This is a genomic window from Collimonas silvisoli (assembly GCF_018305005.1).
In the GTDB taxonomy this organism is placed as follows: Bacteria; Pseudomonadota; Gammaproteobacteria; order Burkholderiales; family Burkholderiaceae_D; genus Collimonas; species Collimonas silvisoli.
Genome location: NZ_JAGQEG010000005.1, coordinates 1 through 90,158, shown reverse-complemented (window position 1 = coordinate 90,158; position 90,158 = coordinate 1). Strand labels below are relative to the sequence as shown.

Annotated in this window: 90 protein-coding genes, 1 tRNA gene and 1 pseudogene; 31 read left to right on the top strand and 61 right to left on the bottom strand. The window is 61.5% G+C overall.

The genetic code is table 11. The features are described from left to right. From KHU33_RS02340 to KHU33_RS02315, 6 genes are all read left to right on the top strand, one after another. A partial coding sequence (locus KHU33_RS02340) for an ABC transporter permease subunit (protein WP_211460900.1) occupies positions 1-992 on the top strand: 992 nt, incomplete at its 5' end. Continuing rightward, on the top strand, positions 989-1,945 hold the full coding sequence (locus KHU33_RS02335; RefSeq protein ID WP_211460899.1) for an ABC transporter permease subunit: 957 nt from the start codon (positions 989-991) through the stop codon (positions 1,943-1,945). The genes KHU33_RS02340 and KHU33_RS02335, both read left to right, overlap by 4 nt. Then, positions 1,933-2,985 carry an oligopeptide/dipeptide ABC transporter ATP-binding protein gene (locus KHU33_RS02330; protein WP_211460898.1) on the top strand — a complete coding sequence of 351 codons (1,053 nt, stop codon included), beginning with the start codon at positions 1,933-1,935 and terminating at the stop codon, positions 2,983-2,985. Before KHU33_RS02335 ends, KHU33_RS02330 begins: the two co-directional genes overlap by 13 nt. 11 nt (positions 2,986-2,996) lie before the next feature. After that, on the top strand, positions 2,997-3,983 hold the full coding sequence (locus KHU33_RS02325; protein ID WP_211460897.1) for a peptide ABC transporter ATP-binding protein: 987 nt from the start codon (positions 2,997-2,999) through the stop codon (positions 3,981-3,983). A 97-nt stretch (positions 3,984-4,080) separates the two neighbouring features. Next, the gene (gene serS, locus KHU33_RS02320) at positions 4,081-5,382 is read left to right on the top strand and encodes a serine--tRNA ligase (RefSeq protein ID WP_211460896.1); all 1,302 of its coding nucleotides are present in this window, start codon (positions 4,081-4,083) and stop codon (positions 5,380-5,382) included. Positions 5,383-5,529: 147 nt separating this feature from the next. Next, positions 5,530-5,619 (top strand) — tRNA-Ser (locus KHU33_RS02315). 387 nt (positions 5,620-6,006) lie between these two features. Here KHU33_RS02315 and mobH read toward each other — a convergent pair. Then, the gene (gene mobH / locus KHU33_RS02310) at positions 6,007-7,884 is read right to left on the bottom strand and encodes a MobH family relaxase (protein ID WP_211460895.1); all 1,878 of its coding nucleotides are present in this window, start codon (positions 7,882-7,884) and stop codon (positions 6,007-6,009) included. 495 nt (positions 7,885-8,379) lie between these two features. On the opposite strand from mobH, the gene KHU33_RS02305 reads away from it, so the two are divergent. Beyond that, positions 8,380-10,140 (top strand): ATP-dependent nuclease, encoded by a 1,761-nt coding sequence (locus KHU33_RS02305; protein WP_230414002.1) that lies wholly within the window; start codon positions 8,380-8,382, stop codon positions 10,138-10,140. Then, positions 10,130-11,551 carry a UvrD-helicase domain-containing protein gene (locus KHU33_RS02300; RefSeq protein WP_211460894.1) on the top strand — a complete coding sequence of 474 codons (1,422 nt, stop codon included), beginning with the start codon at positions 10,130-10,132 and terminating at the stop codon, positions 11,549-11,551. Before KHU33_RS02305 ends, KHU33_RS02300 begins: the two co-directional genes overlap by 11 nt. A 41-nt stretch (positions 11,552-11,592) precedes the next feature. Here KHU33_RS02300 and KHU33_RS02295 read toward each other — a convergent pair whose 3' ends face one another. The 7 genes from KHU33_RS02295 to KHU33_RS02265 all read right to left on the bottom strand — a co-directional run bounded on the left by KHU33_RS02295 (position 11,593) and on the right by KHU33_RS02265 (position 19,644). Beyond that, positions 11,593-12,132, bottom strand: coding sequence for a hypothetical protein (locus KHU33_RS02295; RefSeq protein ID WP_211460893.1), 540 nt, complete (start codon positions 12,130-12,132; stop codon positions 11,593-11,595). 88 nt (positions 12,133-12,220) lie between these two features. Next, entirely contained in the window at positions 12,221-13,423 is a 1,203-nt protein-coding gene (locus tag KHU33_RS02290; protein ID WP_211460892.1) for a type VI immunity family protein, read from the bottom strand. A gap of 79 nt (positions 13,424-13,502) precedes the next feature. Then, the gene (locus KHU33_RS02285; RefSeq protein ID WP_211460891.1) at positions 13,503-15,068 is read right to left on the bottom strand and encodes a type VI immunity family protein; all 1,566 of its coding nucleotides are present in this window, start codon (positions 15,066-15,068) and stop codon (positions 13,503-13,505) included. Further along, on the bottom strand, positions 15,065-15,907 hold the full coding sequence (locus KHU33_RS02280) for a VRR-NUC domain-containing protein (protein ID WP_211460890.1): 843 nt from the start codon (positions 15,905-15,907) through the stop codon (positions 15,065-15,067). The genes KHU33_RS02285 and KHU33_RS02280 overlap by 4 nt, the downstream gene beginning before the upstream one ends. Then, positions 15,907-18,543 (bottom strand): type VI secretion system Vgr family protein, encoded by a 2,637-nt coding sequence (locus KHU33_RS02275; RefSeq protein WP_211460889.1) that lies wholly within the window; start codon positions 18,541-18,543, stop codon positions 15,907-15,909. Before KHU33_RS02275 ends, KHU33_RS02280 begins: the two co-directional genes overlap by 1 nt. 117 nt (positions 18,544-18,660) lie before the next feature. Beyond that, positions 18,661-19,179, bottom strand: a complete 519-nt coding sequence (locus tag KHU33_RS02270; protein ID WP_211460888.1) for an Hcp family type VI secretion system effector — start codon at positions 19,177-19,179, stop codon at positions 18,661-18,663. Between the two features lie 201 nt (positions 19,180-19,380). Next, on the bottom strand, positions 19,381-19,644 hold the full coding sequence (locus KHU33_RS02265; RefSeq protein ID WP_211460887.1) for a hypothetical protein: 264 nt from the start codon (positions 19,642-19,644) through the stop codon (positions 19,381-19,383). 511 nt (positions 19,645-20,155) lie between these two features. Here KHU33_RS02265 and KHU33_RS02260 point away from each other — a divergent pair. The 6 genes and pseudogenes from KHU33_RS02260 (at position 20,156) to KHU33_RS02235 (ending at position 24,721) form a co-directional block, all read left to right on the top strand. After that, complete coding sequence (locus KHU33_RS02260; protein WP_211460886.1) at positions 20,156-21,739, top strand: hypothetical protein; 1,584 nt, start codon at positions 20,156-20,158, stop codon at positions 21,737-21,739. Positions 21,740-22,083: 344 nt separating this feature from the next. Beyond that, positions 22,084-23,217 carry an RHS repeat-associated core domain-containing protein gene (locus KHU33_RS26650; RefSeq protein ID WP_211460885.1) on the top strand — a complete coding sequence of 378 codons (1,134 nt, stop codon included), beginning with the start codon at positions 22,084-22,086 and terminating at the stop codon, positions 23,215-23,217. Then, entirely contained in the window at positions 23,214-23,522 is a 309-nt protein-coding gene (locus KHU33_RS02250) for a hypothetical protein (RefSeq protein WP_211460884.1), read from the top strand. The genes KHU33_RS26650 and KHU33_RS02250 overlap by 4 nt, the downstream gene beginning before the upstream one ends. 22 nt (positions 23,523-23,544) lie before the next feature. After that, a pseudogene (locus tag KHU33_RS02245) lies at positions 23,545-23,691 on the top strand (type II toxin-antitoxin system YhaV family toxin); the annotation flags it as partial. Between the two features lie 47 nt (positions 23,692-23,738). Further along, positions 23,739-24,113 (top strand): DUF3742 family protein, encoded by a 375-nt coding sequence (locus KHU33_RS02240; protein WP_211460882.1) that lies wholly within the window; start codon positions 23,739-23,741, stop codon positions 24,111-24,113. Positions 24,114-24,358: 245 nt separating this feature from the next. Continuing rightward, positions 24,359-24,721: a DUF3742 family protein gene (locus KHU33_RS02235; RefSeq protein WP_211460881.1), complete on the top strand. Its 363-nt coding sequence runs from the start codon at positions 24,359-24,361 to the stop codon at positions 24,719-24,721. A gap of 18 nt (positions 24,722-24,739) precedes the next feature. Here the strand turns inward: KHU33_RS02235 and KHU33_RS02230 are convergent, their stop codons facing one another. The 8 genes from KHU33_RS02230 to KHU33_RS02195 all read right to left on the bottom strand — a co-directional run bounded on the left by KHU33_RS02230 (position 24,740) and on the right by KHU33_RS02195 (position 33,884). Further along, complete coding sequence (locus KHU33_RS02230) at positions 24,740-26,257, bottom strand: conjugal transfer protein TraG N-terminal domain-containing protein (protein WP_211460880.1); 1,518 nt, start codon at positions 26,255-26,257, stop codon at positions 24,740-24,742. Positions 26,258-26,269: 12 nt separating this feature from the next. Continuing rightward, positions 26,270-26,614 carry a hypothetical protein gene (locus tag KHU33_RS02225; RefSeq protein ID WP_211460879.1) on the bottom strand — a complete coding sequence of 115 codons (345 nt, stop codon included), beginning with the start codon at positions 26,612-26,614 and terminating at the stop codon, positions 26,270-26,272. After that, the gene (locus tag KHU33_RS02220) at positions 26,611-28,008 is read right to left on the bottom strand and encodes an integrating conjugative element protein (RefSeq protein WP_211460878.1); all 1,398 of its coding nucleotides are present in this window, start codon (positions 28,006-28,008) and stop codon (positions 26,611-26,613) included. The genes KHU33_RS02225 and KHU33_RS02220 overlap by 4 nt, the downstream gene beginning before the upstream one ends. A gap of 11 nt (positions 28,009-28,019) precedes the next feature. Further along, positions 28,020-28,952: a TIGR03756 family integrating conjugative element protein gene (locus KHU33_RS02215; RefSeq protein WP_211460877.1), complete on the bottom strand. Its 933-nt coding sequence runs from the start codon at positions 28,950-28,952 to the stop codon at positions 28,020-28,022. Further along, a complete protein-coding gene (locus KHU33_RS02210) occupies positions 28,949-29,341 on the bottom strand; it encodes a TIGR03757 family integrating conjugative element protein (protein ID WP_211460903.1) in 393 nt (130 codons plus the stop codon). Before KHU33_RS02210 ends, KHU33_RS02215 begins: the two co-directional genes overlap by 4 nt. Before the next feature lie 274 nt (positions 29,342-29,615). Then, entirely contained in the window at positions 29,616-30,110 is a 495-nt protein-coding gene (locus KHU33_RS02205; protein WP_211460876.1) for a JAB domain-containing protein, read from the bottom strand. A 163-nt stretch (positions 30,111-30,273) separates the two neighbouring features. Beyond that, positions 30,274-31,011, bottom strand: coding sequence for a thioredoxin domain-containing protein (locus tag KHU33_RS02200; RefSeq protein ID WP_211460875.1), 738 nt, complete (start codon positions 31,009-31,011; stop codon positions 30,274-30,276). A gap of 11 nt (positions 31,012-31,022) precedes the next feature. Then, positions 31,023-33,884 (bottom strand): conjugative transfer ATPase, encoded by a 2,862-nt coding sequence (locus KHU33_RS02195; protein WP_407928235.1) that lies wholly within the window; start codon positions 33,882-33,884, stop codon positions 31,023-31,025. Positions 33,885-34,136: 252 nt separating this feature from the next. Between KHU33_RS02195 and KHU33_RS02190 the strand changes: the two genes are divergently transcribed. Next, positions 34,137-35,168 carry a hypothetical protein gene (locus KHU33_RS02190; protein ID WP_211460873.1) on the top strand — a complete coding sequence of 344 codons (1,032 nt, stop codon included), beginning with the start codon at positions 34,137-34,139 and terminating at the stop codon, positions 35,166-35,168. Here the strand turns inward: KHU33_RS02190 and KHU33_RS02185 are convergent. From KHU33_RS02185 to KHU33_RS02150, 8 genes are read right to left on the bottom strand one after another with little or no spacing between them, the layout of a single operon-like run. Then, on the bottom strand, positions 35,165-35,590 hold the full coding sequence (locus tag KHU33_RS02185; protein ID WP_211460872.1) for a TIGR03751 family conjugal transfer lipoprotein: 426 nt from the start codon (positions 35,588-35,590) through the stop codon (positions 35,165-35,167). The two genes, KHU33_RS02190 and KHU33_RS02185, sit on opposite strands and share 4 nt — an antisense overlap. Then, entirely contained in the window at positions 35,571-37,022 is a 1,452-nt protein-coding gene (locus tag KHU33_RS02180; RefSeq protein ID WP_211460871.1) for a TIGR03752 family integrating conjugative element protein, read from the bottom strand. The genes KHU33_RS02185 and KHU33_RS02180 overlap by 20 nt, the downstream gene beginning before the upstream one ends. Further along, a complete protein-coding gene (locus KHU33_RS02175) occupies positions 37,012-37,893 on the bottom strand; it encodes a TIGR03749 family integrating conjugative element protein (protein WP_211460870.1) in 882 nt (293 codons plus the stop codon). The genes KHU33_RS02180 and KHU33_RS02175 overlap by 11 nt, the downstream gene beginning before the upstream one ends. Beyond that, on the bottom strand, positions 37,890-38,570 hold the full coding sequence (locus tag KHU33_RS02170; RefSeq protein ID WP_211460869.1) for a PFL_4703 family integrating conjugative element protein: 681 nt from the start codon (positions 38,568-38,570) through the stop codon (positions 37,890-37,892). The genes KHU33_RS02175 and KHU33_RS02170 overlap by 4 nt, the downstream gene beginning before the upstream one ends. Further along, positions 38,567-38,959 carry a TIGR03750 family conjugal transfer protein gene (locus KHU33_RS02165; RefSeq protein WP_211460868.1) on the bottom strand — a complete coding sequence of 131 codons (393 nt, stop codon included), beginning with the start codon at positions 38,957-38,959 and terminating at the stop codon, positions 38,567-38,569. The genes KHU33_RS02170 and KHU33_RS02165 overlap by 4 nt, the downstream gene beginning before the upstream one ends. Further along, positions 38,959-39,315, bottom strand: a complete 357-nt coding sequence (locus KHU33_RS02160) for a TIGR03745 family integrating conjugative element membrane protein (RefSeq protein WP_211460867.1) — start codon at positions 39,313-39,315, stop codon at positions 38,959-38,961. The genes KHU33_RS02165 and KHU33_RS02160 overlap by 1 nt, the downstream gene beginning before the upstream one ends. Positions 39,316-39,333: 18 nt before the next feature. Next, positions 39,334-39,567 carry a TIGR03758 family integrating conjugative element protein gene (locus KHU33_RS02155; RefSeq protein ID WP_211460866.1) on the bottom strand — a complete coding sequence of 78 codons (234 nt, stop codon included), beginning with the start codon at positions 39,565-39,567 and terminating at the stop codon, positions 39,334-39,336. Beyond that, a complete protein-coding gene (locus tag KHU33_RS02150; protein ID WP_211460865.1) occupies positions 39,564-39,908 on the bottom strand; it encodes an integrative conjugative element protein, RAQPRD family in 345 nt (114 codons plus the stop codon). Before KHU33_RS02150 ends, KHU33_RS02155 begins: the two co-directional genes overlap by 4 nt. Before the next feature lie 67 nt (positions 39,909-39,975). Here KHU33_RS02150 and KHU33_RS02145 point away from each other — a divergent pair, with 67 nt between their 5' ends. After that, complete coding sequence (locus tag KHU33_RS02145; protein WP_211460864.1) at positions 39,976-40,443, top strand: carbon storage regulator; 468 nt, start codon at positions 39,976-39,978, stop codon at positions 40,441-40,443. 38 nt (positions 40,444-40,481) lie between these two features. Here the strand turns inward: KHU33_RS02145 and KHU33_RS02140 are convergent, their stop codons facing one another. The 7 genes from KHU33_RS02140 to pilL2 are packed head-to-tail and all read right to left on the bottom strand — an operon-like array spanning position 40,482 to position 46,471. Beyond that, positions 40,482-41,231: a TIGR03747 family integrating conjugative element membrane protein gene (locus KHU33_RS02140; RefSeq protein WP_211460863.1), complete on the bottom strand. Its 750-nt coding sequence runs from the start codon at positions 41,229-41,231 to the stop codon at positions 40,482-40,484. Next, the gene (gene traD, locus KHU33_RS02135) at positions 41,228-43,393 is read right to left on the bottom strand and encodes a type IV conjugative transfer system coupling protein TraD (protein WP_211460862.1); all 2,166 of its coding nucleotides are present in this window, start codon (positions 43,391-43,393) and stop codon (positions 41,228-41,230) included. The genes KHU33_RS02140 and traD overlap by 4 nt, the downstream gene beginning before the upstream one ends. Before the next feature lies 1 nt (position 43,394). Beyond that, entirely contained in the window at positions 43,395-43,910 is a 516-nt protein-coding gene (locus KHU33_RS02130) for an integrating conjugative element protein (protein ID WP_407928234.1), read from the bottom strand. Positions 43,911-43,915: 5 nt separating this feature from the next. After that, a complete protein-coding gene (locus KHU33_RS02125) occupies positions 43,916-44,479 on the bottom strand; it encodes a transglycosylase SLT domain-containing protein (protein WP_211460860.1) in 564 nt (187 codons plus the stop codon). A gap of 7 nt (positions 44,480-44,486) precedes the next feature. Next, entirely contained in the window at positions 44,487-45,230 is a 744-nt protein-coding gene (locus tag KHU33_RS02120) for a TIGR03759 family integrating conjugative element protein (protein ID WP_211460859.1), read from the bottom strand. Positions 45,231-45,239: 9 nt separating this feature from the next. Continuing rightward, on the bottom strand, positions 45,240-45,893 hold the full coding sequence (locus KHU33_RS02115; protein WP_211460858.1) for a P-loop NTPase family protein: 654 nt from the start codon (positions 45,891-45,893) through the stop codon (positions 45,240-45,242). Beyond that, positions 45,890-46,471: a PFGI-1 class ICE element type IV pilus protein PilL2 gene (gene pilL2, locus KHU33_RS02110; protein ID WP_211460857.1), complete on the bottom strand. Its 582-nt coding sequence runs from the start codon at positions 46,469-46,471 to the stop codon at positions 45,890-45,892. Before pilL2 ends, KHU33_RS02115 begins: the two co-directional genes overlap by 4 nt. Positions 46,472-46,677: 206 nt before the next feature. Here pilL2 and KHU33_RS02105 point away from each other — a divergent pair, with 206 nt between their 5' ends. The 4 genes from KHU33_RS02105 (at position 46,678) to KHU33_RS02090 (ending at position 50,575) form a co-directional block, all read left to right on the top strand. Next, positions 46,678-47,493, top strand: a complete 816-nt coding sequence (locus KHU33_RS02105; protein WP_211460856.1) for a type IV toxin-antitoxin system AbiEi family antitoxin domain-containing protein — start codon at positions 46,678-46,680, stop codon at positions 47,491-47,493. Next, positions 47,490-48,347 (top strand): nucleotidyl transferase AbiEii/AbiGii toxin family protein, encoded by an 858-nt coding sequence (locus KHU33_RS02100; protein ID WP_211460855.1) that lies wholly within the window; start codon positions 47,490-47,492, stop codon positions 48,345-48,347. Before KHU33_RS02105 ends, KHU33_RS02100 begins: the two co-directional genes overlap by 4 nt. A gap of 40 nt (positions 48,348-48,387) precedes the next feature. Continuing rightward, entirely contained in the window at positions 48,388-48,981 is a 594-nt protein-coding gene (locus tag KHU33_RS02095; protein ID WP_211460854.1) for a hypothetical protein, read from the top strand. Between the two features lie 148 nt (positions 48,982-49,129). Continuing rightward, positions 49,130-50,575, top strand: coding sequence for an HNH endonuclease (locus tag KHU33_RS02090; RefSeq protein ID WP_211460853.1), 1,446 nt, complete (start codon positions 49,130-49,132; stop codon positions 50,573-50,575). 322 nt (positions 50,576-50,897) lie between these two features. Here the strand turns inward: KHU33_RS02090 and KHU33_RS02085 are convergent, their stop codons facing one another. From KHU33_RS02085 to KHU33_RS02035, 11 genes are all read right to left on the bottom strand, one after another. Next, the gene (locus KHU33_RS02085; protein ID WP_211460852.1) at positions 50,898-53,183 is read right to left on the bottom strand and encodes a helicase-related protein; all 2,286 of its coding nucleotides are present in this window, start codon (positions 53,181-53,183) and stop codon (positions 50,898-50,900) included. Between the two features lie 83 nt (positions 53,184-53,266). Next, on the bottom strand, positions 53,267-53,578 hold the full coding sequence (locus KHU33_RS02080) for a hypothetical protein (RefSeq protein WP_211460851.1): 312 nt from the start codon (positions 53,576-53,578) through the stop codon (positions 53,267-53,269). A gap of 101 nt (positions 53,579-53,679) precedes the next feature. Beyond that, entirely contained in the window at positions 53,680-53,982 is a 303-nt protein-coding gene (locus KHU33_RS02075; protein WP_211460850.1) for a hypothetical protein, read from the bottom strand. A 78-nt stretch (positions 53,983-54,060) separates the two neighbouring features. Then, positions 54,061-54,381, bottom strand: a complete 321-nt coding sequence (locus KHU33_RS02070) for a methyltransferase (RefSeq protein ID WP_211460849.1) — start codon at positions 54,379-54,381, stop codon at positions 54,061-54,063. 89 nt (positions 54,382-54,470) lie between these two features. Then, positions 54,471-55,580, bottom strand: coding sequence for a DUF6094 domain-containing protein (locus tag KHU33_RS02065; RefSeq protein ID WP_211460848.1), 1,110 nt, complete (start codon positions 55,578-55,580; stop codon positions 54,471-54,473). A gap of 62 nt (positions 55,581-55,642) precedes the next feature. After that, on the bottom strand, positions 55,643-56,296 hold the full coding sequence (locus tag KHU33_RS02060) for a hypothetical protein (RefSeq protein WP_211460847.1): 654 nt from the start codon (positions 56,294-56,296) through the stop codon (positions 55,643-55,645). A gap of 415 nt (positions 56,297-56,711) precedes the next feature. Beyond that, entirely contained in the window at positions 56,712-57,374 is a 663-nt protein-coding gene (locus KHU33_RS02055) for a hypothetical protein (RefSeq protein ID WP_211460846.1), read from the bottom strand. A gap of 306 nt (positions 57,375-57,680) precedes the next feature. Continuing rightward, complete coding sequence (locus tag KHU33_RS02050; RefSeq protein ID WP_211460845.1) at positions 57,681-58,268, bottom strand: DUF3275 family protein; 588 nt, start codon at positions 58,266-58,268, stop codon at positions 57,681-57,683. Between the two features lie 107 nt (positions 58,269-58,375). Continuing rightward, on the bottom strand, positions 58,376-59,320 hold the full coding sequence (locus KHU33_RS02045) for a DUF3577 domain-containing protein (RefSeq protein WP_211460844.1): 945 nt from the start codon (positions 59,318-59,320) through the stop codon (positions 58,376-58,378). Positions 59,321-59,627: 307 nt separating this feature from the next. Further along, on the bottom strand, positions 59,628-59,978 hold the full coding sequence (locus KHU33_RS02040) for a DUF3085 domain-containing protein (protein WP_211460843.1): 351 nt from the start codon (positions 59,976-59,978) through the stop codon (positions 59,628-59,630). Positions 59,979-60,054: 76 nt separating this feature from the next. Beyond that, positions 60,055-60,855 carry a GTPase gene (locus KHU33_RS02035; RefSeq protein ID WP_211460842.1) on the bottom strand — a complete coding sequence of 267 codons (801 nt, stop codon included), beginning with the start codon at positions 60,853-60,855 and terminating at the stop codon, positions 60,055-60,057. 75 nt (positions 60,856-60,930) lie between these two features. Between KHU33_RS02035 and KHU33_RS02030 the strand changes: the two genes are divergently transcribed. Then, the gene (locus tag KHU33_RS02030) at positions 60,931-61,107 is read left to right on the top strand and encodes a hypothetical protein (protein WP_211460841.1); all 177 of its coding nucleotides are present in this window, start codon (positions 60,931-60,933) and stop codon (positions 61,105-61,107) included. 131 nt (positions 61,108-61,238) lie between these two features. Here KHU33_RS02030 and KHU33_RS02025 read toward each other — a convergent pair whose 3' ends face one another. From KHU33_RS02025 to KHU33_RS01955, 16 genes are all read right to left on the bottom strand, one after another. Further along, entirely contained in the window at positions 61,239-61,994 is a 756-nt protein-coding gene (locus tag KHU33_RS02025) for a DNA-methyltransferase (protein WP_211460840.1), read from the bottom strand. A 216-nt stretch (positions 61,995-62,210) separates the two neighbouring features. Further along, entirely contained in the window at positions 62,211-62,606 is a 396-nt protein-coding gene (locus tag KHU33_RS02020; RefSeq protein ID WP_211460839.1) for a hypothetical protein, read from the bottom strand. A 25-nt stretch (positions 62,607-62,631) separates the two neighbouring features. After that, on the bottom strand, positions 62,632-62,883 hold the full coding sequence (locus KHU33_RS02015) for a hypothetical protein (protein ID WP_211460838.1): 252 nt from the start codon (positions 62,881-62,883) through the stop codon (positions 62,632-62,634). Positions 62,884-63,297: 414 nt separating this feature from the next. After that, positions 63,298-64,791, bottom strand: coding sequence for a DNA cytosine methyltransferase (locus KHU33_RS02010; protein WP_211460837.1), 1,494 nt, complete (start codon positions 64,789-64,791; stop codon positions 63,298-63,300). A gap of 463 nt (positions 64,792-65,254) precedes the next feature. Continuing rightward, positions 65,255-67,267, bottom strand: coding sequence for a DNA topoisomerase III (locus KHU33_RS02005; RefSeq protein WP_211460836.1), 2,013 nt, complete (start codon positions 67,265-67,267; stop codon positions 65,255-65,257). A gap of 380 nt (positions 67,268-67,647) precedes the next feature. Then, complete coding sequence (locus KHU33_RS02000) at positions 67,648-68,037, bottom strand: single-stranded DNA-binding protein (protein ID WP_211460835.1); 390 nt, start codon at positions 68,035-68,037, stop codon at positions 67,648-67,650. A 108-nt stretch (positions 68,038-68,145) separates the two neighbouring features. Then, entirely contained in the window at positions 68,146-68,685 is a 540-nt protein-coding gene (locus tag KHU33_RS01995; protein ID WP_211460834.1) for a DUF3158 family protein, read from the bottom strand. Further along, positions 68,682-69,485: a PFL_4669 family integrating conjugative element protein gene (locus KHU33_RS01990; RefSeq protein WP_211460833.1), complete on the bottom strand. Its 804-nt coding sequence runs from the start codon at positions 69,483-69,485 to the stop codon at positions 68,682-68,684. The genes KHU33_RS01995 and KHU33_RS01990 overlap by 4 nt, the downstream gene beginning before the upstream one ends. A gap of 258 nt (positions 69,486-69,743) precedes the next feature. Beyond that, positions 69,744-70,910 (bottom strand): STY4528 family pathogenicity island replication protein, encoded by a 1,167-nt coding sequence (locus KHU33_RS01985; RefSeq protein ID WP_211460832.1) that lies wholly within the window; start codon positions 70,908-70,910, stop codon positions 69,744-69,746. Position 70,911: 1 nt separating this feature from the next. Further along, complete coding sequence (locus tag KHU33_RS01980; protein WP_211460831.1) at positions 70,912-71,472, bottom strand: DUF2857 domain-containing protein; 561 nt, start codon at positions 71,470-71,472, stop codon at positions 70,912-70,914. A gap of 7 nt (positions 71,473-71,479) precedes the next feature. Then, a complete protein-coding gene (locus KHU33_RS01975; protein ID WP_211460830.1) occupies positions 71,480-73,210 on the bottom strand; it encodes a ParB family protein in 1,731 nt (576 codons plus the stop codon). Continuing rightward, positions 73,203-73,460: a type II toxin-antitoxin system HicA family toxin gene (locus KHU33_RS26275; protein ID WP_230414001.1), complete on the bottom strand. Its 258-nt coding sequence runs from the start codon at positions 73,458-73,460 to the stop codon at positions 73,203-73,205. The genes KHU33_RS01975 and KHU33_RS26275 overlap by 8 nt, the downstream gene beginning before the upstream one ends. After that, entirely contained in the window at positions 73,444-74,301 is an 858-nt protein-coding gene (locus tag KHU33_RS01970) for a ParA family protein (RefSeq protein WP_211460829.1), read from the bottom strand. Before KHU33_RS01970 ends, KHU33_RS26275 begins: the two co-directional genes overlap by 17 nt. 2 nt (positions 74,302-74,303) lie before the next feature. Further along, complete coding sequence (locus KHU33_RS01965) at positions 74,304-74,522, bottom strand: AlpA family transcriptional regulator (protein WP_211460828.1); 219 nt, start codon at positions 74,520-74,522, stop codon at positions 74,304-74,306. Positions 74,523-74,981: 459 nt separating this feature from the next. Further along, positions 74,982-75,881, bottom strand: a complete 900-nt coding sequence (locus tag KHU33_RS01960) for a LysR family transcriptional regulator (protein ID WP_211460827.1) — start codon at positions 75,879-75,881, stop codon at positions 74,982-74,984. Between the two features lie 680 nt (positions 75,882-76,561). Beyond that, positions 76,562-77,773 (bottom strand): tyrosine-type recombinase/integrase, encoded by a 1,212-nt coding sequence (locus KHU33_RS01955; RefSeq protein ID WP_211460826.1) that lies wholly within the window; start codon positions 77,771-77,773, stop codon positions 76,562-76,564. A 32-nt stretch (positions 77,774-77,805) separates the two neighbouring features. On the opposite strand from KHU33_RS01955, the gene KHU33_RS01950 reads away from it, so the two are divergent. After that, positions 77,806-78,435, top strand: coding sequence for a hypothetical protein (locus KHU33_RS01950; RefSeq protein ID WP_211460825.1), 630 nt, complete (start codon positions 77,806-77,808; stop codon positions 78,433-78,435). On the opposite strand, the gene KHU33_RS01945 is transcribed toward KHU33_RS01950, so the two are convergent. Continuing rightward, positions 78,369-78,689 carry a type II toxin-antitoxin system RelE/ParE family toxin gene (locus tag KHU33_RS01945; RefSeq protein ID WP_211460824.1) on the bottom strand — a complete coding sequence of 107 codons (321 nt, stop codon included), beginning with the start codon at positions 78,687-78,689 and terminating at the stop codon, positions 78,369-78,371. The two genes, KHU33_RS01950 and KHU33_RS01945, sit on opposite strands and share 67 nt — an antisense overlap. Beyond that, positions 78,689-78,967 carry a type II toxin-antitoxin system Phd/YefM family antitoxin gene (locus KHU33_RS01940; RefSeq protein WP_211460823.1) on the bottom strand — a complete coding sequence of 93 codons (279 nt, stop codon included), beginning with the start codon at positions 78,965-78,967 and terminating at the stop codon, positions 78,689-78,691. The genes KHU33_RS01945 and KHU33_RS01940 overlap by 1 nt, the downstream gene beginning before the upstream one ends. Before the next feature lie 340 nt (positions 78,968-79,307). Here KHU33_RS01940 and KHU33_RS01935 point away from each other — a divergent pair, with 340 nt between their 5' ends. Both KHU33_RS01935 and KHU33_RS01930 read left to right on the top strand, forming a co-directional pair. After that, complete coding sequence (locus KHU33_RS01935) at positions 79,308-79,967, top strand: DUF2076 domain-containing protein (RefSeq protein ID WP_211460822.1); 660 nt, start codon at positions 79,308-79,310, stop codon at positions 79,965-79,967. A gap of 686 nt (positions 79,968-80,653) precedes the next feature. Next, positions 80,654-82,006: an MFS transporter gene (locus tag KHU33_RS01930; protein ID WP_211460821.1), complete on the top strand. Its 1,353-nt coding sequence runs from the start codon at positions 80,654-80,656 to the stop codon at positions 82,004-82,006. 9 nt (positions 82,007-82,015) lie between these two features. Here KHU33_RS01930 and KHU33_RS01925 read toward each other — a convergent pair whose 3' ends face one another. Then, the gene (locus KHU33_RS01925) at positions 82,016-82,921 is read right to left on the bottom strand and encodes a LysR family transcriptional regulator (protein WP_211460820.1); all 906 of its coding nucleotides are present in this window, start codon (positions 82,919-82,921) and stop codon (positions 82,016-82,018) included. 128 nt (positions 82,922-83,049) lie between these two features. Between KHU33_RS01925 and mdlC the strand changes: the two genes are divergently transcribed. From mdlC to rarD, 7 genes are all read left to right on the top strand, one after another. After that, entirely contained in the window at positions 83,050-84,657 is a 1,608-nt protein-coding gene (gene mdlC, locus KHU33_RS01920; RefSeq protein ID WP_329956011.1) for a benzoylformate decarboxylase, read from the top strand. A 26-nt stretch (positions 84,658-84,683) separates the two neighbouring features. Continuing rightward, on the top strand, positions 84,684-86,135 hold the full coding sequence (locus tag KHU33_RS01915; RefSeq protein ID WP_211460819.1) for an aldehyde dehydrogenase: 1,452 nt from the start codon (positions 84,684-84,686) through the stop codon (positions 86,133-86,135). 59 nt (positions 86,136-86,194) lie between these two features. Continuing rightward, positions 86,195-87,106: a ketopantoate reductase family protein gene (locus KHU33_RS01910; protein ID WP_211460901.1), complete on the top strand. Its 912-nt coding sequence runs from the start codon at positions 86,195-86,197 to the stop codon at positions 87,104-87,106. A gap of 191 nt (positions 87,107-87,297) precedes the next feature. Then, positions 87,298-87,957 carry a methyltransferase family protein gene (locus KHU33_RS01905; RefSeq protein WP_211460818.1) on the top strand — a complete coding sequence of 220 codons (660 nt, stop codon included), beginning with the start codon at positions 87,298-87,300 and terminating at the stop codon, positions 87,955-87,957. A 72-nt stretch (positions 87,958-88,029) separates the two neighbouring features. Then, the gene (locus KHU33_RS01900) at positions 88,030-88,509 is read left to right on the top strand and encodes an OsmC family protein (RefSeq protein WP_211460817.1); all 480 of its coding nucleotides are present in this window, start codon (positions 88,030-88,032) and stop codon (positions 88,507-88,509) included. 151 nt (positions 88,510-88,660) lie between these two features. Further along, positions 88,661-88,864: a hypothetical protein gene (locus tag KHU33_RS01895; RefSeq protein WP_092412446.1), complete on the top strand. Its 204-nt coding sequence runs from the start codon at positions 88,661-88,663 to the stop codon at positions 88,862-88,864. 29 nt (positions 88,865-88,893) lie between these two features. Further along, complete coding sequence (gene rarD / locus KHU33_RS01890) at positions 88,894-89,823, top strand: EamA family transporter RarD (protein WP_211460816.1); 930 nt, start codon at positions 88,894-88,896, stop codon at positions 89,821-89,823. Positions 89,824-90,158 lie beyond the last annotated feature (335 nt).

The window sequence follows — 90,158 nt, the reverse complement described above, 5'->3', positions numbered from 1 at the left end:
GCCGTGTCGGTTTGGTCATTCCGACCTTTCTCGGCATCACGCTGCTGGTGTTTTTATTGATACATCTGATCCCCGGCAACGCGGTCGAAGCCATGACTGGCGAACGCGGCATGGAGCCTGCGCGCTATGCGCAAATGGCGCATGAACTGGGCCTCGACCAGCCGCTTTACATGCAGTACTTCAATTACCTGGGCAATGTATTCAAGGGTGATCTTGGCGTGTCCATCATGACCCATACGTCAGTCATGAGCGAATTCAAGACGCTCTTTCCCGCGACCCTGGAACTGTCTTTTTGCGCGATGCTGTTTGCGCTGGTGATCGGCGTGCCAGCCGGCATTCTGGCGGCGCTGAAACGTAACACCGTGCTCGATTATTCGGTGATGGGCGTATCGCTCACCGGCTATTCGATGCCGATATTCTGGTGGGCCTTGCTGTTGATCCTGCTGTTTTCCGTGACGCTGGGCTGGACGCCGGTATCCGGCCGCATCGATATCTTGTTCGATGTGCCGCCGGTGACAGGCTTCATGCTGATCGACAGCTGGTTTTCCGACGACAGCGGCGTCTTCAAATCCGCGGTGTCGCATCTGATCTTGCCGACGATTGCACTCGGCACTATCCCGCTGGCGGTGATTGCCCGCATGACGCGCTCGGCGATGCTGGAAGTGATGCGTGAAGACTACGTACGCACCGCGCGCGCCAAGGGTTTATCGCGGACCCGGGTGGTGGTGGTGCACGCCTTGCGCAATGCGCTGATCCCAGTGATCACGGTGATCGGCTTGCAGGTCGGCGTGATGCTGGCCGGCGCCATCCTGACCGAAACCATCTTTTCCTGGCCTGGCATCGGCAAATGGCTGGTGGCGGGAATCCAGCGGCGCGATTATCCGGTAGTGCAGGGCGGCATCCTGCTGTCGGCCACCATCATCATCGTTGTCAATCTGATCGTCGATCTGTTGTACGGCGTGATCAACCCTCGTATCCGGCATGGCTCATGAATAACGTCAATCCAACTCAAATCAGTTCGCCTCAGGCCGCCGCGCCGGCGCTTGCTGCTCCTGTCGCGCCACCGCATCCGGCGCGCGAACTCTGGTCGTATTTCAGCCAGAACCGGGGCGCGGTGATCGGCCTCGTCATTATCATGGTGATGCTGCTGGCGGCCGTGTTCGCAGACTTCATCGCACCCCATTCGCCGATTGAACAATTCCGCGATGCGACCTTGGTGCCGCCGGCATGGCAGGCCGGCGGCAGCAGCAAGTTCCTGCTTGGCACCGATCCGGTCGGGCGCGACATGCTGTCACGCCTGATCCACGGCGCCCGGCTGTCGCTGATCATCGGCCTGGTGTCGGTCTCGCTGTCGCTTGCTGTCGGCATTTTGCTGGGATTGACGGCCGGTTATTTCCGCGGCGTGATCGAGACCACAATCATGCGCCTGATGGACGTCATGCTGGCTTTGCCGAGCTTGTTGCTGGCGATTGCCGTGGTGGCGATCCTGGGGCCTGGCTTGATGAATGCGATGTATGCCATTGCAATCGTGATGATGCCGCACTATGTACGGCAGACCCGCGCCGCGGTGATCGGCGAAATGTCGCGCGACTATGTCAACGCCTCGCGCATCGCCGGCGCCGGACCTTTGCGCATCATGTTCGACTGCGTCCTGCCGAATTGCCTGGCGCCCTTGATTGTGCAGGCGACCCTGGGCTTTTCCGGAGCAATCCTGGACGCCGCCGCGCTGGGTTTTCTGGGGCTGGGGGCGCAACCGCCGACGCCTGAATGGGGTTCGATGCTGGCCAGCGCAATGGAATTCATCCAAAGCGCATGGTGGGTAGTGACCTTCCCGGGGCTGGCGATTCTGATCGCAGTGCTGGCGTTCAACCTGATGGGTGACGGCTTGCGCGATGCGCTTGACCCCAAACTGAAACGAGAGAGCGGAACCCTATGGCATTGCTAGAAATTAAAAACCTGAGAGTCGAATTCGGCTCGACGGCAGCACCGTTCACCGCCGTCGACGGTCTTGACCTTGAAGTCGAAGCCGGCGAAGTGATCGGCATTGTCGGCGAGTCAGGCTCCGGCAAGAGCGTCACCTCGCTGGCCTTGATGGGCTTGATCGATTATCCGGGCCGGGTCACGGGCGAGCGCATGGCCTTCGACGGCCGCGATCTGCTGACCATGCCGGAGAAGGAAAGGCGTGGCTTGCTGGGCAAGGATATCGCGATGATCTTCCAGGATCCGATGACCAGCCTGAACCCGTCTTACACGGTGGCCTATCAATTGATGGAAACCTTGCGCGTGCATCAGGGAGGGTCAAACAAGGAATTGCGGGCGAAAGCGCTGGCCTTGCTGAAGCAGGTTGATATTCCCGATCCGGAGCGGCGCCTGGATGCGTATCCGCATCAATTGTCGGGCGGCATGAGCCAGCGTGTGATGGTGGCAATAGCCATTGCCTGCAATCCGCGCTTGCTGATTGCCGATGAACCGACCACCGCGCTGGATGTCACGGTGCAGGCGCAAATGCTGGAACTGCTGCTGCAGTTGCAGAAGGAGCGCGGCATGGCCTTGATGTTGATCACTCATGATCTCAGCGTTGTCGCCCAGACCGCACAGCGGGTGGTGGTGATGTACGCCGGGCAGGTGGTGGAGACCGGCCGCGTGCCGGATATCTTCAACGCACCCAAGCATCCCTACACCCAGGCGCTGCTGGCGGCGCTGCCCGAGCACAATATCGGCCGCGCACGTTTGCAGACCATCCCTGGCGTCGTGCCGGGCCAATATGACAGGCCTGCCGGCTGCCTGCTCAGCCCGCGCTGCGCCTATGCGCAAGACCGTTGCCGCCAGACCCGGCCTGAGTTGCTGGGCGCAGGACAGGATCCAATACAGGAGCAGGTGCGCTGCTATTTTCCGCTAGATCTTGCCGGCCAGCCGACTAACGGCTGGTTAGAAATATCCCGCAAAACACCTGGTTCAATGTCAAGCAGTGGGGTTGCACGATGAAGAGTTCCAACATGAACGAAATCGCCAACCGCGTGGTTTTGCTCGAAGCAAAAAATCTGGTCAAGCATTACAGCGTATCGCAAGGCTTGTTTAAACCGAAGGCGACGGCGCGCGCTCTGGATGGCGTGTCGTTCCGGCTTGAGCCGGGTAAAACGCTGGCGGTGGTGGGCGAATCCGGTTGCGGCAAATCGACCCTGGCGCGCCAGATCACCATGATCGAACCGCCCACCGGCGGCGAGTTGTGGATGGACGGCGCCAACATCGCTGATGCCGATCGCGCTACCTTGAAACGGGTGCGGCCGCTGGTGCAGATGGTGTTTCAAAATCCCTATGCCAGCTTGAATCCGCGCAAGAAAGTCGGCCAGATGCTGGAAGAGCCGCTGATCATCAATACCGGCTTGAATCATAGCCAGCGTGCCGAAAAGGCGCAGGCGATGATGGCCAAGGTCGGTTTGCGGCCGGAGCACTACGGCCGTTATCCGCATATGTTTTCCGGCGGCCAGCGGCAACGGGTGGCGATCGCCCGCGCCTTGATGCTGGACCCGAAGGTGATTGTGGCCGATGAACCGGTGTCCGCGCTCGACGTCTCGATCCAGGCTCAGGTGCTGAACCTGCTGATGGATTTGCAGCAAGCCAGCGGCGTTGCCTATCTGTTTATCTCGCATAATCTGTCGGTGGTCGAACATATTGCCGACGACGTATTGGTGATGTATCTCGGCAAAACCGTCGAGCACGGCAGCAAGCAGCAGGTGTTCAGCCGGCCGCTGCATCCTTACACCAGGGCCTTGCTGGCCAGTACGCCGCGCATCGATCCGGCCCAGCGCCAGCAAAAGATGATGCTGCCAGGGGAGTTGCCGTCGCCGCTGGCGCCGCCGCCGGGTTGCAGTTTTAATAACCGTTGCCCATATGCGATCGAGCGCTGCCGGCAGGAAGTGCCATTGCTGCAGCCGTTTGATGGCCGCATGGTGGCCTGCCATCGGGTAGCCGAGATCTCCTGAGTTGCTCGCTAGCCGCCGATCTGCCTTTGGGCATATCGGCGGCTGGCTGGGCTTGGTACAATGGCGGCTTAATTCTTCGTCCATTTACCCTAAGCTCATGATCGACATCCAACTTCTTCGCAAAGACATTGCTACAGTCGCCGCCCGTCTGGCGGCGCGCAAATTTCAGCTAGACGTCAACGGCTTCAACGCACTGGAGGCTGAACGCAAGCAAATCCAGACCCGCACTGAAGAACTGCAAAGCCAGCGCAACTCGCTGTCCAAGCAAATCGGCATGCTGAAAGGCAAGGGCGAAGACGCTTCGGCCGTGATGGCTGAAGTGGCCGGTATCGGCGATGAGTTAAAGGCGTCGGCCAGCCGGCTGGACCAGGTGCAAGAACAGGTCAGCGCGTTCTTGCTGGCGGTGCCGAATATTCCGCACGAAACCGTCCCGGTCGGCGCTGACGAGACTGCCAACGTCGAAGTACGCAAAGTCGGCACGCCGCGCAGCTTCGATTTCGAAGTGCGCGATCACGTTGACGTGGGCGCCGCACTCGGCCTGGATTTCGACGTCGCAGCCAAGATCACCGGCTCGCGCTTTGCCGTCATGAAGGGCGGCATCGCCCGCCTGCATCGCGCCCTGGGCCAGTTCATGCTCGACACCCACGGCGCCGAGCACGGCTATACCGAATGCTATACGCCCTACATCGTCAACGCCGATTCGTTGCGCGGCACCGGTCAGTTGCCCAAGTTTGAAGAAGATTTGTTCGCGGTAAAAAAAGGCGGCCAGGAAGGCGAGCAGGGTGCTGACCACGCTGCGCTGTACCTGATTCCGACGGCCGAAGTGCCGCTGACCAATATCGTCCGCGACGAAATCGTTGCCGGTGAAACGCTGCCGATCAAGATGGTTGCGCACTCGCCGTGTTTCCGTTCGGAAGCCGGCAGCTACGGCCGCGACACCCGCGGCATGATTCGCCAGCATCAGTTCGACAAGGTCGAAATGGTGCAAATCGTGCATCCGGAAAAATCATACGAAGTGCTGGAGGAAATGGTCGGTCACGCCGAGAATATCCTGAAAAAACTCGGCCTGCCGTATCGCGTGGTGTCTTTGTGCACTGGCGATACCGGCTTCGGCTCAGCCAAGACCTACGATCTGGAAGTGTGGCTGCCGGCGCAAAACACCTACCGCGAAATTTCCTCGGTCTCCAACTTCGAAGCATTCCAGGCGCGCCGCCTGCAAGCACGCTTCCGCAACGCTCAAGGCAAGACCGAGCTGGTGCATACACTGAACGGTTCCGGCCTGGCGGTAGGACGCACCCTGGTAGCACTGCTGGAGAATTATCAGCAGGCAGACGGCAGCGTGGAAATCCCGGCAGTGCTCCATCCGTACATGGGCGGCATTACCAGGCTGAGCGCATAAGTATCTGATTTGAAAAGACTATTTTTTGCGAAATTAGCGTAGATATCTGCTGTGGAATGGGAACGATAAAAAGACATTCCATAGTCAAAAAGAGTCTGCTATACTCTTGCGCTTTGCTGCATTAAACACAGCAAGTCGACCGAAACCGGAGAGGTGGCAGAGTGGTCGAATGTACTTGACTCGAAATCAAGCGTACGTTAAATCGTACCGTGGGTTCGAATCCCACCCTCTCCGCCAATTTTATCCTGTCATCCGCCAGTTAATGGCGGCGGAACCCCGGAAGATCACGGTCTTTCGGGGTTTTTGTTTTGGGCGGCCGATTCAAGAACTAGCAAATCGACTATCAAAACGGTTGGCGCTGCGACAGGTCTCGCAAGGGGCGAAATTAAAGTTCCAGCAAGTTCCAAGGGGAATAATACCTCATGTACGAGAAGGGGCTCGGTTTTGGGCTCCGAGGTGTCAAGTGACAATCCGAGGGGCGTTTCATGTCAGATTTCCTGACGCCACCCCAGGAATCGGATGCCACACGAACCTATCTGCAGTGTCTTGCCGCGGCGAAAGATCGCGCGGAAGAACTGGGGGACGCTAATTCGAAGCTGGGCCTGTGCGCGCAGGCTCGCTGAGTCAGCCGAATGATGAGGGCGTGAGTGTCAAGTACGGGTTGTTTGTCTGCGGCTCGCCGAACAAAACGGACGGCTCATGGAGCAGGTAGCCGTGAAGCCGCCTCGACTTGCGCGGCCCGGTCACTTCGCATGTCCAAATATTCAGCCCGTTAGCCTGCTTGCGGTGAATCTGCAGCTTTTCGAACTGCTTCTGCATCCACTGCCAATCGTGGAGTTGCTGCTCCTTGGCTAGCGCCGCCACGCGCGGGTGCTCCTGGGCATAGCGCTGGAAAATGCCTGGGCTGACCAGGTAAACGGTATCGGCCACCGTATGCACCAGCGCCTTCGCGTCGTTGATCACCAGTTTGTGGTTCTGCACTGCATGACGAAGCCACGCGATGAAGTGTTTGCCCGAGGGCGGCGCGCTCGCAGCCGCGGCGTGCAGCGGCTGCGGTTCTGTAGCAGGCGATGGAGGTGTGGGCAGTGCGGGCGGAACGGCTGGCGCAGGCAGTGGCATCGCCGTTGGCTTCGTCGCTGGGGCCTGTGTGGCCCTCGGCGGAGCCTTCGGTATCACGCGCTGGGGCTGTTCCTGCTCCGGCGCAGGCGCATCCGTGTTGGCGGGCTCAGGCGCCGCGCCGAACAGGTTCAGCAAGTCGGTGATGGCGTCTGCCGGGGCGGGCGTGGGCACCACGGTCGGCGTCGTAGGCGGCAGGCGCGCATCGGTGGCGCCGGCCATCGCCGTGTCGTCTTCGGTGACCATGGCTTCCACGACCACGGTTCCCGCGAACAGCGGCGGGCGCTGCGTGGCGTCGTCCCAGATCAGTGCCGGTGCCAACTGGAGGAAGGTAAAGGTGTGTGACCAACCGTTGTCCCCGGTCACCGTCGCCTTCCAGATCGCCTTGCCGTCCGTCGTCGGCTGGGCCATGCCGTGGTCTTGCAAGATGGTGAACAGCGCCGTGTTGCTGCTGGGAATGCCCTCGATGCCCTGCGACAGCAGGTGAGCACGGAGTTTGTCCGACACGGTCTTGCTCACGAGCCACAGCGCGTCCTGCGTGAGCCAGCCGTCTGATGCCTGCGGCTGATTCAGCTTGAACTCGTGCTTGAGCAGGTAGCGCAAACCTTCCAGCAGCTTGCGCTGCAGCGCATGCTTCGGCGCGGCCAGCGCCTTGCTTGGGTCGCCGCCCAGCGCCTGCGCGACCGAGGCCTGATCGGCTTGTACGACCAGTTCGCCCAGCACGCCGGCATGCTCGTATTGGCCGGCCAATACGTAAAGCAGTGACGACCACGCCTCGTGATGGTTGCTGAGCCAGTCGAGGATGGGGTTGTCCAGCACCTGCGTGTAGAGCAGTCCCGTGGCGGCGCTGTGCAGGCGATACGCACGCCCCTCGCGATAGCGAAACCGATAAGGCTGGTTCAGTGGGCCATGCCATGGATGCCAGGTAAGCCCATCGGCGAGTTCGACGTCGAGGTCCACTGCAATCTTGCCCAGGTCGTGCAGCAGCGCGGCGTAGGCCGTCGCGGCCGTCCAAACTTCCGCCTGCGCCGCCTGATCTTCAGGTGTTGTGCCGACCGGCAGCAGGCGCGATTGGCGGAGCTTCAACGCGTAGGCGACGATCTCTAGGCCGTGGTCCAGCATGCCACCGGGATACGCGTGGTGGTGGCTCTCCGACGCGGGGAGTTCCTGCACCAGCGCTGCGTAGCGCTCCAGTGGCTGCCGATACAGCAGGGCGAACTGCGTGCGGGACAACGACGTGCGTTGCCAGATGTGCTCCAGCAGCATCTGCCGACGCTGGGTACTCAGCAGCGCTGGTGCCGACGCGGGGCGCGTGAAACCGCGTGGCGCGGTATCGGGCGGCGCGGACGTGGGCGCCGCCGACTTCTTCGAGAACAGTCTGAACATGCGTGCTCCGGCAGCAACAGGCCGCGGGAGGGCCTTTTCCTTTTTGAAGCAGCAGATATAGATCGGCGGATACCGCGCGGCGACGGACAATCCGATGTGCTCGTTGTCCGTGTTTCGTGCAGGGATGAAGGGCGTGGCTCGATGGCCTTTTCGCTTTTCGGGTAGGGCCTTTCCCCTTGCCCCCCTTCCGTTAGACCTTCCCCTTCCTTTTCCACTGGGCATCTCCAGCCAGTTCGCTACCCCAGATATCGATGGGTCGCGCCTGAGACGGCGCGTCGAAAGGGCGTTCCCTGTCGGTTGCTCGTCAGGGCGCCCGTATCCCAGATGGGTGACTGCATTTCCCAAAGTTGGTTGGTTCTGCATCCCTTATAATGCAATCACAGGGCACCGACGGACGTCGACCATCGAACTGTTTGGGGAGTCGCGCTGCAACGCGGACGCGACATGCGCGGATGCCTCGTCGTGCCGTGGCCGGTGATTACCGCCGTTAGGTGGATGACGCAGAAAAACGAAGGAGGGGGCGTGGTTCGGATTTTTCAAATTGACATCCAGCATTTCAGGTCCATACAAACGCTTTCCTGGCACCCCTCGCTAGGCCTGAACTGCCTCATCGGCCCGGGCGACAGCGGCAAGACCACCATTGTGGATGCCGTCGACCTGTGTCTCGGTGCTCGGCGGAACGTCACCTTCGGCGATACCGATTTTTTCGCCCTCGACGTTACCCAGCCCATCCAGATCACGCTCACCCTGGGCCAGTTGCCCGACGCGCTGAAGGATCTGGATGCCTACGGTCATTACCTGCGGGCGTTCGACGTCGCGACCGGGGTGTTGCACGAAGAACCCCAGCAGGGATTGGAAACCGTCCTCACGCTACGGCTGACGGTGGACAGCGAACTGGAGCCCGCCTGGACGCTGGTGTCCCAGCGCGCCCAAGCACTGGGCCTGGAGCGCAACATTGCCTGGAAAGATCGTGTTGCGCTGGCGCCCGCACGGCTGGGCACCTACGCCAGTTCGAACCTGTCCTGGACGCGCGGATCTGTCCTCAATCGGTTGAGCGACGATCGCCCCAACTTGGGCGCCGAGCTTGCTAACGCCGCCCGTCTGGCACGCGCCAACTTCGGCAACCAGGCCGGCGCCCAACTGGCCGAAACACTGCAGATCGTGACGGCGAAGGCGAACGCGCTGGGGGTTCCTGTCGGCGCACAGGCTCAGGCGTTGCTAGATGCGCACTCGGTTTCGATCAGCGATGGTGCCATCGCCCTGCATGACGAGTGGGGTGTGCCCTTGCGCTCGCTGGGCACCGGCTCGTCTCGCTTGCTGGTGGCCGGGCTACAACGAGCCGCAGCCCAGCGCGCATCGATCGCCTTGATCGACGAGGTGGAATATGGGCTGGAACCGCACCGGCTTGTCCGCCTGCTCAACGACCTTGGGGCAAAGGAAAATCCGCCACCCCTGCAGGCGTTCCTGACCACCCATTCACCGGTGGCCGTGAGGGAGCTCAGTGGCGAGCAGATCTTCGTCGTTCGCAAAGAGCCGGACGGTGCATACAGAGTGCGTGTGGTCGGCGTCGACGATGACGTGCAGAGCACCATCAGATTGGATCCGGAGGCGTTTCTTGCGCGCAGCGTCATCGTGTGCGAAGGCGCCAGCGAAGTCGGCTTTGTCCGCGGGCTGGATCAATGCTGGACGCAGGTGAACGGGCGTTCGATGCTTGCCGCAGGCACGTCATACGTCAACGTTGGCGGCGGCGAGCCCGACAGGTGCTTTGTGCGTGGCACAGCGCTTCGGAAGCTGGGCTATCGCGTCCTTGTGCTCGTCGACGCCGACAAGCCGCCCACGCCAGCGGCCGTCGAGGCATTCCAGGCCATGGGCGGAGAGTGGATCACCTGGCGGCCGGGTCGCGCATTGGAGGATGAGCTGTTTCAGAGCTTGCCGGACGTGGCCGTGGATCAGCTGCTTCAGCGGGCAGTCGAGTGGCTCGACGAAGAGTTGGTGGCCGCACACATCCAGACCCAGTCCAACGGACAGGTCACGCTCGCGCATGTTCGGGCGCAACGGCAACTGGGGCACGCCTATCCCCCGGACGTGCGCCAAACCCTCGGTTTGGCATCGCGCAATCGCAAGAACAGCTGGTTCAAATCCGTGACCAAGTTCGAAGCCCTCGCGAAAGAGATTGTTGGCCCGCATCTCCCTACCACTGAAGCTGGATTTCTTGCCCTGATTGAGCGGTTATACAGGTGGGCCCATGCCGCCTGATCTCGACCTGTTCGCAGTCCGGCGAGGCACCGTGACCGCGCCGGCCGGTTGCGGCAAGACGCAGATCATCGCCGACACGCTGACCCAACACACGGGCGCCAAGCCGGTTCTCGTTCTTACCCATACCAACGCGGGCGTGACCACGTTGCGATTGCGCATGCAGCGTGGCAACGTGCCGTCTTCGGCGTATCGCGTGGCCACGATCGACGGCTTTGCCATGCGCTTGGTCAGCACCTTCCCGCAGCGTAGCGGCATACCCGCCGCCATGCTCGAGCTGACAAATCCGCGTGTCGATTATCCGGCGATCCGCGCGGCCGCTTGTGCGCTGGTACAAGCCGGCCATCTGAACGACACCCTCGTGGCAACGTATGCGCACCTCATCGTCGACGAGTACCAGGACTGCAATTTGGTCCAGCACACGCTGGTGACGGCGCTCGCCGAGATTCTGCCCACGAGCATCCTTGGCGACCCGATGCAGGCCATCTTCGGCTTCGGCGGCAACCAACTGGTGGACTGGAACGCGCATGTGCTGCCGCAGTTTCCATCGATCGGTGAGCTCAACCAGCCCTGGCGCTGGATCAATGCTGGCACCCAAGGGTTTGGCCAGTGGTTGCTGGATTGCCGTCGCCAGTTGCTGGCGGGCGGCAACATCGATTTGCGTCAAGCTTCTCCCGAAGTTAGTTGGATCCAGTTGCAGCCCGCTACTGCCGAGCGGCAACGCATGGCCGCGGCGATGACGAGGTCGGTGACACCCGAGGGGCAGGTGCTGGTCATCGGTGACAGCCGCAATCCGCGAGGGCGTCGGCAGATGGCCAGCCAAACGCCTGGCGCCACCGCGGTCGAACCGGTGGACCTGGCCGATCTCACCAACTTCGGCCGGACCTTCAACCTGCAAGCTGCGGATGCCGTCACGCAGTTGATCAACTTCGCTGGCGAGAACATGACGCAGGTGGGCGTCGCTACCTTGTTGCCTCGGCTTGATTCCCTGCGGCGCAGAACCGCTCGCACGCCACCGACGCCAGCGGAAGCCGCGTTGCTGGCGTTCGCCGCTACGCCGACGTTCCCCTTGGCGATAGAAGCGTTGCGCGCTTTGACCCGCCAGCCGGACGCGCGCGTGTATCGGCCAGACGTACTGTACGGCTGCCTGCGCGCCATGCAGTCGGTTGCCGGCGGTCGGGGGACCTTTGCAGAAGCCACGGTCCGAGAACGAGAACGTAATCGCCACGAGAGTCGACCGTTAGCACGCCGCGCCATCGGCAGCACCTTGTTGTTGAAGGGGCTCGAAGCCGAGGTCGCTGTTATACCAAGCCCGGAAGATATGGATGCGCGTCATCTCTATGTCGCCATGACGCGCGGCTCGGCGCGGCTGGTCATCTGTTCGGCAACGCCGGTCCTGGTTCCGCAGCGGTAGGGAGCGCACCGCATGCGATGAGGCCTCACGCATGGGCATCATCACTTCGGCCCCGTTAGGGGCCGACTCGTTTGCGCACTTTGCGAGCGATGCTCGACGATGCGTCCTACGACAAGAAGCCTAGTCTCGTCTTTGGGACTAAACGTCGGCCACGGCATGGGCGATCCGCACACCTTGATGTCATCGCCAGCAGTGATGTCGGAAATAGCCGTGGCTTCCCAATCGAGCGCATCGTGTTTGGTCACCCATACGCCGACCTCTTCACCGTCTGCCGTCTGTAGGTCGAGTGCGCCCGAAATGTCTGCGAAGAGGAGGGAGAGCGGATCCTCCTCGCTTGGCGCGGGATAGGGAACGACATCCTTCGCCGTTCCAGGAAAACAGACGATGCGATCGCGATAGTAGTCATAGTTTTCGCGTACGGCTGCCGGAGCCACGGGTTCGTCCCGAATATCGAGCATGTAGCGTGCGAACATGGATAGACGTGGGACGTGCTGTAGCGCTGCGATACCCAGAGATACCGCTGACAGCGTGACGAGTACAACGACTATCCAAAACAGGGCGGGCTTTCTGATTCCGTTCATGAGCCTATTGCGTAGTGCTTGATGACCGGCGTGACCGGCTCACGTCGAAGCGTGAGGTCGGTCCATATCGTCGAGTGAGTTATCTCGTCTATAGGGGTTTGACGAGCCGCCAGGTCACGCGCTTATCACCGAGGTCAGGCATGACGTCACCCGCCTGGAAGAACCGCGTGCCGAGATGGCTTGCCTGTTCACACCTCCAATCGCCGGGCCACGGACATGGCGTGCCAGAATAGATCCGCACTACGTACCTCTCACTTTCTTGCGAAGACTTGGACTTGCCATGGGCTGGCGTCGTCTTGAGTACCGCTTGCACGTCTTCTGGGCGATCGAAGCGCCGTAACCAGAGATTGCTGGTGCGCGGGTTGAACCGAATCTCGCCCGCGATCGAGCCGTAGTGCAACGACCCAATATGGTTCACGCGCAGGGGCTTGATGACGTCGTTGACCTTCGCGTACAGCTCGGGGCGTGGGTCAGCCCCTGCCTTGCCCAAGGCTGGCCAGTCACCAGCGCGAATGATGCTGCCCCATTGATACGGCAAGATGGCGATGCGTTCGTCGGCGAACTTTGCTCGCAGTTGTTCTTCCGTGCCTAGCTTGGCCAGCCAGTGGTGAGCAAGGAATGTGTACCAGTTGAGATGGATGTAGCCATCACGCCACGATGGGCTGCTGATCGGCACACATACATCCAATCCTCGATAGGCCCACGCCACTTCATATTCAACGTACTGAAAGTCTTCCCATTCGTGACATTCTTGAATGGCGAGACCCGCTGCGCCATGCAGCGGGCGTAGAATCTGGCACATATCCAACAGCAGTCTCTCAACGCGTTGGCGTCCCTCACCACGGAGTTCCTCCACCGGCAGGTAGAAGCGCACTGTCGTCGTCACCTTATGGATCTTTTCCATCCAGCCAGCAGGTGAGTAGACACCAAACATATAGTCGCTGACATGCCCAAAGGATGGACGAGACATCCATTTGAACTCGACAGCATTCATTGGATTTTCCGCCGTGATGTGCTCGAAGCAGTCGGTGAAGGTCTTGCGTGAGTAGGGTTGGATTCTCATACCCATTTCACCGCGATATCCGCCTTGAAGCTTGCTGCCAAAGTGCTGGTCATACAATGCAATCGCCTCGGCGATATGCTTGCGGCGTATGGGCAAATAGGCGTCAACCAAATGGAAGATCGCGACAACACCCACCTGTTGCACGGGCTGAGTGGTGTCTTCTTCGTCCATGAAGGTAAGACTCCAACGCTCTGCATCAAACGTGTCGAAGAATTCGGCTTCAGTCATTCTCTTCCTCAAGGAGCATCTGAGTTTGCGTGCGACTTATCCCATTTCACCCGATCAACGATGCTCATCGTCGAGTGAGTTACCTCGCCTTAGCGAAAAACCAGGTGACGTCCCGTCCGTGTACCTGGGGCATGGGCGTGCCGTGCATGAAGGTGCTTGGACCGATAGGGATATCCTCGCAATGCCACACGCCGGGATAGGGGCAAGGCTGGCCGCTGGTGGCGCGCATGCCGGGCGGAGGTTGCTCGGTCCACAGCCAGGTCACGGGCACGCCGTCGACCAGCGGCAGCGATTCACCGTCGCCAATGCGACAGCGCACCAAGGGCTGGCCGGATTGGACCCAGAGGCCGGCGCGTGGGGCGGGCTGGAGGCTTTGGGCTTCTCGGGACGCTTCGGCAGGCGGTGTGATCTGCTCGCGTTGATCGATGTCCCATTGCCATAGCGTCATGCCGTGCGTGTGGTCGCTTTCGATGATGGGCAGGCGTTCGCCTTGCTCGAAGTGTTGGCGCGTGCCGCGCTTGGCAGACGTCACCCACCAGCCGGTGCGCGGGCAGGCCTCGCCACCGGTGGCATGCGCTAGCGGTGGTTCTTGACGAGGTGCGTCGGGCGCGAGGCCGCGTACTTCGGATGACGGCCAATCGCTGTCGTCGTCAAAGCGAGCGAGCCAGCGCTCGGTGTCGCGTCGATTGAAGCGCACGTTGGGATCGCCGTCCCACTCGCCGAAACCGAGCAGGTCCAGGTTGGTGTGCCGCAGCGGCCGCAGCAGACGGTTGAGCATGACGGGTAACTCGGGTACGCCGTTCTCGACCGGATACAACGCCGGCTGCGGGCCAAGCTCGATCCATTGGCCGCAGTCGAGCTCATCGATGCGGATACGGGGATCGGCCAGCGCGGCGCGCACGGCGTCGCGGTCGAGCGAGAGCTTCTCGCGCCAGATGTCCGACAGGAAGAAACCCCAGGTCGGCGAACGTAGACCCGACGGTAGATGGTGCTTCATGGTGAAGGGGTAGTCGGTATCCAGACCGTAGAAATGCGGAGCAAGTGCCCGGTCCCAGACGGTGACCTCGGAGCGGGTGCCAAACTCCAGCGGATTGGCCATGGCGAAACCGCTGTAGACCTGTTCGGGGCGCAGGCGCGTGATGGTGTCGTGCACGAAGCGGCGCCAGGCATCGCGGTTGTCGAGCCACCACTGCCAACGGTAGTAGAGGAGGATGCTGGAGTAACTGGGCCCCCCAAAACCTAGATCCGAGTCTCTCCAGTAATAACCCGCGTTCGTCGGCGAGCTTTGGTGGTTGGTCTCGTCCGTGAAATCGAAGGTGAAGCCCTTGTTACGGGGTACCTTACGCGCCCACTCGCGCAGATTGCCGAGTCGCTTGGAGCCGTAGGGGTGAGGCCGCTCCGAATCGGGATGGGTCTGGATCTTGAAAGGGGCGCCCAGCAGGCGCTCGAATGCCTCATGCACATCGATCATGGCAAGGCCCGTTTCCACATGATGTGCTGGATCTGCGGCGAAGTAGATGCTGAGAAACGGCATCACGGCCAATTCATAGTAGCCGTTGTCGTGGGCGATACTCGGCCATTCTTTCAGATCGGCGACCATGCCGGCGATCTCGTCGTCGGTCATTTCCCTATCTATCGTGCTCATCGTTTCTTCCTTCCGTTTTGGCGGCTTGATTCTCCAGCTTGAGATTCCTCCGGCTTGTATCCGGTGCAGTCCTCCGGAACCCTGAGCAATGCAACTTTTTTTGTATCCTGGTTCATCAATTTCACGTAGTCATCCATTTGCTTGTTCTTCACCCAGTCCCTTGGAAACTTGATCTCCACCGCGACAAACACGTTGGGTACGTGAAATGGCTGCTGCCGATATTCGACGATGGCCAGGTCCGGTGCCAGGCTGCCCTTAGGCCGTGGCCAGAAGGGAAAGACCTCGCTGATACGCCTGGGGCGTGTTGGTGGCTCACCGAGCCATGCCTTGCCGTTCATGTAGTTGGGTTCGGCCTTGAGCGGGCTCTGCCAATCCAGCGTTTCGTCGATGGCCTCGAAGATCAAGGACGCTGTGGTTTGCTTCAGGAACACGTCGATTGTCATGGCGACGAGTTCTCCGCCCACTTTTTTGCGGATACGCCTGGGCACTTTGATCGGAGAGTCCTTGGCCCAGGTACACGCAATACTGATGGCTGGGCGAAAGGGAACCTTTCTTTCGATGTACTCCTTGTAAGTGGTGCCTTCCTTGCCTCGTCGCGAGATCGTGCTGCGCCCACCGTGATCGATTTGGGCGAAGGTTGAACTCTTCTTGTCGATTTCTTGGGCAAAGCTCTCAATAACGGACTTGAGTACCTTTTTGATTTGCTCACGCCGTTCGGCGAGATGGGCCGTGAACTCGACGCCCTCTGCGATTGTTGCCGCGGTTTCGACGGCCTGATAGACCCTGTAGGCACGATATCCCCAGAGCAATGCGGCGGCGGCAGCAGCGGGAAGTGGCATCAGGCATTCTCCTGTGCTTGTTCGTTCAGAAAGTCATCCGTGAACGGTGACGGTTGGTCGGCGCACGGCCGGTCATCGCCGATGCCATCGATGATGGAACTCCAGTTCTCGGTGACACGCTGGTCGTCGCGCATGATGGTTTTGTACGCGTGGACCATGCGTGGGTTGGCGCTTTCCACGTGTTCGGTTTCGCCTTCGTCGTTGGTCCATCCTTCAACGAGGAGCTGGCCTGCGCTCATCAACTTGTAGCGATAGCCCTGGAAGGCGCGTTCGTCTGTTTTGCGCATGCGGTAACGGGCTTCGAAGTCGCCGGTCGACGGGGCTTTGAAGATGGGCAGGGCGGCATTGGCGTTGGCCGGTCCGATGAAGTCATAGCTGCCTGCCTTGACGGTGAAGGTGCCGGGCATGCCCATTTCGACGTTGCCGTTCGCGATCTTGACGTACGCGCCGCCACAGATCAGCGTGAGGTGCGTGTTGGCTCCGATCACGACGTGCTGCTGACTGGCGCTGATCTCGACGCTTTGTTCGGCTTCGAAGCGCATGACGTTGTGCTGGGCCTGCAGCCACATCTCGCCCTGGTGGGCGATGTGGCGCACATCGCCGTTCTGCGCAAAGGCGCTGATGCCGTTGCCGGCGTGGATCAGCGCGCGCTCGCCGGCGCTGAGCTGCAGGTTGCCTTGCGCGGCAGCGTCGATGTGTTCGCCCGCGCCCAGCGCGAGGGTACGCGGCGTACCGGCCGCGATGCCGCCGGGCGCGGACAGCGCGAGCAACGGCTTGATGCCATCACCACTGCTGTTGGCCTGGTCGTTGGCGCCATGCCCCATCTCGCGCACGGCGTCGGTCAGACCTTCGCGCGGTTTGACGTCGTGCGCGAGCCCCTGATGTTGGCCGGCGTAATCGCCCAGCGCCTTGGCGAGCTGGAGCGCGGCGTCGAGCGCGGCGACGATGGCCTCGCGGTCGAGTTGGCCGCCGGCCGCATCGCGCTGCGCCTCGGCGGAGAGCAGCAGGCCCTGGGCGGCGCGCAGCGCGCCATGCAGATCGGTGCGCAGCTCGAAGCCTTCGCCGCGCGGGCCGCCGCCGTCGGGCCGCGGATGGGTGAGGTAGCCCAGGTGCAACGCGCTGGCGCCATGGTCGTTCATCAGCGCGGCGCTGATCTCGTGGGTGGTGTCGTCCAGGCGTAGCTCGCTGGCGCGCTGGCCCTTGTGCTCCTTGCTCTTGATGGTGCTGAGCACCTGGTGCTTGGGCAGTGCGTAGGGCGTGGGGTTGGTGACTCGGTAAGTGCGCGACGTGATCAGCGGTTGGTCTGGATCGCCGTTTAAGAAATCCACGACCACCTCTTGACCGATGCGCGGCAGCGCGAGATGGCCCCAGCGAGTGCCGGCCCAGGCGTGGGCGGTACGGATCCAGCAGGAGCTGTGTTCGTTATGCTGACCGAGTCGATCCCACGGGAACTGCACCTTGACACGACCGTGCTCGTCGACGTGGAACTCCTCGCCGTCGGGGCCGACGACGGTGGCGATCTGCGGACCGGGGACGACGGGCCTTGGCAGCGGTGCAGGACGCCACTCGATCTTGTCGGGAACGATCTCGGCGGTGTAGCGGTAATGGGTGCCGCGCTGCGCATCGGCGCTTTCTTCGGCCTGGCTGGTGTGCTGCACGCCGTGGTGGCGGATGCGCACGGGACGCCAGCCGTGGTTCCAGTCGGCGCGCGGGTGGCCGATGAGGTCGAAGGCGATGCCGGGCACGAGGCGGGGATCGTCGCCCTCGACCACGGCGGTCTGCGCGTCGCGGCGCAGGCCGCGTAGTCGATTGAGCGTGAACGGGGCACCGGCCGCATCCTGCTTGTAGCGCCCGGGGTAGTCGTAGCGTTCGTAGTCGGGCTGGCCTTGGCCGGCGACGCTGGGGGAGTGCTCCTGGCGGTAGCGCGGATGCTTGAAGGTGTAGTCGCGCTGGGTCTGACGGGTGGTGCGCACGCTCTCTGCGTAAGCGAAGCGGCGCAGGGCCGGCTCAGGCTGATCGGCGCCGGGGGTGGGCTGATAGCGCACGGGTCCGCCGTCGATCGCGCCGTGGACGTAGAGGCGATCGCCAAGGACGAGGCGGTGATCGGTGTCGTCGTGGCGGTGGTAGAACACGAGGCCTTCCTCGGCGGCGAGGCGCAGGAAGAAATCGACGTCGGACTCGCCGGCCTGGACGCAGTACTCGCGGGCGAGGTGCTCGTCGGTCAGGCGCCAGTCGGGCGCATCGATGCCGTGGTCCTTGAGCACGGTGGCGAGGATGTCGGGGACGTGCTGCTGCTGGAAGATGCGCCAGTCGGCGCAGAGGCCGAGGCGTGCGAGGCGAGGCTCGACGACGGCGCGGTAGCGGGTACGTCGAAAGCCGGTGTCGTGTTGCTCGAAGGTACTGACGAGGCCGTGGACGCGGCGCACGGGTAGCGGGCCGTGCCAGAGGGTGAGCAGGGCGGGCCGGTCGAGCACCTGATCGAAGTCGAGGTCGGGCGTGTGGCTGGCAAGTTCGAGGTCGAGGCGGTCGAGCTGGAAGAGACCTTCGTCGAGGGTGAACTCGACGACGTCTAGGTCGATCGTGCCATCCGTGCCATGGATGGCGAAGGTGAAGCGCAGGTCGGATTGGGTGGGCATGGCCGTTTCCTTGAGCAACGCGTGGACGACCGCCGATGCGGTCGGTCGTCCGGGGCAAGCCGATGTGATCCCCGAAGGCGAGCGCCGATGTGCGCGACGCCTTCGGGGTGCTTGGGCTTACGCTTCCTGGGGCTTGCGCCAGTCGTCCGATGCCTCGGTGCCGGCGATAGCGTGCGTCCAGGTGATCTTGCGATAGGCCATGGCGACCTTCACCAACTGGGTGTACTCGGACTTGGTCGCGTCCTGCGCGTGCGGCAGCACGGTGTTGATGTTGACGATGGTGGCGTCTTCGAGCTTGGTGGTGAAGAAATGCTCTTGCTTGCCTTCGGTGGAGGTGCGGTACCACTTCACTTCCACTTCGGGGAGCATTTCACCGGAGGCCAGGGCTTGGTACAGCAGCGGCGTGGCCTTGTTGAGCGGCGAGGTGAAGGTGAACGGCTTGTGCACACGCTGGCCCGACGGCTGGCCGCTCTGCGGGTCGGTCGGGGTGGCGATCAGGTGTTCGACTTCCTGGACCAGGAGCTGATCTTCGTGACCTTCCTGGTAGACGTTGCCGACCGAGTCGGCGGTGAAGGCGCCTTGCGTGATGTTGCCTTGGGTTTTGCCTTGGATGCTGATGTAAGCGGGTGTCGGCATGGCGATGACTTCCTTTTACGTGTTAGCGATTAGAGAGTGGCCGGGTGGCCGTCTTGCCATCGAATGGCGGATAGCTATTCGCAAACACCGTGCCAATGGTGGTGATAGTCTTTTTTATCCTTTATAAATCAATGACTTGATAAGATTGATGAGCCTATGGGCCGCGATGCCTTGGGCGTTTTTGCCGTGGAAATGCAGTTTTTATGCGGGAATCGGGTCATTGATGGCCCGGTCATTCGCTAAGGTGTTGATTAATAGATGGATATAGGCGGGCCAAAAATGGCTCGCCGGGCCATTTTTGGCCCGCTTGATCTGCGTGATATGGCACGTGCGTATTAATCCCGGCAGTATGGTGGTGAGGTGTCGGCCGTATAGACGTCCATCGCATACCGATGTGTCGCCCAACATCCGAACAGCAAGCTTTTCCTTGCATTCCTCCTCCTTGCCGGCGAGCTTGAGTCGCAAGAACTGACTCAGTGTCTTGGGTCCGTCCAGGACGCTGCCTCTCTGGAACAATCGTTGCTCCAGTCGCGCAATGGCTTATGTAAAGAGCGCGTCGTCGGTGAGGTGTTCAACGCGCGTGGTCGGCTTTTGTACACGCTTTGCCCGCATCGCCGGAACTGACATGAGAAACCCTCCTTGACATAGGAGGATTCACGAAATCGCGGGGTAGTTCCCACGAGAAGTGGAAAAAGCAGTATTCCCCTTCAAAAATCCGCTCTCATTTGCTGCACCTGGCATCAAAGCTGTGCTCATTCGTCAAGGTTTTTTCACGCGCATAACTTCTACGGAATCGGTCCCGTTCAGGTTTTTCTCCTATTTCGTATAAGTCAGATTTCTTGACATTGGATTTTCGGATATCGCTGATAGACGTGTCGTGAGATCGGCAGTGAGAATCAACTGTCGCGCCTTGCGGATGGGGAATCTCGTATGCGCCATGTGGCGCCCATCACGGCGTTTGCTTGGAAGAGACGATATGGACAGCACTGCTGCGATGCATGCGTTGTCGGCGACCGGCTTGCCAGCTAGTCAGCCGATGTTGGGTGACGGGCGTCGCATAGATATTGCCGATGGCCACAGCCAATCCACCGCGGATCTGGCGTGCCTGATCCTTGAGGTTGCCTTCGCGCTCGGTGGTAGGTGGGTCCGGTGCATCGATATCGTGCCGGGCGTCACGATGTTGGCCTCCATCGGCGAACTTAAGCCGCTGGACAGGGGCGAGAAACTCGAATTCATCGATGACCTTTGGACGCTGTTGCGGGACCAACTGAACGCGTGGCTTTCTGCTAGAACGGTCTCACCGAGCCTAGTGTTGACGCATCCCAAGGGTGTTTGCTTCGAGTGCTTTTGGGGCGACCGAACATCACCGAAGACTGCTTTCGTCACCATCCACGTCCACTACGATGGCGCTTATGTGGCGGCCTACAACCGGTCCCGTCGTCGTAGGCCGATACTGGAGTTGCCGCCGGGTCCTGCATGTTTAGCGCGGCAACGGCTGGTGGTGCGACGCAGGCTGCTGGTGGCGACCTTGGACGCTAGTCGTCGAGCGCTGCATCCGCAGTACGATGGGTTACCGATTCCGGTGAGGCATCGAGTGTCCGGGACACTGAGCGCCTGGCAGGCACTGCGTGATGAGCTTGATCGAGAGGCGTCGTCTCCCACACTGACGCAGATACTGACGAGCGCCACAGTGGTTCCCATCATGAACTGTGTCGATGCCTTGATTCGGGCGATGCTGCCGCTGGGTGTGCGCGGGGTTCCCCTGGAGCAGTTGGTTATGGATGCCACGGCGAGTGCGCTTTGGCAGGCCTTTGAGTTGCGCAAGGGCATTTTCTACGAACCCAGTGCGGCATTGCATCGTCTGCTGGACTCCGCGCACATCGCGGACAACGTGCCGATGGGCATGGTGTCGCTACCCGCCGACGCCCTGTGCGTCATCCCTGAGCCATCGATGCGGGCCCGGCCGGGAAGTCTTGAAGCTGTTGTGCTGTTTCGTCATGAGCAAGGCATTTGCTTTGCGGCCTGGTTCGGTCAAGGTGATCGGTCGGTACAGTCGCTTCCCGAGTTTCAGTTGCTGCAGTTGGGTGTGGAGGATCCGGACCAAACCATTCGGGAAGCCTTGGACAGAGCCTTTGCCAATGCTGACCTTACCCAGGGACAGGCGGAGGTTCCGGCAGCTAATCGTCAGGCGCGGGAGATCTGGCGAGATACCTTGGACTATGTCCTCAAGATGCTGCTGTACTTGAAGGTGCGGGACGCGCATGTCGTTCCCCATCGAGCCTACTCGGATGCCACGAGGGATTTCAGTGGGCTGGGCAAGCGCAAGCGAGCGGAGCGGCTCGAGGCCATCGAGCAGTTGTATGACCGATTCATCGTAGGGCCGGCGCTGCTCGATGAGGAACTGGCCCGCGAGATGCCCTGCAGGGACACGCATGGCGAGATGTCGACGCACTGGCGCTCACCCTATTTCAAGTTGCAGCACTACGGGCCGCGAGCTTCGTTACGCAAGCTGATGTTCTTCGGGCCGGCCATTGTCAGGGCCGATCGCCTAGGCGAATAGGGTAGGGCCGATGGCAGGCGACGCAGGACGTGGGCAGATTTATCGTCGACTCGCGAGCTTGGGCATGGTCGCGGATTCCGGCTTCGCCTGCTTTTTCACGCCGATGCCGGTGCCAAGGAAATCTTGGGTGCAGGAGATTTCACTTCATCTCTCCCAGAGACCTATCTCAGCTGTCGGCGGATGAGCGGAGTGGGCGGCTGGTTGGTGTTATTGGGTGTGCACAGGCGAATGCCCGGCCCTTCGTAAGAAACGACGAATTCCTCGCGTTCGGCGACGTTTTTTCACATATTCATCACAATCTCGTGGGTGACTATTGAGCCCTCATGGAGCCATAGGGGTCGGACATGGATATCGCCAGAAAGGCGCTCGGTGCGCTTGGTCTTTCTTTGTTTGGGTTTGGGCTGCTCAGCGCGAACCCTGCTGCCGCACAGAGCGTCGCTGCAAGCAACATCGCCTACACGTACAACGCCAAAGGCGAGCGCATCTCGAAGACCGTTGATGGCGTCACCACGCGCTTCGGCTACGACGAACGCGGTCACTTGATTAGCGAAATCAGTCCAACCGGAACACGCGACTACATCTACTTGGACGACATGCTTGTCTCCACCGTAGACACGCCCGCAGCTGTGGCTGCTCCATCAACTGTCAGCTATGTGACTACGGACCACTTGGGCACCCCGCGTGCAGTGAGTGACAGCACGGGAAACGCGATTTGGCAGAACCCATTCCAAGGGAACGCTTGGGGAGACAAGCCCGTGCTATCGAACGGGTACACGCTCAACGTGCGCGCAGTTGGCTCGTACTACGACCCGGAGACGGGGCTGATCTACAACATGCAGCGCTACTACGACCCAAACACCGGGCGGTTCATGCAGTCTGACCCCATCGGGTTGGCGGGCGGTATCAACCCGTACGTTGCGGTCAACAACAATCCACTCAAGTACATTGACCCGACGGGAACCGACGCGATTCTCCTAGTCAACCCGAATACGGTGCCGATTAATATTCCCGGCTTAGCCGGTGGATATGCGGGGCATGCTGCTCAGATCATTGGCAGCGACGAAATGGGTTGGCATTACTACTCAAAAGACGGCGAAGACTATCCGGGGCATCAGATCACGACCTACCGAAGCTACGCCACTCTGGATCAGTTCGAGCAGGAGTGGGGCAGTGTTTACCTCCGTCAAAGGGGCGTGTCGACCACGCCAGGACAAGACTTGCTTATGAACGCATATACCCTAAGGCATCTGAATGATCCGTTTGATGGCTACGACAGCAATTGCGGGGATTTCGTGAAGCACACCATGCGGGCCGGAGGCGTGAATGTTCAAGGCGGCGACGGGTTGCTACCCACTATTCCTATAAACATGACCGTGGAGTTCAATCAAGGCCAGTACACTCCTGAGAACTCCTACGTTAACCAGCATTGGAATCCAGACATGTTTGGGACGCCACCACTTAGGTCGTCATCACGATGAGTAAGATCAAGGCCTTTCCGTTCATCCTGATCGGGACCGCAGCGCATATCCTTCTCGGCTTTGCGGTCATTCGCGCGCAGCTGAATTGCGGAATACAACCTCACTGCGTGCCCGCGAGTGCAGGAACGTTCGCGAACATACTGGGATTCCCGCTCAACCTGGTGTCGTGGATGTGGCAGAGCCCAGGCGGTGGAATACCAAGCTGGGCGTTCTTGGCATTCTTTCTGAACTCAGTGCTCTCGGTAACCATCATTTGGTTTGTACTTAATGCACTTCTGAAGCTGCGCGCGAAGGGAACGAGCTGAGCTAGCGGCAGTATGCTTGGCAATCGTGTTCGCCTGGGTCCATGATGAGCGGACGCTGCGTTCGGCGGGCAGCAAGTCCGATCCTTACTCGGTGTTCGAGAAGATGCAGAGGCGGGGTCATCCGCCCGATGAAGAGGTGTCCCGCGTGGCAGCCAGTCGTGCGGATTGAGCCGTCGAGGAGACGTGACCAGCGCTTGGGAGCAGGAGGCTCCAGCCATGCAAGAGACGAAGACGATGACTTTTGCAGAGCGCGCCGGCCGAACGGTTGGCCGGTGGCTGAAGCCTATCGCTCGCCTGGAATCCGCGGTATGGCGCAGGTTTGCTACGGCGGGTGCGCCCCACTGGTTGGTGCTCACGCTGAAGTGGGGCGTGAGTCTCGCATTGCTGTTGGGCCTGCTGTACCTCTCGGTCGTCCCCGCGCTTATCGTCCTGTTCCTTGTTTTGCTGGGAGGTGGCACTGGGGTCATGGACGACGAGGAATTTCAAGAGTCGTTTAACTTTCATTACAACCTGGATCAGGAGGAAGAGGAGCGAAAGGCTCGCGAGGATGAAGAGGAACAGCTACGCCTTGAGGATGAGTGGTGGGGGTGACTCATCTGCAATCGGTAAATGTTCTGAAAATCTGTATTCGGTCTCGCGTGATAGCGTTCGTGTGTGGGAATGACGAGCTGGCCTCGTGTTCCGCAGACCGCAAGTTAGATCTGCATGCTGTGCGCGAAACAATACTGGGGCGGGGTTATCCACCCCGATGAAGAGGTGTCCCGCGTTGCTGCCAGTCGAGCAGGATGGGCTGCCACAGAGAAATAACCACGGGTTTTGTCCATGAGGGAACCCCTATGCGTGTTCGCCATCCGACCAGTTTTGCGCATCGTGCCGGCCGCGCCGCGGGTCGCGCGTGGAGGGTATGCGCGCGCATGGAGGCGCGTGTCGTGCGCGGGCTGATGGCGCGGGGCGTGCCGGCCGCGCTCGCCAAGGCACTGCCATGGGCTGTCAAGCTGTTGCTGCTGGCCGTGCTGGCGTATGCCGCGCTCTGGCTGGCAGTGCTGCTGGTGCTTGGGGTAGTCGTCGTGGTCGTTGTTAGTCATGGTACGCAGGCGGAGGATGACCCCGACGCGGCAGAATGGCGTGAGGGCCATTCGGGATTCGGTTTGTACGACAAGAACGAATGGCGTCGGGATATGGGTGATCCCGACAACTGATGACGGTCCCGGTGGTCGCTACTTGATAAGTGATTTAGCGGCGCCCGGTCCCTTTCCGCCTGCGGATTTCGCATCGCCAGTCGCAACGACCAACGCGCCAACGACGTTGCCAACCCGGATGCCGGCCCAACCAAGCGCCATCACCCAGAACGATGGCAGCACGATGAACATCATGGCCATCACGAAGTTCATCAGCATGTCCCCGAATGCGTTGTTGAGTCCCATGATCGGATCGAAGTTGGTGTGTGGGCGGCCGGCACCGAAGCCCCACCCATAGAGCGCATCCAGGATGGTGCTGTCGATCCAGCGTGCGAGCTGGAACCAGAAGTCGACGAAGAACAGGGCGAACTGCACGCAGCTGACGGTCACTACGGTTTTCAGATCGCCGGCGCTGATGACCAGCAACACCGGGACGCAGATCACCAACGCCATCTTCAGGAACGACAGCACCATCGGCACGGCCTGCCGCACGACGTCCATGGCCGGGAGAAAGCCGATCGACCCGACGGCCATGCCCAAGTCACTCGTACCGCGCGCGACCATGTTCGGAATCGTCATGTCGACTTGGCCGCCGTAGTCGGTGTAGACGTGACCCCGGTTCATGTCCTGCTTGCGCGGCGCGGCGATGGCGCGGATCACCGAGTCGTTGGCTTCGTCCTGGGAAATAAACTTTGCCCAGAGCCCGACACGGGTGAGCAAGCTCGGGTCGACCTGTTTCAAGAGCCGGGCGCGCAGGCCCTGACCGGCATCGCTCCACCATTGCCGGCAGGTCGGGTAGCCGCCACCGCTCGGCACCTGCGCCAGACCGGCGTCGCGGGTGGCGTTGTAGGGCCACGCCGTGCGCGGTGTCTTGGAATGGTAGGTGTCGTAGTAGCCGGCGGTGGTGAGGAACAGGCGCGAGCCGATCCACGTGACGTCGTGCATTTGGCCTTCATCGAGATCCGGGCGGTTGGCGAACAGCTTGGCGCGCGCCGGGCCGTAGCAGTCGCGGGAAAAGTCGACCACTTCCTGGGCCAGCACCGGATCGGCAATGCGCGTGCTGTCGATCTCCATGCGCATCTGGCGTAAGTCCACCCCGCATGGAATCGCTGCGATGGCCGCGCCGGTCACGCCTTTGGAGACCGCATGCATGAAGAACCACCACAGCGGCACCTTGGCGCTCTGGTGGTTGAGTGTGGTGAAGGATTGCGCCCATGCGGTATCCGCCGGCAGCGGCACCTTCACCTGGCATTGGTTGGAGCGCGTGTCGTCGAACTTGATGGTTGCCATGTCCACGTCGATGACGGGTATGCCCGCGAACAGGATGACCATGATGGCGGTCCACACCCGTGTCTCGATGCGCATCGCCGACAGCACGCCCTTGTTGCCTTCGTCGGCGCCCTCGCCACGGGCTTTGAGCCATTCCTGCAGCATGATCGCGATGAATGGCACCGCGACGAAGCCGCTGCCGACGATGATGCTCCAGATGCCGTTGTGGATGATCCAGCCCACCAGCGTCAGGTAGTACTCGAGGTAATCGTTGGTATAGAGCGTCATGGTCCACCTTGCTCACGTTGACCAAGGCCACTGGCTCAGTTCGAGCAGTAGCGCGACGGGCAGGACAGCGCACTCCATCAGGCGTACGCGTCGCCGGCTCTCCGGGCTCCGTTCCAGCAGCCGCCGGCGCGCCCATATCCAACCGCAGGCCGTGGCGGTGTACACGCCGATGCGCCACATGAACAGGTGGCCCGCGTGATTGGCCATCCATTGTTCCCACGCGGGGATGCCGCCGGTCAGGTAGATCCCCAGCAGGTTGATCGCCAGCGACAGCAGGAGCAGCAGCGCTCCCCATCGCAGCAGCGGGCGCAGCAGCTGTCGTGGCAGTCCGATGCGAGGTGGCCGGTAACTGTTCATGGCTTACCGCTTTTCGGTTTCTGGATCTCCTGCACCCGATCGCGATAGGTATCGCCCTCGAACACGCCGCGCGAGCCAGCGGCACGTGCGCCGTGGCGCTGGATGATCATCATCGGCGAATTGCCCGCCAGTTCGCGGCGCAGTTCCAGTTCGGTTTTCAGATTGACGATCTCCTGGTTCAGCGCGGTGCTTTCCTGATCGACGGCCTGCGTCGCCAGCTCGTTGGCGGCCACGTTGGGTTCTTTCTTGCCGGCGAACAGCGTGCGCTGCAGCAGCAGGGCCTTCTCGAGCACGCTGGTGAGCGCGACTTCGGAGGCGAGGCGCTGGCCCAGCAGATCCTGGTCCGGCTCGTCGCGCAGCGCTTCGATCACGCCGCGGGTGACGGGAAGGGAGGCGCTGCCCGCAGCGACCAGGTTGGCGATGGTCATGGGTTTGCCGCCGGCTACCAGCTCACGAAGCGCCTTGAGCTTGGTGTCGAATTCTTCCTGGATCAGAGGTGTGAGCCCGACGCCCGGCGTCGTCTGCACCTTCGAGCACGTCTCGCAGGTGCGCTGCTCGCGCTCGCCCAGCACGCGGGTGGCCCACGTGGCGGCAGCTTGTGGCGAGGACCAGGTTTGGCAAGTCAGCCGGCTACCGCAACTGTTGCTGTCGATGTTGCTGCTGGCCGTGGCGTTGCGGCCGTTGAGCAGGTTGTAGCCGGCGCGGGTTACATCGCCGACCACGCGGATCGGCGCCTGTCCGCTGCCGCCGGCGTTGCTGCCGCCAACCCAGGGGACGCCGCTATTGCCGCGGCTTTTCTCCGCTTTCTCGACGGCGCTCACGGCGTCGTTGTTGCCCGAGCGCACCACATCCTTGAGCGCCATCCCTTCGGCCATGCGGCTCCATCCGAGCTGATTGCCGGCCATGTCGGCCATGCGGTCGGCGATGGCGCGGCACGTCGTCTTGGAGCGGTCGAAGTCGAGGCGGGCCTGGAGGATGCCATTGGTCAGCAGGTTGTACAGCCCCGGATCGGCGCGCTGGATGATCAGCGCCGGCAGCGATGCCACGGCGCTGGTGGCGCTCTGGATCACGCTCGACATGATGCTCTGGAAGCCGTTGGTGAGGCCGTTGAGCTGGTTCTGCAGCGTGGTGGTGATGCTCATGTCACCGCAAATGAGGTTGCTGTTCCAGCCGATGCCGACGCCGAGACTCTGCATGTTGCCAGCCGGTGTCATCGAGACCGCGCGGCCACCGCCGATGCTGTACAGCACGTCGTCGCCGATGACGCTGCCGGTGGCGTTGACGCTGCCGTTACCGAGTGTCACTTGGGCGGAGGCGGTCATGGTCAGCAGCGTGCCGCTGAGAAGCAGGGCGGACAGGAGGGCACGGCGTGGAAGTGTGAGGATGATCGTCATGCGCGTGCCTCCTAGAAGTCGATACTGCCGAGAAACTTCTGCCCGCGCCGCTTGCAGCAGCTGTACGGACGCCACAGGGCCCAGGCGTAATCGCCACGTTGGGCCTGCGCGTGGAATCCGCTGCTGGGAAACACGGCGCATGAGGTGGAGAGCTTGGGCGTCAGCTCCTGCCACTTGCCGGTGGAGGCATCACTCTCGCGCAATGCACCCGCAGGCCAGTAGCCTTCATGGGGGGCGGCGAGCAGCGGCTGGTAGACGTGCGGTTGGCCATAGCGTGTAACGACGTCCCCGGCACGCTGCGCGATCACCGCGGCGGTCAGGTGGTCATCGACCTGATGTAGATGTCCGCCGCGTGGATAGACGTTGCCCCACAGGTTGGCCGTGAGCCGGCCACCGACTTCGCGCATGCCCGGAATCAGCGACTCCGGGTAGACCAGCTCGGGCACGTTGTAGCGCCAGGCGAGGGTATCGAGCGTGCTCAGCAGATAAGGCATCAGCGGGGTGCCGGCTCCCGGGCAGGTGTAGCCGGATTGGCCGGCGAACTTGCTGAACAGCACGCCGGCGGGATGCCCGATGACATCCGCATTCTTGAATTTGGCGAGGTTGTTCTCGCTGCGTTCGCTGGTCGTGCCGTCGCCGCCGCTGATGGCCGTGGGATTGGGCAGGCTCATCGGCCGCACTTCCACCCACGGGCTCTGGCCGGTGTTGCTGTAGCTGGAGACGACCGCGTCCGGCACGTAGTGGCGGACCTTGACCGAGGTGCGTACCGTGCAGCCGCTGAAGCCGCAGGACAGCCAGTAGCAGATGCCGACCACGCGCCAGGCCAGGCAATCCGGCGACAGCACCGAAGCGGCGATGGTGGCCGTGTTCAGGGCATAGGCGCTGCCCGAGGCAGCGAGAAGGACGGCGGCGAGGCCGCGCCGCCAGCGGCGAGAGAGAATCATGGCCGGCGCTCCCGGTGTTGGGCAATGCGCGCCACGGCACGCGCGACGTCCGTCTCGCCGTAGACGACATAGCGCTTGTCGACCACGACGGCAGGCACCTTCTGCACGCCCAGGCTCCATGCGTCGACGACACCTTGGTGCGCGGTGGCCAGGCGCTGTTGCAGCGCGGCGCCACCGTGCGTCAGTCGTTGCCGGATCAACGCTTCGGCGCGTTCAGGCTCTTTCGGCAGGCCGGCCGTGATCTCGGTTTCGATGCGCTCGGCAGCGTCGAGATCAATCACGCGTACGCCGGCCGGAACCTGCACGACATGCGGTCGGGCCGTGACGACCAGCACATCGGCGGCGCATGCCGCTTGTGCGACCAGCAGCAACGGCAGTAGCGCACCCATATGGGCGAAGTGAAGCGAAGGGGAGTGAGCCATGGTGCGGTCGCCAACGAGGTTCAAAGACAGAGTCGTAGTCGAACGCAATCGAGCGCGGGATGCGACAAAGAATAGGGAAAGGCGGCGAGCCGTGTTGTCAGTCACGAAAGTGCGCATGGAGGTTTCCGAGGGCGCAGTGCGCGAGTAACACGGGCAACGCCATAGAGCGGAGCCCGAAGGCTCCTTGTGATCACGACGGGCATGGAAGAAAGACAGGCGCCCGTGAGAGGCGCCCGAGGGGTTACAGCAGGCCGGCCTGGGCAAAGGAATACGGCTCGCCCTGGCCGACGATGAAGTGATCGAGCACGGGGATGCCGATCGAGCTCAGGGCACTCGTGATCTGCGCGGTGATGGTGCGATCGGCCGCACTGGGGTTGGTTCGGCCGGACGGATGGTTGTGCACCAGGATGACGGCCGCGGCGTTGTTCGCCAGCGCGCGCTGAAGGATGACGCGAGGGTAGACGGCCGCTTGGTCGATGGTGCCTTTGAACAGCGTTTCGAAGCAGATCACCCGGTGGGCGTTATCGAGACAGAGGATGGCGAAGGCTTCGTTGACGTTTGTTCCCAGCTTCAAGCGCACGTACTGCCGCACCTCGTCGACGCCGTTGAGAACGGCATCTCGTTGAAACAACCGGCTCTCCAGTACCTTGATGGCCCGTTGGATGAGGTTCTGCTCTTTCACGGTGAAGCGTGATGCGATGGGGATTGCCGGCAAGTCGGCATAGGTCTGATCCATGACTTCCTCCTGGGTGCGGAGGGCTCGCCCGTGGGGGACGAGACCCTTTGGCGGGGACGATCGGCATCCACCGGTTCTGTTGATCCGGCTGTTCGCCGTGGGGATGCGAAGCGAACGGGTGGGTCAGCGAGACGGAGTCACGCCGTAGCCTTGAAGACCGTGGCTACCTAGGCACGCTGACATCGTCAGCAGGCATCTCGGTGTGTGGCGTGTTCAATGGATGTGGCGACGCGCCGGCAAGCCAGTCCAAGGCGGAGAGCAGCACGTCGCCCTCGACTGCGCCTTGCAGGAGGGTCGAGCCACCGGTTTCGCGATCGGACAAGTGCAGCGTTGGCGTGGCGTTGATGCCGGCGTGCACGGCGTCCTCTGCCTGGCTGCGCACCGCGGCGGCGGATGCCTCGTCGTTGACGCAGTGGCGCACGGCCGGAGTCATCCCTGGCGGTGGCGCATCGTCCGGCAGGCCCTGGCCATTGCCGCGCGTGTGCTGGTAGATCCAGGCGATGGCGTTCCAGAAGGCCGCGGCACCTTTGACCTTGCCGAGGCATTCGGCGAGCCGTGCCTCCTGCGTCGCGGCCGGTTCGTGGATTGGCAAGGGGCGGTGATGCCACTGCAACATGACGTCGGGATGCGCATCAACCCACTGCATGAGCCGGGGAAAGTAGGTGCGGCAGTGCTCGCACTCCAGGTCGGCGAACAGCACCAGTGTGAAGCGCGCCTCGGCGTTTCCGTAATGCCAAGGCGGACCGGAGGTCGCCTCCGTTGCGGGGGGCGAGGGGTTCGCGCCCGGCGGCGCGGGCGCGCGTGACGGGCGCAGCCACCAGAGGGCGAGCACCATCAGGGCGACGAGCGTCCACACGATCAGCAGCCGGAGGGGGCGGGAAAGCGGCGGGTTGTGCTTCATGGTGTTCTCGATCAGCTGTGCAGATCGAGCGCCAGTGGCTCGATGCCGCGTGCGCGGTCGATTCGCTCGGCCACCATGAACGCCGCGTCGAGCTCGCTGATGCCGTGCTGCTGCATCAGGCGGAAGCGTTCGGCTTTCTCTTCCGGTTCCGTCATCGCCATGGCCAGGTACAAGCTAGGCGGTACGGCGCGAAACAACACTTCCATGGATTTCGACAGGATGACGCCCTCGGTGAACTTGCCGGCTTCCTTGCGCGCCGACAGCATTAGGGCTTTCTGCGACGCATTCAACTCACGGAACCGGGCGATCTTCTCGACTTCGTCCGGCGGCATGCTCAGGCAGATCCACCACTCGATCATGTTGAGCATGGGCTCGGCGGCCTTCGGCAGGTCGTCTAGGTTTTGCGTCGCCAGCCAGAACCACGCGCCGAGCTTGCGCCACATCTTGGTGATTTTCACGATGTAGGGCGACAGCAGCGGGTTCTTGGTGATGATGTGCCCTTCGTCGGTGACGTTGATGATCGGCCGGCCGAGGAACTGGTCGCGCTCGGCGATGTTGTTCACGGTGTTGATAAGGCTGATGTAGGCGATCGAGAGCTGGGCGCCGTAGCCTTCACGCGCGAAGGTGGCGAGGTCGACAATGGTGATGTCGACCTCGGGCCACGGTGTGCCGGGCCGGTCAAACATCTCGCCGTCCACGCCCTGGGTGAACATGTCCATCGCGTCGGCCATTTCCAGCAGCCGCGTGCGCCGCGATTCGGGTAGCGAAGCGTCGTGGCCTCGCTCGCGCAGCGCATCACGCACGTCGCGCGTCAGTACGGTGCGCTTGTCGGCCACGCAGCGCTTGGCTGCGTCGAGAATGCACTGGCGAATCAGGCTGCGGTCGGCGCGTGTCATGCGCGCTTCTTCACGCTCTTCGCCGCCGGTGATCATCAGGCGCGCGGTGATCTCCAGTTCGCCCAGCACATCGCGTTGTTCGTCGCCTTCGGCGTTTTCTGCCGTTGCATCGGCTGCTTCGTCCAAGGCGTCGGCGTCCAGCGTCTGTACCTTGCCGGGCGTGTCGACCAGACGCCAGGCGTCGGCGAACGGCGCCAGGCTGACGCCGGAGCCCGGCGACAGCTTGACCCGGTGTACGGTCAGCTTCAAGCGTGCCGCGAAATCGCCGTACAGGCCGAACGAGTTGCCGGCCTCGACGATGAATAATCGCGGCCGGTACACGGCAGTGACCTGGTTGAGAATGTTGTTGAGTGTGGCGCTCTTGCCTGAGCCGGTTGGGCCGAACAGGAACAGGTGCGCGTTCATTTGCCGGTCGAGCCGGTTCAACGGGTCGAACGTGATGACGCCACCACCGCGGTTGAACATCGTGATGCCGGGATGCCCGGTGCCTTGGCTGCGTCCCCAGACCGGAGCGAGGTTCGCTGCGTGTTGGGCGAACATCAACTGCGTGTACCACAGGCGTTTGTCTTTCGCCGGGTCGAACATGCACGGTAGCCAGCGCAGGTAGCTATTCAGCGGCGCCACCTCGTCTTCTTCGCGCACCGGTTGCAGCCCGGCATTGAGCATCACGTTCGCCAGTTGCAGGCCGCGCGCGTCGAGCTCGCTCAGGTCGCGCCCGCGCAGGTAGAACGCCAGCGCGCCGCGGTAAAGCTTGTGCGAGCTGCCGATGATGCTGCGTGCCTCTTGCACATCCTCGCGCGCCTGTTCCGAGGCCAGGGTGTCGCCGACGGCCTTCTTGCTTAGGTGGTTCAAATGGGCTTCGAGCACGTCCTGCGGCGTGGCGACCAGGGTCAGGCACATCACCGTGTCTTCCGGCATCTGGTCGAACAGGGCATTGACGGCATCACCGCCTTTGCGCGTCTCGCCGGTCAGGTGTCCGATGCCAGGCGGCATGCGCAGCCGGTCCACTGTCATGACCCTGTGCGGCATGCCGTCGAAGCGCCACACGCCGTTCTCGACGTCGGAGTGCGGCTGGCCGAAGAACAGGCGCTGCGCGAACTCCGTGCCGCTGGCCAGTTCGATCTCACCGGCTTCGGTTTCCTCCGGGTAGGCTGTCAACGCATAGAAGCACTCGCGGTCGGCCGCCGAGGGGCCGAGCGCCGCGGGGTGGGGGTTGAACCAGCGCAGCAACCAGTCGTGCACGTCTGCCGCTGCCAGACGCCGGCAGCGGACACCGGTATTGGACAGGCCACCCAACAGCCGGTCGCAGATGACGGTCAGGGTGTGTTCGGGCGACTGCCCACGCCGCGACGCGACAGCCGGCGCGCGGCGATAGACCACCATGCGCACGCGGCGTTGCTGGCCGCGCCAGGGCAGGCGAGTGACGGTGCTGTCTTCGAACAGCCCGCCGGGCGTGGAGATAGCGTGCAGATGGTGGGCGAAGAAGCGTTCGTAGAAGTCGCTGAAGGCGGTGCCTTGCGCGCGCGGTTGGATGTAGCCGTGCAGCGTGGCGAGATAACTGTCCCAATCGGTTTCATCCTGGGCATACAGTTGGACGACCCACGGGTTCTCATCCAGTTCGTCGAAGCTGTCTTGCAAGGCGTTTTCCAGGCTGTCGCGTACCCGGGCTAGCCAGTGCAGTTCACGACCCTCGGTGCCCACGGGGGTGAGTTCGAAGAACGCGGCGACTGATACACCATCCTCGAGCAGCAGACTGTTCGAGTCCGGCAGATACTCGACCCACGGCAACATGTCGACGAACGATGGGGCGACATCGTAGAGCGCTTGTTCGTCGGCCTGCGTCGCCGGCCGCGTGCGGTCGGCAAAACGCTGCCCCGGCTCGGCGATATGGTGTACCGCCAGTGTGGCGACATGACGTTGCCAGGCATTGTCAGGCGCTTGCCGGAGGCCGTCGATCGGCCGGCGCGCGTTTCTCATGCGCAGGCGCATAAACGTGACTCGTGGCACCCACCGGGAGTGGGAATGCGGTCGGGTGTCAAAGGGCAGCTCCGGTTCAATCGATGAACCGCGAGTGTCCGTCGCCGGCGTTTATGCTCCCATCGGAAATGCGATGCGCGCCGTGCCCGTATTCACTTTCGGTCGCTGGGCTCAACCTATGTGCATGCGAGTGACAGTTACCATGACGGTTCGGCCTTCTTTTCTGGGTGGGCAAACCGTTCTGGGGTAACGATGGAAATAGATCAACGTGTGGATGTGCTTGCGCTGGGCGTTTCCAGTGCATTGCAGCGAGAAGTGGAAGCGCTGACGGCGCTGAAGGTGGAGATGGATCGCCATGCTCGAGGAGGAATGAAAAAGGCGTACCTGGACGACTGGATGGACAACGCGATCTATGGGGCCTACTGGGGCGACAGCGTGTTGTATCTGGTAGTGCCGTTTTTGCACTGGTGCCCAGACGAGGCACGACCATTCCAGGCGCTGGTGGACCCTCGCTATGTGCTTGGAGCCAGCATTGATGGATTGCCGGAGCACGTCGATTCAAAAGAGGTTGCCGGACGCATCGAGCAGTACGCAACGCCCTCGGAATCGAACAGTGCGCTGTATGACTGGTATCGGCCGTTGGGCATCCTGACCGCACATGAAGGCAAGCATCGCGTCGCGTTCATGCGTGCGCACGGTCAACCGGCGATTGCCGCGCAGATTTGCGAACGAGATTACCCCGCGGCCGACCGCCTCGTGCTGATCAAGCCCGACGACGAGCGCGACGAGTGGCTCGCGATCCTCGATGGGCGCTACGTGCAGGTGCTGCGTCGGCCACAGGTTTCGGCGCGACTGCTGACGGCCTATGGCGTCAAGGTCAAACGCTGGCGGGAGGTGCCGGGGTTGCCGAGTGAGTGGCATATACGCCGTGACATCGACGCGCGGCGCTTGCATAAACGTTCGGGTTCCACACGCGAGTCGGAGCGTACGCTGGACCTGGAGCAGGTGCGCAAGCAGTACGAGGAAGACACTGAACAGGTCCGTGTGGGCGTGATGGACATCGAACCGTACCGTTGGGACCTGTGGCGCTATCTGATCGCAGGCGCGGCCGTGAGCGTATTGGGGTTGATGATGCTGTCGTTCAAGCACGACGTTGTTCGCACGGTCGGCGCGATACTTATGGGTGGTGGGCTGGGCCTCATGTTGGGGCCCGGCTGGATGCGCTTTGTGGGTCCGCGCACGATTCACGTTGATGGTCACCGAGTCGTGCGCCGGCGCCGCTAGTACGCTTCGACGCGTTCGCCCGGCAGCGCATACTGCACGCGCTGATAGAGCGGGAATACCGTGCTGTAGCCCGGCACGGGCACCGGGTCCGTTCCGGCCAGGTGGGGATACACGTACATCACCAGATCGGGATTGGGCAGCCGGTGGAACTGCCGGTAGATCTCGTTCTGTGCGGTGCGGGTGTAAGCGCTGCCGTCGATGGCCACGCCCGATTCGGAAAGCGGGCGACGCAACTGTTGCCGGGCGTCAAACAACTGGCGCGCTGCCTGGCCGCCGGCGCCGCTGCCACCGCTTTCCTGGTTCCACACGTCGAGCATGCTGTTGCCGTTGTGCGGCAACAGCTTCTCCTTGGTGGTGGCGCAGCCGGCAAGCAACGCAACTGACACCAGCAGGCCAAGGCGGTTAGTCCAGATCGGGCGCATGCGTGCCTCCGGTGCGGTAGTCGACGCGCCGTCCCTTCGGGTCGTAGTCGATGTTGATGGGACGTTCGAGGTGCACGGCGACCTTCGCACCGGGCTGGACATAGACGGCGGCGAATGCCTGCCCGTAGAGCTTGTTCACCCACTGCGACATGTCTTGCACGCCACCGGCGAGAATGCGGCCCATGGCTTCGTTGCCGGAGATGCCCACGGTGCCGAGCTGCCCGTTGTTGCCGGAGACAACGGCAACGCTGCCGTTATCCGACTTGATCAGCGATGCGGCGGCCGCACCCGCCGCGGTGATCAGTGCCTGGGTGCCGAGGTATTGCTGGGCGTTGCTGCGCCGTTCTCCGCTGACGCAGGGAATGCCATGCGGATCGCTGATCCAGCCCAGACTGCTGTCGGTGGCGACGCCGCTGGCGCTCTGAGTGTTTCCGCTGTCGTCCTCGTCACGGTCGTTCCTGTTGGCGCCAGGGACGGTGCGTACCGTACCGTCCTTGAAGACGAAGGTCATCGAACGGACGTTTCCGCGCACGCACGACAGCGTCCAGTCGCCCGAGGCCGTGCCGCTGAGAACGGCGCCTGCCACATCGGGCAGGTCGATGCCATTCGCGGTGAGGTTGTCCGGGCCGATCAACACTTTGAACGGGAACGGGTCGTTGACCGTTCCGTCCACGGGGACCCGGCCAATCAATGCGGTCATGGCGATCGAACCCATGAGTGTCGAGTTCGAAGGCACGGTATAGATCGGCTTGAGCCGGCGCTCTTTGTCCAGATCGCGGTCGCGGTGGCGAACGGTTTCGCCGGGTTGCTCCAGCGCCGTTTGCGCCGGTGCGAAACTGGTTGGGAAGGTCGACGCCTTGCTGCTCGAACTATGTCCGGCCGAGCCTTCAGCGGGACGCGCATCGTTGGGTTCGACCCAGCGCATGCCGCTGCTGAAGGTTTTGCCGTCGCCGCTTTCCAGGCCCAGGCCAACCGGCAGATCCGCCTGTCCACCGCTTTGCCTGGAGAGGTTTTCGAGCCGTTGTTGCATCTCCTGCAGCGCGCCTGCCGTCTGGTTCTTGTCGCTGTCGAGCGCCGAGCGCTCGTCCTGTAGGCGCTGGCGTTCGTCGCTGAGCGCGCCCTGGATGCGTTGGTCGATCGACGCCTCGCGTTGCCGCAGGCGCTCGTTTTCTTCTTGCTGCTGCTTGGTGTTGCCCGCGGCACTCTGTAGTTCCGTGCGTAGTTGCTTGACCTGACCCACCAGGGTGGCGACGGTGTCGCGCGGGGTGTCGCCTTCAATACCCAGGGTCTTCATTTCGTCGGGGGTCAGGCGCGGGCCGTTGTCGATCGCGTTACCGCTGCGGTCGCGACCGCCGAACAGCTTGACGCCGACGATCAGCACCAGCAGTACCACGGGCACGACCAGCCACTTCAAGAGGCGGTTACTTTTCATCGTGGCCTCCCGTCGTAGGCGCCGGCAGGTTGAGTGCCGTATCGAATGGGCTGATCGCAGGCAGTAGCGATTCGGCCAGGCCGTGGCCGCGGGTCACCAAGTACACCACCGTGGTGTCGCTGGCGTGCCCGGCGGGGCCTAGGTCGGGGTGCTGGAAAGTCGCCGCGACGAAGTCGCCTTGCAGTGCACGCGGGTCCAGCGGCAGTGTGGTTCCCGAGGCATTGCGCAGACGCACGGCGGTGACCCAGAAACCGTCCAGTTGCCAGGCCGCGAGTGCGTGTGGCTGCACGGGCAACGACGGCAGCAGCGAACTCAACGGCAAGTCACGCCGTACATGGGCGCGACCGATGCCTTCCACCGATTCGACGGTACGCAGCGGGGCAAACAGGTTTTGCGCGGCATAGCGAGTCAGCACCACCGGCACGGGAGATTCTCGCGCGCGGCGCTCGGTCGCTTCTGCGGTGTCCGCCTCTTCGCCGCCGGGCGATTTACCGGTAGCGCCATAGCGCTTGGGCGTGCTGTCGCCCTCGACGATTCGCACCGGCTCCAGGGCCGGCTGATCCTTGCGCGCTGGTGTGGCTGCAATGTCGAGCAGGATCAGTGCGCCGGTGTCGGCGTCCTGCAACTGCAGCCGCGACGGTTCGATGACGTCGTTGGCGCGCAGATAAATGGCGCCGCCTGCGCTCTGCACACGCAGTTTGCCGTCCAGTTCTGCCGGCACGCCGACGCGCACGTTGCGATCGATAAACACGACGCGCTCCTGGTTCACCCGCAGCGGCACTGCCAGTGGCATGCGCTCCCAGCGCAAGATCTCGACGGCTTGCGCGGTGAGCGGCAGGCTGATCGCGAGGAGGACGAGCAGGCGCTTCATGGCGTGGCTCCTTCAAGGGGCGTCGTCTTGACGGAGGTCTCGTCGGTGACCGGCGTCGAAATGCGCTGCGGCGGCTGGCTGTAGCAGTCGAGTGCCAGGCCGAACGGGTTGCGCTCCGGGTCCTGGTCGTAGCGCACGACTTTCAGCGAGTAGCGCACCTGCGCGCGCTTGACCGGCTCCGCGCCGTAGTACTCGTCGGCGTTGAGGTCCAGCGTGACGATCCAGTCACGGTCCGACATCACCTTGACGCGCGCGCTCGGGTCGTCGCCGTAGCCGCGGCCCGGGATTTCATAAACGCCGCGTACCCGCTGGCGCAGCTCGCCTGCCGTGCGGCGCGATTCGAAGTCCTGCTGCAGGTAGGCGCGACACGCGGGTGTCAGGTAGGCGGAAAGCGCATGGAGATTGCGGGCGTAGTCTTGCTCGCCGTCGGTCGGCCAGCGGTGCATCTGCTGGAAGATGTAGTAGGTGAAGGCGTAGACGCTCTCCGGCGGCACGTCCCACCATTTTCGCGTGCTGCCGGAGCGCAGGTCAGGCGGTACGTGGATGGTCAGGTCGCGCGGGGCGCGCCACCAGCCCGCGCTCAGCACAAGCAGCAGGACGAACAGCAAGCAGGCACCGATGCGCAGTGTCTTCACGTGTGCGCTTAGATGCGCGACTTCATTCTTGAAGCGGCTCATCGTTGACCTCGATGCGTAGTCCAGTAGCCCGAGCGGGTGATCAGTAGTCGTCCTCCCAGCCGTGCCGCCACGGCTGGGAAACGCAAGGCAAGGCGCCACTGCAACTGTCGATGCAGCCAGGTCTCGGGGCGGCCGCGCTTCAGCCGCCGCAGAAGGCCGCCGCCAATGAACACACCGGCGGCGATCCCTGCGACGATCAGTGTCGGCACCAAGGCGATGCTGGAAGCCAGCCAGGCCAGCGGTATCCCGAGCAGGAAACCCGCGCCAGCGGACAGGCCGGCGCAGATCCACAACTCGTCCGCCGTGAGGCCGCGCACGACCACCGGCTGGCGATTCAGACGGTGCGGGAGAAACACCACCGTGCCGTCCTGATCGTTAGCGATACTCATCAGAGTACGCCCGTGGCCTTGGTCAGCAGCCAGATACCGATCACCAGCAGCATGGCGCCCACTGCCACCGACAGGCCGAATTGCCCCCAGGTGGCGCGGCCGGTATGGATTTCCGAGTACCGGGTGTAGGCGTGGTAGCAGACACCGAGAAACATCGCCGCGATCACGATCAGGGCGACCAGCATCACAATGTCATAGCCATAGTTCTGCAGGGTCTGCAGGATGCCGTTGCCTTGGCCGCGCGTCGGGTCTTCCATCTTCGGCAAGCCCGGTCCAGAAAACGCGGGAAGCGGCATGCCCACCAGGGCGAGTGCGACCGCTGCCTGAGAGATGAAGATTGAGTGTTTGAATTTCATAACCGCGCCCTTGTTGAACTACGACAGAAGGAAATACGTCAGCACGAGGTAGATCACGACAAAGCGCACGACCACCGCGAGGAATTGACGCTGATTGAGCTGCTGCTCGCTCCAGCCGACGTAGGCGGTACGCATCGCCCACACGCCCCAGAGCAGAAGCACGGCAAACAGAAGGCTGAGCAGCAAAGTTGAGAGATCGCCTGGATTGATCCCGCCATTGGCCTTGAAAGCAGCGATTTGGGCGGCAGTCATGGCACCACCTTGCTGGCGGTGTCTTGGCGGTAATCTCCGTGCAGCTCGATCGGGTCGCGCGGCTGAGCGCGCACCGGGGTCAGGTAGTCCTCAACCCCGCCGCGAATGCGCCGCACGTCTTCGCGCAGGCGTATGAAATCGAAGTGGTAGCGGCTGTGGTTCGAGGCGAAACTGGCCGTGGCAAGCGCAGCACCGCGTTCGGCCTGGTGCTCCAGCCTCTCAAGCTGGCGCGTCATCACCGCCAGCTCGGCGCGCAGCTCGGCCTCGCCGGCATTCGCCAGCGGCGAGATGCAGGCCAGCACCAGTGCAGGTAGCCAAAGGTGGTGGCGGGAAAGTGGCATGTTCGCGATTCTGGGTCGATGGGAATAGCGAAAGATTCAGGCGCAACGGCGCGCGGCGCCGCAAACAATGGGCACGCCGAGCCACCCGGTTTATGTCATCGGCGCGCTGCGCCAAAGCGAAGCGTGTGGTGGCGGAATGGACGTTCCACGCCACCAGCGCAGGCAAGACTTATCCGAAAATGCAGCGGCGCTATGTCGCCTGCGGTCGATTCCGTGCATGGTGAGGGCGCCTTGGCGTCGCGACGGCAAGGTGGATCGAGAAGAGGAGTACTACGGCAGGCGAACGTTCTGGTTCGCACAACGGCATGGAGACGAAGCAATGACAGCTGGCTTGCTATTGACGCGTACGGCAGGAGAGAAGATCTGGCTATGGGCTCGTTCGGACGTTGATGCCGATGAGTTGATGCACCAGTTGCGAACGCGAGGCATCCTGCTCGAAGTGGTCACTGTGAGGGGCGGACAGGTGAAGCTCTGCATTCGGGCGCCGCGGTGCGTGACCATCCTGCGCGCCGAACTGAACGACGACGGCGACTGACAGCGGTTCCCGACAGGGCGCTCGCAGCGCTCGAAGGGTCACAGGTATTTCTTGAAGCTTCCCGCCGCAATGTCGACTGCGAGGCCGAGCACGACCGCGCAAGGTAGCAGCACGAGCAAGGGGTGCACGCTGACCGGAAGCGCCAGGTAGATGACCCAGGGCAACACCGCGAGTGGTATCAGACTGGCGCGGGCGCGGTGGTAGATAAAGCCCGATTCCCGCCCGGCGCTGAAACGCCGCAGGTCGCGCCTGACGAGGCCATCGACCAGGCCGACGAAGGCGGCCAGGAGGAACAGCGGCAGGCTCAGGCAAAGCACCAGCAGGCGAACGAGGAACACCAGGACGGTGTAGGCCGATGCGATCAGGTAGCTTTCCAGGTGCACGTAGACGCGGCCCATGTAGTAGCGAAAGTCATGGGTCGATCGGGTGCCGCCTGCGCGCGCTTGGGCGGAGGCGTCGCGGATACTGTCGGCCAGCCCGGTTTCGACGAACACCCACCGATACGCCAGGGAAACCAGTTCGTGGGCGGTGCGCCCCGGTTGTTCGACGAGGTCGCTGAGGATGAAGTGGTCCGATAGCTGCGCCAGCTCGTGGTTCAGCATGCCTCGCGCGTGATGCCAGCCCAGCTCCGGCCAGAACAGGGCCATGCACACGCACTCGATCACGATGCTCAGGAGCAATGAGCCGATCAGGACACCGGCGAATCGAAACGGCAGCGTGACCACGCTCGCCAGCAGACTCTGTTGCTCGACCTGCTGTTTTCGGGCGGTAGCCGCGGGATCGCTCATGGCCGCGCTTCGTCGTTATCGGCGGCGCTTGCCGGGCGTGCGACATCCACAAGCAGGTCGGCGGGCAGCAGGTCGTCATGCGGCTCGGCCGGTGCGTTGTTGGACCACCAATCACCGGCTTCGGTGTAGCGCCGGCGCATGTCCGCCGCCATGGCCTGCAGGTCCTTCGGCATGACCTCATCGAGATCCGGGGTCGGCAATGGCATGCGGATCTTCCACAGATTGCCGCCCTCAATCAGCGCAAAGCACTGGCCCTTGGGCAGCGCCACGATATGGGCGGGCTCGATCAGCGGCACGCTGGCGCTGGTGATCCGGTCTTGGGTATTGCTGGTGAAAGCGGTGTGGCCGCGCGGGTCCGAACTGTCGGTGGTGCCGCTCATGATCGAGGTGGCGTGCACCTCCACTTTCGGCAGCTGTTTGGTTAGCAGTTCGGCGGTGGCGGTCTCTCTGACGCGCAACATCAGCAGGTTGTTGAAGTTGCCGACGACCTGGCCGGCCTTGGCGCGGTTGCCGATGCGCGCCTCGATGTCGCTCAAGGTCTGTGTATAGGCCGTGACCTGCACACCAGCGCCGCCGCCCTTGTTGACCAGTGGGATGAACTCGTCACCCATCAGTTCGTTGAATTCGTCCGCGTGCAGGTTGATCGGCACCTTGATGCCGTCGGCGGTGCCGGGCAGGCCGTCGTCCACGCCGAATTTGTAGAGGTGGCCGGCCACGGACACCAGGTCGGAGAACATCGAATTGCCCACTGCCGCCGCGACCTCGGCGTCGGACAGAGCATCCAGCCCGACATAGACGATGGCGCGCTTACGGATGACCTGCATCCAGTCGAAGATCGGCCGGGGATCGTCGAGGTCGGCGTAGTTGGGTGCCAGGAGCTGCGCCGTTTTCCCCGTGGTGAGCTTTTCCAGGAGCGGCAGGAGACTGGCGACGATTTTATCGAAGTAGGTCCGGTCATAGCGCACCGCGCTACGCAGACCGTCGAGCACCGGGTCGTACACCCGCACTTGCGTCAAATACTGTTCGAGCGCCACCACGCGCTTTTCTCGGCCCACCATGTGGCGCGGGATGTTCTTGTCGTTGAGCCGGCCTTCGAGCTGGACGATGATCTCCCACGCCTTCGGCTCATGCGCTGCAAAGAAATGCTGGGCGTACTCGATGAACAGGGCATCGATGTTGACGACGTGGCGCTGGATCAGCAGGTAGTCGGGGCGCTGCCCCAAGGCGACCAGGGCGCGCGCGATGATGTTGACGAAGCGCCAGGCGAACTCCTTGAACGCCGCACTGTTTCCTTCGCTGGAGAGCTGGCCGGCGATGCGCGTGGCGACCTCGGAAATGCGGCCGAATCGACCCACCGCGTTGTAGCGCGCAGAAATGTCGGGCCAGCCGAGATGGAATACATAGAATTCGCCTTCGCGTCCCGCGCGCTTGGCTTCGACGTACATGCGCTTGAGCAGATCGGCGTCGCCCTTCGGATCGAAGACGATGACCACCTCATGCTGGCCGTCGACCCTGCGCCGGATATCCTGGGTGATCAGCAGCTCAGCGAGGCGCGTTTTGCCGACGCGTGTGGTTCCGAGCACGAGGGTATGGCCGACCCGCTCGCCCAGCGGCAAGGTCACGTCGGCCTCGTTGGGCTCGATGCCGTGCAGCCGCGGCAAGCCGCCGACCGGTGGCAGGGGGCGTAAGGGGTTGAGCACGCTGTCCCACGCCGTGACGCGAGCCAACTGCGATAGCGGAAACGGTGCGAACTCCAACCGCTGTTCCAGCCGGCGGGCCAGGCGGTATGTCGTCGTGGGCTCGACGTAGCGGCGGAACTCCGGCCGATAGGTCTGCATCAGCCGGTGCGTGTGCCGTTGCTCCCAGCGAAACCCCTTGCCCAGGAAGAGGCGCTGCTGGCTGACGGGCACCTGCCGGCTGGTCATGGTGTAGCGTGGCAGCCGGCGAATGTGGCGGCGGTAGCGCAGGATGCTCCACGCCTGATGCATGCGGACGGCGCCGAAGGTGGCGAAAACCGCGGCGCTGCCGATGCCGAGCGTTGGGCTCAGCGCGAACGACCAGGGCGCAAACAGGCAAAGAGATGCCGCGACCGCACAGACCGTGACGGTGTAGAGCTCGACCGCGGGGCGCAGCAGCACCTCGACCGCATAAGCCTGGGCCATCTCACGGCTCGACGCCGGTCGAGGTAATCAGCACCGGGTAGTGGCGCAGGCCGAGTCGCTGGGCCAGGTCATTGCCCGATACCGGCGACAGTTGCAGACCCGGTGCGAGGCCACGTAAGGCCTGCAAGGCTGTCGCGTGCTCGACGTTGACGACCAGGCCCACGGCGTTGAGCTTCTGCAGCGCAGGCAATCTTTGCTTGAGCCAGGCGCGCGAACGCGCATCGTCGCCGATCAGGAATAGCGGCCGCAGGCCGGGTGCCTCGATCGTTCGACGGGGTTCTAGGCCCGGTGTCAGCCGCGTAGAGCGCACCGGCAGCATGTCCGCGTCGCTGGCGCGTTGCGGCATCGTCACGCTGCCCGATGGCGTTGGTGTCGCCTCGGGTTGAGGGGCCAAGGCTTCGTAGTAGGGCAAGGCCGAGGTGCCGCCACGGTCCTCAACGACGATCAGTGGCGTTGCGGTTTGCGCGGTGACAGGGGGCAGCCCTGCGGCCAGGCTGATGGCGACGAAAGCATGGATGGGTTTCATGGGCGGTATCCCTTCAGCGAGGCGAGTGTCGGCTCAGGTGCCAGCACGCGGATCAGGTGCCGCTGCACCTGGCGTCGGTAGCGTGCGGCGGGCGTGCCGCCCGCCGGTCGGTGATAGCGGCCAATGGCAAGCAACCAGTCTTCGCCGGGTGTGTGCTGTTCGCGCAGGATGGCGGCGGCGATCGTCAGGTTGCGGTAGGGGTCCAGCAGGCCGCAGGGCGGGACGCCGCGGTGCGCCTGGTGACCGACGTTGATCTGGCCCAGGCCGACATCCACGCGCGTTGCGGATGTCTGGCGCAAGGCCTGCATCAGCCCCGTGCAGGCGGCCTGACGGGTGTTGAATCGTTTCGGCTCGCCGGCAACGTTCAGCGTCCAGGGCCAGGGCCGAACGTGCCCGCGCAGCAGCGTGCCGCTTTCCTGCAGGGCGACGGCGTAAAGCACGGGCGACGGCACGCCGGCCTGATGTGCCGCGATTTGATAGGCCGGGGGCGGGAGGTCCCACGCATGGGCGCAGACGGGCAGGACACTGGCCAGCAACAGCGGCAGCGTGGCGCGGCGCATCGCATCGCTACGGTTGCCGCTGCCATTGACCGTTCACTTTGTGCACGACCGCGGGGAGTTCGCCCGGCAATCCGAGTGATAGCCAGCGTCCGCCATCGTGGTTGAGTGTGATCGTGCGTGCGCGCACCTTGGTCGGATCGAGGTTGGCGTGCTTGGCCCATGCTCGAATGTGCGCGTCGTCGGCGCGGCTGCCGACGACATAGATATCGAACCCGGTACCAGCGGACTGCAACTGCAGCACGCGTTGGTCGCAGGCGGCGCAATCGCTCTTGACGAATACCGCCATGCGGTCGATGCCCGCGGCCGCTGCTGCCGCTTGCGGCGGTTCGCCGCCAGACAGGGAGACACGCGGCATGCCGGGGTAGAGGCGCTGCCAGGCGTCGTCGTAGGCGCGCTGGTAGGTCAGCAGTCGTTCGACACGCCGCGCCTCGGCCTTGGCTTGCAGCTCGGCGTAACGGCGGCGTTCTTCGTCGCTGCGCGCTTCGATGCCCAGTGCGGTGAGCGGGTCGAGGTGAGGCGAATAGATGCCCAGGGGGCCTTGCATCAGTTCCCGGTAGCGCATCCATTCGTCGGCGCGCAGGCCCCAGTCGCGGGCCTTCTGCTCGTCCGCGCGCGCCACCGCCATCGGCTGCTCGCGGCTGGCGGAGGACGGCGTGTTGGCTGTCTCGGCCCGCTGCGGCGAGGCCGCGAGAGCGATCTCCGTCGTCAGGAGCATGGCAAGGAGTGCGAATGCCAAGGCGCGGTAGTGCATGTGCGTCTCCTACCGCGTCGGCCAGGTCAGCCGTCGAACGTCGCTGCCGAGGTGCACGACGGCGGTGTTGGCTTCGATGGCATCGAGCTGCCAGCCGTACGCGTGTTCACCGAGACCCAGCAGACGAGTCTCCGCCAGCGTAGGGCGATCGTTGGGCCGAACGGACAGGAATGGCTCGCCCGCGCGCCACTCGACGCCCGATACCTGGAACGGGAGCGGTGGTGGCGTCGGCGGGGTGGGCGAAGCGGGAGCCCGTTGCCGCGGTGCGACGGCGGGTACCGGCTTGGCCGCGAGTCGTGCTTCCAACCGTTCGAGGCGTTCCTGGAGGGGCGCGAGGCTGTCGGTGCCGAGGCGTTCCCCAAGCGCGTGTTCGACCGTGGTCAGGCGCTGGTGGAGTGGCTGCTGCTCGGTCTCGTAGCGTGCCAGCGGCAGGGCGGTGGGCGATTGGCGTTCCTGATCGATCTGACGGGTAAGCTCGGCCAGGCGGGATTCCAATGCGGCGATGCGTGTCGTCGGTTGGGTGGATGAGGCCTGCTGCCGTAGATGCGTCAGGGCGATGTGCCCGAGTACGACGCCGGTGCTGACCAGTACAGCCCATGCCACGATGACGGCGCGCAGCCACGTGGTGCGCCTGGGACGCCCGGTATCCTGGAGTATGGTCATGGCGTTACCTCCTGAGCCAGTACATCGGAAACGTCGTCCATACCGTCGATGGAGGCGGAGGGCGTAGCCACTGCCTCAGGGAATGTGCCGGTGGTCGGGCGGAAGCAGACTTGGCGGGTGCTGGCATCGACAACCAGTGCCCACGCGGGGCCGGCCAAGGTTTGCAGTGCGTCTCGCAGGAGCAGCGGTCCGATGCGGTGATGCGCGGCCGGCAACGGCAGGTCTTGCAGCAACGCCGTTGTGCTGTTGTCGCAGAGGCGATAGCCCGAGCGGAGCAACACGTAGCGCAGGGCGTCGGCGACGCTGGCTTGGTCGGTTTCCGGAATGCGAACGTCGACCGTCTGCTGCATCAGGTCGCGCTGTGCGGTGGTCGGGACGAGTTCGGCGAGGGTGTAGCGGCCGTAGCGAACAACGGGAATGACGTCCGACGGTTGCGCGGGCGTCGAAGCAAGCGGTGGCGTCCCGCTCGACGTGGCCGGTACCGAATGCGGGGCAGTGGCGCAGCCTGTTCCCAGCAGGCTGAGAACCAGCAGGCTGCATAGTGTGAAGGGATAACGGAAGGGTTGAAGTGCGCGCATGGAACGGGTCGCTGACGTGTCGAACCGTCACCTTCGCTGCTGCGCGCCGCAGCAGCTGCAAACAAAGCGCAAGGGTGGATGACCCGATTTGTGCCGGATGCTGGGGCGAACCCATGCGGAAATGATATTTCTTTGCTATATGGGACAAAAAATGGTACGTTACGCAAAGAATATTCAAAATCTCCTGAAAGGCTATTGCCCGGCTTATGGCTCATCACCTCTCTGATGCTCTGGATGCCTGTGAACGCTCAGGCAAGCTCAATGTGCTGGCGGCGGAGCTGCAGGCAGCACTGCCGGGCGTGAGTCCCGAGGGATTGCGCAAGGCGCTGCACCGCCAGCAGCAACGCGGCCGCCTGGTGCGGCTGTCCCGTGGCTCCGATCACTGGCTGATCGTGCCGCTGCACTATGCGCAGGTCGGTGCGCCACCGTTGGAAATGTGGCTGGATTTCTACTGCCGGAAGACCTTGAGGCTGCCTTACTACGTCGGCCTGCTCAGCGCGGCGGAGAACTATGGCGCCTCACCCTACGCCGTCATGGTGACTCAGGTGATGGTGGAGAAGCCCCGGCGTCCGATCGTCGTCGGACGGCACGAAGTGGTGTTCCATACTCGGACGCGCCTCGAGGAGATGCCCGTCCGATGGCAGGAAACACCGACAGGTCGGTTTCGGGTCAGCACGCCCGAGCTGACGGTGCTGGACCTCATCCAACGCGAGACCATGTTGGGCGGAATCGCTCGGGTTCGCGAGGTGCTGGCGGGGCTATGGCCGCGCTGTGCGCCCGAAGGCTTCACCGAGGCGCTCGATGCGGTGAATAGCCTTCCCGTGGCCCAACGCCTGGGTGCACTCCTCGTGCTTGATCAGCAGGCCGGCTTGGTCAAACCGGTATCCTCGTGGCTGCGGGGCAAGACACTTCGTCTTGTGCCTCTTGAGGGCGAGTTGCCGAGGGACGGGACGTCTCCCGACGACATCAATAAGGACTTCAAGGTCTGGTTACCGGCCAATATTCAAGGAGCAAACACATGATGCAGCAGCACCATTTGACAGCCTGGCAGATGGACGCGCCGTGGCCGCGGCGCAGCCAGGTCGAGCAGGATCTGCGCTTGTCTCGTGGCGTCGCTGCCATCTTCAACGACGATCTGTTGCGCGAGCATCTGGCCATGCGCGGTGGCACGGTATTACACAAAGCCCACTTGGCCCCCGCCGCGCGTTACTCCGAAGACATCGACCTGGTGCTGATCAAGCCCATGGACGGGAACCAGCTTGAGCAGCATCTGCGCCGCATCCTGTCGCCCATTCTTGGGCGTCCGACGGAGCCGCTGATCGCCAATGCCTGGCTGGCGTTGCGCAACGCCGTCCGGCCCTCGCGGATTCTGCGCGTCTCCTACAAGTTCGTCCCGCTGGGTCTGCAGCGCGAGGAGACCATCAAGGTGGAGGTCAATCTCAACGAGAACGCTTCGCTGTTTCCGCTGGTCGACGTCACCATGGCGACGCTGGACGATGACGGCGAGCGAGTGGAGGTCGTTGCGCGTTCGTACGATATCAACGAGATGATGGGGACCAAGACGCGTGCGCTCATGCAGCGCGAGCAGGGCCGCGATCTCTTTGACCTCGCCCATGCATGGCAACTCAGCGAGGCCGGCAGCACGCCATACCGGGTCGACGGACGCAAGGCGATGGAAGCGTTCACCTGGTATCTGGACAACGAGGGCACACAATTCAGTGCGAACGAAGCCAATGATCACCTGGCTGCGCGCCTGCGCAAAGCATCGTTTCGTAAGGACATGGACACCTTGCTCCGGCCCGGCTTGCCCAAGTTTGACGTTGATCGGGCCGCCGCTGTCGTGCAGGAGGCTTACTTCACGCATCTGGCGCCCTGAGGCATCAACGAAGGATTCAATATCACTTGTGGGGGGATGAGTGGACCCGATCAGCAGCTTGTTCTGGAATGTATTCCAGAACGTCCTTGGCAACCGCGTGGATGCCTACCTTTTCGGTGCGAAGAATGCTGCCGAGCCGCCGAATGTGGATCGGGATGAGAGGGCGTCGGAGGCGGATGATGAGGTCGACTCACCTGCTATGCCGCGCCGCTTCGAGAGCTTTGATGCCCGTTACGACATCGAGCGTTTGCTGACCTACGTCGAACAGCCGGTGGTGCACCTGTTGGTGGAGGACCAGCCCAGTACGGCGTACAACTTGCCCGGCTATGTGCTGGAGTCCAAGACAACGGGCGAGTGGTTTGTATTTAGCCGGGGAAGGCTCGCGCTGGAGGGGACCGGCGGCGGGTATCAAAATATGGAAGGCGTCATCAAAATTCTCCGTGCGAAGGACGCCAAGATCGTCGGCTGGGTGATTCGGAAGAGCGATATGGATCGCCTGGAAGACGGTCGTCTGCTCTGGCCAGAGGCGCGGCGAGATCTCATTCCCTTGCTGTCTTACCACGTTGACGACGAGCGCTGGAAGTGGGCGGCGATGAAGCGCGAGTTCGACAAGCTCACGCGCAAGAGCGCTTGATCAACGAAGCTGCTCATAGCATCGAGCGATATACGCGAAACATGTGCCATGACTATTGGATACGCGACACGCCGTCAGGCGGTCTATGAATCTCAGTCCTGGCAGCTGCAGAGTTTGATAGCAGAATTAATCTATAGGGGTAAATCACATGATGCAAACGACTGAAGATCCGCGGGAGCCCGCGATTCAAAACACCATAGTGACCGGCTCGCTGGACGACCAGTCAGAGCAGCTCGCAGCAACCATCGCCTTCGCCATTGGGTTCGCCCAGCAAGGAGGGGCGCCGCTGGCCCTGAACGCAGCGCAGTCCCACAGGTCGCAGCTCTTGGCGCTGCTGACGCCGGCCACCGTAGAAAGCCTCACCGCCGGCGAGACGGTGAACATCGGCTCCGGCCCATCTTTGGATTTAATCGACGACCAAGCGGTGGGGAACTTCGTCGGGTTGGTCCTGTTCGTTGGCGTAGACGCGGCCCGGCTCGCGCTGCTGAAGGCTCACCGCGTATCCATGGTCATCGCAGTGCCGCAGACCAACGAAGAGCGCGCAGCGATCCTGGATGCTTTTCCGGACGCTGGGCGTCTTGACTTCAGGCCTGAGCCCGAGGCTGGCCCGTTACCCGAGATGACACAGTCGCACGCTTCCAAACTCCAGTGGCTGGAGCAGCGCTACGACCTTCTTGCCGCTGACAACTTTGACCGGAAGTCGGCCGAGGTCGTTCTTGGCGCTGGCGAACCGCAGGTCTGCAGGTACTGCGGCAAGTCCGCCCCGGATGTGGCCTTTGACAACATCTCGCACGCCTTCCCCGAGCAGATCGGCAACAAGTGGCTGATCGATAGTCGCGAGTGCGATATCTGCAACACTCATTTCGCCTCAGCCGTCGACGCCCCTTTTGGAGACTGGTCGTTGCTGGCTCGCTCGACAGGCCGCATCCGGGGCAAAAAGAAGGTACCGACGTTCGTGACCTCGGACAGTGATCTTCGGATCGACGTCAAGAACGGCAACCTGAAGCTGACCGTGCGCAACGGCGACCCGCGTCTCAAGTTCGATGACAAGGCCAAGCGGATCGAAATGCGGCTTGAACGTCCGCCATACATCCCGATGGGCGTCTTCAAAAGTTTCGTGAAGATGGCGCTTGCGGTGATGCCTGAACCCGAGGTCAGCAAGTGCCAGCACCTCAAGGACTGGATCTTGGAGAAGAAGCATACCTTTGAGAGCCTCCCTTTTCATCCGCTGATGCTATACAGCCAGTTCATCGCTGGACCGGTACCCAACGACAAGATCAGCTTCATGTTGGTTCGCAGGAAAGCATCGGTCTCGGGGTGTCCCTACCTGATGTTCATGGTTCAGTACGGCAATCACGTTCATCAGATCGCGCTACCGATGCCCAAGGAAGATGGCATGGGCCAGGAGCCGGTGCAGACGTCCCTTGTCTACTTCCCGCACCCGTGGGAAACCGGGGATCACATTGAGGCGTATGGACCGGCGCGGCCCGTTGAGGAAAACCTGTCGTCGCCGGACTTCAGACGCAATGAGCCGTATCCCTTGCACTTCACCTTTGCGGAGGCCATAGACACCACGCCGCCCAAAGCAGATTGAGCGCCATCTCTGTGCGGCGGCGTCGGTAGCGCAAATTGGCTATAAGAGACTTGGCACTCTATCGAGCATTAGGTCTTGGGTGTGCAGCGGTCATTTGAGATGCCACCCATCGAATGCCGGTTAACGAACGCAGCGGCCGCCAGGATCATCTGTCGCGAGTGCCTCAGAAAGCCATAAGCAGTCCATCAAGAAGAATGCCTAGTCGACTGCTTCTGGCCGAACGCCGACACTTCGCCCCGCGTTCCCCGAAAATTCAAGAAGAATAAAAAAAGGCCCCGAAGGGCCTATGAAACCCTCGCTAGAGGGAGAACACGCGTGAGGATCACGCTGCGACCAGTTGCCTGGCCAGAGCCACTTCAACTGAATCGCCGCCCTGATTCAGCACGTCGAGCCCGGAATCGGGAATGTCCCCCGACGTGCTCTGCGACACCATGATTTTCTTGGCCATCAGCTTCAGACAGTCCATCTGCGATGTTGCCGTGTAGCCGAGGAAGATCACACGCACCGGCTGCGTTTGGCCGATGCGCCACGAACGGCGGGCAGCTTGCTGAAGGGTGTAGACGTTGTAGCCTGACTGCATGAACACGATGGTGGGGAACTCCAACAGATCCAGGCCGGTTTTGACCAGCTCAGGGTTGGTGATCACCACATCCACGCCGCGATCCACCTGCTCGGCTACCCAGTCTTCACGGCGAGACGGATCCACGCTTGCGCGCAGCACCGCTACCTTGAAGCCTTCCTGCTCGAGCAGCACCTTCAACCGCGAGGTGGTATCGCGCGTTCCGGTGTAGACGCTGTAGACGAGGGTCTTGCGGCCGGCTGCCTTTTCTTCACGGCAGATGTCGATCAGTTCGCGCTCCTTGGGCATCACGGCACGCTCGTGGAACTGAGCTGGCGTGAACGCCAGGAGTTGGCGCGTGCGTGGATGGCTTACCGACTCCGCCCGGAAGCAGCAATCGGCCCAGGCCAGCAGCACGTTGAGGACCACACCCAGTAGCGTCGTATCCCGCTTTCTCAGAGCCTCCTTGAGCGCCGTGGTCAGGGTGCCGGACAAGGCGCGATAGGCTGCGGCTTGCTCGGTCTCCATGGCGACTTCGCGGAACTCCTCGTCATACGAGGGCAACACATTGCCGCCGATATCGCGCAGCTTGAGGAACACAGTGAACGGCAACACGCAACGCATGATGCCCTTGGGACCAAAACCCGGCGCCTTGACGGTGCGCACGGTGATCTTGTTGCCTTTGGCGGTCTTGTGAGCGTTGCCCGTGCTTTCGCTGTAGATATCCTTCAGGACGCCGTGATCGCGCATGAAAGCCATCCCTGCCGAGGCTAGGCTGCCGCTCTTGGACGGCCGGTAGCCATCTTCGATCATGCGGCCGGGCAGGGTACGGAACAGCAACGCAAACAGATCATCCGCGTAGCCGCCCATCAGCGTGCCGGTGAGCACCAGGGATTTGCGAACCTTGGCGGCAAGCACGCCCATGGCCTGTCCCTGCGCCGAGCCGGGGCTTTTGTACTCGTGCCCCTCGTCGACGATGAGCAGATCGAAGAAGCCCTGTGGCAGATAGCGTTTGACGAACTCCGTCGGTTGATAGCCGCCTTCGCCGAAGCCGAACTCCATGTTCGCCATAGCCCGTTCCATGCGCTGGGCCTGACGATCGGAGAAGACCAGCTCGCCGTTTGCATCCATCAGGTTGATGAACTCGAACAGGTTGTCGCCGAGCATCGAGGCTAGGAAGCCGTCGCCGAACTTCTTCATCAGCTTCTGCGCGGTAGCTTCGCCGATGGTGGGAATACGCTTCAACGCTTTGAGCACTGCGGACGATCGATCTGTACCCGACAGGCTTCTGGGACGCATCAACGTCCACAGGGCGCTGTTGCACTGGCTACACTTGCGACGGGTTTCCTCGGCCTCGAGTTCAACCGCTGAAATCGGCTCACCGTCCGTATCGAGGATCACCTGGCCGCAGTGCGGACAACCGCCAAAGTAACCGCTGCGCGATCGAAGACGCACAAATGCAGGACGCCAGTGGAAACCCATGCGCATGCGCACGCGCCCCATCACGAAAAACTCCTGGCCATCGGCTTGCACGCCCAGTTGCTCGCGCAGCTTGAGCAGCTTCACCAGCGTATCGGGACCGTTCAAGACCCATACCTTGGCGCCGGGGACGGTCGAGAGGATTTCTCGGCGCCACTTATAGACCAGGTGCGGCGGCGACAGGACCAGGGAACGGCGATAGCCTTCGGCTCGCATGACCACCGCGGTGGCGATGGCCATGATCGTCTTGCCCGTGCCCATCTCGGCGTTGATGACGGCAGCACGCTCGTTGCGATCGAGCAGCAGCTCGGTTACCGCGTGGACGACGTCGGCCTGGGCGGGGAACAGTTGGCGCTTGAGGCCAGCGAGTATGACTTGCCGGTGGGCTTTCGCTTGGCCGGTGTAGACCGGTGGATTGGCTCGATTGAGAGATTCGAGCAGGTCGTCGCCGAACTCACCGACGAAGTCGTTGAGGCTGATGTTCAAAGGGGAAGCTTCGGCTTCGAGCAGATCGCCTTGTTGCGATGCCTCGTCGAGTTCAGCGGGCAAGGTTGTGAGATCGAGGGTCATAGTGATGCTCCAGATGAAGTGGGGCATACACCAGCCCCCGAGGGGCAGTGAGATGCCCCTGGGGTTGGGATGACGGCGAAGGATCAGTATTCGGACGGCAGCAGCAGCGTGGTCACGCTGCGGTCCCATTCCGTGATGATCCAGATCTTCAGGTCAGGTGCGACTTGGTAGGAGGAAAACAGCCGATCGTCGCCAGACAACAGCGCGGCGTCGTTCTGCTGGCGGTCGTTGTCGTCCAAGTCTCCCCAGTCGCCATCAAGGTGGCGACGCAGGAGGTCATTGGGATTGAAGCGACCTTGTTGAATCAGCGAATCGACACCTTGAGTCACTACGATTTGACCGGGTGAAAAACGCACGTTGGGTATTGTGCTGATGAACAGTGCTTGGTGTGCCATGGAGATGCCTCATAGAAAAGAGGGGCCACGGCACCCCATCGGGGCGACTGGACCCCGGTGGGTGAAAAGCGATGACAGGCACGTTGGGCCCGTCGATGGGACTATCGTGGTACTCGCGTTCGGGCCTCGAACGCCAACGTGATGTGCGTCGCGCTGCGGTCGGCCAGCGTGAACACGCTCAGGCAGATATCGCGAGTGACGATGTACAGGGACTCAAGCTGCTCCCCGGTCTTCTGGGCCGCATTGTTCGCCTGCCAGAGGACGTCGTCGACGTCACCCCAATCGCCACGAACGTGGCGGTGGAAAAACGGCATCGGGTCGAGCCGCCCTTCACGCATGAGACGCTCAACGTCAGGACTGAAGATCAATGCACCGATCGGGAACAACGTGGTTGGACTTGCCATGGATGTCTCCTGGATAGAGAAGGGGCCGTCGCCCCAAGGGCGCTGGGCCCGCTGGGGTAGGGATGCCCTATCGGGACATCACGGTTTGGCGGTTTCTCCCTCCAAAAAGATGTTGGTGATGCCTTCCTCGCTGGTTTCGATTAGTAAGTGGAGCTGGCGATTCACCGCATAGCGCGAGGTGAGTGGTCCATCAATCGCAAGCGAAGCGTCGTTGCTCAGACGCGTGTCGCTATCGACGTCACCCCAGTCGCCACGCATATGACGGCGAAGAAATTCGATAGGATCGATCAGGCCATTGTTGCCAAGCCAGCGGACTTTCTCACTCACATGAAGCGTGCTGAAGCAGAAGAGTGGGAGCGACGTTACTTTCCGTGAAGCGGAATGAAAGCGGATGAACATGGTGACCTCCTGAGGGTGTCGATTAATGGGTGTGCCACCGGGTTGGGCGGCAGTGTGTTGCGGTTGAAAACGGGGGGGAGGACATCCGGTTACCGGATCGTCAGCACCTGCCCATGGGTCACGGAACCGGGAGTCATATCCCAGGCCCGGATCACGGGGACGAAGCGGTCGGTGAGGATGCGTGTTTCGGCGATGGAGCCGTCGTCGCGTTCGGTGTATTCGCGGGTGAGCGACTTTTCCTTGTGGGTGTCGCCCTTGACCACGAGTACACGTCCGGTCTTGGACTGAACCACTCCGGAGATCGCCCCCGCGGCCAGCGCCAAAGCCAGATGCCAGTGGGACAAGGCACGCGCCGGCGGTCGCAGCGACTGCTGTGATGCGCCCAGATAGGTGTCCATCGAGGGCCAAAGGCCTTGCAGTCGCTGAACTTCGTCGGCGAACTGCCCGGGTTCCATGGTCACTCGATAGAAGTGCTCCGGTTCCGACGGGCTCACGGGGACAACGTACGGCTGGAACGGCCACTCGATGGGCAGTTCCTCAGCTTCGATCACGCCTTGGCCAATCTGCAGCAGCCGCTCGCGTACGGCTCTGGATGCGTCCGTGGACTGGTCGCGCTGGCGCGTGCGCCGGCCGTAGATCACCACTTGCTTGAACTGCGTCTCCACCGCTCGGTAGATGCGCAGGTCGGTAAAGTGACGGGTCAGCCAGCCGACGAGCTCGGCATCGAGCACCGAATACGGCACGATGAATACCAGCAGGCCGTCGTACTGCAGCAACGGCAAGCAGCGTTGATAGAACAGCTTTTCGAGCCTGGCCCTGCCTTGACCCTGGTAGCCGAGATTGCCATTGGCATCCTTGGCGAGGTCGCCGTAGGGCGGGTTGAGCCACATCAGACCGAAGACCTGGCGACTGATGATGGTGTCCATCAGGTCGCCATGAATACAGCGGTCCACCAGATGCCGGGCATGCTCGGCGCGCGAGGCGTCGTACTCCACGGCGTAAGCCCGTACCTGCTCGCGCCCGAGGGCGTGAGCGGCTTCGGCGATGGCAACGCCTTCGCCGGCACAGGGGTCGATGATGCTCAGCGGCCCAGCGGCAGGCGCCAGCGCATGGAGTGTGCGTTCGAGCGTTGCTTCGTCGGTCGGGTAGTAGCCGGCCTTGGCGAAGTTGCGTGCGATACGAGGGAACATGAGAGCCATGAAATTCTCCAGGTCGAGGATGAAGGTGCCGGTGTGCGACGTGCGTCCCGACGGGGCGTGGCTCAGGCCACTTGCAGTTGTGGTGCGGGGATGACGGGCTCGCACGGTGTGGTGCTAAGCCTGCCGCTGCGGATCAACTCGCCCAGGGCTTGGGACAGTGCCGGCACGTCGAGCGCCAGACGGTGACCTTCGAGGGGACCGAGGGCCACGGGTAGCCGGTTGAGCATGGCCCGGGACTGCAGCAGTTCCAGCACCACGTCCCGCCAGTGATCGAGCAGCGGGAGCGGACAGGTGTCCCGGGTGAGCCGCCACAATCGGTCGATGCGGTGCGACGAATCCCGGGGAAGCAAGGCAAGCGCGCTGGCGTTGGCCTTGTCGGGCCGCACGCAGCGTTGGTCGTAGAGCCAGAGATGGACGATGGAGCCGAACAGGGTGCGCCGGAAGGCGCGGGTCGACTTCTTTTCCAGTTGATCGGCGTGGCCGACGAACACCGGAATCGAGCCGCCTTGTTCGCTGATCAGATGGAGCTGGTCCAGTCCCTGTTCGTTCCGACCCAGGGTCAAGCGGGCGAGGAATTCCTGGACTGCGGTGTCGCGCGCCCAGGCGGAGAGAAAGACCAGGTTGCCTTGCTCGTCGCCGATGTAAGCGTCGGCCATGAGGTCCGGGCACTCGTCGATGCGATATAGCGTGGTGGTGGTGGTGGATGAGAGGGGCATGGTGTTGTCCTAGATGAAAGCGCGGGGACGCACTGCCCCAAGGGGCAAGGAGCGTCCCCTGTGGGTTGATGTGATGATTGATACGGAGCAATGCCTCCGTCTTCCTGAGTCTTGCGGAGACAGGCGCGTGACGGAGCCTTGCGCAGTAGGTGATAAACGTTGAGGGAAGAGCGCGACCAGTGCGTAGGCACCGTAGCCTCGAAGGTCTCGGCTACTTGGGCATGTAGCCGGCAACGCCGGCAGACATGGGCGCAGCATGCGCGCACGGGCGCTGGCAGGTGAGCGGAAAACCGCACCGTTGCTTGCCCCTGTTTGCGGTGAACCAAGTCAGTGGCGTGACTACTTTCGGGAAGGCTGGCAGCCCGCGTTCGAAACGTAAGCGGATCGCTATAGACGGATCGCCTCGAAGAACGGGTTAGGTGCCGTCATCAACCGACTGCCAATGGCCGCAGAGTTGGCAACTTCCGCCCCACATGGGAACCGTAAGTTCGCTACATTCGTCGCAGCATTGGGGGTACTCGCCCTTTGCGCGCATGCGAGCTTCCAGTCTTGCCCCATGGGCCTGAGCGAACTGGTAGAGCTCGTCCAGAAGCATTTGCCAAATGTCGTCGGCTTTGAAGTCTTCAGCGAGGTCACTTTGCAGTTCGTCATGTGCGAAGGCGAATGCGAAGCTCAGTGCCTTGCCGACGATGATCTTTGCTTCTTTTTCGGATGCCCGCCATTCGTAGTGCTCGATCGCATTCCGCGTGTTCCGCAGAGACTTGAGCGTGCGCTCATCGTCTTGGGTAAATGCCATGTTACCGATCGACTTGAGGCGGACGATTGCGGTGTCGACCGTCACCGTTCGCGCTTCGAGGCTTGGATACTTGTCGACGTTTTCCCAGACGAATGCGGGATGGATTCTGCGAAGTCGCTCCTTGAGGAGTAACTCAATGCAGTGCGCCGAAGCCGTGATGGAATGCTTTAGGCGAGCGTGTTTGGAGCCGATAGATTCGGTCGCAAGCAATTCGACCGCCTGGCGAAGAGAATCCTTGGCGTTGTTGAGCAAGTCGAATTCGATGACGTTATGTGCAGCCATGATGTACCCGCTGGCGGAGTAGCCGTAAGTTGACAAAATTGACCCACAACACTGCAATCATACGCGCCGCTCGGTAGCCGCCGCGCCAAATGTCCGGAACATGGACAGAAACGCAATCTTCGCTTGCCCCGCAGATGGGTGACGAGCAAAAAAAACGGACCCAGCCCGTGATGGGCGAGGTCCGCTGTGGTTAACGTTCTCTTTGAAAGAGATGGCATCGCGCATACGGTGGTTCGGAACCGTATGCGAGCGGAGGCCTAGGATGAAAACGACGGGTGTCGGAGCGCCGCGCGTACGGCGATGGGATCAGTGGGTGGCGATCAGGAGCCACTCTTGCGTCAGCGGCTTAAACTCGTACCCCAAGCCGTTGAGGCGAACGCACTGCTGGCGCAGCGTCAGTCGATCGACGGTCGAGTCGAGCTTGACGACGGCACCAAGAGGCCACAGCGGACCGAAGAGTTCGGCATCGGCGCTGTGTACCGTGTCGATGCCAGGCGACGCCGCTGGGGTATCGGGCGTGGTCGACGAGGATTTCGCTGCCGTCGTTACAGCGGGCTGCGGCCTCTCGTTCGGGACCGTCTCTTCATCGATGGGATCGGGCTCCTGCGTCGCCAATTTCGAAGCGTCGTCGTTGCTCAGACCATCGACGCCCGAGAGCGTCATACCGGCCAAGTGAGCCCGGACTTCGATCACCATGCGCCCCGCAGTGGCGTATGAGTACGGATAGATGCGCTCGACGGCGAAATCGCCGTCGTACTTCCCCTCGCGATACTGCTCCAGTTCGGCATTCTTGATGACGAACTCACCGATGGATGTTGCCAGGCGACCGACGTTGAAGGCGCCGTTGCGGCCGTGGATAGTCTTGATCGCTAATTGACCAGAAAGGGTGATCATGGAAATCTCCTGAAGATGAACGCGCACACTCGCGGCTGGCGACAAAGCCAAGCGGCGAGCGATCGCAGAAAAAAAGGCCCCGCGCGAGACGGGGCCGGAGGGCAGAACTAGCCAGCCATTGCCATGACGGGCTCATCTGCAAGGACGTCGTTTTCGGCTAAGCGTTCATCCACCTCAGCCTCGGGTGAGGTCGCGGAGGAGTCGGGCCTAGCAGATGACTCCGGAGCGGACAGCTCCGATGCCGTTACCGGCGCAGCTTGAACCACTGCTTCGGTGATCGCTTTCGGCTTCGCTCGATAGACTTCGTTGCCGTCAACCTTGACCATAGCGATGTTGCTCAGCGTGGACTTCATGAAGGGAACCCGTTCGCCTACGTCCTCGCCCTTGGTACGGGTGAAGAAGTCGGTTTGCATGTCCTCCAGCTGAAAGCTGATCAACACCTTGCGCTTGGCCCGGATGTCGTCGGCATACTGGTCGAGTAGCGCGGCCACCAAGGGATCGGTGACGTTGACATCGAAGTACCGGTACTCCGCTTCGTCGGTCGGGCCGTTGAGGGCGGCGATGGAGCAGCGGCGCAGAGAGGTATTGCCACGCCCCGGGAAGATGCGCTTGATATAGCCGATGCCGTGGGTGATGAGTCGGTGGTGGACCATTTGCTGAAGCACCGACACATCGAGCACGCTGGCTTTCAACAATCGACCCTTCAAGTTGACAGCGGTCTCACCGGCATGTTCGCCCGTCGTGCGTACGAAGAGGTCCGGCCAGAGGTCACCCAGTCGGAAATCGATCAGCACGGTACGGCCCGCCTCGACATCCCGCATGTAGCTGCGGACGAGATCCTGCGCTTTCGCACCGGACACGCGCACGTCGAAGTAACGATAGACTGGTTGATCGGCCGGTCCACTCAACGCACTGATTGAACACGCGAGGAAGGCATCGCTTTTTTTGCCTTTGGGCTTGACCTCGCGGATGCGCTTGAGGAAGCCGATGCCTGTGGTATGGATGTTGAAGAAGGCCTTGACGTTGGGTTGGGCGTTCGATGAGGTGGTCATGGTGAATCTCCTTAGGTGATAAGGCGGAGACACACCCGACCCGGACGGGAGGTGTGGAACCCCCGCGTGGGTTGAGGAACAGGCATCGCCGTCGATAACTAGACGGTCGTTCGCGCTGGATGCCGAAGCGAACTGGTTGGGTCAGCACGATGGAACCGTGCCGTAGCCTTGATGACCCGGGCTACCTGGGCATGTCGCCGACCTTCGTCGACGGGACATGATTTCAGCCTAGCGTGGCAGAGCAAGGGAGCAGCAAGAAATCGGACGCGGCGTGCCCCCGTATTAGGCGAGTCTGCTGGGTCCTGCGCTATTTGGATGGCACCGCTTCGAACGAGAGGTGGGTCGCGGTGGCGGAGAGCTGGAGATCGTCCTCGCTATCGAGGATGCGTGCTAATACATCCTCCTGTGGGTTGATGAACTCGGCAAAGTCGTCGCCACCAAGTTCCGCGCGAGCCCGTGCCCACCAATCGTCGAAGGGATCGACGTCCGGGTCGCAACCAACCGCATAGGCCAGTCGTTTCTGGCGGCCCTCGTCGGTGCGCTCGCCCAACTCGGCCAGGAAGTAGACACCCTGGTCCTTGACGAGAATGACGCGGCCATGGCCGGCGACGGCCTCTTGCAGTACCGGGCGCAGATCCGCGCCTTTGAAGATCAACATGGAATGTCTCCTGGGGAAAAAAGCGCTTCTCGCCGAAGTGGCGAGAAGCGGGTGGGGTTAGTGCGGAGTCCGATGCTCAGTGCCGGGTCGGCTTGCGTCCACGCGGCAGTACGTCGATGTGGATGCGGCGCCACTCGCCATCGTCGATCAGACGCGCGAGGGTGTCGCCGAGTGAGTCGAAGAACACCGAATCGACCCGCTCGATCAGCACGTCGCCCTGGTGTAGCGCTAGGACATAGGAATCGCCGGCGCGCTCGTAGAGCACGCTCACTCTTCCGGTGAACTTGGCGGTGGCGACGGTGAAACTGATCGTCGGTGGCGTCGCGATGATGTCTTTCGACAGGGGATCGACCAGGGCGAAGTCCCGGGCGCCTGCGTCTACGAGCAGGTGGGTGATACACCGGATGCCGTCGGGGGCCGGCAGCGTCTCCAGTTGACGGATGAGGTCCTGCAGTTCCGGGCAGCGTGGTTCGGGAACCGGCAGCTTCGCAGGCGCGGAGCCGAGAATCATCCGCTTGACGACATACGGGGTGCCGTTGGCGGTGTACTCGGTTTGTTCTTCAGGTGTATCGGCGCGCTGGCCGTCGAAACGGCGCCGCACATAAGGTTGGACATGCACGTTGGCACCTTCGTCGGGCTCCGGTGTCGTCAGGTGGCGATCCAGAACCGCGAACTCGGTGCGTCCGGTCTTGACGACGATGGCTTCGTCGGTCTTGGCGATTACACGTCCCGAGAACGCTTGGGGATCAACGTGGAAGCCCAGTTGGGACTCCTGCCGTTTGCCGTCGAAGATGCGAAACTTGAAACGACGGGTGTTGCTCGGGACATGACCTGCCACCAACTGGGGCAGTTGGTCGCGGATGGCTTGATGATTCATCGGGGAAACTCCTGAAAAGTACCAAGGGAGTCCCGGCCCACAAGGGAGGACGTCCCTTGTGGGTGAGCGGTGCGAATGGCACCAAGAAGAGAAAACCAGCGCGATACATCGCGCCGTAGCCTCGAAGGTCTCGGCTACCTGGGCATGCAGCTGGCTACGCCAGCAAGACATAACCGCAGCGTGACGTATGTCGACCGCGCTTTCCGGTTGAAATGCGTATCGATGAACGTCCGAATTCCGATGCGGAAATAAATGACGCTCCCGAAGGAGCGTCTAAGGTGGCGTTATTGCGTTGTTGATACCAGGCGGCCGTCAGCTCGACATCCATTACTCGCCCACCTCCCCGCGCTTGGCGGATAGGTTGGTTCTGAAGTCGCGGGCCATTAGGTGGGCTCCATGGTTTTGGCGATGGTCTCTGCCTGGACGCGCAGGATTCGCTCCCTCGCCCTGGTGAACATTTCGCAATCACGTTCAATGCCGACGAAGGAACGTTCAGTGCGTACGCAGGCAACGCCTGTCGATCCGCTTCCCATGCAGTTGTCCAATACAGTGTCACCGGGATTTGAATAGGTCTTTACGAAGTACTCCATCAACGCCACCGGCTTCTGCGTGGGGTGGATTGATTCACGTTGCTTATCACTTGCAAAGCGAAGGACGCTGCGTGGGAAGCGCTCAGTTGAGTCGTAGGAGCTGGTTCCGGCCTGGCGACCGTAGTTGCTGCTCTGATGCCTCGTGCGATCAGCAGTGGCGGACTTCCTTGTATGTCCGAATGTCTTGATCGGGTTATAGGTCGGCATCGATCGATAAAAGACCAATACGTTTTCATGTGCCTTCATTGGTGCTCGCCGCGCGTTCATATGACCCGTGGCGCTGGTCTTCTCCCAAATCCACTCATAGCGGAGCATTTTTAGATTTGAGCACCCAAGAACCTTGTCAAAGGGTGTCTGAGCGGTGAGAACAATGGCCCCCGTGCAGATGCGCAAGTAGTGCGGCCACAACTCAGGAAGAGGCAAAACGCTGTCCCACTTATTGCGCGTGGTGCCATACGGAAGATCGGCCAGAATTAGCTGCACCGAAGCATCGGGCACGGATTTTAGGAGCGTCATGCAGTCGCCATGCATGAGGGCTAGCTCAGTCATTGCCCACCTCCGCAAGGCCTGCGCCAAGTCCGGTAGAAAGGGGGATTGCCCGATCACCGGATTGTTGTTTAGCCAAGCCAAAGAAGCCCCCGTAGGGGCTCAAGAGACAAGGCGCCATTCCGCAAGCAGCGGGAGACTTTCCAGCAACGGTGCATCCGGTCGAAGATGAGGACCCTGCTGGGAGCGACCGCATCGGGTTGCGAGAAGGATCGACTGTTACCAGCCGTGGTAATGCAGGATCAGGTCGGCGATGACCTGGCGACGCCCCAGATCGAGGCCGTTTCCTAAGTCGGATAGTCCTTCGAAGCCGTAGCGCCGGAGTAAGGCATCGCCGTCGTGGGCGTTGTAGAAACTCGCCATTGCAGCGAGGAAAATCCGCTCGCCGCCACTGAGTACGCCGAGGGATTTTTGGAACATCGGCATGTTGGGGCGCAGATCCCATTTGTCGGCGGCGCGCTGCAGCCCCTCGCGAGTGCCGTCACCGAACCATTGGGCTCCGGCGATCATCACGCCGCGTTTCCATGCCTCGAAGAAGGCGTCCGGTGCTTGCTCTGCGTGGCGGAGTTCTGCGTCGATCTCGTCGATGATTTCTTGCGGCAAAGAATGCGTCATGACATTTCTCCAGATGGGTGAGATATCAAGGATGGGGACGCTGCTGCCAGCACCCTGTGTCCAGGGCGAGGCCGGCGGTGCGCCGCGTCGGGAAGTACTCGATGGATTCGCGCGACACCGGTCCATCCTCATCGGCGGTGCCGATGTAATAGCCGGCAGAACTCCTACAAATCTGTAGGGGTAAGCGCTTGTCCATGTAGTTCAAGGCCAGATAGCCAATGGACTCGCCCCGGACCTGTTGATCGCGAGACGGGAGTGATGGAGTCGCATGTGTCATGGATTTCTCCGGTTGAAGGAAGGGATATGTTTCGAAGGACGTGGACATGCCCAGGTGGAAGACAAACGCATCGGCGTCGTGAAGACGCTCGTCCGCTGGCGATGCGGTGCGGACTGGCGGGTCGCGCGGGAGTACCCGCGGCAGCCTGGAAACCCTGGCTGCTGGCATGGCGCCGACAAAGCCGGCTACACACCGCGCGAGGATCAACCCGCGCGGACCGAGCGTCCTGCAACAATCGGATGCGGGTGGTCCCCGGATTGACGTTCCGTTACGCGATAGGACACGCACCGCGGCAGCAGGGTTTAGGCGGGGTATTGCTCGATGTTCGCGGTGCTCGTACCGGTTGAGTTCGGGGCGTGCGTGATGTGCTCGGTACGAGGGCGCTTATTGGGAGGTTTCGGCCTACCGCCAGGGTCATGCCAGCGCTTGCAGCAGGCGCTTGCCCAGCCATGCCACGCAGGGCACAGCCATGGAATTACCGATGGCCTTGTAGCGCGGTGCGTCCGCCGCGGGCTTGCCGCGGTATGGCACCAGGGTCCAGTTGTCAGGCATGCCTTGCAGACGCTCGCATTCCACCGGCATGAGCCGGCGCACGCGCCAGGTTGAGCAGTCGGGCTGACCGTCTTCGCGTGGTGGCGCGGGGCTGTACTGGAAATGCGCTTCCATACTCGGCATGAGGACGTGGCCCTTGTCGCCGCCGCCGCTGCTGGCACGCAGGGTGGGCGAGAGGTCTCCGCCCAACTCGGCGATGGTGCCGTGGTTACGCCCGCGGATGGCCACACTGGCGACTGCGGGAATGCCGTAGCCGGCCTTGCCGGAGGACATCAGCGTGCCGGTGAGCTGGCCGTGGCCGGATTCGAGCCGCAGCTCGCCACGGGTGTTCTGCGCCCAGGCGACCGAGGTGTTGCCAGCGTAGGCGGCGCTGATGATGGGTACGCCCCGGCCGGTGCCGTCTTCGCTGCAGCCTTTACCGTTGTTCGCGGTCCCGAGGGTATGGGTGATATGGCCGGTGACGGATTGCGCGACGAAGGTCTCGACCTCGAAATCGCACTTATGGCCACGAGCGGTCAGGCAGGCGGCGCGCTCCAGCGGGCCGCTGGTGTTGCCGCCGCCGAACGACAGGGAGACCTTGCCGTAGGCTGGGTTCAGTCCTCCTGTGCAGCTGCCTGGGCGGAGAGCGCCTGGAGCAGCAGCGTCGGCAGGGATTTGCCACGGCGCGTAGCCCTGCGCAAGATCCCCGCGCAGGCCAGCCGACTCAAAAAGTACCGCGGCGGGATCGAGGTCGTCACGAGCACTTGCGACAAGAAACACACGCTTGCGGCGCTGGGCGATGCCGAAGTATTGAGCATCCAGGACCCGCCAGGCGATGACCCGCTGGGGGCCATACACAGCACCAGCGTGCGTCCAGCGCGCCCCTGCAGGCTGCAATGGGTGCTTTTCCCCAGCCAGCGCGCCAAGCAGGCAGCCAAAGGCATTGGCACGGTCTGAGAGGACGCCGGGGACGTTTTCCCAGACGAGGACCGAGGACGGGCGACGGGTTTCGAGGCGGGCTTGGTCGATAGCATTGGCGAGCTCCACGTAGCTGAGGGTGAGTGCACCGCGGGGATCGGCCATGCCCTGGCGAGCGCCGGCGATGCTGAAGCTTTGGCACGGCGTACCGCCGACCAGAATGTCGGGGGCTTCCACGGTGCCGCGGCGGACCTGGCCGGCGATGCCGGTCATGTCGCCCAGGTTGGGGACGGCGGGGTGATGGTGGGCTAGCACGGCGCTGGGAAAGGGGTCGATCTCGGAGAACCAGACCGGCTGCATGCCCAAGGGCTGCCAGGCGAGGCTCACGGCTTCGATGCCGCTGCACACGCTGCCGTAGTGCAATGGGGGTGCTACGTGATGGGGGGATAGTTGGGTCATCGTCTTCTCGCCAGGTTGGGGGGGCAATGGGCGTGAAAAGCGCACCGAAGGCGCGTGCCTTCGGTGGGAGAGAGAGAAGCCACCCATGGGCTGGCGCAGGAGCGTGGCCGTCGTCATGGCCTGCCGCCGCATCAGCATTCACACCCGACCCGTTTCGTGGCTGGGGTCGGTACTTGCTGGCGCACATCCGCGCACAAAAGGAGCCCGTTGTTTCACCGGCGGGCACCGGCACCGATTACCGTCGACCCGGAGGGCCTCCTGACGACTCGCAGGGCAAGCGGTCAGGAGGCCCTCCGTGGACGGCGGAACTGCAAGCGATGAGAGGTGCCGCAGGTTGCAGCTGGTGACAGGCCGTCTTCACGACCGTGCATGGGCACTGGCCGCGCGCGCCATTTCAGAAGCGGGTCGGCGCGCTTGGGCGGCCTCGCACGGCGAGGCTTGGGCAAGAAGGAGTTGGAACCGCTTAGCCGGGCTTCCTAGGCGTGGAACGCTTCGACTTGCGAGGCGCGCTGCGTTTGGCCTCGATGGCGATGGTGCCCTTGCACTCGGGGTAGCGGCTGCAGGACCAGAACGGGCCGGTCTTGCCGCTGCGTTGCCGGGTGGCCGCGCCACAGATCGGGCAGATTGGCCCTTGGGGAATCTTGATCGCTAACTGGATGCCGCGGTACTGCTGGACCAGTTGGGTCACCCAGGCCGACTGCTTCATCACGAACGCATCCAGGGTCAGGGAGCCTGCTTCGATCATGTCCAGCGCCTGTTCCCAGATCGCGGTGGTGCCTGGATCGGCAATGGCCGCCGGCACGGTGTCGATGAGGGTGAATGCGGCATCGGATGCACGCACTGTACGTCCCTTGGTGAGCAGGTAGCCACGCCCGAGCAGGCCTTTGATGATGCTGGCGCGAGTGGCTTCGGTGCCGATGCCTGTGGTGTCCTTGAGCTTCTGCTTCAGGCGCGGGTCGCTGACCAGCTTGGCCACGCCCTTCATGGCCTTCACCAGTTCGCCCTGGGTGTAGGGGCGCGGCGGCTGAGTCGTCATTGCCTTGAGGGCTACTTGTTCGACGCGGCACTGCATGCCTTCTGATAGCTGCGGCAGCACTTGGCTGCGCTGAGGGTTGTCCGCTTCGGCTTCGTCCGGAGCTTCCTCGACCAGGACCTGGCGCCAGCCCTGCGCGACGATCTGCTTGCCGATGGCACGCAGCGATTCGCCCGCGCAGGTAAGCAGCACGATGGTGCGGTCGTACTCGTGATGGGGTAGGAATTGCGCCAGGAAGTGCGCGCGGATCAGCCGGTAGACGGCCCGTTCCTTCTCGCTCATGGTCGACAGGTCGGCCGGCTCCAGCGTGGGGATGATGCCGTGGTGGGCGGTGACCTTGGCGTCGTTCCAGGCGCGCGAGCGCTGGCTGGGGTCGAGTGCGTCGATGATCGGGCGCAAGCTCGGCTCGGTGGCCACCAGGGCGGCGAGGACGGTCGGCACTTCAGCCAGCATGCTCTCGGGCAGGTAGCCGCAATCGGAGCGGGGATAGGTGGTCGCTTTATGCGTTTCGTACAGCGCTTGGGCGATGTCCAGGGTTTCCTGCACGTCGAGGCCGAAGCGACGGGAGCAGACTTCCTGCAGGGTGCCGAGATCGAACAGCAGCGGCGCCACTTCGCGCACGCGCTCGGTAGTCACCGAGGTGACCTGCGCCATGCCGCCGGTCCGGATGCGATCGGCCGCCACCTGGGCGGCGGTCTGGTTCAGGCAGCGCCCTTCGGCGTCTGTCTGCCCCTCGGGCGGCAACCAACTGGCGGCGAAAGCTTGCACGGCTTGGGACAGGCCCACGTCGACGACCCAGAACGGCACGGAGACGAAACTGGCGATCTCGCGGTCGCGATCAACCACCAGCCGCAGTGTGGGCGTCTGCACCCGGCCTACGGATAGCACGCCGTCGTAACCGGCTTGGCGACCGAGGACGGTGAACAGCCGGCTGAGGTTCATGCCGATCAGCCAGTCCGCTCGCGAACGCGCTAGCGCCGAGTGATACATCAGGACCGTTTCGTCCGAGCTCTTCAGGGCGCCCAGCGCCTTGCGGATCGACGCATCGTTGAGCGCGGACAACCACAGCCGCTTGATTGGGCCGCGGTAGTCGCACAGCTCAATGAGTTCGCGAGCGATCATTTCGCCTTCGCGATCGGCGTCGGTCGCGATCACCAGCTCGCTGGCCTTGGTCAGCAGTGCCTTGACGACTTTGTATTGCGTGGCGGTCGTCGGCTTGATGTCGACGCGCCAGCGCTCGGGGATGATTGGAAGCTGCTCCAGGGACCAGCGCTTGTACTGCTCGCCATAGCTTTCGGGTGGTGCTGCTTCGATCAGGTGACCGATGCACCAGGTGACGGTGACGCCCGGACCGTTGTAGCAACCACTACCGCGTTGCGAAGCACCGAGGATGCGGGCGATGTCCTTCCCCTGGGAGGGCTTCTCGCACAAGTACAACTGCATACCGCCTCCGCTTATCAGCCTTCGATAGGCAGAAGCCTGCGGCCGGCGACAGGTGAGCACCGCAAACAACGCGGCATGCCGCTTCACCAGTTTGCGGCAGGCGAAAGTTCAACGGCCATCGGCTTGGGGATGCTGAGGAGCCAATGGCCGTGGCAGCGGCAAGGACACCCGCAGATCTGGATGTGCAGCGGGCCAGTGGAACGCGATGGAACTCGTTGGAGTCTTGGCGCATCGCGATCCGCTTCGGAGGGAAGGATCGAAAGCAGCGAAGCGATCCCACCCAACTTCATCGTGGGCTATATCCAGGTATAGCTATAGTGGTGTGTGGTAGCGGCTGCACCAATGCAGCTGCTACCGCGCATGCAGGTTACTCGTCCGCCTTAGTCGGCCGGCGCGGAGTCCGATTTGGGCTTCATCGTGACTGCGTCGAGCCGATACGGCAGGATGCCGACGCTGCGAGCATTGATCTTGTACGTGTGGCGCGGCTTGTCGTCGCTGTCTTGCCAGTCATCGCGCTCTTCGCGTCCGTACACGAAAACGCGCATCCTCTGCTGATAGAGCGTGCTCCAATGTTCGGCGTCCGTGTGCCAGACCTCGACCGGAGCCCAGAAGCCACCACGGTCTTCAAAGGTGCCATCCTTGTTCGGCACTGGATTGTCGAAGTAGACGTTCAGGCGCAGCAAGCGGCGCGGCTCTTCATTGCCGTTGGGAAACTCCCGATACTCGGGAGGCGAACCAATGTTGCCTTCACCAAAAAAATGCGTGCTCATTGTGGACTCCTTGGTGGATGGAAAATCCCGCCGCTGCGAATCAGCGATGCAGGAGGTACAGGCCGAGATGCGCCCGATTCAGTGCATAGGACGTCGAGACTGGTGCAGTCATGGCGACGACCTGGCTGGCGCATGGCGTTGGGCGTCTTGCTCGATCCGACGCAGGTACACTGACTCGGCATGTGCGAACTTGCTGGCGCATTCCTGTGCTTGCCGGGCCAGGCTGTGAATCAGGCTGATCTGCATGTTTAGCAGGGCGCGCTGCTGCTCCAACGTGTACAAGTCGGCGATCAGCGACGCGGGGGTGGCCGGATTGACGATCAAGGTCTCCCATAACGCCACGCCCATCTTCGATCGATCGAGATTGCGCCAGCGCAGGAAGACCGTCCCTGCACCAGTCGTCTGCTGGGCCAGTTGAACAGGCAGCAGGTTGAAGGGATGCGCCCGCGCTTGCGCCAGCACCCGACGCTGCGCCAGGCCGATCAAGTCGCCTCTGAGCGCCGCGCACTGACTGGCCCAGGTCGCGAGCGCTCCCTTACCTTTAAAAGGTTGTAAAAGGCCTTTTAGGTAGGCAGCCTGTTCCAGGCGCTGGAAGTCTGCTTGTTCCAGTGCGGTGACGCGGAGCTGGGAAGCGGAAGGCCGGTTCATGCGGGCTCATCCTCGTCGTCACCGGCTGAGGGCACGGCATCCTGAGCGCCAGCTGTCGCGTTGGCTGCGTCGTTGCTGCTATCCGGTTCGGTGTTGCGGGTAGTCGCCTCGGTGCGCAGGCTGTCGCGCCGAGGTAGCGGCGGTGCAAATCGCGAACGGCGGACGCCTTCGAGCACGTCCTGCGGCAGAGGGCCGAACTTCTCAAGCGCAAGGCGAGCCGCAGCGTTGTTCGCGGCGAAGTCGTCGCGTTGGGTACCGGAGTAGCGGTATTGCTGGGCCAGGGAAAACAGACTGCGCAGGGCATGTGCCCCCTCATTGAGCCAGCGCTCGAGGGTGCTGCGGTCGATCAACGCGGTGTGATGGGCCAGAATGAGTTTGCGGGCGATCTCGTCGTAGTCGGCGAGCAGGTAGACGGCCATGAAGCCGAGCTGAGCGTTGACGAACAACGGCAACTTGACCGGCTGGACGTTGAGGTTCTCGCCAAGAGACAAGGCCGGAGGCACGTCTGCCAACGCCTGGTCCACTTGCTCGCGCAGCGTCTGCAAGGTAGCCCGGGTCTGCTCCAGCTTTTCCTCGATGCGCAGCATCCACCAGTCGGAGTAAGGGTCGTCCTGCTCCGACCCGCGCTTCATCTTGTTCATGATCGAGATGTACCCATTGAGGCCGATAATGCCGGCCCGCCCCTCCGATGGCGCTCGTCCGTGCCAGATGCGCGAGGCATGATGGGTGTGCAGTGTCAGCGCCATGGCGCTACGCAGCGACCCCAGGTTCAGCTGCAAGGATTCCGTTTCGTTAGCCATGTTGACGACTCGCATTGAAATACAGAGTCGCCAGCATCGGCGTCAGCCGGAAGGCCGTCAGTCATCAAACCGCACTAGCGTCTGGCCTTATTTGCGAAGTTTGCCGGCTTCCGATGCCTACACGCCGGCCAAGGGGCAGTTATCACCGCGAGTGTGACCATATTCGGTGGGAAGGCAGTGTGTTCCTCTATACCAGTGGTATAGCCTGTGGTGGACCGTGTTGGACGTGGCGCGCATTACCCCAGTCGCGTGGGATGCCTACAGGCGCAGCAGCGAGCGTAGGCGCGCGATATGCGCCTGCGCCACTTCGGGCGAGGTTGGGCGACGTGGTTCTTGTTCGGACGTCTGTGCGTCGGACGGACTGCTGGTCCTCCGTCCCGCCCACGGTTGGAATTCGCCGCGCAGTGCCTTCTGGATGATGCCGAACAGATAGCCGGCAGGATTGCGCACGACGTTCTCGTGGCATCGAGCGTTCCATTCGTCAAGGATGGCTTGGTGCAACGTCGGGTCCACCGGTTGCAACGCGGTCAGGGCTCCCGCTTGCTGCTCAGCCTTGAGCCCGATGAATCGCGCGGGCAGACTCAGGCTCTCGCGCACCTGCGGTACTGTACGTATTTCTTTTAGATCGGTTCTATTACGTACAGTACTATCGGTCTTCGGATTCCGAAGAGCGTCGGTTTTCCGGGGTTTTTCGCTCGCTTCGGATTCCGAAGCTGGCTGACCACGTTTCCGAAGAGAGGCGTTTTGTCCTTCTTCGGAAACGTGCTCGGCGTTCGTCTGTGGATAACTCTCATTGCGTGGCCAGCCCTGACTGCTGAGGTGGTGAGTCAGAATTTGGAGTCGACTTGGGAGCGCCTTGCCACTCAGTTGCCGATCCTCGGACATCTCCTTAAGCGTATGCACGCCGACGCGCTGGATGGACTTGCTCGCATGCGCCAACGCGTGGCTCACGAGACCCAGATAGTCCTGGTCGAGTTGGATGGCCTCATAGAGGGTCAGCGGCTCATCGTGCAGCACGTAGAGATTGCCTTGGATTCGGCCAGTCACTGGATCGCGCCGGCGTCGCACCAGGCTGATCCAGCGTGTGAGGCGAAGCAATGTCAGTGTGCGCGCGACGGTTTCGTGTGACGCACGAGCGGTGCACGGCATGGAAGTTAGCCAAGGGGCTAGTTGCTCGTATGTGGGAAAGGCCGTGATGCCGTCGTCATTGAGGAGGAGGCGGAACACCTGCCATGCGTTGCGATCGAGTGGCGTCAGGCGCTTGTCGAGCAGAAGCGCGCGCGGCACGCTGTCATGGCGATTGCCGCTGAAGATGAACCCATCGGCTTGCGGCAAGATGGGCGAGGGGGCCGGAATATGTGCGAGCGCCTCGTCGAACAGATCGCCCAGCGAGACCGGTCTGTTGCCGCGACGTACATCGGTCATTTCAGAGAAGTCCTTGATCTAACCAACCGCGGATCGCGTTCCAAACGACCGACAACGGCAGCTCCGTCACTTCGGCGAGATCTGCTGCAATCGCGAGCATCGCCGTTTCATCGTCCGGAGCGATGCCGCGCTCTTTGACCGCTGTCGACCAGCGTTTCCACAAGTTGCCATCCTGGTCTTCTTTCAGCACGGGATGCCGCCCCTTGCGTTTGGGGAGGCCGAGAACGCTTCGCCGCAATGCGATCTCTTGATGAGTCAACCCAAAGAAGCGGCCGACAAGATCGGTGCTGGCACCAAGGCGCAACAGGCGATCGACTTCCTGGATCTCCTTGGCAAACTCATTGACCTGTCGCAACAAGCGGCGGAGTACGTCACGGTTGACGGTGACCGAGCACCAGGAAACGTTCGCATTCGCCAACAGACTGGCCATGGCTGGATGCTTGAGTGCATCCAGGTCGTCATCGTCGAATCCCATGGACTTCGCCTTGCGTAGTTGACCGCTGCGCAAGTCGTGGAGCGCTTGGGCAATCACTGCCTGGTTGAGGGGATGCGGGCCGGACATCGCACCCTCACAGTTCTGGTATGGCGTTATCGCCACCCGTGGTCTTCACGCCCGCTTCGAGATCGAACAGCCGGCGAGCGAGCCGTAGCAACCGGAATAGCTTGACCAGGCCGCTGTCGCTGATCCGCGCCATCGGCTCTTGCGTCGACCCATGTGGAGGTTCACCACCTTGCAGCAAAGGAGCCAGGTCGTCGGCCAGTTGGGTTGCATCAGCCCTGCGTGGTGTGGTCGCAGCAGGTTGATAGGGTGCGCTCAAAACGCTGAGGAGCTGCAGCACCGCACGGGAAAACGACGCCGCCATTTTTGTGTCGTCACGGCCAACGCGACAGTCGCAAAAGAACCCCAGACCATCGTCGCACGACACCACGGCATCGGCCTGGCCCGCCTCCTCGGCGATTTCGCGAGCAAACTGGGCGATGTGCAGACGAAGGCGATTGGGATCGTCCAGCCCGGGTTCGATGTACCAGACGTCAGAGATGGGATAAAGGCCGCCGACCTGCACCGGAATCGCCTGCAGTACATTGCAGTCGAAGTCAGGCAGCGATTCTCCAAGGTGATCGGCAACAAGCCGATGAATGGCCTGCAAACGCTCCGACGTTTCGACCGGCGAGACAATATGCTGATGCACAGCGGCCGCATGCGCCTGCCCCGCAGGCTCGTTGCCTTCATGGGGAGGCGGCGTATCGGCGAGGGGGCTTCCGCTCGCGTTGGAAGGGCCGTATACCGTCTTGCGTGTGCCGGAGCCGGCTTCGCTGGGCGCTGGTGGAGCCGCGGTTGTCGAGGGGAGAGTCGGCATCGGTGGAGGAGGCGATTCGGGAGGCTGCGGTGGCCCGGAACCGCTGTTCAGCAGTTGCCAACGGCTCTCCGCTTCGGTGAGCTCAATCGTCAGCGTGTCGTACTTTTCTCCTAACAGCTCTGCCATTTGACCCACCAACTCATCCTGTACACGCTGCACGGAGAAGGTGCCCGGGCGGGTATCGAAAAGGGCCAACACCTCTTGGAACAACGTCGGGAAATCGATGCCGGCCCGGCCGGCGGTGGAGCGGGCTTCCCAGACGCGCGCGCTTGCTCGGCGCAGGCCGGTCAGCTGTTCGATCTGCGGTCGACCGAGACCGCCGTACAGCACGCTGGGAATGGCGGGTAGCAGGTACTGAATGGCCTCCTGCATGCGACTGATGTGAGGCTGCGGCACGGGGTAGCCATCCTGTTTCAGACGACGAGAAAGCTCTGATTGCGACAGCGGCTTACCAAGCTCCTGCTCGTAAAGCTCGCGAGCCTTCTCGACGCCGAGCGCGCGTTCAATGAAGGAAAGACCGCCATGTAGTTCGTTCTCAGCGAGGTGCCCTGTCAGCGCAACGATTTCGCCTCGATCGGGCCAGGGACGGAACAGGCAGCCGATGCGAAGGAATCGCTCATCCTTGGTTTCGGCCCATAGCTCGCGGAGTATCGCGAGGCGCGTATTGCCTCCGTTTCGAATGATGTAGTGCGCGGCGCCGGGCCGGCGCGTAATGGGGGGAGGCGCATCAAGTCCACGTTCCCGGATCGACGCCTTAATCTCGTCGAACCGCGGGTTCCGAGTGAGCCGCGGATCGAACTCGTACGGGTGCAACTCGTCCAACGTCACGATCATGTGGGTGTCGACGATAGGGTCGGACAGCGCTTCGGCAACAGGTCCGCTGCGTTCGTACCCGCCGCTCAGCAGCTTTGCGGCCATGTCCTGTGCGGAGATGTCAGCCATGGCGATCGCCTCCCTCTCCTGATGTTTCGGCTGCAGCGCGTTGCTGTGCTCGTTGCAACATGGCTCGCGCGTTGCGTACAGCCCGGTAATCGCTTGCGGTTGAGCTGGTGTAGATGGGCGGCAATCCTGGTTTGAGAAAGCGTAGGTGTCCTCCGGACGTTCGCGAGACGTCCCAACCCTCACGCAATGCGTACTCGATGAGCGGCAACAACCGCTTGTGTCCCCGGGCCAAACTACGAGCGTTCGACATGAGCTCTCCGGTCTTTTCCAGTCACCCGCGCGACCTGTTCATGCCATTGCGGGAACAACTCGGTGGCCAGTCTCTGCATAACCTCAAGGGCGGCGGGAGCGGCTCGGCCCGTTGGGCGGCGGTGCTCGACGCGATGCACTGGCAGACCCTGCACCGCGGCGCGATGGATGGCTTCGTTTGAAGGAATTTCGCTATGCAGGACTTGAATGCCGGGCTGTTCTTGGAAAAGCTGACGCAATGTCCGCTGAATCAGCTTGGCGTTGGTCGAGACGGTGGGCACCCGATTGATCAGCAGATGCAGGGGCGTCGATGGGATACCCAGATGGCGATACGGCGCGATGTCGTCGATAAGTTGCAGCGTACCGCGGCGCATTTCGCGGGCCGCGAGTATTTCCGGTGTGACGGGGGATACCCCTAGATCAGATGCTAGAACCGCCATTTCCAGCATCACACTACGGGCACCCTGGGTATCGATGAGCACCAGATCGTAGTGAGGCTGAAAGGCAGGCAGCAGATTCCGGAGTCTTAACCGGCCGTCCGGCGCGTGCAACAGCAATGTATTCAGTTGCCGGTGCTCGTCGTTCGACAGGATGACGTCGAGTCGTTCAACAACGGTGCGCGATGCCAGTTTGGCGACCTCGCGCTCATTGAACGCCAGCAGCTCATAGATGCCGGCGGGAGCGCGATAGGCCAACTGATAGTAGGACGACAGGGTTGGCTGCATGTCCAGGTCGAGGAGCAGCACTTTGAGGCCCGCGTCGGCGATCAGGCCACCGAGATTCGCAGCAACGGTTGTCTTGCCGACGCCCCCTTTGGTTGAGATCACGGAGATGACCTGCATGGTCAGACTCGCTCTTTGAGGCGGTCGGCGATCCATTGATCGATTTCAACCGAATCCCAGCCTACGGCGCGGATTCCTAGGCGCACTGGCTTTGGGAATTTTCCCAGGCTCATCAGGTTGTAGATGTGAGCACGTTTGAAGCCGGTCTTCGCCTCTACTTCGGCGCGACGCAGGATGCGGCGCTCCGTTGCGGGGGATGCGGCGGCGTGGTTCTGAAGCATGTCGGTCACTCCTTAATGCTCAGTGGCATTCTCTGGTCGTGACTCGTATTTGATAGAACTTCCCCGTAGCCGACCTCAAACAATGAGGGATGGCTATCAACCCTATTCTCGGATGCTCTTTCAGACCTGGATCACTTTAGTTGCGCCAGTCTTAGCCGGATCGTGCGGTGCATAAAGAGTGATTTGTGCATACGGCGGCGCCGTTCGGACACACTCCGGTGTATTCGAGACAATTCCCGCAGGAACGGCGACGAAAAATGTCAAATCATGAGGGGAGTCGCTACGGGAAGCGGGCGAGTGCTTCGATAGGCGAAGTTCGATGGACCGGCATCTTGTCGCCAAGCGGTTGGCACGGATCTCGCTGAGCGAGCAGAGCATGATTCATGTCTGATGGCAGACATATTTTGCATGACCTTCGGTCCGAAGGTCATGCGTAGAAACCGCATTGCTGCAGTGCGTTCACATCATTGTCTCGCCGACTCGCTTCGCGCGTAGGAAAAATCGCTCGAGTTCGGGCGACGGGATTCGGTTTGGCCTAACCAGGAATGTAGCAGCTACGGCATTGTCATCTAGGATTTGTCTTATGACGACGCCTGGATGGCAGTAGAGCGCGACTTGGGATTCCAGCGCCAATCCAATACCGTAACCGGCAGCGACGAGCATCATCATGAGTTCATGTCCCGACACGTATTCGGCGATCGTAGGTTCGGGCAGGCCGGCGTCGCGGAACCAGCGGTTGATGACGTCGTTTCCTCCGGCGCATCGTTCCGGATGGCAGGCGATCATGGGGTATTGAATGACTTCGCTCAATGACAGCTTGTCCCGCACCAGCAGCGGATGACGCGCCTGCATGGCAAAGACTAATCGATCGGTCCATACCGTTTCTTTGATGCGGCGTTCGTGTGCAAAGCCGGTATGAACGGTGAAACCCGCGTCGATCTGATCAAACTTGAGCGCCCGGATCATTTCGGCGACGGTCATTTCCAGTACGCGGATTTCAGTAAGAGGTTCCTCCGCCCGACAGCGCGCCAGCAACTCAGTCATGCGTGGCTGAGCTAAGCCGTCGCTCAAGGCAATCCGTAAATGACCGCGATATCCCGTGTCGGCAGACGTTACGCGCGCACGAACACTGTTCATGAAGGAGAGTATGCGGCGTGCTTCTTCGAGAAATACCTCGCCAGGCCAGGTCAGCCGAATGCGGCCTTTACTTCGATGGAAGAGTGCGACACCGAGTTCTAACTCGAGGTCTTTGATCGCGCGAGACAGCGGTGACGGCTGGATGTGTACTCGCTCGGCAGCGCGTGCAAAGCTCTGCTCTTCCGCAACGACCAAGAAATACTGAAGATGACGTATGCGCATCGTGTAGCTCCTTCTGTTTTTTTGGAAAAATTCTCCAAGTTCATATGGACAGAGGAAAAGCCAGGATGCGAAGGAACATTGGCTGCCCCGTGTTTGACGAGGCGGCGCTCCGCAACACGAAGCATTCGGAATTGAAGTGAAGAAACTTCCAGTGGCGACGTCGTTGGACGAATAGGGCGCTCGCTGTGGCTGTCGGATCGCAGCCACCACCGTCCTGCGAAGGTCAGTAGCTGATTGACCTGCTCGACGGCTGCTTCGATCGCCCCATTTTTATCTGGCGTGACGGGCGCCTGCCAAAGGCTCCCGTCAGGTTGTTCCTTCGCACGGAGATTTTCCTCTGCGTCTGAAACCGGAGTGCTTCAAGAAGCGCCCGGACATCAGAACCCAGCATGCGAGCGGAACAACACAAGGTGCTCTTTACAAGCATGCGATAAGCATTTTGCTTCACAAAGAGGCGGAAGAGCGTATGTTGCCGGCGACACACGGAAAGCGCGTGAACGAAAAAGGCAAGTTCCAAGTGATGATCACCGATCATCCGGACTTCAGCGACGATGCACGGATCCAGGCGGCCTTGCGTGAGCGGTGGCAGCACGGCCTGAGTGAGGCTGGTTTCAGCCGACTGGCCCCACGGCTTAAGTGGTTGGGGCCGCTCTCAGTCCCGAGATCGGCCTTCAAGGGGATCAGTCTTCTTTGGAATGCTTGGCGCTGGCGAGATATTCAGCCCAGGTCTGCATGAGACCGGCGCGTTTGGCAAACAGATCGCCGCGCGCGTAGGCGGCTTCCGTTTGATTGCCGATCACGTGAGCCAGGGCCGCCTCGGAGACCTCCCGTGCGTAGTCGGTGGTTTCGCGTGCCCAATCCTTGAACGTTGAACGGAAGCCGTGAACCGTCAGGTCGCTGCGACCCATGCGTTTGAGGAGTTGAAGCATCGCCATGTTCGACAGGTGCTTGTTGCCGTCTTTGCCGCCCGGAAGGAGGAACAGACCTGTCCCAGCCTCAAGGAGTGGTTTGACGATCTGGATCGCCGACGTGGACAACGGAACACGGTGCTCACGCATAGCTTTCATGCGCTCGGGCGGAATAGTCCAGATCTTCGCTGCCAGGTCAAATTCTTCTTTCCGTGCACCAGCCACTTCGATGGTGCGGCTCGCCGTCAGGATGGTGAGCTGCAAAGCGAGAGCTGCGCTCCCGACTTCACGTTGCACGCAGGCCATGAAGTCGGCGGCTTCCCCATAGGGTAGAGCGGCATGGTGTTTGGGCTTGCGGATGCGCGAAGGCTTGGCCAGCAAATGGTCGAGGTGCCCTTTCCAGCGCGCAGGATTCAGGCCGGAGCGATAGCGCTTCACGGTCGCCCACGCAAGGATCGACTCGATGCGGCCGCGCAGCCGTGTAGCGGTTTCCGTCTTGCTGTCCCAGATGGGTTCCAGCACCTTCACGATTTCGTCGGTATCGATGTGCGATACGTCGTGGTCGCCGATTATCGGATTGGCATAGGTTTCAATGGTGCTTTCCCACTGTGCGGCGTGCTTCTCGTTCTTCCATGAGCGGCGATGGGCTTCAATATACTGGCTGGCGCAGTCCCGGAATGCTAGAGATTTCGTTTGTGCCAACTGAGCCGTCTTTTGCTGGGCGCGGCGGTGATCTAGCGGATCGATGTTCTCCGCGAGATGGCGGCGGCATTCCATGGCCTTGATGCGAGCCTCCGCGAGGGAAATTGCATGGATTGGGCCAAGCCCCATGCCCCTAGCACGCCCGCGGCGCATGAACCGGAACAGCCACGACTTAGAAAGCGTCTTGGTGACCTGCAGGTAAAGGCCGCCGCCGTCGCTGTACAGGCCATGTTTTTTGAAGCGTGCCACTTGCAGCACGGTGAGTCGATTGAGGGTTCGCATACAAAGCTCCTGACTAGCAAAATCGCTATCAAATGGTTCCTGGAATCCGTTGGATTCAGTTGGAAGAATGCGGAACAGACCACAACCGCATAGATTCTCAACTCAATGAATCCAAAGGCTTTTTGGAACTCAATGGAGCTGCATGGATGTCCCAGTTTGGGACACCCTCTCCGCCAAGATTTACTAAGCCCTTGATTATTCAAGGGCTTTTTTATTTGGCTCACGCCACAGGTGTCCCGTTCACTTGGGAAATCGACATGAAGCTGCCGTCCTACCTGGCTCTGTCTCGCCACGGTGTTTTTTACTTCCGCCTCACCTACCGCATTGGCTTCGCACTCAAGGAAAAACGCTTCTCCCTGCGCACCAAGAATCCACAGGAAGCCCGTTTCAAAGCCACCTGCCTTTCGGCGATAATGCTGAAAAACAAATCTAGGGGCAGGCACGAGATGGCAGAGCAAGACTTCAACACCGCAGAAATCATTGCTTCAGGGGGATTACCATCGGACAGAAATACCTGCCAGCCATCAACAGGCTGTTTGATAAGCTCTATTTTCCTAAGGTTTCAGGAAGAAACTAAATCGAGCTGGAGTCTTGGTCACTTTTTCAACAATCGCTTCATCAAAAGAGTAGGGAAGTCCTGCCTATGCCCTGCGACGACATAAACATAGGTGTCGCCGTCGATTCGTCGGTAGATCAGCTTGTGATGCGAGGTAAAAACGTTCTGGTAGTCAAAGATACCAACCGACGCCAACTCTTTTACAGCAGTGCCTGGGAAGCTCTCGGCATCGACTTTTCCCAGTTTTTCAAAAATCTCGTCCTCGGCCTTCAGCCACTCGGCTTCCCCCCACTTGTCAAGCATGTACTCCTGAAGCGAAAGCAAGTCCTCTTGCGCATCGGGCAGAATGATGACGGCCATTATTTGCGGCGCTGACGGGCAGCACGAAGTTGTGCGCGAGATTCGTTAACGGTGAGCCCTTTACCCTGCAGGCGATCTTTTTCGCCCAAGGCGATGATTTTCAGAGCCGCAATAAGCTCTTCCTTTTCCTGAAATTGTTTGATGCTTTCGATCACCATGCTGGCTTCGCCATTCTGGGTGATGACGAATGGGCTTCCATTCAACTCCAGGTCTTCGGAAATTTGCGCCGCATGGCTTTTTAGATAGGAAATTGACTTGATGTTGGCGACGGATTGCATGGCGAACTCCTTTACACGAATGGGTCTAAATTTAGACCTTAATTCAGTTGAAGTCAATGATTGACGCATACCCAGTAAATCCTTGCAAGACTGCTGCAAGCAGAAATCAGGTCTTCAGGTTTTTGTGGTTGGCAAGCAGGCTGTGCGCCAGCTTGACCAACTCAGGATCAAGCTTGGCCCGCTGGATAATTTTCATTTACGAACAGATACAAATAAATTGCGGAAAATCTGCGCCTAGACCCCATGTACTGGAATGCTGAACCAAAGGGGAGTGTTATGCAGGCCGCATGCATAACATTCGCTTGAGTAATTCTTTTTCCTTGTTATAGGAGTAATGGTCATGAGCCCGCAAGAAACCCAATCACTACAAGATTTTTTGAATCAACTAATCCAGGTACGAGGCATTGCCAAAGATCCACAAGCCGATACGTTGATTGCAAGTGCCGTTGCACAACAACCGGACGCAGCGTACCTGCTGGTCCAGCGCGCGCTATTGATGGAGCAGGCGCTTAACACCGCCAAAACACAAATTTCTTCGCTGCAGAGCCAGATTCAGGCAACACAAACTGCCCCGTCACGCAGCTTCTTCGACTCTAATGCATGGGGTAACACGTCGGTTACGGCATCACGCCCGGCAGCGCCCCCGATGATGGCGAGCATGCCTGCGGCAATGCAACCCCCTCTTATGCAAAGTCCGGCGCCAGTGGCGTCGCCAGGCTTCTTTGGCGGCGGCGTCGGGAGCGTGCTAGGCAGCGTTGCTGCTACAGCCGCAGGCGTGGCGGGTGGTGCGTTCCTGTTCCAGGGAATCGAGCACCTGATGCATCCCGGCAGCAGCGCCGGATTTATGAATCAAGCCGGCATGGCGCCATCAACGACATCGACGGAGAACAACACCGTCAACAATTATTACAGCGCCGATACGGCAAAGGATGATGACAGCACAAGCGCGGACAACGTCGTTGCCGACGACACCAGTGGCGACGACGACTCGATAATCTAGGTGTCAGTGCGCGCCACCGTAATATCGCGATTCAACGCCTCGCCTTAGCCGGCGGGGCATTTTTGTTTATGCCGGCGACGCCAGCCCGGAAATATAGGCTATCAGAGCTTCCCTCGGTTTTTCGTCTGCTGGCACGTGTGATTCATGCTGCCAGTTTTTCCTGATGTTGCTCACTGATCGCCAGCGATCGAGAAACTAGTCAGAATCCGCAAACGCCTGCGCTAAATCTTCAATCAAATCGTCCGGATCTTCCAGAAGGCTGGCACTATCGCGAAAATGGTTTTCGACACACTCAGCAAAGGAACCCACGATCATGTGCGTTCTTTGTCCTCGCCTTAACGGAATGTGTAGCAGAATTGCATTGTGCGGAGCGATTGACAGCTAATTGAAGATGGTCGTCAGCATAAGTGGCTCGAAAGTCATGCGTAAACGTAATGTCTTTTTCGTAAAAAGGTAATTCCAAATTACCCGAGAGTCTCCCATACTCGATTGCACAAAATAGCGCTGACTTTCATAAGGCGCCTACCCATAGGAGACATCTGAATGAGCAACTGCCCTTTGCCTGTAAACTTCGCGGCCGTTCTACCCTTTGCACCCGTTTCAGTCATCGCTGTTATCGCCGCTGCCAGCCGATTGAAGAACAAGTTCGATGCATGCCATGACCGCTTTTGCGACGGGAATGCGGTATGAATATCGATATCGGCAAGACACTCGATGATGGCCCGTACACAACGATGCAGAAATTCGTTGTGTGCCTGGCGGCGCTGTCGATTGTGATGGATGGCTTCGATGGTCAACTGATCGGCTTTGCGATTCCAATGCTGATCAAGGAGTGGGGCATCAGCCGCAGCGCATTTGCACCGGCGGTGGCGGCCGGCCTGATCGGGATGGGTATCGGCAGTGCCTGCGCCGGTTTGTTCGCGGATCGTTTTGGACGCCGCTGGGCGGTGATTGGCAGCGTGTCTATTTTTGGCGCCGCTACCTGCTCGATCGGCTTGGCGCCAGATGTGATGACGATTGCGATACTGCGCCTGATCGCCGGCTTCGGCATTGGCGGAGCGTTGCCAAGCTCGACCACGATGACCGCCGAATTTACACCCGCCAGGCGGCGCACCCTGGCCGTCACCGCAACCATCGTTTGCGTGCCCTTGGGCGGCATGCTGGCCGGTTTGTTTTCGAGCGCGGTGCTGCCGCTCTACGGCTGGCGCGGCTTGTTTTTCATCGGCGGCGCATTGCCGTTGGGGCTGGTGGTGCTGCTGTTCTTTACGCTACCGGAATCGCCCCGTTATCTGGCGCGTCGCCGGCATCGCTGGCCTGAGCTGTCGCAACTGCTCGGCCGCATGTCCAGGCCGACCGCGGCCGGCGCGGTGTTTACCGATCTGGGCGAACAGAAAAAAGAGCAGCGTGTGGGTTTCAGTGCGCTGTTCGACGAGGGCCGGGTGCGCGACACCTTGGCCATCTGGTGCGCATTCTTCATGTGCTTGCTGGCGGTCTACAGTGCTTTCAGCTGGCTGCCGACGATGCTGGCGGCAGAGGGTTTGAGTACGCAGATTGCCGGTTCTGGCTTGACTGCGTACAACCTCGGCGGCGTGATAGGCGCATTGGCGTGTGCCGTGGCGATTACCCGTTTCGGCTCGCGCTGGCCGTTGATTGCGTGCTGCGCCGGCGGTGCTGCCAGCGCGCTGCTGTTGCTGGGTGTCGACGCCTCTCATAGTACGGGCTGGTTTATCTTCGGGCTCGGCGTGCATGGCATGTTTGTCAATGCGGTGCAGTCGACCATGTATGCACTATGTGCGTTCGTTTATCCGACTGCGGTGCGGGCCACCGGCACCGCTTCAGCGTTGGCTTTCGGCCGCGTCGGTGCGATCCTGAGCGCTTTCGCCGGCGCTGTCGTGATTACCGCTGCAGGCGCATTCGGTTATCTGATCATGTTGGGGGTGGCGATGCTGTTCGTTTTGATCGCGCTGACGATGGTCAAAGGACATATTCCCAGATTGCGTCGGACAAAGGCTGAAGCAAAAGTTGAGGTACAGGCCTAAATTATTGTGTCAAGGAGCAACTGCAAGCAATCGCAGTTGCTCCAGCAACTTGACCGCGGGGTCCGGCAAAATGCCGTGCCGCCGGCGAAAGGCGGTCAGCGTTCTGCTGGCCATGACGCCGGAAATCGCGAGTGCATCAATCAGCCGCGCCTGGTGGTCCGCATCATACATGGGTTCCGGCATCCAGCTCAGGAAGCCGGAACGCGTCACCAGGCTTTTCAAGACAGTGATCGACCGGGTTTCGACCGCGATGTCTGGCATTGCCAAACCGTGCGCGCTGAACACTTGCCGCATTTGCTCAAACGGGCCGGTTCCCTGTGGCGGCATGGCCCACTGCTGAGTTAAGGTGTCGGCCAGTTTGAGTGTGGGATTGTTGCGCAACGGGTGGCCGATTGCGGCAACCACATGGCTGCGGTCTTCCCAGCGGCAATCGCCGATGGCGCAGATCTCGTCGGTGTCAGCAACCGACATGCCAAGCGCCAGATCGACCTCGTGTTTGACCAGTGCGTCGGTCAGGCGATCCCATACGCCTTCGATCACATGGACGTGCAGGGTTGGCCATTTTTTCAGCACCTCTCCGATTGCCTGCGGCAATACCTGGCTGGCGATGCTGCCTACCGCACCGACCCTGATGGTGCCTTTGACCAAGCCGCGCATGGCGTCGATTTCTTCGGTTGCGTGTTCGGCTTCGCGCAGCAGCAAGGTGGCGTGCGGCAGCAGGGCGCGGCCGATCTCGGTGAGTTGCATGCCTTTTGAGTGGCGTTCGAATAACGGTGCGCCGACCTGTTCTTCAAGGCGCTTGATAGTACGGCTCAGGGCCGGCTGCGTCACGTGCAGCGCATCGGCACTGCGGCCCAAGCTGCCGGTGGCTACGATGGTGGTAAATGCGGTTAACTGGCGGAGATCGAAAGTCATGCTTGATCGTAATGTCTTTTCTTATAAAAGGCAATTTCAAAACATGAGGCTTGCTTTCATACTGGCACCTTGAAGCCGCGCTTTTTTTCGAGGCGCGTACCTAATCCGATAGCCCGATAGGAGATTTTGTGAGCAGCACTTCCAATACAAATATATCGCCGGTTGCATCGATTACCGTGCGTGACGCGGTGATCGATCTGATGCGTCAATTCGGCATGACTTCCGTGTTCGGCAATCCAGGCTCGACGGAACTGCCGATGTTCCGCAATTTCCCTGAGGATTTTCGTTATGTGCTTGGCCTGCAGGAGGCGGTAGTAGTCGGCATGGCCGACGGTTACGCCCAGGCCACGCGCAATGCTTCATTGGTGAACTTGCATTCAGCCGCCGGCGTCGGCAACGCGATGGGCAATATTTTCACCGCATACAAGAACCGCACGCCTATGGTGATCACCGCCGGACAACAAGCCCGGTCGATATTGTCGCTCGATCCCTTCCTATCGTCGGCACAGGCAACAGAATTGCCCAAGCCTTACGTCAAATGGAGCATTGAACCGGCTCGCGCCGAAGATGTGCCTTTGGCCATGGCGCGTGCCTACTACATAGCGATGATGCCGCCGCGTGGCCCGGTATTGGTGTCGATTCCGGTGGACGATTGGGATCAGCCCGCGCAATTGCTGCCGGCGCGCATAGTCAGCACCGAATTAAGGGCGGAGCCTTTGATGCTGGATCAGATAGCTGCTGCGCTGGACGCCAGCCAGCGTCCGGCATTCGTGGTGGGCGCCGCGGTCGATCGCGACAACGCCTGGGACGCCGTGGTGCAACTGGCGGAAAAGCACAACGCCAGGGTCTGGGCGGCGCCCATGTCGGGCCGTTGCAGTTTCCCTGAAAACCATCGTTTGTTTGCCGGCTTCCTGCCGGCGATGCGCGAAAAGATAGTCGGTTTGCTGGATGGGCATGACTGCATTTTCGCCCTTGGCGCTCCGGCTTTTATTTATCACGTCGAAGGCAGCGGGCCGTACATTCCGCCAGGCGCCACGCTATGCCAACTCACCGACGATCCGGCTACCGCCGCCTGGACCCCAATCGGTACCTCGGCAGTCGGCAGCATACGCTTGAGCGTGCTCGATTTGATGGCTGTTTCAGCACCGCCGCCGCGCGCTTTGCCTGCCGCGCGGCCTGAGCGCGTACGCGCCGAGCCATCCGGGCGGATATCCGTGGCGTATGTCATGCAGACCTTGGCAGAGCTGCGCGATCCGGCTGACATCGTGGTGGAAGAAGCACCCAGCGCCCGCCCGGTGCTGCAGACTTATCTGCCCATCACGCGCAGCGAGGGATTCTTCACGATGGATAGCGGCGGCCTCGGCTACGGCATGCCGGCGGCGGTAGGCGTGGCGCTGGGCAAACCCGGCGTGCGCGTCGTCGGCATTTTTGGCGATGGTTCCAGCATGTATTCGATCCAGTCGCTGTGGACCGCTGCGCAATTGAAACTGCCGATCGTGTTCCTGATTCTGAATAACCGGCGCTACGCGGCATTGCAGGATTTTGCGCCGGTTTTTGGCTTCACCGATAGCGACGTGGTGCAAGGGACTGAGCTTCCGGCGATCGATTTCGTGGCGCTTGGCAAGGGACTCGGGTGCCAGGCGGTACGCGTGACGGATGCAGCGCTTTTGCGCGACGCTCTGCAGCAAGCGTTGCATTCGTCGACACCGGTGCTGGTCGAAGTCGAGGTCGCATAAAACAATCGCAATAAAGGAGATAGATCGTGAACACGATATCGATGTTGATCAACGGCGAGCCATCGCAAGCGGAAAATGGCGCCACTTTTGAGAGAAGCAATCCCCTGGATGGCCAGGTAGCGACCAGAGCGCCGGCCGCCAGCGTAGCCGATGCGTTGCGCGCCGTCGACGCTGCCGCCGCTGCGTTTCCGGCGTGGTCGGCAACCGGGCCGGGCGAGCGCCGGGCGTTGCTGATCAAAGCCGCCCGCGCGCTGGAGGCCAAGGGCGAAGCTTTCGCCGCGGCCATGGCGGCGGAAACCGGCGCTTCGGGCATCTGGGCCGGCTTCAACGTTCATCTGGCTGCCAATACCTTGTTGGAAGCCGCAGCGCTGACTACTCAGATCAATGGTGAGGTAATCCCATCCGACCTGCCCGGCAATCTGGCAATGGGGGTGCGCCAGGCCGCCGGCGTAGTGCTCGGCATGGCGCCATGGAACGCACCGGTGATTCTCGGGGTGCGGGCGATCGCCGTGCCGCTGGCTTGCGGCAATACAGTCGTTCTGAAAGGCTCGGAGCTTTGTCCGGCAACGCATGGCCTGATCATCGCCGCATTGCAAGAGGCAGGCTTGCCGAAGGGCGTGGTGAATTTCGTCACCAATGCGCCGGCCGACGCCGCCGCCGTGGTCGAGGCGATGATCGCGCACCGGGCGGTGCGGCGCGTGAATTTCACCGGCTCGACGCAAGTCGGAAAGATCATTGCCATGCATTGCGCAAAATATTTGAAACCGGCAGTGCTGGAGCTTGGCGGCAAGGCGCCGGTGCTGGTGCTGGACGACGCTGACCCTGATGCCGCAGTGAATGGCGTTGCCTTCGGCGCTTTCGCCAATTCGGGGCAGATTTGCATGTCCACCGAACGCATCATCGTCGATCACAAAATTGCCGACGATTTCGTCCGGCGCCTGGTCGCCAAGGCCAACAGCCTGCCGCTGGGCGATCCGCGCTTAGGCCCGGTGGTGCTGGGTTCCGTGGTTGACAGCAAGACGGTAGAGCGTTGCAACGCGTTGATCGACGACGCCTTAAGCAAAGGCGCCAAGCTGCTGTGCGGAGGCAAGGCCGACAGCAGCTTGATGGCCGCCACGCTACTGGACCACGTGACGCCCGCTATGCGGATTTACGCCGAAGAATCGTTCGCGCCGGTCAAAGGCATCGTCAGGGTCAATGGCGATGAGGAGGCAATCGCCTGCGCTAACGATAACGAATACGGTTTGGCGTCGGCCGTATTCAGCCGCGATACCGCACGCGCCTTATTGGTAGCGGGGCGGATTGAATCAGGCATTTGCCATATCAACGGCGCTACCGTCCATGACGAACCGCAAATGCCGTTCGGCGGCGTCAAGGGCAGCGGCATCGGCCATTTCGGCGGCAAGGCCGGTATCGATGCGTTTACCGACTTACGCTGGATTACCTTGCAAACCACGCCGCGCGCTTATCCGTTCTGAGCGTGACTGAATCTGGCAGCCATATTTCGATAGCGGGGAGATGAATCGTGAACAAGATAATGATAGTCGGGGCTGGTGCAATGGGTTGCCTGTTTGGCGCCAGGCTGGCGCAGGCCGGTTACGAATTAATGTTGGTCGATGTATGGCGTGAGCATATCGATGCGATTAACAGCGCTGGCTTGAAAATTGAAACGGAGCAGGGCGAGCAAACTGTCAAAATCAACGCAGGCACCGCCGATGCCATCGATTTCCGGCCGGATCTGGTGATCGTGTTTACCAAGACTTTGCATACTGCCGCCGCTCTGGATTCGGTCTGCCATTTATTCGACGACAGAACCTGTTTGCTAACCTTGCAAAATGGTTTGGGAAATGTCGATACAGCCGCTGAGTTCATTCCGATTGAACGTGTAATGCACGGCGTAACCAATTATCCCAGCGACCTTCAAGGACCGGGCCGCGTGTCGTCGAAAGGCAGTGGTTATGTCAAGATCTACGGCGCTGATGGGCAGCTCCGGAGGGAGAATCAGTTGATCGCGGAGGCCTTCAGCAAAGCCGGCTTCAATTGCGTTCTTGATCCGGATGTCGAGCGCGCCATCTGGGAAAAGGTGGCGTTCAATGCGGCCCTGAACAGCTTGACAGCCGTCACCGGGATGACCGTCGGCGAGGTCGGAGCGAGTGCTTCAGGTCCGCTGCTGGCGCAACGTATCGTCGCCGAAACAGGTCTCGTTGCACGCAGCAAAAACATTGCGATGGATGAGGATGCGGTCTGGCAATCCGTAGGTAAAGCATTTGCCGAACACGCGGACCACAAACCGTCCATGCTGCAAGACGTGATTCATCGCCGGAAAACCGAGATTGGGGCGATCAATGGCGCGATTGCTGAACTTGCGCTTGAATCCGGCATAGAAGTCCCGGTTACCGAGACGCTTTATCATCTGGTGCGTATGATCGAGCAGAAACTCGAGCACTGATTGATGGCGGAAGCAAACGGGCCGGGCAGATATAGAACTCATTTTATCAATATCCGTGAGATGCGTTCTTGCCAGAAGAGGCGCTGGCAAGGCGCGCGACGCGCCTTGCACTACCTCCCACACGCCGCGTTCGCACTCACGGATATTGATAAAATGAGTTCTAATAGAAACGTCATCTCAGGGAGACGCTCATGCAGCTCACGCCCAGATTAGCGATCTTTACCGTCGTGACGAGCCTTGCCTATCTTGGACTCGCCGTTCTCGGCCGCGGCGGCGTTGCCGCCTTTTTCTCGCAGCCGGCGCTGCTGGTGGTTGCCCTGGCATTCCTCATCATGGCTGGCGCGGCACTCTTCAGCAGCGGCAATCTGAGTCCCGGCGAGCGCGAGGACCGCGGCAACCGCTGGGTTATCCCCGTCATCGGACTGATCGGGCTGCTGCAAGCCTATCTGCCGGCCTATACCGACCGTATCGGATTCTGGACATTCGGCGCCGATGCGGTTCGTTGGGTGGGCGTTATCCTCTTCATCGTCGGCGGCGCGCTGAGGCTGTGGCCGGTCTTCATACTCGGCCGCCGTTTCAGCGGCTTGGTGGCGATCCAGCCGGGCCATCGGCTGGTCACCGATGGCCTGTATGGCGTTATTCGTCACCCAAGTTATCTGGGTTTTCTGGTCAATTCGCTGGGCTGGTCCCTGGCCTTTCGTTCCGGGGTCGGCGTGCTGCTGACGGCGCTCATGATCCTGCCGTTGCTGGCCCGCATGCGCGCCGAGGAGGCACTGCTGCGCAGCCAGTTCGGCGCTGAGTATGAAGCTTACTGCGCCCGCACATCGCGGCTGATTCCTGGGGTTTATTAAAGCATCCGCGCTAGTTCACGGGATAGCGCGACTTTCTGTATCATCACTGGCGCAAACTTCAAAGGAGATTTCATGTCCAGCCATGTTGCTACTATCGAATGGGAACGAGCGGATGCGGTATTCGTTGATAACCGTTACAGCCGCGCCCACCAATGGCAATTCGACGGCGGTGCGGTAGTGCCGGCGTCGAGTTCACCGCATGTAGTCAGGGTGCCTTTGTCGAATCCGGCCAATGTCGATCCGGAAGAAGCTTTTGTCGCCTCCTTATCCAGCTGCCATATGTTGTGGTTTCTTGATATCGCGCGCAGCGCCGGCTACCTGGTCGACCGTTATGTCGACCACGCCATAGGCCACATGCAACGCGGAGAGGATGGCAAAAGCTGGATAGCGCTGGTTGAACTGGTGCCGGCGGTGGCCTTCTCCGGCGCCAGGATTCCAGACGACGCCGTGCTCCGGCATTTGCATCACCAGGCGCATGAAGAGTGTTTTCTGGCGCGCTCGGTGAAGAGCGAAATCAGGATCCAGGGCAGCTGGAGCCACGCCGCCTCATGAACCCCGCCTGGCTATGATTAGCCTGAGCGGCGCGGAGACGGGTAGAATACCGGCGGCGCAGTCTGGCCGCGCGGGCCGGGGTTGGCCAGCGGGTGTATGGCAAAATCGCGCCGATACGGCGTTTAAACAGAAAAAATAAGCAGGAAAAATAATGGCAAAGAAGAATGAAGAGCTGGACCCGGAAACGCTGGCTTTGATCAACTGGTGTATCGAAGTCGAAGGTTTTCTGGTGGCTGGCGGTGCGACTTTGGAACAGGCGCAAGAGCATATCGAAGAACAGGTGGAATGGTTTACCGACCAGTTCTACGACGGCCTGACGCCGGAGCAAGCTGCCAAAGCGGCATTGAGCGATTGAAGATGTTTGCCGAATTGCAGTCGATCTAAATGGGGCAACATGAAATAGGGCGCGGCATTGGCTTGTCGGTCGGCGCTTCGATGCTGTTCGCCCTGATGTCCGGCTACACCAAATTGCTGGCGCCGCTCGACGGCCTCGATATATTCGCCTGGCGCGTGGTGTGGACGCTGCCTGGCGCGCTGGCTTTGCTGGTCCTGCGTCAGCGCTTGCCGCAGGCGCTTGCCTTGCTGCGCCGTCTCGCTCGCGAACCCTTGACTTGTATCGCCATGATGGTAGTGGCGGCGCTGCTTGGGCTTCAGGCCTGGATTTTTTTGTGGGCGCCTTTGCACGGCCGTGCGCTGGAAGTTTCGCTCGGCTATTTTCTGTTGCCGTTGACGATGGTGCTGGTCGGCCGTTTCTATTATCACGAACGGCTGGATCTGTTCCAATGGCTGGCGGTGGCTTGTGCCGTGCTTGGCGTATTGCACGAGGTGTGGCTGACGCGCAGCTTTGCCTGGCCGACCCTGGTGGTGGCGCTAGGTTATCCGCCGTACTTTATCCTGCGCCGCAAGATCAATGCCGATCCGGTGGTGGCGTTCGCGCTGGAGATTGCCTTGCTGGTCCCGGTGGCGGCAATCATGTTGTATGCGCGCGCATCCTTGCCGGTGATTGCCCATAGGCCGGACATGTGGCTGTTCCTGTTGCCGGGGCTGGGTTTGTTGAGCACGGTGGCGCTGGGCGCCTACCTGGGCGCCAGCCGGCGGCTGCCGATGGCCTTGTTCGGCATCCTCGGCTACGTCGAGCCGGTATTGCTGGTCGGCGTCGCCATCATTTTCCTCGGCGAGTCGATGGCGCCGGGACAACTGGCCACCTATATTCCCATCTGGTGCGCGGTGGCGCTGACTGCGGCGCACAGTGTGCGCTTGTTGCGCAAGGAACGGGCCGCGCGGCGTCCTGCAGCCGATCAGATCCCTCTGTAGATAGATACCCTCGCAAATTCAGCAATCTTTTTTGCTCTTCAAACTTGCACCGGCACTCACTTTTCTGATTTATTCAGGGGCGACTAGATAGCTGATTGCGACAGCAGGATCTGTACGTCAGGGACAGCGGAAAACACTGTCTACCCCCTTCTCGCATTTCTGAATCCGAACTGCTGCCAGCGACTCTGTACTGGGGGAAGTAAAAGATTCAAGCCGCTTGTTGCGGGCGTCACCCCGTGCAACGGACGCGGGTTCGATTCCCGCCGCCCACACCAATATTTCATTTAAAATCAAATACTTAAAAATATAGTGCTGTCATTAATTGGGGTGTTTTG

Excerpts from the sequence above, each read along its gene's own strand:
- KHU33_RS02335 (WP_211460899.1), top strand. The coding sequence starts at position 989 with ATGAATAACGTCAATCCAACTCAAATCAGTTCGCCTCAGGCCGCCGCG.
- KHU33_RS02330 (WP_211460898.1), top strand. The coding sequence starts at position 1,933 with ATGGCATTGCTAGAAATTAAAAACCTGAGAGTCGAATTCGGCTCGACG.
- KHU33_RS02325 (WP_211460897.1), top strand. The coding sequence starts at position 2,997 with ATGAACGAAATCGCCAACCGCGTGGTTTTGCTCGAAGCAAAAAATCTG.
- serS (WP_211460896.1), top strand. The coding sequence starts at position 4,081 with ATGATCGACATCCAACTTCTTCGCAAAGACATTGCTACAGTCGCCGCC.
- mobH (WP_211460895.1), bottom strand. The coding sequence starts at position 7,884 with ATGTTCAGACTGTTCTCGAAGAAGTCGGCGGCGCCCACGTCCGCGCCG.
- KHU33_RS02305 (WP_230414002.1), top strand. The coding sequence starts at position 8,380 with ATGACGCAGAAAAACGAAGGAGGGGGCGTGGTTCGGATTTTTCAAATT.
- KHU33_RS02300 (WP_211460894.1), top strand. The coding sequence starts at position 10,130 with ATGCCGCCTGATCTCGACCTGTTCGCAGTCCGGCGAGGCACCGTGACC.
- KHU33_RS02295 (WP_211460893.1), bottom strand. The coding sequence starts at position 12,132 with ATGAACGGAATCAGAAAGCCCGCCCTGTTTTGGATAGTCGTTGTACTC.
- KHU33_RS02290 (WP_211460892.1), bottom strand. The coding sequence starts at position 13,423 with ATGACTGAAGCCGAATTCTTCGACACGTTTGATGCAGAGCGTTGGAGT.
- KHU33_RS02285 (WP_211460891.1), bottom strand. The coding sequence starts at position 15,068 with ATGAGCACGATAGATAGGGAAATGACCGACGACGAGATCGCCGGCATG.
- KHU33_RS02280 (WP_211460890.1), bottom strand. The coding sequence starts at position 15,907 with ATGCCACTTCCCGCTGCTGCCGCCGCCGCATTGCTCTGGGGATATCGT.
- KHU33_RS02275 (WP_211460889.1), bottom strand. The coding sequence starts at position 18,543 with ATGCCCACCCAATCCGACCTGCGCTTCACCTTCGCCATCCATGGCACG.
- KHU33_RS02270 (WP_211460888.1), bottom strand. The coding sequence starts at position 19,179 with ATGCCGACACCCGCTTACATCAGCATCCAAGGCAAAACCCAAGGCAAC.
- KHU33_RS02260 (WP_211460886.1), top strand. The coding sequence starts at position 20,156 with ATGGACAGCACTGCTGCGATGCATGCGTTGTCGGCGACCGGCTTGCCA.
- KHU33_RS26650 (WP_211460885.1), top strand. The coding sequence starts at position 22,084 with ATGGATATCGCCAGAAAGGCGCTCGGTGCGCTTGGTCTTTCTTTGTTT.
- KHU33_RS02250 (WP_211460884.1), top strand. The coding sequence starts at position 23,214 with ATGAGTAAGATCAAGGCCTTTCCGTTCATCCTGATCGGGACCGCAGCG.
- KHU33_RS02240 (WP_211460882.1), top strand. The coding sequence starts at position 23,739 with ATGCAAGAGACGAAGACGATGACTTTTGCAGAGCGCGCCGGCCGAACG.
- KHU33_RS02235 (WP_211460881.1), top strand. The coding sequence starts at position 24,359 with ATGCGTGTTCGCCATCCGACCAGTTTTGCGCATCGTGCCGGCCGCGCC.
- KHU33_RS02230 (WP_211460880.1), bottom strand. The coding sequence starts at position 26,257 with ATGACGCTCTATACCAACGATTACCTCGAGTACTACCTGACGCTGGTG.
- KHU33_RS02225 (WP_211460879.1), bottom strand. The coding sequence starts at position 26,614 with ATGAACAGTTACCGGCCACCTCGCATCGGACTGCCACGACAGCTGCTG.
- KHU33_RS02220 (WP_211460878.1), bottom strand. The coding sequence starts at position 28,008 with ATGACGATCATCCTCACACTTCCACGCCGTGCCCTCCTGTCCGCCCTG.
- KHU33_RS02215 (WP_211460877.1), bottom strand. The coding sequence starts at position 28,952 with ATGATTCTCTCTCGCCGCTGGCGGCGCGGCCTCGCCGCCGTCCTTCTC.
- KHU33_RS02210 (WP_211460903.1), bottom strand. The coding sequence starts at position 29,341 with ATGGGTGCGCTACTGCCGTTGCTGCTGGTCGCACAAGCGGCATGCGCC.
- KHU33_RS02205 (WP_211460876.1), bottom strand. The coding sequence starts at position 30,110 with ATGGATCAGACCTATGCCGACTTGCCGGCAATCCCCATCGCATCACGC.
- KHU33_RS02200 (WP_211460875.1), bottom strand. The coding sequence starts at position 31,011 with ATGAAGCACAACCCGCCGCTTTCCCGCCCCCTCCGGCTGCTGATCGTG.
- KHU33_RS02195 (WP_407928235.1), bottom strand. The coding sequence starts at position 33,884 with ATGAGAAACGCGCGCCGGCCGATCGACGGCCTCCGGCAAGCGCCTGAC.
- KHU33_RS02190 (WP_211460873.1), top strand. The coding sequence starts at position 34,137 with ATGGAAATAGATCAACGTGTGGATGTGCTTGCGCTGGGCGTTTCCAGT.
- KHU33_RS02185 (WP_211460872.1), bottom strand. The coding sequence starts at position 35,590 with ATGCGCCCGATCTGGACTAACCGCCTTGGCCTGCTGGTGTCAGTTGCG.
- KHU33_RS02180 (WP_211460871.1), bottom strand. The coding sequence starts at position 37,022 with ATGAAAAGTAACCGCCTCTTGAAGTGGCTGGTCGTGCCCGTGGTACTG.
- KHU33_RS02175 (WP_211460870.1), bottom strand. The coding sequence starts at position 37,893 with ATGAAGCGCCTGCTCGTCCTCCTCGCGATCAGCCTGCCGCTCACCGCG.
- KHU33_RS02170 (WP_211460869.1), bottom strand. The coding sequence starts at position 38,570 with ATGAGCCGCTTCAAGAATGAAGTCGCGCATCTAAGCGCACACGTGAAG.
- KHU33_RS02165 (WP_211460868.1), bottom strand. The coding sequence starts at position 38,959 with ATGAGTATCGCTAACGATCAGGACGGCACGGTGGTGTTTCTCCCGCAC.
- KHU33_RS02160 (WP_211460867.1), bottom strand. The coding sequence starts at position 39,315 with ATGAAATTCAAACACTCAATCTTCATCTCTCAGGCAGCGGTCGCACTC.
- KHU33_RS02155 (WP_211460866.1), bottom strand. The coding sequence starts at position 39,567 with ATGACTGCCGCCCAAATCGCTGCTTTCAAGGCCAATGGCGGGATCAAT.
- KHU33_RS02150 (WP_211460865.1), bottom strand. The coding sequence starts at position 39,908 with ATGCCACTTTCCCGCCACCACCTTTGGCTACCTGCACTGGTGCTGGCC.
- KHU33_RS02145 (WP_211460864.1), top strand. The coding sequence starts at position 39,976 with ATGGGCACGCCGAGCCACCCGGTTTATGTCATCGGCGCGCTGCGCCAA.
- KHU33_RS02140 (WP_211460863.1), bottom strand. The coding sequence starts at position 41,231 with ATGAGCGATCCCGCGGCTACCGCCCGAAAACAGCAGGTCGAGCAACAG.
- traD (WP_211460862.1), bottom strand. The coding sequence starts at position 43,393 with ATGGCCCAGGCTTATGCGGTCGAGGTGCTGCTGCGCCCCGCGGTCGAG.
- KHU33_RS02125 (WP_211460860.1), bottom strand. The coding sequence starts at position 44,479 with ATGCGCCGCGCCACGCTGCCGCTGTTGCTGGCCAGTGTCCTGCCCGTC.
- KHU33_RS02120 (WP_211460859.1), bottom strand. The coding sequence starts at position 45,230 with ATGCACTACCGCGCCTTGGCATTCGCACTCCTTGCCATGCTCCTGACG.
- KHU33_RS02115 (WP_211460858.1), bottom strand. The coding sequence starts at position 45,893 with ATGACCATACTCCAGGATACCGGGCGTCCCAGGCGCACCACGTGGCTG.
- pilL2 (WP_211460857.1), bottom strand. The coding sequence starts at position 46,471 with ATGCGCGCACTTCAACCCTTCCGTTATCCCTTCACACTATGCAGCCTG.
- KHU33_RS02105 (WP_211460856.1), top strand. The coding sequence starts at position 46,678 with ATGGCTCATCACCTCTCTGATGCTCTGGATGCCTGTGAACGCTCAGGC.
- KHU33_RS02100 (WP_211460855.1), top strand. The coding sequence starts at position 47,490 with ATGATGCAGCAGCACCATTTGACAGCCTGGCAGATGGACGCGCCGTGG.
- KHU33_RS02090 (WP_211460853.1), top strand. The coding sequence starts at position 49,130 with ATGATGCAAACGACTGAAGATCCGCGGGAGCCCGCGATTCAAAACACC.
- KHU33_RS02085 (WP_211460852.1), bottom strand. The coding sequence starts at position 53,183 with ATGACCCTCGATCTCACAACCTTGCCCGCTGAACTCGACGAGGCATCG.
- KHU33_RS02080 (WP_211460851.1), bottom strand. The coding sequence starts at position 53,578 with ATGGCACACCAAGCACTGTTCATCAGCACAATACCCAACGTGCGTTTT.
- KHU33_RS02075 (WP_211460850.1), bottom strand. The coding sequence starts at position 53,982 with ATGGCAAGTCCAACCACGTTGTTCCCGATCGGTGCATTGATCTTCAGT.
- KHU33_RS02070 (WP_211460849.1), bottom strand. The coding sequence starts at position 54,381 with ATGTTCATCCGCTTTCATTCCGCTTCACGGAAAGTAACGTCGCTCCCA.
- KHU33_RS02065 (WP_211460848.1), bottom strand. The coding sequence starts at position 55,580 with ATGGCTCTCATGTTCCCTCGTATCGCACGCAACTTCGCCAAGGCCGGC.
- KHU33_RS02060 (WP_211460847.1), bottom strand. The coding sequence starts at position 56,296 with ATGCCCCTCTCATCCACCACCACCACCACGCTATATCGCATCGACGAG.
- KHU33_RS02055 (WP_211460846.1), bottom strand. The coding sequence starts at position 57,374 with ATGGCTGCACATAACGTCATCGAATTCGACTTGCTCAACAACGCCAAG.
- KHU33_RS02050 (WP_211460845.1), bottom strand. The coding sequence starts at position 58,268 with ATGATCACCCTTTCTGGTCAATTAGCGATCAAGACTATCCACGGCCGC.
- KHU33_RS02045 (WP_211460844.1), bottom strand. The coding sequence starts at position 59,320 with ATGACCACCTCATCGAACGCCCAACCCAACGTCAAGGCCTTCTTCAAC.
- KHU33_RS02040 (WP_211460843.1), bottom strand. The coding sequence starts at position 59,978 with ATGTTGATCTTCAAAGGCGCGGATCTGCGCCCGGTACTGCAAGAGGCC.
- KHU33_RS02035 (WP_211460842.1), bottom strand. The coding sequence starts at position 60,855 with ATGAATCATCAAGCCATCCGCGACCAACTGCCCCAGTTGGTGGCAGGT.
- KHU33_RS02030 (WP_211460841.1), top strand. The coding sequence starts at position 60,931 with ATGGCACCAAGAAGAGAAAACCAGCGCGATACATCGCGCCGTAGCCTC.
- KHU33_RS02025 (WP_211460840.1), bottom strand. The coding sequence starts at position 61,994 with ATGACTGAGCTAGCCCTCATGCATGGCGACTGCATGACGCTCCTAAAA.
- KHU33_RS02020 (WP_211460839.1), bottom strand. The coding sequence starts at position 62,606 with ATGACGCATTCTTTGCCGCAAGAAATCATCGACGAGATCGACGCAGAA.
- KHU33_RS02015 (WP_211460838.1), bottom strand. The coding sequence starts at position 62,883 with ATGACACATGCGACTCCATCACTCCCGTCTCGCGATCAACAGGTCCGG.
- KHU33_RS02010 (WP_211460837.1), bottom strand. The coding sequence starts at position 64,791 with ATGACCCAACTATCCCCCCATCACGTAGCACCCCCATTGCACTACGGC.
- KHU33_RS02005 (WP_211460836.1), bottom strand. The coding sequence starts at position 67,267 with ATGCAGTTGTACTTGTGCGAGAAGCCCTCCCAGGGGAAGGACATCGCC.
- KHU33_RS02000 (WP_211460835.1), bottom strand. The coding sequence starts at position 68,037 with ATGAGCACGCATTTTTTTGGTGAAGGCAACATTGGTTCGCCTCCCGAG.
- KHU33_RS01995 (WP_211460834.1), bottom strand. The coding sequence starts at position 68,685 with ATGAACCGGCCTTCCGCTTCCCAGCTCCGCGTCACCGCACTGGAACAA.
- KHU33_RS01990 (WP_211460833.1), bottom strand. The coding sequence starts at position 69,485 with ATGGCTAACGAAACGGAATCCTTGCAGCTGAACCTGGGGTCGCTGCGT.
- KHU33_RS01985 (WP_211460832.1), bottom strand. The coding sequence starts at position 70,910 with ATGACCGATGTACGTCGCGGCAACAGACCGGTCTCGCTGGGCGATCTG.
- KHU33_RS01980 (WP_211460831.1), bottom strand. The coding sequence starts at position 71,472 with ATGTCCGGCCCGCATCCCCTCAACCAGGCAGTGATTGCCCAAGCGCTC.
- KHU33_RS01975 (WP_211460830.1), bottom strand. The coding sequence starts at position 73,210 with ATGGCTGACATCTCCGCACAGGACATGGCCGCAAAGCTGCTGAGCGGC.
- KHU33_RS26275 (WP_230414001.1), bottom strand. The coding sequence starts at position 73,460 with ATGTCGAACGCTCGTAGTTTGGCCCGGGGACACAAGCGGTTGTTGCCG.
- KHU33_RS01970 (WP_211460829.1), bottom strand. The coding sequence starts at position 74,301 with ATGCAGGTCATCTCCGTGATCTCAACCAAAGGGGGCGTCGGCAAGACA.
- KHU33_RS01965 (WP_211460828.1), bottom strand. The coding sequence starts at position 74,522 with ATGCTTCAGAACCACGCCGCCGCATCCCCCGCAACGGAGCGCCGCATC.
- KHU33_RS01960 (WP_211460827.1), bottom strand. The coding sequence starts at position 75,881 with ATGCGCATACGTCATCTTCAGTATTTCTTGGTCGTTGCGGAAGAGCAG.
- KHU33_RS01955 (WP_211460826.1), bottom strand. The coding sequence starts at position 77,773 with ATGCGAACCCTCAATCGACTCACCGTGCTGCAAGTGGCACGCTTCAAA.
- KHU33_RS01950 (WP_211460825.1), top strand. The coding sequence starts at position 77,806 with ATGGTTCCTGGAATCCGTTGGATTCAGTTGGAAGAATGCGGAACAGAC.
- KHU33_RS01945 (WP_211460824.1), bottom strand. The coding sequence starts at position 78,689 with ATGGCCGTCATCATTCTGCCCGATGCGCAAGAGGACTTGCTTTCGCTT.
- KHU33_RS01940 (WP_211460823.1), bottom strand. The coding sequence starts at position 78,967 with ATGCAATCCGTCGCCAACATCAAGTCAATTTCCTATCTAAAAAGCCAT.
- KHU33_RS01935 (WP_211460822.1), top strand. The coding sequence starts at position 79,308 with ATGAGCCCGCAAGAAACCCAATCACTACAAGATTTTTTGAATCAACTA.
- KHU33_RS01930 (WP_211460821.1), top strand. The coding sequence starts at position 80,654 with ATGAATATCGATATCGGCAAGACACTCGATGATGGCCCGTACACAACG.
- KHU33_RS01925 (WP_211460820.1), bottom strand. The coding sequence starts at position 82,921 with ATGACTTTCGATCTCCGCCAGTTAACCGCATTTACCACCATCGTAGCC.
- KHU33_RS01910 (WP_211460901.1), top strand. The coding sequence starts at position 86,195 with ATGATAGTCGGGGCTGGTGCAATGGGTTGCCTGTTTGGCGCCAGGCTG.
- KHU33_RS01905 (WP_211460818.1), top strand. The coding sequence starts at position 87,298 with ATGCAGCTCACGCCCAGATTAGCGATCTTTACCGTCGTGACGAGCCTT.
- KHU33_RS01900 (WP_211460817.1), top strand. The coding sequence starts at position 88,030 with ATGTCCAGCCATGTTGCTACTATCGAATGGGAACGAGCGGATGCGGTA.
- KHU33_RS01895 (WP_092412446.1), top strand. The coding sequence starts at position 88,661 with ATGGCAAAGAAGAATGAAGAGCTGGACCCGGAAACGCTGGCTTTGATC.
- rarD (WP_211460816.1), top strand. The coding sequence starts at position 88,894 with ATGGGGCAACATGAAATAGGGCGCGGCATTGGCTTGTCGGTCGGCGCT.